This window comes from Photobacterium sp. 1_MG-2023 (assembly GCF_030547945.1).
Classification (GTDB): Bacteria; Pseudomonadota; Gammaproteobacteria; order Enterobacterales; family Vibrionaceae; genus Photobacterium.
Genome location: NZ_JAUORR010000002.1, coordinates 1 through 115,049, shown reverse-complemented (window position 1 = coordinate 115,049; position 115,049 = coordinate 1). Strand labels below are relative to the sequence as shown.

112 protein-coding genes, 3 tRNA genes and 1 pseudogene (1 of these 116 running past the window's edge) are annotated in these 115,049 nt (G+C 50.0%); 71 read left to right on the top strand and 45 right to left on the bottom strand.

Translation table 11 applies throughout. The annotated features are described in order from the left end of the window. The 3 genes from fldA to Q4579_RS02305 all read right to left on the bottom strand — a co-directional run. Nucleotides 1-98, bottom strand: the 5' portion of a protein-coding gene (gene fldA, locus Q4579_RS02315) for a flavodoxin FldA (protein WP_211645783.1). The gene continues 430 nt to the left of window position 1, outside the view; only the first 98 of its 528 coding nucleotides appear in the window; it begins with the start codon at nt 96-98; its stop codon lies off the left edge, out of view. Nucleotides 99-305: 207 nt separating this feature from the next. After that, nucleotides 306-527: a DUF2788 domain-containing protein gene (locus tag Q4579_RS02310; RefSeq protein WP_303561315.1), complete on the bottom strand. Its 222-nt coding sequence runs from the start codon at nt 525-527 to the stop codon at nt 306-308. Nucleotides 528-592: 65 nt separating this feature from the next. Next, nucleotides 593-1,363, bottom strand: coding sequence for an alpha/beta fold hydrolase (locus Q4579_RS02305; protein WP_303561314.1), 771 nt, complete (start codon nt 1,361-1,363; stop codon nt 593-595). Nucleotides 1,364-1,464: 101 nt separating this feature from the next. Here Q4579_RS02305 and seqA point away from each other — a divergent pair, with 101 nt between their 5' ends. Continuing rightward, a complete protein-coding gene (seqA, locus tag Q4579_RS02300; protein ID WP_303561313.1) occupies nt 1,465-2,016 on the top strand; it encodes a replication initiation negative regulator SeqA in 552 nt (183 codons plus the stop codon). Between the two features lie 41 nt (nt 2,017-2,057). Next, the gene (gene pgm, locus Q4579_RS02295; protein WP_303561311.1) at nt 2,058-3,704 is read left to right on the top strand and encodes a phosphoglucomutase (alpha-D-glucose-1,6-bisphosphate-dependent); all 1,647 of its coding nucleotides are present in this window, start codon (nt 2,058-2,060) and stop codon (nt 3,702-3,704) included. An 88-nt stretch (nt 3,705-3,792) separates the two neighbouring features. Here the strand turns inward: pgm and Q4579_RS02290 are convergent, their stop codons facing one another. Then, nucleotides 3,793-4,602, bottom strand: coding sequence for a DUF1853 family protein (locus Q4579_RS02290; RefSeq protein ID WP_303561310.1), 810 nt, complete (start codon nt 4,600-4,602; stop codon nt 3,793-3,795). 139 nt (nt 4,603-4,741) lie between these two features. Here Q4579_RS02290 and Q4579_RS02285 point away from each other — a divergent pair, with 139 nt between their 5' ends. Beyond that, on the top strand, nt 4,742-4,948 hold the full coding sequence (locus Q4579_RS02285; RefSeq protein WP_303561308.1) for a DUF2517 family protein: 207 nt from the start codon (nt 4,742-4,744) through the stop codon (nt 4,946-4,948). A gap of 161 nt (nt 4,949-5,109) precedes the next feature. Further along, nucleotides 5,110-5,868, top strand: coding sequence for a Nif3-like dinuclear metal center hexameric protein (locus Q4579_RS02280; RefSeq protein ID WP_303561306.1), 759 nt, complete (start codon nt 5,110-5,112; stop codon nt 5,866-5,868). A 91-nt stretch (nt 5,869-5,959) separates the two neighbouring features. Here Q4579_RS02280 and Q4579_RS02275 read toward each other — a convergent pair whose 3' ends face one another. Then, nucleotides 5,960-7,249 carry a citrate synthase gene (locus Q4579_RS02275; protein ID WP_303561305.1) on the bottom strand — a complete coding sequence of 430 codons (1,290 nt, stop codon included), beginning with the start codon at nt 7,247-7,249 and terminating at the stop codon, nt 5,960-5,962. 415 nt (nt 7,250-7,664) lie between these two features. On the opposite strand from Q4579_RS02275, the gene sdhC reads away from it, so the two are divergent. The 8 genes from sdhC (at nt 7,665) to sucD (ending at nt 17,207) form a co-directional block, all read left to right on the top strand. After that, nucleotides 7,665-8,045 (top strand): succinate dehydrogenase cytochrome b556 subunit, encoded by a 381-nt coding sequence (gene sdhC / locus Q4579_RS02270; RefSeq protein ID WP_211645774.1) that lies wholly within the window; start codon nt 7,665-7,667, stop codon nt 8,043-8,045. Continuing rightward, the gene (gene sdhD, locus Q4579_RS02265) at nt 8,039-8,386 is read left to right on the top strand and encodes a succinate dehydrogenase, hydrophobic membrane anchor protein (protein ID WP_303561302.1); all 348 of its coding nucleotides are present in this window, start codon (nt 8,039-8,041) and stop codon (nt 8,384-8,386) included. Before sdhC ends, sdhD begins: the two co-directional genes overlap by 7 nt. Beyond that, nucleotides 8,387-10,153, top strand: coding sequence for a succinate dehydrogenase flavoprotein subunit (gene sdhA / locus Q4579_RS02260; protein WP_303561301.1), 1,767 nt, complete (start codon nt 8,387-8,389; stop codon nt 10,151-10,153). It abuts the gene before it with no gap. 14 nt (nt 10,154-10,167) lie between these two features. Further along, nucleotides 10,168-10,881 (top strand): succinate dehydrogenase iron-sulfur subunit, encoded by a 714-nt coding sequence (locus Q4579_RS02255; protein ID WP_303561300.1) that lies wholly within the window; start codon nt 10,168-10,170, stop codon nt 10,879-10,881. 101 nt (nt 10,882-10,982) lie between these two features. Beyond that, nucleotides 10,983-13,796, top strand: coding sequence for a 2-oxoglutarate dehydrogenase E1 component (gene sucA / locus Q4579_RS02250; protein ID WP_303561298.1), 2,814 nt, complete (start codon nt 10,983-10,985; stop codon nt 13,794-13,796). A 32-nt stretch (nt 13,797-13,828) separates the two neighbouring features. Next, nucleotides 13,829-15,040 carry a 2-oxoglutarate dehydrogenase complex dihydrolipoyllysine-residue succinyltransferase gene (gene odhB / locus Q4579_RS02245; protein ID WP_303561297.1) on the top strand — a complete coding sequence of 404 codons (1,212 nt, stop codon included), beginning with the start codon at nt 13,829-13,831 and terminating at the stop codon, nt 15,038-15,040. A 128-nt stretch (nt 15,041-15,168) separates the two neighbouring features. Beyond that, a complete protein-coding gene (gene sucC, locus Q4579_RS02240; protein WP_303561296.1) occupies nt 15,169-16,335 on the top strand; it encodes an ADP-forming succinate--CoA ligase subunit beta in 1,167 nt (388 codons plus the stop codon). After that, nucleotides 16,335-17,207, top strand: coding sequence for a succinate--CoA ligase subunit alpha (gene sucD, locus Q4579_RS02235; protein ID WP_303561294.1), 873 nt, complete (start codon nt 16,335-16,337; stop codon nt 17,205-17,207). Before sucC ends, sucD begins: the two co-directional genes overlap by 1 nt. 305 nt (nt 17,208-17,512) lie before the next feature. Here sucD and Q4579_RS02230 read toward each other — a convergent pair whose 3' ends face one another. Together Q4579_RS02230 and Q4579_RS02225 are read right to left on the bottom strand one after the other, a co-directional pair. After that, entirely contained in the window at nt 17,513-18,061 is a 549-nt protein-coding gene (locus Q4579_RS02230) for a hypothetical protein (RefSeq protein ID WP_211645766.1), read from the bottom strand. A 188-nt stretch (nt 18,062-18,249) separates the two neighbouring features. Then, a complete protein-coding gene (locus tag Q4579_RS02225; protein WP_303561292.1) occupies nt 18,250-19,242 on the bottom strand; it encodes a 2-hydroxyacid dehydrogenase in 993 nt (330 codons plus the stop codon). A gap of 177 nt (nt 19,243-19,419) precedes the next feature. Here Q4579_RS02225 and Q4579_RS02220 point away from each other — a divergent pair, with 177 nt between their 5' ends. From Q4579_RS02220 to udp, 4 genes are all read left to right on the top strand, one after another. Then, a complete protein-coding gene (locus tag Q4579_RS02220; protein ID WP_303561290.1) occupies nt 19,420-20,739 on the top strand; it encodes a DUF945 family protein in 1,320 nt (439 codons plus the stop codon). 147 nt (nt 20,740-20,886) lie between these two features. Continuing rightward, nucleotides 20,887-21,303, top strand: coding sequence for a CBS domain-containing protein (locus tag Q4579_RS02215; RefSeq protein WP_303561289.1), 417 nt, complete (start codon nt 20,887-20,889; stop codon nt 21,301-21,303). Nucleotides 21,304-21,514: 211 nt separating this feature from the next. Then, nucleotides 21,515-23,995, top strand: a complete 2,481-nt coding sequence (locus Q4579_RS02210) for a zinc/cadmium/mercury/lead-transporting ATPase (RefSeq protein ID WP_303561287.1) — start codon at nt 21,515-21,517, stop codon at nt 23,993-23,995. A 449-nt stretch (nt 23,996-24,444) separates the two neighbouring features. After that, nucleotides 24,445-25,212: a uridine phosphorylase gene (gene udp / locus Q4579_RS02205; RefSeq protein WP_303561285.1), complete on the top strand. Its 768-nt coding sequence runs from the start codon at nt 24,445-24,447 to the stop codon at nt 25,210-25,212. Between the two features lie 57 nt (nt 25,213-25,269). On the opposite strand, the gene Q4579_RS02200 is transcribed toward udp, so the two are convergent. Next, on the bottom strand, nt 25,270-26,436 hold the full coding sequence (locus Q4579_RS02200; RefSeq protein WP_211645759.1) for a DUF1887 family CARF protein: 1,167 nt from the start codon (nt 26,434-26,436) through the stop codon (nt 25,270-25,272). Nucleotides 26,437-26,746: 310 nt separating this feature from the next. Here Q4579_RS02200 and treR point away from each other — a divergent pair, with 310 nt between their 5' ends. The 3 genes from treR to treC all read left to right on the top strand — a co-directional run bounded on the left by treR (nt 26,747) and on the right by treC (nt 31,119). Further along, complete coding sequence (gene treR, locus Q4579_RS02195) at nt 26,747-27,697, top strand: trehalose operon repressor TreR (RefSeq protein ID WP_303561282.1); 951 nt, start codon at nt 26,747-26,749, stop codon at nt 27,695-27,697. Between the two features lie 256 nt (nt 27,698-27,953). Continuing rightward, nucleotides 27,954-29,384 carry a PTS trehalose transporter subunit IIBC gene (gene treB, locus Q4579_RS02190; protein WP_303561281.1) on the top strand — a complete coding sequence of 477 codons (1,431 nt, stop codon included), beginning with the start codon at nt 27,954-27,956 and terminating at the stop codon, nt 29,382-29,384. A gap of 49 nt (nt 29,385-29,433) precedes the next feature. Beyond that, on the top strand, nt 29,434-31,119 hold the full coding sequence (treC, locus tag Q4579_RS02185; RefSeq protein WP_303561279.1) for an alpha,alpha-phosphotrehalase: 1,686 nt from the start codon (nt 29,434-29,436) through the stop codon (nt 31,117-31,119). Nucleotides 31,120-31,191: 72 nt separating this feature from the next. Here treC and Q4579_RS02180 read toward each other — a convergent pair whose 3' ends face one another. Together Q4579_RS02180 and yccS are read right to left on the bottom strand one after the other, a co-directional pair. Beyond that, on the bottom strand, nt 31,192-31,830 hold the full coding sequence (locus Q4579_RS02180; protein WP_303561278.1) for a LysE family translocator: 639 nt from the start codon (nt 31,828-31,830) through the stop codon (nt 31,192-31,194). Between the two features lie 138 nt (nt 31,831-31,968). Next, nucleotides 31,969-34,149 (bottom strand): YccS family putative transporter, encoded by a 2,181-nt coding sequence (gene yccS, locus Q4579_RS02175; RefSeq protein ID WP_303561277.1) that lies wholly within the window; start codon nt 34,147-34,149, stop codon nt 31,969-31,971. Nucleotides 34,150-34,305: 156 nt separating this feature from the next. On the opposite strand from yccS, the gene helD reads away from it, so the two are divergent. Continuing rightward, nucleotides 34,306-36,390 (top strand): DNA helicase IV, encoded by a 2,085-nt coding sequence (helD, locus tag Q4579_RS02170; protein WP_303561276.1) that lies wholly within the window; start codon nt 34,306-34,308, stop codon nt 36,388-36,390. A gap of 33 nt (nt 36,391-36,423) precedes the next feature. On the opposite strand, the gene Q4579_RS02165 is transcribed toward helD, so the two are convergent. From Q4579_RS02165 to Q4579_RS02155, 3 genes are all read right to left on the bottom strand, one after another. Further along, entirely contained in the window at nt 36,424-37,404 is a 981-nt protein-coding gene (locus Q4579_RS02165) for a zinc-binding dehydrogenase (protein ID WP_303561275.1), read from the bottom strand. 227 nt (nt 37,405-37,631) lie between these two features. Then, nucleotides 37,632-38,090 carry a methylglyoxal synthase gene (locus Q4579_RS02160; protein WP_303561274.1) on the bottom strand — a complete coding sequence of 153 codons (459 nt, stop codon included), beginning with the start codon at nt 38,088-38,090 and terminating at the stop codon, nt 37,632-37,634. A gap of 179 nt (nt 38,091-38,269) precedes the next feature. Then, a complete protein-coding gene (locus Q4579_RS02155) occupies nt 38,270-39,124 on the bottom strand; it encodes a hypothetical protein (protein WP_211645750.1) in 855 nt (284 codons plus the stop codon). 224 nt (nt 39,125-39,348) lie between these two features. Here Q4579_RS02155 and Q4579_RS02150 point away from each other — a divergent pair, with 224 nt between their 5' ends. Next, nucleotides 39,349-39,801 (top strand): RNA-binding S4 domain-containing protein, encoded by a 453-nt coding sequence (locus tag Q4579_RS02150; protein WP_303561272.1) that lies wholly within the window; start codon nt 39,349-39,351, stop codon nt 39,799-39,801. 103 nt (nt 39,802-39,904) lie between these two features. Here the strand turns inward: Q4579_RS02150 and mobB are convergent, their stop codons facing one another. Next, nucleotides 39,905-40,423: a molybdopterin-guanine dinucleotide biosynthesis protein B gene (gene mobB, locus Q4579_RS02145; protein WP_303561696.1), complete on the bottom strand. Its 519-nt coding sequence runs from the start codon at nt 40,421-40,423 to the stop codon at nt 39,905-39,907. Between the two features lie 123 nt (nt 40,424-40,546). Between mobB and Q4579_RS02140 the strand changes: the two genes are divergently transcribed. From Q4579_RS02140 to Q4579_RS02045, 20 genes are all read left to right on the top strand, one after another. Next, nucleotides 40,547-41,056 (top strand): O-acetyl-ADP-ribose deacetylase, encoded by a 510-nt coding sequence (locus Q4579_RS02140; protein WP_303561270.1) that lies wholly within the window; start codon nt 40,547-40,549, stop codon nt 41,054-41,056. A gap of 268 nt (nt 41,057-41,324) precedes the next feature. Continuing rightward, the gene (locus tag Q4579_RS02135; RefSeq protein WP_303561268.1) at nt 41,325-41,819 is read left to right on the top strand and encodes a hypothetical protein; all 495 of its coding nucleotides are present in this window, start codon (nt 41,325-41,327) and stop codon (nt 41,817-41,819) included. Between the two features lie 75 nt (nt 41,820-41,894). Next, a complete protein-coding gene (locus Q4579_RS02130) occupies nt 41,895-43,022 on the top strand; it encodes an endonuclease/exonuclease/phosphatase family protein (RefSeq protein WP_368501951.1) in 1,128 nt (375 codons plus the stop codon). Between the two features lie 8 nt (nt 43,023-43,030). Next, nucleotides 43,031-43,639: an alpha-ketoglutarate-dependent dioxygenase AlkB gene (locus Q4579_RS02125; RefSeq protein WP_303561266.1), complete on the top strand. Its 609-nt coding sequence runs from the start codon at nt 43,031-43,033 to the stop codon at nt 43,637-43,639. Between the two features lie 127 nt (nt 43,640-43,766). Then, nucleotides 43,767-44,891 (top strand): DUF3541 domain-containing protein, encoded by a 1,125-nt coding sequence (locus Q4579_RS02120; RefSeq protein WP_303561264.1) that lies wholly within the window; start codon nt 43,767-43,769, stop codon nt 44,889-44,891. A gap of 81 nt (nt 44,892-44,972) precedes the next feature. After that, complete coding sequence (locus Q4579_RS02115) at nt 44,973-45,572, top strand: DUF2238 domain-containing protein (protein WP_303561262.1); 600 nt, start codon at nt 44,973-44,975, stop codon at nt 45,570-45,572. An 84-nt stretch (nt 45,573-45,656) separates the two neighbouring features. After that, nucleotides 45,657-46,121, top strand: coding sequence for a GNAT family N-acetyltransferase (locus tag Q4579_RS02110; protein WP_303561260.1), 465 nt, complete (start codon nt 45,657-45,659; stop codon nt 46,119-46,121). Between the two features lie 12 nt (nt 46,122-46,133). After that, nucleotides 46,134-46,952 carry a nucleotidyltransferase domain-containing protein gene (locus Q4579_RS02105; protein ID WP_303561258.1) on the top strand — a complete coding sequence of 273 codons (819 nt, stop codon included), beginning with the start codon at nt 46,134-46,136 and terminating at the stop codon, nt 46,950-46,952. A gap of 72 nt (nt 46,953-47,024) precedes the next feature. After that, nucleotides 47,025-47,525: a GNAT family N-acetyltransferase gene (locus Q4579_RS02100; RefSeq protein WP_303561256.1), complete on the top strand. Its 501-nt coding sequence runs from the start codon at nt 47,025-47,027 to the stop codon at nt 47,523-47,525. 142 nt (nt 47,526-47,667) lie between these two features. Beyond that, nucleotides 47,668-48,453, top strand: coding sequence for a GNAT family N-acetyltransferase (locus tag Q4579_RS02095; RefSeq protein ID WP_303561255.1), 786 nt, complete (start codon nt 47,668-47,670; stop codon nt 48,451-48,453). 110 nt (nt 48,454-48,563) lie between these two features. Then, nucleotides 48,564-48,866 (top strand): membrane protein insertion efficiency factor YidD, encoded by a 303-nt coding sequence (gene yidD / locus Q4579_RS02090; RefSeq protein WP_303561253.1) that lies wholly within the window; start codon nt 48,564-48,566, stop codon nt 48,864-48,866. A 119-nt stretch (nt 48,867-48,985) separates the two neighbouring features. Then, nucleotides 48,986-50,002, top strand: a complete 1,017-nt coding sequence (locus Q4579_RS02085; RefSeq protein ID WP_303561252.1) for an acyltransferase — start codon at nt 48,986-48,988, stop codon at nt 50,000-50,002. A 248-nt stretch (nt 50,003-50,250) separates the two neighbouring features. After that, nucleotides 50,251-50,547, top strand: a complete 297-nt coding sequence (locus tag Q4579_RS02080; protein WP_303561250.1) for a hypothetical protein — start codon at nt 50,251-50,253, stop codon at nt 50,545-50,547. A gap of 15 nt (nt 50,548-50,562) precedes the next feature. After that, nucleotides 50,563-51,102 (top strand): phage tail protein, encoded by a 540-nt coding sequence (locus tag Q4579_RS02075; protein WP_303561248.1) that lies wholly within the window; start codon nt 50,563-50,565, stop codon nt 51,100-51,102. A 10-nt stretch (nt 51,103-51,112) separates the two neighbouring features. After that, nucleotides 51,113-51,634 (top strand): phage tail protein, encoded by a 522-nt coding sequence (locus Q4579_RS02070; RefSeq protein ID WP_303561247.1) that lies wholly within the window; start codon nt 51,113-51,115, stop codon nt 51,632-51,634. 10 nt (nt 51,635-51,644) lie between these two features. Further along, a complete protein-coding gene (locus Q4579_RS02065; protein WP_303561245.1) occupies nt 51,645-52,175 on the top strand; it encodes a phage tail protein in 531 nt (176 codons plus the stop codon). A gap of 61 nt (nt 52,176-52,236) precedes the next feature. After that, nucleotides 52,237-53,499, top strand: a complete 1,263-nt coding sequence (locus tag Q4579_RS02060; protein ID WP_303561244.1) for a S8/S53 family peptidase — start codon at nt 52,237-52,239, stop codon at nt 53,497-53,499. A 30-nt stretch (nt 53,500-53,529) separates the two neighbouring features. After that, the gene (locus Q4579_RS02055) at nt 53,530-54,063 is read left to right on the top strand and encodes an N-acetyltransferase (protein ID WP_303456065.1); all 534 of its coding nucleotides are present in this window, start codon (nt 53,530-53,532) and stop codon (nt 54,061-54,063) included. 27 nt (nt 54,064-54,090) lie between these two features. Further along, on the top strand, nt 54,091-55,167 hold the full coding sequence (locus tag Q4579_RS02050) for a TIGR03032 family protein (protein ID WP_303561243.1): 1,077 nt from the start codon (nt 54,091-54,093) through the stop codon (nt 55,165-55,167). Nucleotides 55,168-55,372: 205 nt separating this feature from the next. Beyond that, the gene (locus tag Q4579_RS02045; RefSeq protein WP_303561242.1) at nt 55,373-64,468 is read left to right on the top strand and encodes a tandem-95 repeat protein; all 9,096 of its coding nucleotides are present in this window, start codon (nt 55,373-55,375) and stop codon (nt 64,466-64,468) included. Nucleotides 64,469-64,543: 75 nt separating this feature from the next. Here the strand turns inward: Q4579_RS02045 and amrA are convergent, their stop codons facing one another. Together amrA and amrB are read right to left on the bottom strand one after the other, a co-directional pair. Further along, nucleotides 64,544-65,158, bottom strand: a complete 615-nt coding sequence (amrA, locus tag Q4579_RS02040; protein ID WP_303561241.1) for an AmmeMemoRadiSam system protein A — start codon at nt 65,156-65,158, stop codon at nt 64,544-64,546. Next, complete coding sequence (gene amrB / locus Q4579_RS02035) at nt 65,112-65,915, bottom strand: AmmeMemoRadiSam system protein B (RefSeq protein ID WP_303561240.1); 804 nt, start codon at nt 65,913-65,915, stop codon at nt 65,112-65,114. The genes amrA and amrB overlap by 47 nt, the downstream gene beginning before the upstream one ends. Before the next feature lie 115 nt (nt 65,916-66,030). On the opposite strand from amrB, the gene amrS reads away from it, so the two are divergent. The 4 genes from amrS (at nt 66,031) to Q4579_RS02015 (ending at nt 68,763) form a co-directional block, all read left to right on the top strand. Next, complete coding sequence (gene amrS, locus Q4579_RS02030) at nt 66,031-67,155, top strand: AmmeMemoRadiSam system radical SAM enzyme (RefSeq protein ID WP_303561239.1); 1,125 nt, start codon at nt 66,031-66,033, stop codon at nt 67,153-67,155. A gap of 99 nt (nt 67,156-67,254) precedes the next feature. Next, nucleotides 67,255-67,554 (top strand): glutaredoxin domain-containing protein, encoded by a 300-nt coding sequence (locus tag Q4579_RS02025; protein WP_211645720.1) that lies wholly within the window; start codon nt 67,255-67,257, stop codon nt 67,552-67,554. Nucleotides 67,555-67,618: 64 nt separating this feature from the next. After that, nucleotides 67,619-68,071, top strand: coding sequence for an OsmC family protein (locus tag Q4579_RS02020; RefSeq protein ID WP_303561238.1), 453 nt, complete (start codon nt 67,619-67,621; stop codon nt 68,069-68,071). Beyond that, the gene (locus Q4579_RS02015; protein ID WP_303561236.1) at nt 68,068-68,763 is read left to right on the top strand and encodes an MOSC domain-containing protein; all 696 of its coding nucleotides are present in this window, start codon (nt 68,068-68,070) and stop codon (nt 68,761-68,763) included. Before Q4579_RS02020 ends, Q4579_RS02015 begins: the two co-directional genes overlap by 4 nt. A gap of 79 nt (nt 68,764-68,842) precedes the next feature. Here the strand turns inward: Q4579_RS02015 and Q4579_RS02010 are convergent, their stop codons facing one another. Further along, nucleotides 68,843-69,043, bottom strand: a complete 201-nt coding sequence (locus tag Q4579_RS02010; protein ID WP_211645718.1) for a hypothetical protein — start codon at nt 69,041-69,043, stop codon at nt 68,843-68,845. A 184-nt stretch (nt 69,044-69,227) separates the two neighbouring features. After that, entirely contained in the window at nt 69,228-69,884 is a 657-nt protein-coding gene (locus tag Q4579_RS02005; protein ID WP_303561234.1) for a hypothetical protein, read from the bottom strand. A gap of 122 nt (nt 69,885-70,006) precedes the next feature. On the opposite strand from Q4579_RS02005, the gene Q4579_RS02000 reads away from it, so the two are divergent. Beyond that, complete coding sequence (locus tag Q4579_RS02000; protein ID WP_303561232.1) at nt 70,007-70,939, top strand: LysR family transcriptional regulator; 933 nt, start codon at nt 70,007-70,009, stop codon at nt 70,937-70,939. 30 nt (nt 70,940-70,969) lie between these two features. Here Q4579_RS02000 and Q4579_RS01995 read toward each other — a convergent pair whose 3' ends face one another. Further along, nucleotides 70,970-72,244, bottom strand: a complete 1,275-nt coding sequence (locus Q4579_RS01995) for an amino acid deaminase (RefSeq protein ID WP_303561231.1) — start codon at nt 72,242-72,244, stop codon at nt 70,970-70,972. 169 nt (nt 72,245-72,413) lie between these two features. Between Q4579_RS01995 and Q4579_RS01990 the strand changes: the two genes are divergently transcribed. The 6 genes from Q4579_RS01990 to Q4579_RS01965 all read left to right on the top strand — a co-directional run bounded on the left by Q4579_RS01990 (nt 72,414) and on the right by Q4579_RS01965 (nt 78,652). Continuing rightward, the gene (locus Q4579_RS01990) at nt 72,414-73,277 is read left to right on the top strand and encodes a MurR/RpiR family transcriptional regulator (RefSeq protein ID WP_303561229.1); all 864 of its coding nucleotides are present in this window, start codon (nt 72,414-72,416) and stop codon (nt 73,275-73,277) included. 57 nt (nt 73,278-73,334) lie between these two features. Beyond that, entirely contained in the window at nt 73,335-74,774 is a 1,440-nt protein-coding gene (locus tag Q4579_RS01985) for an amidohydrolase family protein (RefSeq protein WP_303561227.1), read from the top strand. A gap of 39 nt (nt 74,775-74,813) precedes the next feature. Next, nucleotides 74,814-75,206, top strand: coding sequence for a RidA family protein (locus Q4579_RS01980; protein ID WP_211645712.1), 393 nt, complete (start codon nt 74,814-74,816; stop codon nt 75,204-75,206). A 223-nt stretch (nt 75,207-75,429) separates the two neighbouring features. After that, nucleotides 75,430-76,920, top strand: a complete 1,491-nt coding sequence (locus Q4579_RS01975; protein WP_303561225.1) for a sodium:solute symporter family protein — start codon at nt 75,430-75,432, stop codon at nt 76,918-76,920. A gap of 152 nt (nt 76,921-77,072) precedes the next feature. Beyond that, nucleotides 77,073-78,005, top strand: coding sequence for a sugar kinase (locus Q4579_RS01970; RefSeq protein WP_303561223.1), 933 nt, complete (start codon nt 77,073-77,075; stop codon nt 78,003-78,005). A gap of 14 nt (nt 78,006-78,019) precedes the next feature. After that, nucleotides 78,020-78,652, top strand: a complete 633-nt coding sequence (locus Q4579_RS01965) for a bifunctional 4-hydroxy-2-oxoglutarate aldolase/2-dehydro-3-deoxy-phosphogluconate aldolase (protein ID WP_303561222.1) — start codon at nt 78,020-78,022, stop codon at nt 78,650-78,652. Between the two features lie 105 nt (nt 78,653-78,757). Here the strand turns inward: Q4579_RS01965 and Q4579_RS01960 are convergent, their stop codons facing one another. Next, the gene (locus Q4579_RS01960) at nt 78,758-79,492 is read right to left on the bottom strand and encodes a hypothetical protein (RefSeq protein WP_303561221.1); all 735 of its coding nucleotides are present in this window, start codon (nt 79,490-79,492) and stop codon (nt 78,758-78,760) included. A 378-nt stretch (nt 79,493-79,870) separates the two neighbouring features. Here Q4579_RS01960 and Q4579_RS01955 point away from each other — a divergent pair. From Q4579_RS01955 to Q4579_RS01945, 3 genes are all read left to right on the top strand, one after another. Beyond that, nucleotides 79,871-79,944, top strand: a tRNA-Cys gene (locus Q4579_RS01955). 3 nt (nt 79,945-79,947) lie between these two features. Next, nucleotides 79,948-80,023, top strand: a tRNA-Gly gene (locus Q4579_RS01950). Between the two features lie 132 nt (nt 80,024-80,155). Then, a tRNA-Leu gene (locus Q4579_RS01945) sits at nt 80,156-80,242 on the top strand. Between the two features lie 83 nt (nt 80,243-80,325). Here the strand turns inward: Q4579_RS01945 and Q4579_RS01940 are convergent. Continuing rightward, complete coding sequence (locus tag Q4579_RS01940) at nt 80,326-80,679, bottom strand: hypothetical protein (protein ID WP_303561220.1); 354 nt, start codon at nt 80,677-80,679, stop codon at nt 80,326-80,328. Here Q4579_RS01940 and Q4579_RS01935 point away from each other — a divergent pair. Continuing rightward, nucleotides 80,659-81,024, top strand: coding sequence for a hypothetical protein (locus Q4579_RS01935; RefSeq protein WP_303561219.1), 366 nt, complete (start codon nt 80,659-80,661; stop codon nt 81,022-81,024). The genes Q4579_RS01940 and Q4579_RS01935 overlap by 21 nt on opposite strands. 153 nt (nt 81,025-81,177) lie before the next feature. Here Q4579_RS01935 and Q4579_RS01930 read toward each other — a convergent pair whose 3' ends face one another. Together Q4579_RS01930 and Q4579_RS01925 are read right to left on the bottom strand one after the other, a co-directional pair. Then, entirely contained in the window at nt 81,178-81,318 is a 141-nt protein-coding gene (locus tag Q4579_RS01930) for an adenosine deaminase (RefSeq protein WP_303561217.1), read from the bottom strand. A gap of 281 nt (nt 81,319-81,599) precedes the next feature. After that, on the bottom strand, nt 81,600-81,812 hold the full coding sequence (locus Q4579_RS01925; protein ID WP_211645693.1) for a cold-shock protein: 213 nt from the start codon (nt 81,810-81,812) through the stop codon (nt 81,600-81,602). Between the two features lie 606 nt (nt 81,813-82,418). Between Q4579_RS01925 and Q4579_RS01920 the strand changes: the two genes are divergently transcribed. Further along, complete coding sequence (locus tag Q4579_RS01920) at nt 82,419-82,622, top strand: hypothetical protein (protein ID WP_303561212.1); 204 nt, start codon at nt 82,419-82,421, stop codon at nt 82,620-82,622. Between the two features lie 507 nt (nt 82,623-83,129). Here Q4579_RS01920 and Q4579_RS01915 read toward each other — a convergent pair. Together Q4579_RS01915 and Q4579_RS01910 are read right to left on the bottom strand one after the other, a co-directional pair. Continuing rightward, nucleotides 83,130-83,273, bottom strand: a complete 144-nt coding sequence (locus Q4579_RS01915; RefSeq protein WP_303561211.1) for a hypothetical protein — start codon at nt 83,271-83,273, stop codon at nt 83,130-83,132. 33 nt (nt 83,274-83,306) lie between these two features. Next, the gene (locus tag Q4579_RS01910; RefSeq protein ID WP_303561210.1) at nt 83,307-83,612 is read right to left on the bottom strand and encodes a hypothetical protein; all 306 of its coding nucleotides are present in this window, start codon (nt 83,610-83,612) and stop codon (nt 83,307-83,309) included. Between the two features lie 336 nt (nt 83,613-83,948). On the opposite strand from Q4579_RS01910, the gene Q4579_RS01905 reads away from it, so the two are divergent. Genes Q4579_RS01905 through Q4579_RS01895 form a run of 3 tightly spaced genes read left to right on the top strand, consistent with a single transcriptional unit; the run spans nt 83,949 to nt 87,218 of the window. Then, nucleotides 83,949-84,872, top strand: a complete 924-nt coding sequence (locus tag Q4579_RS01905) for a phytanoyl-CoA dioxygenase family protein (protein WP_303561209.1) — start codon at nt 83,949-83,951, stop codon at nt 84,870-84,872. Between the two features lie 38 nt (nt 84,873-84,910). After that, complete coding sequence (locus tag Q4579_RS01900) at nt 84,911-86,086, top strand: MFS transporter (RefSeq protein WP_303561207.1); 1,176 nt, start codon at nt 84,911-84,913, stop codon at nt 86,084-86,086. Next, complete coding sequence (locus Q4579_RS01895; protein ID WP_303561205.1) at nt 86,049-87,218, top strand: acetyl-CoA carboxylase biotin carboxylase subunit family protein; 1,170 nt, start codon at nt 86,049-86,051, stop codon at nt 87,216-87,218. Before Q4579_RS01900 ends, Q4579_RS01895 begins: the two co-directional genes overlap by 38 nt. Nucleotides 87,219-87,259: 41 nt before the next feature. Here Q4579_RS01895 and Q4579_RS01890 read toward each other — a convergent pair. Next, a pseudogene (locus tag Q4579_RS01890) lies at nt 87,260-87,376 on the bottom strand (IS3 family transposase); the annotation flags it as partial. Nucleotides 87,377-87,842: 466 nt separating this feature from the next. Between Q4579_RS01890 and Q4579_RS01885 the strand changes: the two are divergent. Next, nucleotides 87,843-88,436 (top strand): cysteine dioxygenase family protein, encoded by a 594-nt coding sequence (locus Q4579_RS01885; protein ID WP_303561204.1) that lies wholly within the window; start codon nt 87,843-87,845, stop codon nt 88,434-88,436. A gap of 226 nt (nt 88,437-88,662) precedes the next feature. On the opposite strand, the gene Q4579_RS01880 is transcribed toward Q4579_RS01885, so the two are convergent. Both Q4579_RS01880 and Q4579_RS01875 read right to left on the bottom strand, forming a co-directional pair. Next, the gene (locus tag Q4579_RS01880) at nt 88,663-89,427 is read right to left on the bottom strand and encodes an HEXXH motif-containing putative peptide modification protein (protein ID WP_303561202.1); all 765 of its coding nucleotides are present in this window, start codon (nt 89,425-89,427) and stop codon (nt 88,663-88,665) included. Nucleotides 89,428-89,690: 263 nt separating this feature from the next. Then, on the bottom strand, nt 89,691-90,950 hold the full coding sequence (locus tag Q4579_RS01875) for an MFS transporter (RefSeq protein ID WP_303561201.1): 1,260 nt from the start codon (nt 90,948-90,950) through the stop codon (nt 89,691-89,693). A 918-nt stretch (nt 90,951-91,868) separates the two neighbouring features. Between Q4579_RS01875 and Q4579_RS01870 the strand changes: the two genes are divergently transcribed. Further along, complete coding sequence (locus tag Q4579_RS01870; RefSeq protein WP_303561199.1) at nt 91,869-92,462, top strand: hypothetical protein; 594 nt, start codon at nt 91,869-91,871, stop codon at nt 92,460-92,462. 8 nt (nt 92,463-92,470) lie between these two features. After that, a complete protein-coding gene (locus tag Q4579_RS01865) occupies nt 92,471-93,088 on the top strand; it encodes a hypothetical protein (protein WP_303561198.1) in 618 nt (205 codons plus the stop codon). Nucleotides 93,089-93,217: 129 nt separating this feature from the next. Here the strand turns inward: Q4579_RS01865 and Q4579_RS01860 are convergent, their stop codons facing one another. Then, complete coding sequence (locus Q4579_RS01860) at nt 93,218-94,447, bottom strand: bifunctional alpha/beta hydrolase/OsmC family protein (RefSeq protein WP_303561196.1); 1,230 nt, start codon at nt 94,445-94,447, stop codon at nt 93,218-93,220. Between the two features lie 304 nt (nt 94,448-94,751). On the opposite strand from Q4579_RS01860, the gene Q4579_RS01855 reads away from it, so the two are divergent. Continuing rightward, entirely contained in the window at nt 94,752-94,889 is a 138-nt protein-coding gene (locus Q4579_RS01855; RefSeq protein ID WP_303561195.1) for a hypothetical protein, read from the top strand. Between the two features lie 45 nt (nt 94,890-94,934). Here the strand turns inward: Q4579_RS01855 and Q4579_RS01850 are convergent, their stop codons facing one another. Together Q4579_RS01850 and Q4579_RS01845 are read right to left on the bottom strand one after the other, a co-directional pair. Continuing rightward, complete coding sequence (locus Q4579_RS01850; protein ID WP_303561194.1) at nt 94,935-95,078, bottom strand: hypothetical protein; 144 nt, start codon at nt 95,076-95,078, stop codon at nt 94,935-94,937. Nucleotides 95,079-95,118: 40 nt separating this feature from the next. Next, the gene (locus tag Q4579_RS01845) at nt 95,119-95,586 is read right to left on the bottom strand and encodes a hypothetical protein (RefSeq protein ID WP_303561193.1); all 468 of its coding nucleotides are present in this window, start codon (nt 95,584-95,586) and stop codon (nt 95,119-95,121) included. A 413-nt stretch (nt 95,587-95,999) separates the two neighbouring features. On the opposite strand from Q4579_RS01845, the gene Q4579_RS01840 reads away from it, so the two are divergent. Further along, on the top strand, nt 96,000-97,250 hold the full coding sequence (locus Q4579_RS01840; RefSeq protein ID WP_303561192.1) for an SGNH/GDSL hydrolase family protein: 1,251 nt from the start codon (nt 96,000-96,002) through the stop codon (nt 97,248-97,250). A 59-nt stretch (nt 97,251-97,309) separates the two neighbouring features. Here Q4579_RS01840 and Q4579_RS01835 read toward each other — a convergent pair whose 3' ends face one another. Genes Q4579_RS01835 through dctP form a run of 4 tightly spaced genes read right to left on the bottom strand, consistent with a single transcriptional unit; the run spans nt 97,310 to nt 100,721 of the window. Continuing rightward, nucleotides 97,310-97,750: a universal stress protein gene (locus Q4579_RS01835; protein ID WP_303561191.1), complete on the bottom strand. Its 441-nt coding sequence runs from the start codon at nt 97,748-97,750 to the stop codon at nt 97,310-97,312. 17 nt (nt 97,751-97,767) lie between these two features. Continuing rightward, the gene (locus Q4579_RS01830) at nt 97,768-99,054 is read right to left on the bottom strand and encodes a TRAP transporter large permease (RefSeq protein WP_303561189.1); all 1,287 of its coding nucleotides are present in this window, start codon (nt 99,052-99,054) and stop codon (nt 97,768-97,770) included. A 12-nt stretch (nt 99,055-99,066) separates the two neighbouring features. After that, entirely contained in the window at nt 99,067-99,642 is a 576-nt protein-coding gene (locus Q4579_RS01825; RefSeq protein WP_303561188.1) for a TRAP transporter small permease, read from the bottom strand. A 56-nt stretch (nt 99,643-99,698) separates the two neighbouring features. Beyond that, nucleotides 99,699-100,721 (bottom strand): TRAP transporter substrate-binding protein DctP, encoded by a 1,023-nt coding sequence (gene dctP, locus Q4579_RS01820; RefSeq protein ID WP_303561186.1) that lies wholly within the window; start codon nt 100,719-100,721, stop codon nt 99,699-99,701. A 976-nt stretch (nt 100,722-101,697) separates the two neighbouring features. On the opposite strand from dctP, the gene yghU reads away from it, so the two are divergent. After that, nucleotides 101,698-102,555 carry a glutathione-dependent disulfide-bond oxidoreductase gene (gene yghU, locus Q4579_RS01815; protein WP_303561185.1) on the top strand — a complete coding sequence of 286 codons (858 nt, stop codon included), beginning with the start codon at nt 101,698-101,700 and terminating at the stop codon, nt 102,553-102,555. Nucleotides 102,556-102,740: 185 nt separating this feature from the next. Here the strand turns inward: yghU and Q4579_RS01810 are convergent, their stop codons facing one another. From Q4579_RS01810 to Q4579_RS01790, 5 genes are all read right to left on the bottom strand, one after another. After that, the gene (locus Q4579_RS01810) at nt 102,741-103,223 is read right to left on the bottom strand and encodes a PH domain-containing protein (RefSeq protein ID WP_303561184.1); all 483 of its coding nucleotides are present in this window, start codon (nt 103,221-103,223) and stop codon (nt 102,741-102,743) included. After that, a complete protein-coding gene (locus Q4579_RS01805; protein WP_303561183.1) occupies nt 103,220-103,357 on the bottom strand; it encodes a hypothetical protein in 138 nt (45 codons plus the stop codon). Before Q4579_RS01805 ends, Q4579_RS01810 begins: the two co-directional genes overlap by 4 nt. Next, on the bottom strand, nt 103,354-103,572 hold the full coding sequence (locus tag Q4579_RS01800; protein WP_303561182.1) for a hypothetical protein: 219 nt from the start codon (nt 103,570-103,572) through the stop codon (nt 103,354-103,356). Before Q4579_RS01800 ends, Q4579_RS01805 begins: the two co-directional genes overlap by 4 nt. A gap of 319 nt (nt 103,573-103,891) precedes the next feature. After that, a complete protein-coding gene (locus tag Q4579_RS01795; protein ID WP_303561181.1) occupies nt 103,892-104,578 on the bottom strand; it encodes a radical SAM protein in 687 nt (228 codons plus the stop codon). Between the two features lie 376 nt (nt 104,579-104,954). After that, nucleotides 104,955-105,863, bottom strand: coding sequence for an AraC family transcriptional regulator (locus tag Q4579_RS01790; RefSeq protein ID WP_303561179.1), 909 nt, complete (start codon nt 105,861-105,863; stop codon nt 104,955-104,957). Between the two features lie 365 nt (nt 105,864-106,228). Between Q4579_RS01790 and Q4579_RS01785 the strand changes: the two genes are divergently transcribed. Further along, complete coding sequence (locus Q4579_RS01785; protein WP_303561177.1) at nt 106,229-106,378, top strand: hypothetical protein; 150 nt, start codon at nt 106,229-106,231, stop codon at nt 106,376-106,378. Then, nucleotides 106,375-106,725 (top strand): hypothetical protein, encoded by a 351-nt coding sequence (locus tag Q4579_RS01780; protein WP_303561175.1) that lies wholly within the window; start codon nt 106,375-106,377, stop codon nt 106,723-106,725. The genes Q4579_RS01785 and Q4579_RS01780 overlap by 4 nt, the downstream gene beginning before the upstream one ends. A 57-nt stretch (nt 106,726-106,782) precedes the next feature. On the opposite strand, the gene Q4579_RS01775 is transcribed toward Q4579_RS01780, so the two are convergent. Further along, nucleotides 106,783-107,688, bottom strand: a complete 906-nt coding sequence (locus Q4579_RS01775) for a LysR family transcriptional regulator (protein WP_303561173.1) — start codon at nt 107,686-107,688, stop codon at nt 106,783-106,785. 93 nt (nt 107,689-107,781) lie between these two features. Here Q4579_RS01775 and Q4579_RS01770 point away from each other — a divergent pair, with 93 nt between their 5' ends. After that, nucleotides 107,782-108,702 (top strand): DMT family transporter, encoded by a 921-nt coding sequence (locus Q4579_RS01770; protein WP_303561171.1) that lies wholly within the window; start codon nt 107,782-107,784, stop codon nt 108,700-108,702. 33 nt (nt 108,703-108,735) lie between these two features. On the opposite strand, the gene Q4579_RS01765 is transcribed toward Q4579_RS01770, so the two are convergent. After that, nucleotides 108,736-109,719, bottom strand: a complete 984-nt coding sequence (locus Q4579_RS01765) for an LLM class flavin-dependent oxidoreductase (protein ID WP_303561169.1) — start codon at nt 109,717-109,719, stop codon at nt 108,736-108,738. A 255-nt stretch (nt 109,720-109,974) separates the two neighbouring features. Between Q4579_RS01765 and Q4579_RS01760 the strand changes: the two genes are divergently transcribed. After that, nucleotides 109,975-110,787 (top strand): alpha/beta fold hydrolase, encoded by an 813-nt coding sequence (locus Q4579_RS01760; protein WP_303561167.1) that lies wholly within the window; start codon nt 109,975-109,977, stop codon nt 110,785-110,787. Between the two features lie 74 nt (nt 110,788-110,861). Here the strand turns inward: Q4579_RS01760 and Q4579_RS01755 are convergent, their stop codons facing one another. From Q4579_RS01755 to Q4579_RS01745, 3 genes are read right to left on the bottom strand one after another with little or no spacing between them, the layout of a single operon-like run. Next, on the bottom strand, nt 110,862-111,392 hold the full coding sequence (locus Q4579_RS01755; protein WP_368501949.1) for an NAD-binding protein: 531 nt from the start codon (nt 111,390-111,392) through the stop codon (nt 110,862-110,864). 13 nt (nt 111,393-111,405) lie between these two features. Beyond that, on the bottom strand, nt 111,406-113,241 hold the full coding sequence (locus Q4579_RS01750) for a DUF4105 domain-containing protein (RefSeq protein ID WP_303561166.1): 1,836 nt from the start codon (nt 113,239-113,241) through the stop codon (nt 111,406-111,408). Between the two features lie 12 nt (nt 113,242-113,253). Further along, nucleotides 113,254-113,616, bottom strand: a complete 363-nt coding sequence (locus tag Q4579_RS01745) for an adenosine deaminase (protein ID WP_303561165.1) — start codon at nt 113,614-113,616, stop codon at nt 113,254-113,256. Between the two features lie 413 nt (nt 113,617-114,029). Here Q4579_RS01745 and Q4579_RS01740 point away from each other — a divergent pair, with 413 nt between their 5' ends. Continuing rightward, nucleotides 114,030-114,539, top strand: coding sequence for a hypothetical protein (locus Q4579_RS01740; RefSeq protein WP_303561164.1), 510 nt, complete (start codon nt 114,030-114,032; stop codon nt 114,537-114,539). The last annotated feature ends 510 nt before the right edge of the window (nt 114,540-115,049 follow it).

The window sequence follows — 115,049 nt, the reverse complement described above, 5'->3', positions numbered from 1 at the left end:
ACTTCAACCAGGCTTTTGCCCAGCTGTTTTTGGATCATTTTCGCGACGGCTTCGGTGTTACCTGTGTCGCTACCAAAGAAGAGTCCTACACTCGCCATAGTAGAGATTACCCGTGTTTAAGTTGTAGACCGTTAGCTTTTCTGACTAACGATATCTGAAATAGAACAGGCTGACTGCGAACACTGCGCATTGTGTGAGCCTGAAGTGTTCATTTGTCAGCGACAGTACTGTCTGCTTGAGAAAAAAACATTGTGATTCTTTTTCTCATTTCGCTTTTGAACAATATACGTGAGAGGTGAGTGACATTAGCCTATGCCAGCACCTTCCATCGTTAATTGGATCACACCTTTTGATATGAAACCAAAGCATCCTAAAAACAAGACCAGCCAGACAATTTTTCGTCCAAATGGCGGCACGTCGCCTTGCTTCAGAACATCTTTTATTGCCATACCAATGAAAAAGAAGATAGCAGCGAACAATAAATCCAGTCCAACGGATTCCAGCAGATCCATGTGCTCGTATAACATCTGTTACTCCTTCGCAAGTTCAGACTTGCATCCGGCGCGCACTATAGCACAGTGAGCCCGGTGTGTTAATTCTTAAGGGCTTGTAAAAAGTGCAGAATGATTCGGTTTACGGTTTCGGGTTTTTCTGCGTGGAGCCAATGGCCGGTATTTGCCACCATATGGGCCTTGGCATTGGGGAACTGTGCGGTAATCGCGTCTTTATGATCCGTTTGAATGTACTCTGATTCTTGTCCCTTGACGAAGAGGGTCGGGCCGGGAAAAGGAGGAACAGGCTCCCAGCCCATGATGGTACTGTAGTTCGCGATCAGCCCTGCCACATTAAAGCGCCATTGAAAGCCATCATCTGTTTTGGTTAAAGATTTCAGCAGAAACTGGCGGACACCTGGCTCTTGTACATGCTCTGCCAGATATTGCTCGGCTTCTTTACGGCTTGTGATGTGTTGATTGCTGACAGCCTGTAAACCGGCAAATACATTTTCATGGCGATGTACCTGATAAGCCACCGGGGCCATATCCAAAACGATCAGGCCAAGAATCTGTGAGGGCATCAGTTCCGTCATGGCCATGGCAACTTTGCCGCCCATGGAGTGACCGATCACGCTGAATTCACTGATGTTCAGTTGTGACAGCACATCGATGACATCCTGTGCCATGTCGCGATAGGTGAAGGTCGTACTGTGAGGGGACTGGCCGTGATTTCTCAGGTCAACGCTGATGATCTGGCAGCTCTCTTTCAAAGCTCGGGCAAGGATACCCAGATTATCAGCACTGCCAAACAGGCCATGAATGAGTACAACGGTTGGGCCCTGACCCTGAATTTGATAATGAAGATTCACAGACTATTTCTCTTGTTGTTAACGCTTTGGCGTAGAGTATACCTTCGCTTCACGTTATAATCTCACCGTGATTTTTGAACGGAACGATAATGAACACGACGATGAAAACTATTGAGGTTGACGAAGAGCTATATCGTTACATTGCTAGCCAGACTCAGCATATCGGTGAAAGTGCGTCAGATATTCTGCGCCGGTTACTGAAAGTGGATCAGGTGAACAATCATCAACAGCCTGTGATGCCCGCTCGTCCGAAAACGGCACAGAGCATTGTGGTCAGCAAAGATGCAGGTAATTTGCCACAGTCGGAAGACAGGGTCAAAGCGATGCGTTCCTTGCTGATTTCTGACGAGTTTGCACGTCAGGAAAAAGCAATTGGCCGCTTTATGTTGGTGCTATCCACACTCTATCGTATCGACGCTCAGGCTTTCACCGATGCGACGGCAATCAAAGGCCGGACGCGTATTTATTTTGCTGACAGTGAAGACAAGCTCCTGAACAGCGGTAAAACCACGAAGCCGAAAGCCATTCCAGAGACACCTTTTTGGGTGATCACCAATACGAATACCGATCGTAAACGTCAGATGATTGAGCAACTGATGCAGAAAATGCACTTCACTCAGGACATCGTTGAAAAAGTTTGCGGTGAAATTTAACAGACGCTGAAGCGACTTACTGACGTACAAGGGATATGTTCATGGCGATCCATCCTCGTGCCGGGCAGCGTGCCCGGCAAGAAGACATGCATAACATTCCGGCCCTGGTGGCCAATTATTTTCTGATTGAACCTGAAGCGACAGAACCTGCCCAGCGAGTTGCCTTTGGCACTTCAGGCCATCGCGGCAGTGCTGACAAAGGAACCTTTAATCAGCACCACATTTGGGCCATCGCGCAGGCTGTTGCTGATGTGCGTCGCGAACAAGGGATTACGGGACCGCTTTTCTTAGGCAAAGATACCCATGCGTTGTCAGAACCTGCGTTTCTTACAGCGTTGGAAGTGCTGGTTGCCAATGACGTCAATGTGATTGTACAGGCGAATCAGGGCTATACACCGACCCCAGGTATTTCTCATGCCATTCTGAGCTATAATCTTTCCCATGCGAATCAGGCAGATGGCATTGTAATTACGCCTTCGCATAACCCACCTCAAGATGGTGGTATCAAGTACAACCCACCGCATGGTGGTCCGGCAGAAGGCGCCGTGACGACCGCGATTGAAGATCGAGCGAACCAGCTGATTGCACATGGACTTGCTGATGTGAAGCGAATCTCTGTGTCTGAAGCGATGGCAAGTTCGCTTGTCGTAGAGCAAGATCTGGTGAAGCCTTATGTGGCTGATCTGGTGAATGTGATTGATATGGCGGCAATTCAGCGAGCAAATCTGAAGCTGGCGGTTGATCCGCTGGGTGGCTCGGGGATTGAATACTGGCGCGACATTGGCCGTCATTACGGTTTGGATCTCACGCTGGTGGATGAATCAATTGATCCGTCTTTCCGGTTTATGAGTCTGGATAAAGACGGTGTCGTACGGATGGACTGTTCTTCCCCTTATGCGATGGCTGGCCTTTTGGCGCACAAAGATCATTATGATCTGGCGTTTGGTAACGATCCAGACTTTGACCGCCACGGCATTGTGACCCCTGCGGGTCTGATGAATCCGAACCATTTTCTTGCGGTGTGTATCGATTATCTCTATCGCCATCGTCCGGACTGGCAGGATAACGTTGCCGTGGGCAAAACGCTGGTTTCCAGTGCGATCATTGACCGTGTTGTCGCTGATTTAGGCCGTGAACTGTGCGAAGTACCGGTTGGTTTTAAGTGGTTTGTTGATGGTCTGTACAGTGGCAAATTGGGCTTTGGCGGTGAAGAAAGCGCTGGCGCTTCTTTCCTCCGTAAAGATGGCACCCCATGGTCCACAGATAAAGATGGCATTTTACTTTGTTTGCTGGCAGCGGAAATTACAGCTGTAACCGGAATGAATCCTCAGCAGTACTATCAGCAATTAACGGACAAGCACGGTGAGTGTTGTTACAGCCGTCTGCAGGCTGTGGCTAATGGTCAGCAAAAATCAGTCTTGAGCCAATTGTCACCAGACATGGTACGGGCTGAAACACTGGCTGGTGATGTGATTACTGCTCGTTTGACCCACGCGCCTGGCAACAATGCTGCCATTGGCGGCCTGAAAGTGACGACTGATTCAGGTTGGTTTACGGCGCGTCCTTCTGGCACGGAAGAGATCTACAAGATCTATTGTGAAAGCTTTAAAGGCGAAGCGCACCTTCGTCAGATTGAAGCGGAAGCTCAGGAGATTGTCAGCAAAGTATTTGCAGACGCGGGTCTGTAAGTCTCTGACACACATTACAAAAGCCCGTGGTGTCAGCTGCGGGCTTTTTCGTTGATGCAACAAGCACGATTCATCAGAAAGATTTGGGTCATTGCTTCGCCAGATGCCGATCCCGGTTATGTAATGGCCAATGATCCGGAACAATAAACCAGATCTGTTGATTCTCATCGATACCCTGTGTCGGCACCGTGATTTCTTCCGGGAGTAAGGTCTGGTGTGCTGAGCTAAATGCCGGAGGGGTCAGCCATTCTCTTTTTGTCAGTGCCCGGAGCTGGTTGCCGGTTACCTGACTTTGAAAACACCAGTGACCTGATTGAACGGCAGAATTGATGGGCAAGTCTGACCCCGTTTCTTCCCGGCGAAAATGCTCAAATAGTCTTCCCTGAACGATCAACCGCTGGCATACAGGCTGTCCCAAATCTGCCGCATATTGCGCTTGATAAGCCGGATGATTGGCCATTTCTAACTGATGCTCGACCATTTTTCTAATTTTGTTATCTAGATTGTCTGCAGAGTTGGGTCCCAGCCACCGATGCTGATGCGCCAGATAAAACTTAATCGCAACTTCCCAGTGTTCCAGTTGCGCCTCAATCTTGTTGTAAACCAGAAAATCAATTGCCCCTAAGGTTCTTTTTCCTTCCTGAAGTTGAAGTTCTTCGCCAACGAGCTCGTAATTCGGATGATGTTCGATGAGCTGTTGCCACAACCACTGATAATAGAAGCCAAGCCGTTGGTTGCCCTCGTAGGTCGCCGCTGAGGGAATGATGGCGTTTTTTCTGAATGCTGTTAACCAGTGGTCATCAACCTGATGTTGGATTCCCTGGGTTAACACCGGCATACTCAGCACACTAAAAAAATCTTTCTCGTGCTGATATTGTTTTTTATTTACATGATTCATGAAATTTATCATCAAAATTTAGTCAAATGAGCGAGTTTTACATCTTATTTACAGGGTTTACAAAAAATAAAAGTAGTAAAATTTCACAAATGCGCTAAAGTGAAGAGGTATGACCAGTTAGCTGATACAGGAGGCAACAATGTTTACACGTTTATCTACACAACAAATTATTCTTCGACGGACATTTGTTGTGATTGTGGGAGTCCTGAGTTTTCCTTTTCTGCTCTTGATGCCATCCTCGACGAAAGCGCGTGTTTATAGTTACCTGCATAAAGTGTGGCTGAAAACCAGCACTAAACCTGTTTGGTTGAAGCACTCAGAGCAGGGCGCACAGGAACTCTATTAAGTTTACTGCGTTCAAGCTTACTGGTATTCGTTTTGAAATGCTGCCTCTGGCAGCATTTTTTATCCCTGAAATCTCAACGACAACGTTCTTCTGAGACTGAAGCTGGTTCTACACCACAGGTGTTGGTTACAATCAACTGAAGCGCTCAGAAGGATGTAAGCATGAATAATTTTAAACTCGAGTCGATACTGAATACTTTACTCAGTCCACATTTGATCCGGGATTACTGCCCGAATGGTTTGCAGATTGAGGGACGAGGGGAAGTACAAAAAATTGTTACCGGTGTGACGGCGTGTCAGGCATTAATCGATCAGGCTATCGAACTGAAAGCAGATGCTCTGCTGGTTCATCATGGCTTTTTCTGGAAAAACGAACCGCCTGAAATCCGGGGCATGAAATACCGGCGGATCAAAGCCCTGATCGAACACGGCATTAACCTTTATGCATACCATCTCCCTTTAGATGTTCATCAGGAACTTGGAAATAATGCTCAGTTAGCAGATTTACTGGGGATTAAGTATTTAGGAGGAATGGAACCGGGGAATGCACATCCGGTCGCCGTGTATGGGGAATTGGCAACACCACTGACTGGTGAGCAATTGGCGGCGAGAATTGAAACAGCATTACACCGAAAGCCTTTGCACATTGGCGAAGGTGGCCCTGCTGAGATTAAAACGGTCGGCTGGTGTACGGGCGGCGGTCAGGATTTTATCGATCTGGCAGTTTCGATGGGATGCGATGCTTATATTACCGGCGAGGTTTCCGAACGCACTGTCCATACAGCGCGAGAGCAGGGGATCCATTTTTACAGTGCCGGGCATCATGCGACAGAACGTTATGGGGTTGAAGCTTTAGGGGAGTGGCTGGCGGATGAGCACCACCTTGATGTGACTTTTATTGATATCGATAACCCGGTTTAACGGCCCAGTTCACAATCAATAGCATAAAAAAAGGTTGAGCCTTTGGCTCAACCTTTTTCTGAATCACAAAACAGCGCTTTGCGATTGCAGTTTATTCACGTTCATGCAGCGGTTGGAACTCACGCTGCTTGTGGCCAGTGTACAGCTGACGCGGACGACCAATACGGTTGTTCGGATCACTGTGCATTTCGTTCCAGTGCGCGATCCAGCCGATTGTGCGGGACATCGCGAAGATCACTGTAAACATAGATACTGGAATGCCAATCGCTTTCAGAATAATACCTGAGTAGAAATCTACGTTCGGGTAGAGTTTCTTTTCAATAAAATATTCATCAGACAGTGCGATGCGCTCAAGTTCCATCGCGACATCCAGCAGCGGATCGTCGATCTTCAGCTCTTGCAGCACTTCATGACAAGCCTCGCGCATGACGGTAGCGCGTGGATCATAGTTTTTGTACACACGGTGACCGAAGCCCATCAGACGGAACGGGTCATCTTTGTCTTTCGCACGTTCAATAAACTCAGGAATCTTATCGACACTGCCAATTTCTTCCAGCATTCGCAGACAGGCTTCGTTTGCACCACCATGAGCAGGGCCCCACAGAGAAGCAATACCTGCAGCAATACATGCAAATGGGTTTGCACCGGAAGAACCAGCCAGACGCACTGTTGACGTGGATGCGTTTTGCTCGTGATCGGCATGGAGTGTAAAGATTTTATCCATCGCACGGGCAACAACCGGGCTGACTTCATATTCTTCACATGGTGTAGCAAACATCATGTGCAGGAAGTTTTCAGCGTAATCCAGATCGTTACGAGGATAGATGAATGGCTGACCAATCGAGTATTTGTAACACATCGAGGCCAGGGTCGGCATTTTCGACAACAAACGGAACGCAGTAATCTCGCGGTGCTCGTCGTTGTTGATATCCAGTGAATCGTGATAGAACGCAGCCAGTGCGCCAACCACACCACACATGACAGCCATTGGGTGAGCATCACGACGGAAGCCGTGGAAGAAACTTGCAATTTGCTCATGAACCATGGTGTGACGTGTGACTGTTTTACGGAATTGCTCATATTGCGCGCGGGTAGGTACTTCGCCATAGAGCAGAATGTAACAGACTTCTAAGTAATCAGCGTTATTAGCCAATTGGTCGATTGGATAGCCACGATGAAGCAGCACACCTTTCGTACCATCAATGTACGTAATTTGAGATTCACATGATGCAGTAGCTAAGAAACCAGGGTCGAAAGTAAAGTAGCCCGACGCGCCAAGCTTACGCACATCCAGCACTTCCGGACCTAGTGAGCCCCCGAGAATCGGCAGTTCGACCGGTGCTTTCCCTTCAATATGAAGAGTAGCTTTCTTGTCTGCCATAACAATCTCCTTTGTTATTTTATAATCCTCACCCGAAATCGGATGTGTCGTCTTTGTACAGCTCGGTCAGGATGTTGTCAATTCCTCTTCATGGGAGTGTGCGCTTGTTAATAACTTTAAGTAAAAGCGGGCCTACATCTCAAACCGTGTTAGAGGTCATGTAACAGGGTTTGTAATTGATTGTTGCGAGGCGTATACTCGCCGCAGGTCTCTGGTTCTGCCATCGCCAGAAACAATGATAAAGTTATTAGTAATTTAGCTGCCTGAGCTGAAACGACTTTTGCTTTGCTGTACATAGACTTGTGCTAATTAAGTGTAGCGCAGTTGTTGTGCCTTTGTTGCGCTGTTTTGGCGTACGCATGCCGGAGGTTTTATAAAAATAAAACGCTTCTATGGAGCTGAGTGGGCAAAGACCGTGAAAGTTAACAAGACAAGACCTGTCAACCTCGACCTACAGACGATTCGCTTTCCGCTGACAGCGATCTCGTCTATCCTGCACCGTGTATCCGGCGTGATCACCTTCGTTTCCCTTGCCATCCTTTTATGGCTGCTAAACCTCTCTTTATCTTCTCCTCAGGGATTTGAACAAGCTGCTGCAATTACAGATAGCTACTTTGTCAAATTCATCCTGTGGGGCGTCCTGACCGCACTCTTTTACCACATCGTGCTGGGCATTCGTCACCTCATCATGGAGTTTGGATATTTTGAAGAGCTGGAATCCGGCACAAAAAGCGCAAAAATCAGTTTTGCAATTGTGGCGGTCATGGCAGTGTTTGCAGGAGGCCTGGTATGGTAAATAACGTATCCACCATCGGACGTAACGGTGTCCACGACTTTATTCTGGTCCGTGCTACCGCAATTATCCTTACACTTTACACGATTTATATGGTGTGCTTTTTCGCTTTTGGTCCTGAGCTCACTTATGAAACCTGGACGGCGTTCTTTTCACAGCTGAGTACGAAAGTCTTCACGATGTTGGCTTTAGTCTCCGTCCTCATCCATGGCTGGATTGGGATGTGGCAAGTGCTGACAGACTATATTAAACCCGCGATGCTGCGTGCCGGTCTGTTGCTTGCGATTGTCGCTGTGCTGTTCGTCTATTTGTTTTCTGGTTTCTTTATTGTGTGGGGTGCGTAAGTGAGCATTGCAGTTCGAGAGTTTGACGCCGTCGTAATCGGTGCTGGTGGTGCAGGCATGCGTGCAGCACTACAAATTTCTGAGCAGGGCCTGAAATGTGCGCTGCTGTCTAAAGTATTCCCAACCCGTTCCCATACCGTCTCTGCGCAGGGTGGTATCACCGTTGCTCTGGGTAACTCCCACCCGGATAATTGGGAATGGCATATGTACGATACGGTAAAAGGCTCTGATTACATCGGTGACCAAAACGCGATCGAGTACATGTGTAAGAATGGCCCTCAGTCTGTCATTGAACTGGAGAAAATGGGTCTTCCTTTCTCTCGTTTTGATAACGGCCGTATTTATCAGCGCCCATTTGGCGGACAGTCGAAAGAGTTCGGTGGCGAGCAAGCGGCGCGTACAGCCGCAGCGGCAGACCGTACCGGTCACGCGTTGCTACACACGCTGTACCAGCAAAATGTGAAGCATAAGACCACGATTTTTTCTGAGTGGTATGCACTGGATTTGGTCAAAAACCAAGACGGTGCCATTCTGGGCTGTACCGCGCTGTGTATGGAAACCGGAGAGGTTTGTTACTTCAAATCCAAGGCCACAATTCTGGCTACCGGTGGTGCAGGTCGTATCTATCAGTCAACCACGAACGCACACATTAATACGGGTGATGGTGTCGGTATGGCATTGCGTGCGGGTGTACCCATGCAGGATATCGAAATGTGGCAGTTCCATCCAACCGGTATTGCCGGCGCTGGTGTCCTGGTTACTGAAGGTTGTCGTGGTGAAGGTGGTTACCTGCTGAACAAAGATGGTGAGCGTTTCATGGAACGCTATGCACCGAATGCGAAAGACTTGGCGGGCCGCGACGTTGTTGCCCGTTCAATGATGGTAGAAATCCGTGAAGGCCGCGGTTGCGATGGCCCATGGGGACCACACATTAAACTGAAACTGGATCATCTGGGTAAAGATGTTCTGGAATCTCGTTTGCCAGGCATTCTTGAACTGTCGCGTACCTTTGCGCACGTCGATCCGGTGAAAGAGCCCATTCCTGTGATTCCAACCTGTCACTATATGATGGGCGGTGTACCGACTCAGGTTTCCGGACAAGCCATTAAGCAAAACGCAAATGGTCAGGACGAAGAAGTTCAGGGCCTGTTTGCCTGTGGTGAAATCGCATCCGTATCTGTGCATGGTGCGAACCGCCTGGGCGGCAACTCTCTGCTTGACCTGGTTGTATTTGGTCGTGCGACTGGCCTGCATCTGGGTGAAACTCTGGCAGCTCAAGCTGAAGCGCGTCCGGCAACAGAATCTGACATCGAAGCTTCCCTGACGCGTCTGAACCGCTGGAACAGCACGCAAAAAGGCGAAGATCCGGTACAAATCCGTAAAGATCTGCAATCTTGCATGCAAAACAACTTCTCGGTATTCCGTGAAGGTGCTGCGATGGCAGAAGGTCTGAACCAGCTGAAAGAAATCCGCGAGCGTTTGAAAGAAGCGCGTCTGGATGATACTTCAAGCGAGTTTAACACCCAGCGTGTTGAATGCCTGGAACTGGATAACCTGATGGAAACTGCGTATGCAACCGCTGTGGCTGCAAACTATCGTACGGAAAGCCGTGGTGCGCACGCCCGTTTCGACTTCCCGGATCGTGACGATGCAAACTGGCTGTGTCATTCCATCTATAACCCTGAGACAGAGCAAATGTCGAAGCGTGATGTCAATATGACCCCAGTTCATCGTGAAGCATTCCCGCCGAAAGCGCGGACATACTAAGGGAGGTAAACAACATGAAACTGAATTTCTCGATTTACCGCTATAACCCTGATGTCGACAACGCGCCGCACATGAAAGGTTACACGCTGGAAGTGCCAGAAGGCTCAGACATGATGGTTCTGGATGCGCTAATCCTGCTGAAAGAGCAGGATCCATCGCTGGCTTTCCGTCGCTCTTGCCGTGAAGGCGTTTGTGGTTCAGATGGTATCAACATGAATGGTAAGAACGGTCTGGCGTGTATTACACCGCTGTCCGCACTGACCAATCAAAAAACGATTGTCATTCGTCCGCTGCCAGGCTTGCCTGTTATTCGCGACCTGATTATCGATATGGAGCAGTTCTACACCAACTATGCGAAGGTGAAGCCGTTCCTGATTAATGAAGGTGAACATCCGCCAGCGCGGGAAAATTTGCAGTCGCCGGAAGAACGTGCGCATCTGGATGGTCTGTATGAGTGCATCATGTGTGCATGTTGCTCGACGTCTTGCCCGTCTTTCTGGTGGAATCCGGACAAATTTATCGGTCCGGCAGGCCTGCTGGCGGCATATCGCTGGTTGATTGACAGCCGGGATACTGCAACAGAAGAACGTCTTTCGGAGCTGGATGACGCATTCAGTGTCTTCCGTTGCCACAGTATTATGAACTGTGTCAGCGTTTGCCCGAAAGGTCTGAATCCGACCAAAGCAATTGGTAATATTCGATCCATGTTGCTTAAGCGTTCGGTGTAATTGAATAGAATTATCGATATGCCAGCCAAGATGATTGGCTGGCTTTTCAGCCCGGTGATGAGCCGGTGCAAGTGGCGATAACAAGTGGTTAAGGGAAAACAATGCAGAACGGCGTTATGAAGGCTTGGCTCGAGTCTTCACATCTGGCTGGCGCCAACGCAACTTACGTAGAAGACCTCTACGAGTTGTATCTAAGCGACCCAGAATTAGTTGACGAAGAATGGCGTCACGTTTTTAGTGAATTGCCTGTTGTGAATGGTGCTGTTGTTGATCAGCCTCATTCACGTGTTCGTGATTACTTCCGGCGTTTAGCGAAAGAAACGACCTTTTTAAGTGCTAGCGTCAGCGATCCTGATGTTGATGCCAAACAGGTGAAGGTATTGCAGTTGATTAACGCATACCGTTTCCGTGGCCATCAGCATGCGAACCTGGACCCGCTGGGATTATGGCAACAGGAAAGAGTTCCTGACTTAGATCCTGCTTACCATAACCTGACAGCGGAAGATTTTGACCAAAGCTTCAATGTAGGTTCCTTTGCCATAGGCAAAGAGACGATGAAGCTGTCTGAGATCTACGACGCGCTCAAAAAAACCTATTGTGGTTCGATTGGCGCTGAGTACATGCACATTACTGATACAGATGAAAAGCGCTGGATTCAGCAGCGTCTGGAATCTGTGGTCGGCCAAGGTACGTTCACTCAGGAAGAGAAAATGACTTTCCTGGATGAGCTGACTGCGGCGGAAGGTCTTGAGCGTTATCTGGGGGCAAAATTCCCGGGGGCGAAGCGTTTCTCACTGGAAGGGGGCGATGCCCTGATCCCAATGATGAAAGAGCTGATCCGGACTGCGGGTCATAGCGGTGCACGTGAAGTCGTGATTGGAATGGCGCACCGTGGCCGTCTGAATATGCTGGTCAACGTGCTGGGGAAAAAACCTCAGGATCTGTTCGACGAGTTTGCGGGCAAGCATGGTGAATCCTGGGGTACCGGTGATGTGAAATATCACCAGGGCTTCTCGGCTGACTTCGCGACACCGGGCGGTGATGTTCACCTGGCACTGGCCTTTAACCCATCTCATCTGGAAATTGTGAACCCTGTTGTTGTGGGCTCTGTGCGTGCTCGTCAGGACCGCTTGGGTGATAAAGATGGCTCAATGGTTCTGCCGATTACCATTCACGGTGACTCTGCGATTGCGGGTCAGGGCGTTGTTGCTGAAACCTTCAACATGTCCCAGTCTCGTGGCTACAAAGTCGGCGGTACGATTCGTATCGTGGTCAACAACCAGATTGGCTTCACCACCTCCAACCCGCTGGACACCCGTTCAACGCAATACTGTACTGATATTGCGAAGATGGTTCAGTCGCCGATTTTCCACGTGAATGCAGACGATCCGGAAGCTGTGGCTTTTGTCACCCGTCTGGCGCTGGATTTCCGTAACGAATTTAAGCGTGATGTTGTCATTGATCTGGTGTGTTACCGCCGCCATGGTCACAACGAAGCGGACGAGCCGAATGCGACTCAGCCGCTGATGTACCAGAAAATCAAGAAACATCCGACGCCACGTAAGATCTATGCCGATGCTTTGGTGGATGAGAAATTCATCGAGGCAGAAACGGCAACCTCACTGGTGAATGAATATCGTGATGCGCTGGATCGCGGCGAGTGTGTCGTGAAAGAGTGGCGTCCGATGAAGCTTCATTCTGTGGACTGGTCTCCGTATCTGGGTCACGACTGGACCGTTGAGTGGCCGAATACCATCGATCGCCAGCGTTTACACGAGCTGGGCCAGCGTGTTTGTCAGCATCCTGACAGCCACAAGCTGCAAAGTCGTGTTCAGAAGCTGTACAACGACCGTCAGTCGATGGTTGCCGGTGAGAAAGCCGTTGACTGGGGTATGGCCGAAATTCTGGCTTATGCAACGCTGGTTGACGAAGGTCACCGTATCCGGTTTACCGGTCAGGATTCCGGTCGGGGCACTTTCTTCCACCGCCATGCGGTACTGCATAACCAGACTGACGCCAGCACTTATATGCCACTGGCGAACATTCATGATAAACAAGGTCCGTTCCAGGTCTTCGACTCAGTTCTGTCTGAAGAAGCGGTTCTTGCATTTGAATATGGTTACGCCACCGCAGAACCAGGCGGTCTGACGATCTGGGAAGCACAGTTTGGTGATTTCGCCAACGGTGCTCAGGTTGTGATCGACCAGTTCATCAGCTCTGGTGAGCAGAAATGGGGCCGTATGTGCGGTCTGACCATGCTGCTGCCACACGGATATGAAGGCCAGGGTCCAGAGCACTCCTCTGCACGTCTGGAGCGTTATCTGCAGTTGTGTGCTGAACAGAATATGCAGGTTGTCATTCCTTCAACGCCGGCACAGGTGTACCACATGATCCGCCGTCAGGTGCTGCGCCCAATGCGTCGCCCACTGATTGTGATGTCTCCGAAATCCCTGCTGCGTCACCCGCTGTGTACGTCCAGCATGGATGAATTGGCTGATGGTAATTTCCAGCCAGCGATCGGTGAAGTGGATGCACTGGATGCGAAACAGGTGAAGCGTGTTGTGATGTGTTCAGGCAAAGTGTATTACGATTTGCTGGAACAACGCCGCAAGCGCGAACAAACCGATGTCGCGATTATTCGGATTGAGCAACTGTATCCGTTCCCGAAAGAGGACGTTGAAGCTGCACTGGCGGACTATCAGCATGTCACCGATTTCGTTTGGTGTCAGGAAGAGCCGCAAAACCAGGGGGCCTGGTACAGCAGCCAGCATAACTTCCGTGCCGCCCTGCCTGCAGGTACGCAACTGACATACGCCGGCCGACCTGCATCCGCATCGCCTGCCGTTGGTTATATGTCAGTACACTTGAAACAACAGAAAGCGTTGATTGACGACGCATTGAACACAGAACAATAAACCCAGAGCTGGAACAAAAAGGACAAACTGAGATGACAATCGAAATTCTGGTTCCCGATTTACCTGAATCAGTAGCAGATGCAACCGTAGCAACCTGGCACAAAAAACCGGGTGATGCAGTGAGCCGTGACGAAGTTCTGGTCGATATCGAAACTGACAAAGTCGTGCTGGAAGTGCCAGCGCCTGAAGATGGCATTCTGGAAGCGATTTTTGAAGAAGAAGGTACCACGGTACTAACCAAGCAGCTGCTGGGTAAGATCAAAGCTGGCGCAGTCGCCGGTGAACCAACCAAAGATGTGCCTGCAAGTGCTGAAGCCTCTCCGAACAAGCGTTCAACCGCGTCATTGTCTGAAGAGACCAGCGATGCACTGAGCCCTGCTGTTCGCCGTCTGATCAGCGAGCATGGCATTGATGCATCCGCTGTGAAAGGCTCTGGCGTGGGTGGCCGCATCACTCGTGAAGACGTTGAAGCCTTCGTGAAAGGTGGCAAATCTTCGGCTGCAGCACCCGCAGCTGAAGCGAAAGTGGAAGCTCCACTGGCGCACCGCAGCGAAAAACGCGTACCGATGACTCGTCTGCGTAAGCGTGTGGCAGAGCGTCTGCTGGAAGCGAAGAACAGCACTGCGATGCTGACGACCTTCAACGAAGTCAACATGAAGCCAATCATGGATCTGCGTCAGCAGTACAAAGACATTTTTGAAGAGCGTCACGGCATCCGTCTGGGCTTTATGTCTTTCTACGTGAAAGCTGTGGTTGAAGCGCTGAAGCGTTTCCCTGAAGTGAATGCATCCATTGATGGTGATGATATTGTTTATCACAACTTCTTTGATGTGAGCATCGCTGTGTCTACGCCACGTGGTCTGGTGACTCCTGTCCTGCGTGACTGCGACAAGCTGAGTCTGGCTGAGATTGAAAAGGGCATCCGTGAGCTGGCAATCAAAGGCCGTGACGGTAAGCTGACTGTGGATGAACTGACCGGCGGTAACTTCACCATTACCAATGGTGGCGTCTTCGGTTCACTGATGTCTACACCAATCATCAACCCGCCACAGGCTGCGATTTTGGGTATGCACAAAATCCAGGACCGTCCAATGGCGGTGAATGGTAAGGTCGAAATCCTGCCAATGATGTACCTGGCACTGTCCTATGACCACCGTCTGATTGATGGTAAAGAGTCTGTAGGCTACCTGGTAACGATTAAAGAGCTTCTTGAAGACCCAACACGTCTGCTACTGGACGTGTAAACCGCGCTGAAGCTGCCGCCACCTGAATTGGTGGCGGTATTCAGCCGGAATGACTGAAGAAGAAATACCCAAGAGTATTTCAATGGATATAACACGTCCCACAGGGATTAGATAACGGATAGAACATAATGAATCTGCACGAATATCAGGCAAAACAACTTTTTGCTGAGTATAGCCTGCCAGTTCCTGAAGGCTATGCATGTGATACCCCACAAGAAGCTGCGGAAGCGGCTGGTAAAATTGGCGGCAACAAATGGGTTGTCAAATGTCAGGTTCACGCGGGCGGCCGTGGTAAAGCGGGCGGCGTTGAGCTGCACGACAATAAAGAAGGCATCAAAGAATTCGCACAAAAGTGGCTGGGTAAAAACCTGGTGACTTATCAAACAGACGCAAACGGTCAGCCAGTGACAAAAATTCTGGTTGAAGAAGCGTCGAACATCGCCAATGAACTGTACCTGGGTGCAGTGGTCGACCGTGGTACACGCCGTATTGTGTTCATGGCATCGACTGAAGGTGGTGTAGAAATCGAGAAAGTTGCGGAAGAAACGCCGGAACTGATCCACAAAGCTGCCATTGATCCACTGGTTGGCCCTCAGGCTTATCAGGGTCGTGAGCTGGCATTCAAACTGGGCCTGAAAGGCGATCAAATCAAACAGTTCACCAAGATCTTCATGGGTCTGGGTGAGATGTTTGCCCGCTACGATCTGGCGCTGTTGGAAATCAACCCGCTGGTCATCACCGGCGACGGCAACCTGCTGTGTCTGGACGGTAAAATCAACATCGACTCCAATGCGATGTACCGTCAGCCAAAACTGCGTGAAATGCACGATGCTTCTCAGGAAGATGCCCGTGAAGCACACGCAGCACAGTGGGAACTGAACTATGTTGCTCTGGACGGTAACGTTGGCTGTATGGTCAATGGTGCTGGCCTGGCGATGGGTACAATGGACATCGTGAACCTGCACGGTGGCAAACCTGCAAACTTCCTGGATGTTGGTGGCGGTGCAACGAAAGAGCGCGTCGCAGAAGCATTCAAGATCATCCTGTCTGATGACAACGTCAAAGCGGTTCTGGTGAACATTTTCGGTGGGATTGTCCGTTGTGACATGATTGCTGAAGGCATCATCGGCGCTGTGAAAGAAGTTGGCGTGACAGTTCCGGTTGTGGTTCGTCTGGAAGGGACGAATGCGGATCTGGGACGTGAAGTGCTGGCGAAATCAGGTCTGGATATCATTGCAGCTGAGTCGCTCACAGACGCTGCTCAGAAAGTTGTTGCTGCTGCGGAGGGCAAATAATGTCTGTATTAATTAACAAAGATACCAAAGTAATTTGCCAGGGCTTCACTGGCGGCCAGGGTACTTTCCACTCTGAGCAGGCAATTGCATACGGTACACAAATGGTTGGTGGTGTGTCTCCGGGTAAAGGTGGTACAACGCATCTGGGTCTGCCTGTGTTCAACACAGTCCGTGAAGCCGTTGAAGCGACGGGCGCAACAGCAACCGTGATCTATGTGCCAGCACCTTTCTGTAAAGATGCCATTCTTGAAGCGATTGACGCGGGTATCGAGCTGATCGTGACGATCACAGAAGGCATCCCGACAACGGACATGATTGATGTGAAAGTGAAGCTGGATGAAGCTGGCGTTCGCATGATTGGTCCAAACTGCCCGGGTGTGATTACGCCGGATGAGTGCAAAATCGGCATCATGCCTGGTCACATTCACAAGAAAGGTAAAGTCGGTATCGTATCTCGTTCAGGTACACTGACTTATGAAGCCGTGAAGCAGACCACAGATGAAGGCTTCGGCCAGTCAACCTGTGTTGGTATCGGTGGTGACCCGATCCCAGGTTCAAACTTCATTGATATTCTGAAGCTGTTCCAGGAAGACCCAGAGACAGAAGCGATCGTGATGATCGGTGAAATCGGTGGTACCGCAGAAGAAGAAGCCGCAGCGTTTATTAAAGAAAATGTAACTAAGCCTGTTGTTTCTTATATCGCTGGTGTGACTGCACCTCCGGGTAAACGTATGGGCCACGCAGGGGCGATCATCTCTGGCGGTAAAGGGACTGCGGAAGACAAGTTCGCAGCACTGGAATCTGCTGGCGTGAAAACTGTGAAGAGCCTGGCTGAAATCGGTAAAGCACTGCGTGAAGTGACGGGCTGGTAAGTCAGACGTTTTCAGGCAAGATTGAGAAACCCGCCAATTGGCGGGTTTTTTTTCTTTCGCGGTGACTGGCTTGGCACAGCCCTGCCAGACATCATACCAATCGCAGTCAATCACTGGTCATCCTGGCTTGTTCAAATGTTCGATCACTGCGTTAGATTTTTTGATTGTAGAATCACTGCTGATCTAAAAAATCCGCCTTGTTCTCAAACATTTTCCCTGCGCTATTTCTGATCATTGACTTACTTTGACGGGTATAAAAAACCCGGCTCAAGGCCGGGTCTTCAGAAAATCAGGCAATCATGTTGTTAGTATTTGAAGCGTGTAGACAGCATGATTTGGTCGCCGTAGACATCGTTAATCCGGCCTTCAACACCCACTGAGAACAGTTCGGTTGCATGGAAACGGCCATAAACAGAACCGAAGGTTTCTTCGATCTGATGGACATTGATGTGGCCAAGTTTTGCGCCGACTTCAAGTTGCGGACCTAACCATTGACGAACACCCAGGTTGACTTCCATCCCTGTTTTGCCGGTTGTGTCGTTAAACTCGGCTTTATTCTTAATGTTACGCGCTTTCAGTTCACCCGTCAGATCGGCCCAGTTGTTGATTGGTGCATGGAAACCAACACCCAGAGCAATATCCCAATCGCTTTCGAATTCAGAATCAATGCTACCCGTGAAATGAGCATTTGGATGAATAGACTTGCTGAAGCCTGCACCGTAAGTCAGCGGGCTCATACCAATTCTGACTTCAGTATAGTCGTAGCTGAAGTTACTCATAGTATTTGCCGAGTTAGCTTGTGCTGCGGAAACACATGACAGCATCAGTGCAGCAGCGATAAACGATTTACGCATAAATCTTGATCCAAAGAACAAAAAAGAATTGGGACATTTTAATCAACTCGCTCCGCCAATAACAGTTTGTCTGGGGATTAAGTGCAGCCATCCGGAGACAATCGCGTAAAAATGTAGCAAAAATCACATATTTGTGATCATTGACATGGTTTTCAAGAAACAAAAATTCTTAAACGACTGTCCATTTTTTATTGAATTAATTCATTGCCTGATTTTGTGCCCTGCGCAAAAAGGTGCAAATTCGACAAGGTTGTATCCGCGATATTGCCCAGCGCTTCTTCTGTTAAGAACGCCTGATGCCCGGTAAAGAGCACGTTATGGCATGAAGACAGACGACGGAAGACATCATCCTGAATAACGTCATTCGATTTGTCTTCAAAAAACAGATCTTTTTCGTTCTCGTAAACATCGACGCCCAGCGCGCCAATCTTCTGGCTTTTGAGGGCTTCGATTGCATCTTTCGAATGGATCAGTTCTCCCCGGCTGGTGTTGATAATCATCACACCATCTTTCATTTTGCTGAAAGCGGCAGCATCCAGCATGTGGTAGTTTTCTTTGCTCATCGGACAGTGCAGCGTAATCACATCGGCCTGAGCGTAGATATCATCGAGAGAGGTGTAGGTTGCACCCAGTTTGAGGGCTTCCGGGTTTTCAAATGGGTCATATGCCAGTATGTTCATCCCCAGACCTTTCAGGATATGCATAGTCGCAATTCCAATCCTGCCGGTGCCAATCACGCCCACGGTGCGGCCATAGAAATTAAAGCCGGTTAAACCGTCCAGCGAAAAATTCGCATCCCGGGTGCGCTGATAGGCGCGGTGGATTTTCCGGTTGAGGCTGAGCATGAGGCCCACGGTATGTTCAGCAATCGCTTGCGGGGAATATGCAGGCACCCGAACGGCCTGGACACCGTAGAGTTTGGCTGCTTCCAGATCGACTTTGTCAAATCCGGCACAACGCATGGCAATGATCCGGACACCGAACAGCGACAGGGCCTCAATGACAGGTTTACTCAGATCATCGTTCACAAAAGCGCAGACTGCATCGAAACCGTGTGCCAGCTTGGCGGTTTGCAGATTCAGTTGGATATCAAAGAAATCCAGATCCAGCTGGAATTGCTGATTACTTTTATGAAATGAAATCTGGTCGTACTTTTTAGCACTGAACACGGCGACTTTCATCGGGGGCTCCAAGACAAGTAAAAATGTGATCTTGCCAAACTTTCCCACAGACGGTGCGGGATGACAAGCGGAATAGTTTTTGTGTTCAAGTCATAAAAGTGATTGATCCATAGAGCAAAGATAAGGTTTGTAATACACTCTTTGCATCAATTCTGTAATTAATACTTGGATATATCAATGTTAGGAAAAGTGGGTGCGGTCGCAGGCGCTGTTGCCGTCGCTTTATGCTGGCCTTTGGCTGTGGGTCAGATCGGAGAGCGAATTTTTCAGGACACCGTGGGTGAATACGACAGCCCTTATGTTTCGGTAACCACGGAAAGCTATGACCGGGGTTATCTCGAGTCTCATGCGGTGTCGAAAATTGCCGTGAAATCCAGCTGGAAAGAATTGTTTGAAGAGCAGGGCTGGCCGACTGAATGGCAGATTGCTCACGAGATTCATCATGGCCTGTTCGGGATGACGGCGGATAGTACCCTGGTTCTTGATCAGACGGTCACTCCGCAGGTCCATGCCTGGTGGGGCAGCGATGTGGTTCCACTGACGCTGAAAACATCCACCTCCCTTACCCGGAAAACTGATTTGGCGTTGACGCTGAATCCGTTTGCTTATGATGATCAGGAAGGGAACCGCTTTACGACGCAGCCCCTGACATTCACCGGCAATGTGACTTCGGATGGTCACAGCACATTCGGTTACGCCTTGAAAGACGCTCAGTTGCAGACGGTTGCAAATGAAAGTATGGCACTGAAAGGCTTGCAGGGCGGCGGTCTGGGTTATCTGGATGATGGCTTCTGGATTGGTGATCAGCACCTGAGTGTTGAGTCTCTGGCATTCCGGGATGATCTGTCCGAGATGGCAGTTCAGATGAATACGATTCAGGTGACGACGCTGAATCAGCTGACGGAAGCGAAAAAGGAAACTGAAACGCAACCTGCGGCTTCTGCCTTACTGAATAACAGCAATCAGCTGAGTATTGGTGCCATCACGGGAATGGATGGTCAGGCATACCAGAACTTCAATGTTGAGTTGCTGTTCACCGATCTGGATTACGACGCGTTAACCCGTTTGAGTGTTCTGTCTGATGATATCGAAGGAGAACTGGCGCCGGAGCAACTGGAAGATATTGCATTAGCGCTGGATTTACTGGTGGCGAAGGGGCTGACTTTTAACCTCAAAGATATCAGTCTCTTGGCACCGGAAGGACCACTGAAAGGCAATGTCCGGTTAACTGTACAGCCAGGATTGGCGAGAGCATCGCAAAATCTGGCTCAGATTACGTCTAAGCTCGATGGCGAGATTTACTTTGAAGTGCCGTCGGTACTCATCGATGAAATTTTGGGAGCGGCTTCTCCGACAGAACAACTGGTGGACAGCGGTTTATTGACCCTTCAGGACGACAAAGCGATTTTCTCGGTCAAAATTGAAGGCGATAAAGTCATTTTAGCGAATGGCGATCAATTGCCGCTGGCTATGTTAATGATGTTCTTCCTTTCTTAAGGATGATTCATCGTCAACAGCAATGAATAAAATAGATTTTTTCGATTTAGACTTTTGCCCGAAATCGACGACACTTAAGTTATCGGTGCAGGGAAAACACGCAAGTCCTGCCTGCGAATCCAAAAAGAATCATTCAGGGGGGAATGCATGGAGTCGATTAAAGTCCGAGATTATATGAATGCGCGGCCAGTGACCTTCGAAGCGAACATGTCTTTGTCTAAGGCATTGGACAAAATGCTCACTTCCAAGCAAATCGGCGGTCCTGTCATTGACGAGTACCGTCATGTTGTTGGCTTTGTGTCTGAACAGGATTTTATTCAGAAGCTGTTGAAAGTCGGTTATCACTGTCAGGATACCCACACTGTCGGTGATGTCATGCGAACCGAAGTGCTGACGGTGAGTCCGGATACCAGCATTATTCAGCTGGCGGAAACCATGTCGGCACAGAAACCGAAGTTGTATCCTGTGGTTGAGGGCGGACGTCTGGTTGGGATCATTACCCGACGGAATGTGCTGACAGCCATCAGTGATCAAATTGGTGACTGTTTCAAGCATCCGGTTTAACCCTGCCACTGTGATTGAAAGGCGCTGAACTCAGCGCCTTTTTATTGCCAGCGCTCAACTCTTGCTTATACGGTGGTGATTGTTGTGCAACTTTGCGACATGCCTCTTGACTTGGATTGGAGCAACTCAAAATCCCCTTGACCTTGGAGTTATCTCCAAGGTTTATAGTGAATGCAGAACGCACCGCTAGACTCAAATGGAGGAGAAAGAGATGTGCACACAATGTCACAATAAAAAAATGCATGTTCACAGCGTGAAACCTGTCGGGAATCAAACCAGTGTCCGGGTGGAGCAGGGCGCTTCCTGTTGTACTGAAACAACTGTTGTCTCTACAACCGGTGAATCCGGTGGCTGCTGTAGCGGCGGCTCCGGGGGGGATCCAGAAGACAGTGACCCCGCCGGGCGAACCCAAACAGCTTCTTTGATTGCCGAGACAAAACCATCGTCTTTGTCGAGAATCAACCACCTCAAACCTTCCCGAATGACGGCTGAAGCAGCGCTTTCAGTATCAGTACCATTTGCCAAATCATCTTCTCAACCCTCTGCTACACATGCCACATCACCGGCCAGTGATTCGTCACAGCCTAAATTCAGTTGGCAAATCCAGGGTATGGATTGTCCGAGCTGTGCTGGTAAGCTGGAAAAAGCCATTCTGGCTGTGCGGGGCGTAGAGAGCGCAACCGTGACATTTGCGACTGAAAAGCTGTTTGTGACCGGTGATTCTGACACCCTGATGGCTGATGTAGAGTCGGCAGCGAAAGCAACCGGATTTCCGTTGATTCGTCCAAGTCAGGGGAAAGCAGCGGAAACGGGCCGCTGGATCCAAACCTACGGGATGCTGACGCTGACCGCAGTGATGATTTTTGTCTCGTACCTGATCTCTCTGAAATCAGAGAGCTTTGGGCTGGCAGCATTTACGGCGACGACGCTGGTGGGCTTAGTGCCGATTGCACGAAAAGCATTTCAGCTGGCGAAGCGGGGATCCCCATTCTCCATTGAAACCCTGATGAGTGTTGCCGCACTCGGCGCGTTATATCTCGGGGAAACGGCGGAAGCGGCCATGGTCTTGCTGCTGTTCTTACTCGGAGAGCAACTGGAAGGATATGCTTCCGCCCGTGCCCGGAGTGGCGTGAAAGCCCTGATGGCGCTGGTGCCGGAAACTGCCAGACGGGTGGAAGCCAATGGTGACTTAACCGAAGTCCCCGCGGATCAACTGCGTCCGGGAGATATTATTGAAGTGGCACCGGGCGCCCGCTTACCGGCAGATGCGGTGTTACAGGATCCGACTGCCAGTTTTGATGAAAGTGCAATGACGGGAGAATCTCTGCCTGTGGAACGCCTGGCAGGGGATACGGTGCTGGCGGGCTCTTTGTCAGTCGAACATCTGGTTCGCCTGAAGGTGACGTCTGAACCCGGAGAAAATGCCATCGATCGGATTCTGCATCTGATTGAGAATGCCGAAGCCAGCAAAGCGCCGATTGAACGTTTTATTGACCGGTTCAGCCGCTGGTACACCCCAGCGATGATCTTACTGGCGGCGCTGATTGTTCTGATCCCGACCGTGATTTTCGGTCAGTCCTGGGATGAATGGCTGTACAAAGGTCTGACACTCTTACTGATTGCCTGTCCGTGTGCGCTGGTGATTTCAACCCCGGCGGCGATTACTTCGGGTTTAGCGGCGGCAGCCCGTCGCGGGGCCTTAATTAAAGGCGGGGCCGCGCTGGAACAACTGGGACAGGCTGAAGTGATTGCGTTTGATAAAACCGGAACTTTAACGCAGGGAAAACCTCAGGTGACCGACATTCTGGCCTGGGAAGGCACAGAATCTGAATTGCTGGCGCAATCGGCTGCTGTCGAAATGGGCTCACTGCATCCGTTGGCGAGCGCGGTGATTGAAAGGGCAAATCAGCACGGGATTAAGGTCCCACAGGCTGAACTGCGCAAAGCTCTTCCGGGCCGGGGTGTGCAAGGTCAGGTAGGAGGCAAAGTGATTCAACTACTGGCGCCGGATCGGCTCGACCGTCAGATTGTCCTGACCACTGTGCAGCAGCAAGCCGTTGATCAACTGAGCGATGCAGGAAAGACCCTGGTGGTCGTGTTGCGCGATGACCAACCTGTGGGCTTGATCGCCTGGCGGGATAACTTACGGGAAGATGCGAAGCAGGCTGTTCAGCGTCTGAAAAATATGGGCGTGAATTCCCTGATGCTGACCGGAGACAATCCGCGGGCTGCAACGGCGATTGCCTCTGAAGTGGGGATGGATTTCCGAGCAGGTCTGTTGCCTGAAGATAAAGTACGCGAAGTGGCACAATGGAGCCAGAATCATCGGGTGGCCATGGTTGGTGACGGTATTAACGATGCGCCAGCTATGAAAATGGCTCATGTTGGCGTGGCCATGGGAAGCGGAACGGATGTGGCGCTGGAAACGGCCGATGCGGCTTTGACGCACAATCGCCTGAGTGAGTTGCCAGAGATGATTCTGCTGTCTCGCAAAACGCTGGCCAATATCCGTCAGAACATCAGTCTGGCCTTGGGGCTCAAACTGATTTTCCTGGTGACGACTTTGCTAGGGTGGACCGGCCTTTGGCTGGCTGTGCTGGCAGACAGTGGCGCCACAGCGCTGGTGACGGTCAACGCCTTGCGATTACTCAGGTTTAAACCCGAATCGTCGGAGACGGATGTCTCTGGCTAATACCAATCGCAGTAAATAACTGGTCATCCTAGCTTGCTAAAATATTCGATAACTTCGTTAGATTTTTTGATTGTAGAATAACTACTTATCTAAAAAATCCGCCTTGTTCTCAAACATTTTTCCGGCGCTATTTCTGATCATTTACTTACTTTGATTGGTATAACAGTCAAGCATTGGCGTGAAGCCGGTACATGTTGTGCCGGCTTTTCTGTTCCGGGCTCAGATTTGAGGGATGTCGGGTGAAACTTGATTCACTATTTCATTATTAATGTGATCTATGATCTCTTTTGCGATTTGAGTTACATTGGGCTGTCATATTGTTGTGATCACCATCAATAATATCCCGGTGGTGATCCGCTATGGTTAGCGGGTATTCGAGAGTTCAAGTTGTTGAATAAGATCCCATAATAGGCCGCCAGAAAGCAGGCCACACAATGAAGGATAGAATTATGTCTGAGAACGCTGTTTTCCATCTGGGTGTTACCAAATCTGATCTTCAGGGCGCGGAAATTGCCATTATTCCGGGTGATCCGGCGCGTGTTGAGAAAATTGCCAATCTGATGGATGAGCCAGAGTTTCTGAACAGTGCCCGTGAGTACACGCTGTACCGTGCGAAACTGGACGGTAAATCTGTTGTTGTGTGTTCAACTGGTATCGGTGGCCCGTCCACGTCAATTGCAGTGGAAGAACTGGCACAGCTTGGCGTGCACACTTTCCTGCGTGTTGGCACCACGGGTGCGATTCAGCCGAACATCAATGTGGGTGACATGATCGTGACGACTGGTTCTGTGCGTCTGGATGGTGCCAGCCTGCACTTTGCGCCAATGGAATTCCCGGCTGTTGCTGATTTTGAGGTAGCGACAGCAATGAAAGAAGCCTGTGACGCAGAAGATACTGATGTTCACACCGGTGTAACGGCGTCCAGCGATACCTTCTATCCGGGTCAGGAGCGTTACGACACATTCTCTGGCCGTGTGGTCCGCCGTTTTCAGGGCTCAATGCAGGAATGGCAGGATATGGGTGTCCTGAACTTTGAAATGGAATCTGCAACCTTGCTGACCATGTGTGCAAGCTCTGGTCTGCGTGCTGGTTGTGTGGCAGGTGTGATTATTAACCGGACTCAGAAAGAAACCCCGGATCACACAACGCTGAAAGAAACGGAAGCTCGCGCAATTCGTGTGGTAGTGGATGCGGCACGCCGGATGCTGAACAAGTAACTGGTTTGCCAAAAAACCGATGCTGAGTTGCATCGGTTTTTTTGGCTGAGTCTGGCTTTACAGCATGCGATTGGCTTGTCCGCCAGCGGCTTTGAACCAGGTATGGAGATGTTGTTCCAGATCGCCTAATTGCTCGGGTCCAATAATCGCCAGTCCCAGATCTTCGGCCCGAACCAGATCGTGATGGCGCAGCGGACGGAAGCTGACCAGCATCGCGCGAGCCTGCAGGCCGCCGAGTAAATCTCTCAGGGATTCAAGTTTGTAGAGCGTGTCATCGCCGTCATCCCGCATCCCTTTGGTTTTACATTCAATGATGTGCAGCTTGTTATTGACGACAGTCGCCACATCCAGCTCATTGCGGACTTCGCGATCACCAATCTGACGATACACCTGAACACCCAGAGAGTGATCCTGAATGGTCGGCAGTTTGCTCTGAATCGCACGGACGGTACTGTGAACCAGGTTTTCTAACCATTCACCGTTGGCAAAGCGTCTTGCTTCTTCGTGCTTGAACGTCAGAATGCCATTGTCGTAAGCGGCGAGTCCGGTGTCCTGTAAGTCGTGAATCAACAGGCCTAGTTCTTTGTAGCCTTGCTGCTTTTCACTCAGTTCAACATCCAGTTTCTGTTCTTTACGGCAGGTGGTGGCCAGATAATTCAGCGTCGCCAGACCAGGCCCCAGTTCCAGTGCAGCACTGGCCCAGCGTTGTCCTAAATCCCACAATTGCTGATTGAGCGCTTCCGGGACAGTGGTTTCCGGCAGTTCAGCGCGTGCACCGAAAATGGTGAGATAGTCGGTGAGCTGAATCCGGTCTTCCACCTGCTGCTGCTCACGATCGGCCGGGTAGAGCCAGCACATTTCGTCACTGTAGGGCTCGATGACATAAATCGGCCACTGATAACTGCGGAATACTTCATAGGCCGAGAGTAAACGGTGTCGCAGGCCGCAGCTGGCGTTGAACCATACGTCCTGACCTTTTTCTTTCAGGCGTGTTGCGAGTTCGTTGAGCCGGCGGCGCAGCGTCGTGATATTGATAGAGTCTGGGATTGTGAAAAATTCGGTCTCAATATCCCTGGGCGTCAGGATGGAACTGAGCCGGACATAAGTTTCCTGCTGTGATTCCGTCCCAATAAAAATCATCCGGCTGGCCGGAACGCCATGGTCTAAAAGCGGGGTGATCAACCGGACCGGGTCCTGATCAATAATGCCAACATGAGTAATCATAATTATCCTTAGTGCTTCGGCTGATACCACAGCAGTGACGGGCAACGGCTTTTCAGCAGGTATCAGAAGACGCTTGTGTCTGTTTTTTTATATGGGTACGTTGAAAACTTATTTCAAGCACTTTAAAAAAGTATCGGATAAATCAGGAATTTTTGTCGGCTGATTGTCAATTTGCTGCATTTTTTATGTAAGCAGCATGATTTGAGAAAGGCATTGCAATTGTGGGGCAGACAGAGAAAATAAGGCGTTTCGCGGCCGGATCGACTGGCCCACGAAGACGAATGACGTCTGCGACATGATTGAGAGCCCTATGACACAAAAGCTGACTATTTTAGATATTGCGAAGCTCGCCGGTGTTGGCAAGTCGACCGTTTCCCGAGTGCTGACGCAAGATCCCCGCGTAAAACCAGCCACTCGGGAAAAAGTCGAGCAAGTGATTCGCGAATCTGGTTATGTGCCGTCGAAATCCGCGCAGTCGATGCGTGGTGGCAGCAGTAAAGTCATGGGGATTATTGTGTCACGTCTGGATTCCCCGTCCGAGAATAAAGCCATTCGTGGCATTCTCGAGGTCATCTACGGAGCGGGCTACGATGCGGTGATCATGGAAAGCCAGTTCTCTGCCGAAAAAACACGCGAGCACCTTGCCGTGCTGGAAAAACGTAACGTCGATGGCGTGATTGTGTTTGGATTCTCCGGTTTTGAAGACAAACTGCTGGACCGATTTTCACAGCGGGCTGTTGTGATTGCCGTCGATACTCAGGCGGTGTCTTCGGTTAGTTATGACAATGAAGGCATGATTCAGCTGGCAATGGCGCAACTGACGGAAAAAGGGCTGACTGCCATCAGTTACATTGGTGTAGACCCGTCAGACCGGACGACGGGCAGACTGCGTCTGGACGCTTATTTGGCGGCCTGCCGGAAACATCGGTTGTCTGCGGTGTATCAGACGGGTGAGCTGAGTTATGACAGCGCCTATGCTTTAACGGACAAAGTCCTGAAAGAAGAAACGCAGGCGATAGTCTGTGCCAGTGACACCCTGGCCATGGGCGTCGCGAAACGCCTGCAGGAGTTACAGCGGACAGAAGTGACGGTCTCCGGCGTAGGGGCGACCGATCTGCTCAGTTTTATGTTCCCGAATACCTTCAGTATTGATCCCGGTTATTTTGAAGCCGGAGAACATGCTGCCCGGTTGTTACTGCAGCACTTACAGCACAATGCTGCGATCACGCATTTGATACAGCACGCCAGTTATCCGGCCTGACCCCTTTTATCGCAAACTTTCCTGTCCTGACGGGCGTGTTGAAAGTTGTTTTTGACACGTCTGTGAGCACGTTCGTGAACGTGACTCAGGTTTCATGACTATTCTTGAACTGACGATCGTTCGTGAGTTATACCACATTTTGGGAACATTCCCATTTCAAGTCACTGTCGATAGGTTCATCATGAACAAAACAGGAGTGGGAATGTTCCCATTTTAGAGAGATAAAAACACCCTGTACCTACAGACGGATAATGGCATGAATAAAATTGACCCACAGCAAGTCGCACAACTTGTCACCCACATTGGGGGAGAGACAAATATCGTCAGTGTCAGCCACTGCCTGACACGGCTACGTTTTGTATTACAAGACCCGAAACAGGCGGATGTGGCCGCGCTGGAAGCGATTCCCATGGTGAAAGGCTGCTTCACCAATGCGGGACAGTTTCAGGTCGTGATCGGCACTGAAGTTGATCAGGTTTACAAGCAACTGAACAACCGGTTAGGCGAAAAGACGGTCAGTAAGGATGAAGCGAAAGTGGCAGCCCGGCAGAATATGAGCTTGCTGGAGCGCGGTATTTCCCATTTGGCAGAAATTTTTGTACCGCTGCTACCTGCCATTATTACCGGGGGGCTGATTCTGGGCTTCCGGAATGTGATTGGCGATATTGCCCTGTTTGATGGCAAAACCCTCACGCAAACCAGTCAGTTCTGGGCTCAGGTCCACGCGTTCCTGTGGCTGATTGGTGAAGCGATTTTCTTCTTCCTGCCGGTCGGGGTGTGCTGGTCAACGGTGAAAAAGCTCGGCGGCACACCGATCCTGGGGATTGTGCTTGGGATAACGCTGGTCTCGCCTCAGTTGATGAACGCGTATCTGATCGGCAAACAGGTGCCGGAAGTCTGGGATTTCGGCTGGTTTGTGATCGAAAAAGTTGGTTATCAGGCACAGGTGATTCCGGCCATGCTGGCGGGGATCGCACTGGCATTCATCGAAACCCGTCTCAAGCGTATCATTCCGGATTACCTCTATCTGGTGGTGGTGCCTTTTATTTCACTGATTACCGCGGTCGTGTTGGCGCATGCGCTAATTGGCCCGTTTGGCCGGATGCTGGGCGATGGCGTCGCTTATGTTGCGAAAGCCGCGATGACGGGTGATTTTGCGATTCTGGGCGCCGTATTGTTTGGTTTCCTTTACGCACCCCTGGTGATTACCGGGATTCATCACACCACCAACGCAGTGGATCTACAACTGATGCAGGACATGGGCGGCACCCCAATCTGGCCGCTGATTGCTTTGTCGAATATTGCACAGGCCTCCGCCGTGGTCGGGATTATCCTGATCAGCAAAAAAGAGAATGAGCGTGAAATTTCAGTGCCTGCGGCCATCTCGGCTTATCTTGGTGTGACGGAACCGGCCATGTATGGCATCAACCTGAAGTATAAATTCCCGATGCTGTGTGCCATGACTGGCTCAGCACTGGCGGCTGCCATTTGTGGTGGTGCCGGTGTGATGGCGAACGGGATTGGCGTCGGGGGGCTGCCGGGTATTCTTTCGATTCAGCCGCAGTACTGGCTGATTTATCTGCTGGCAATGCTGGTGGCAATCGTGGTGCCACTGGTGCTGACCTTGGTGATGTACAAACGCGCTGCCGCCAAAGGGCAACTGAATTCACAACCACAAACAGTATAAACGTCGTCTCACGGCAGCCCGACTGCCGTTTTTCCAAAGGCTAGGCACGATGAAACAAACGGAACAACCCTGGTGGCGTACGGCCACCATTTATCAGATTTATCCGAAAAGTTTTGCCGACAGCGGCAATCAGGGCACCGGAGATATCAAGGGTATCATTCAGCGGCTGCCATATCTGCAGACACTCGGCATTGATGCAATCTGGCTGACGCCCGTCTATGCCTCGCCGATGATCGATAACGGCTATGATATTTCGGACTATTACAGTATCAATCCTGATTTTGGCACCATGGCCGACTTTGATCGCTTACTGGATGCTGCGCGACAGCGGGGAATCCGGATCATCATGGATATTGTGGTCAACCATACCTCGACCGAACATGCATGGTTCCAGCAGGCGTTATCGGATAAAAACAGCCCGTACCGGGATTACTACATCTGGCAGGATGCGGTCGATGGCCGCGAGCCCAACAACTGGCAGTCAAAGTTTGGCGGCAATGCCTGGGAATGGCATGAAGCCACACAGCAGTATTACCTGCATCTGTTTGCTAAAGAGCAGGCGGATCTGAACTGGGAAAATCCGGCAGTACGTGAAGAAGTCAAGCAGGTGATTCGTTTCTGGGCGGAGAAAGGGGTGGATGGATTCCGGCTGGATGTCATCAACCTGATTTCTAAACAGCAGGACTTTCCCGATGACAATCAGGGCGATGGCCGCCGTTTTTATACCGATGGCCCCAGAGTGCATGAATTTCTGCAGGAAATCAGTGCGGAAGTTTTTCAGAAATATGGCTCGGTGACGGTGGGCGAAATGTCTTCCACTACACTGGAACATTGCCAGCAATATTCTGCCCGAGACGGCCGGGAGCTGTCGATGGTATTCAACTTTCATCACCTGAAAGTGGATTATCCGAACGGTGAAAAATGGCAACTGGCGCCGATGGATTTTCTCGCCCTGAAGGCGTTGTTCAGCCACTGGCAGCAGGGCCTGCATGTGCAGGGCTGGGGCGCTCTGTTCTGGTGTAATCATGATCAGCCACGCGTGGTCAGTCGCTTTGGCGATGATGGGGTCTATCGGGATTTGTCCGCTAAAATGCTCGCCACCTCGCTGCATCTGATGCAGGGCACGCCGTATATTTATCAGGGGGAAGAGCTCGGGATGACGAACCCAGGTTTTACTGAGATTTCGCAGTACCGGGATGTCGAAAGCCTGAACATGTACCGGATTCTGACCGAAACACAGGGCATGTCTTCGCAGCAGGCGCTGGCGATTCTGGTACAGCGATCACGGGATAACTCCCGCACACCCATGCAATGGGACAACAGTGCCTATGCCGGATTTACTGCGGGCGTGCCGTGGATTGATGTGGCTGAGAACTACCCGCAGATCAATGCGGCGCAGGCGCTGGCGGATGATCAGTCGGTGTTTCACTATTACCGCCAGTTGATCGCGATGCGAAAACAACTCGGGGTGATAGTGGACGGCGATTATACGGACTTGCTGCCAGCGGATCCGGCGCTGCATGTCTACCGTCGGCAAACACAGCACCAGACGCTGATTTGTCTGAACAACTACAGTGCCGAGCCGGCTGAATTTTCGCTCCAAGCATTGTCTTCGCTGGATCTCAGTCTGGGGCAGGTGGTGTTGTCGAATTATGATGATGAAACCGCGTTACAGCCGGTTGCGACGGGCTGTTTGCGGCCCTATGAAAGCCGGGTCTGGCTGTTCGGACACTGAGGGCAGAGGCGGAGCAGGAAAGCGGATGATGAATGAAAAATGCCTCCAGAATGTGGCGGCATTTGTTCAGGTTCAGACTTGCGGCAACTGAGACGCCAGCAGCCAGACTGCAAGCAGAATGAAGATGCAGCCCATAAACCGGTTCTGATTGGCCCGGAACTTCTGATTTTTCAGCAGAGGCTGGCCCAGAGTACCGGCCAGCAACACCAGCAACAGGTTAAACGCCAGACCCATCACATTGAGCAACAGGCCCAGTGCCAGCATTTGTTCGCCGGAACTGGCTGCAATCTGGCTCGAAACAAACTGCGGCAGAAAGAGCACGAAGAAAATCAGCGCTTTCGGGTTGAGCAGGTTACTGAAGACTGCCCGGCGGTAGAGCAGACGTGCCAGACCCTGCCGGGCTGCCACGGTCGGCGATTCTGCGGGCTGACTGCGCAGACAGTCCCAGCCCATTTTCAGCAGGTAAAGACCGCCCAGATAACGCAGGGCTTCCAGAGCCATCGGGTTCATGGCAATCAGTGCCGAAACACCCATGGCCGCCAGCACAGTCAGAATCAGCCCTGAAGTGGCATTGCCTAAACTGGCAAACAGTCCCACGCGTTTGCCATAGCTCAGGCTGGAACTGGCAATTAAAAGCATATCCGGCCCTGGCACAAGCAGCAGGGCAACAACCGCAGTCAGATACAGCGGCAGCGTCGCGAAATCAATCATGATGATGTGTCGAATGAATGGGGTCGAAGAAAGGGCTGGATTTTATACCACCACAGGCATTTTTGCAGAGAAATTATGCCTGTGATGGTTTGATTGGCTGTTTTTTTATCACTTCATGGATAATGTTACTGATTCGGTTCAGCTGGCAGGCGCAGCTGCCTGTTGGGTTCTCGCCACCAGTTTGTTCGCCAGTGAATGCAGCTCCGGCAACATACACTGAATCAGATACAGCTGCTGCAGGATCAATCGAACCGACTGATCCTGCCCTTCCCGCCAGGTGGCCAGCGCCTGTGCCAGACTACTGTCGGATTCCGGCGGCGGCCCGCATTGTTTACTGCTGAGCTGGTTGGCCAGTGCTTCCAGTTGCAGGTGGATCTGACTGTGCGCCTGTGCGATCAGTTTATGCGTTTTATGCTCATCTAACTGAGTGCGGTGCGCGCCGAGTGTTGAAATGTAATTCAGCATGGCGTGATTCAGGGTCAGAAAACGGAAGCATTCCTCAATGGCAAGACGGTAGCGGCCCGGCTCAGACAGCATGTTACTGATCGCGGTGCTGAGTTGCGCGTCGGTATTGTGGGCTTCGCGACGGGCGATCCGGTAGCTGAGACTGTCTTTTTTTCCGATACGGTATTGTCCGATAATCTGCGCCAGATAATCCCGGTTGGTGGTGACCGCCGTAGCCATAATTTTATGCAGCCGTCGCGACTGCCAGTCGGGCAGGATGAAGGACACCGCGAACACCGCCAGCACACAGCCGATCAGGGTGTCTGCCAGCCGTGGTAATACGACGGCAAATCCGGCACCTAACTGACTGAAACAGAACAGCACGAACAGGGTGATAAAGCCGGTTGCCAGCGCATATTGCTGGTTTCGGAGGATAAAAAATGCAATCCCTGCCAGCACCATCAACACCAGTTGGCCTTCCTGCCCCGGGAACAGATACAGCAGCGGCAAGCCGATCAGCAATCCGCCCAGCGTACCCAGAATACGTTGTGTCAGTTTTTTGCGGGTGGCGCTGTAATTGGGCTGGCAGACAAACAGGGTCGTCAGCAAAATCCAGAATCCCAGTTTCAGATCCAACAGATGAATCACCCCATAACCGATCGTCAGCGCTGTCGCGATCCGAATGGCATGACGAAATAACTGGCTGTCGGTGTGCATCTGGTTTTTCAGGCGTTGCCAGAGTCCGGGCAGGGTATGGGCTTCTGAATCTGCCAGCTCAGTATCTTCCGGCGCATCGGAAGCATCCGGGTTGTTCAGATTCGCCAGCTGGCGTTCAACAGTGGCCAGATTACTGAACAGATAATCGAGTTGAGTCAGATAAGCACGCCATGCCGGATTGTGCCGGGATTTCAGATAATCCAGCGACTCTTTCAGTTCATCCAGTGCCAGACGATTCTCCAGACTGTGGCGGTAAACATGCCCCATAGCGAGACACTGACCCACCTGCCGGCAGGCGCTGGCTTGCTGCTTCAGCAGATCCTGGAAGCGAAACAGAATATCACTGCGACGAAACGCACGGGCTAAATCCTGATACCGCTGATGGGAGGAACTGACACGCTCATGAATGTCCTGCGCATGAAAATACAGGCTGAGATAGCGGTGTCCGCGCTGGTTGGGCTGAACGCGCTTGGCCCGGTTCAGCAGCGTCATTTTGGACAGATTCAGGGCAGCAACGACTCTGGCATTACTGTTGGCGGCCTGAATCCGGAGCTGCTGGGGCTCCAGATTTTCGACCGGACGAAACCAGTAACTTTTGTCGTCCAGATAATCGGCCAGCGCATCGAAAACATTCGCCAGCCCCTGCTGAAGCGCCTGATTTGGCCAGAAGATTTGCCATAACAGAGCCAGAAGTCCGTAGCCTGCTGCGCCGGACAGTAACAGGGTGGGCTGATACCATAAATTCTGACTGTTCTCGGCACCGAGCATGGTGTAGATCGCCAGCAGCAGCGACGCAAAAGCAATGCTGGCGTAGCGGGTGCCCATGGCGCCCAGCATGATGAAGGCAAAACTGGATGAAAACAGCCCGATGGCAAACAGAACCGGATAATCGAACAACAACTCGACAGACAGCGATGCGATCAGAAAGCACAGCAGCGTCATGATCAGCGCTTTGATTTTTCCGGTCAGATTGTCGTCGGTTTCGGCCAGCGCCGAGGCGATAATGCCTAAAACCAGTGGCGTGACGGCTGTCGTTGCATTGAGATACCAGCAGGGCACAACCGCACCCACCAGTGCAATGGCAACCCGGGCACTGTGATGGACACGTTCTTTAGCCCAAAAACGACGAAAAGTAGACTGTAAAGCGAGTTTTATCATGAGTCATCCGCCAGCGCTGTATCCAGTCTGGAAGTTTGCCGGAGACAGCGGATATTTTTGTCTCAAATTTTACGTAAATAAGGTGCTTACCGCTATGGTCAGTGTACAGTTCTTGATAATCTTCTTGCTGAGAGAAGTAAGGTGTCAGGAAACAGAATGCGATTAACAGCCAACTGGCTTGCACAATGGTTAGTGCAGGGCGATTTTTGCAGCATTGCGCTGGATGAAGAAGAAGTCCGACTGGAAAGTCTGACCCATCAGGAAGTGGTGTCCTTCGATGACTGGGATGGCTCCGTCACTTTGCACCGTGGTGTGATGTGGGGGGCGATGGAGCTGATGTCCGCCGACCAGACCGACAGCTGGACGATTCACGGCTTGCCCTGGGCTGAATGCAAATATTTTGCCGAGCACCTGGTGAATGCGTACCGTGAGTGGGCGCAGGGTCGGGTGGAAAAACTCGATCAGCATTTACCCCAGATGCTGACGCAAATTGAAAACTTCACGACGCAGCACCATTACAAACGCCGTTCTCAGTACCTGAATCTACAGCATGCCCTGCATCATGCTCTGCAAGACACCGGACTGACTGATGAGCTTGCCGCCTCATTCCGGCCGCTGGCCTTTGAGCAAATCTCGCCCTGGCTGACCGATAACCGGGAATGGGTGGCGGCGACAAACCAGCAATGGATTGAGGAAGAAACCGGGAAATGGGCTTCCTGGTTTGACCGTTTCGAATCGTCACCACTCAACGCTTCTCAGCGCCAGGCGGTACTGCTCAATGAAGATCATAACCTGATTCTGGCGGGGGCCGGATCCGGTAAAACCAGCGTGCTGATGGCCAGAGCCGGTTACCTGCTGGCCAGCCAGCAGGCTGATCCTGAAGATATACTGTTGCTGGCTTTTGGCCGCAAAGCTGCGGAAGAAATGAGTGAGCGGCTGGCTGAAAAAATCGGAAAGCCTGTTCGTGTGGCCACGTTTCACAGCCTGGGATGCCAGATCATTCAGGCTGTTGAAGGATCTCTGCCTGCGGTTTCGCCCCTGGTGCTGGATGACGCCGCCCGGCATGAATGGCTGTCGGCCATGCTGAAAGATCAATGGCAGCAGGAAGCTTCTGCCAAGCGCTGGCAAAAGCACCTGACACAATGGCGGATTCCCGGATTTCGCGGGGATAACTCGATGGAAGAACAGGCCCGCAGTGAACCCTTACTGAACTGGGTCTGGCGGCATATTGAGCTGATCAGCCAGCATGGCGGGAATAAATCAGTGTTGTCCGCGCTGGTGGACAGCGATTTAGGCAATACGGACAAAGCGCAGATGAAAAGTGAGCTGGCTTTGTTATGGCCGTGCTACAAAACTTACAGTCAGTATCTGAAAGCCAACCGCCAGATTGATTTCAATTCAATGATTCAGACGGCGACCGACTACATTCAGCAAGGCAAATTTACGCCGCCCTGGCGCTTTGTGATGGTGGATGAATATCAGGATATTTCCCCGCACCGGCTGAGCCTGATTGAAGCGATTTGCAAGCCGCACGGCGACCAGACTCTGGCTCCTTCGCTCTATGCCGTTGGGGATGACTGGCAGGCGATTTACCGGTTTGCCGGGGCTGATGTGAATCTGACCACGGGTTTTGAATCGCGATTCGGCGCCAGTCAGGTGATGGAGCTGGACACCACCTACCGGTTCAACAATATGATCGGTGAGGTGGCGAACCTGTTTATTCAGCAAAACCCGCAGCAACTGAAAAAATCGCTGAAAAGCTTCAGGAAACAGAAGCGAAAAGCGGTGACGCTGCTGGCGCAGGACTTGCTGGAACAGGAACTGGTCCAGTTGGCATCCAAAGTGAAACAAGAGGCCCAAGTGCTGCTGCTGGGGCGGAATCACGACCAGAAGCCGGAGAAACTGGCCGACTGGCAGGCGCAATGGCCGCAGCTCAACCTGCAGTTTATGACTTGCCATGCCAGCAAAGGGCGTGAAGCCGATTTTGTCTTCATTCTGAATGTGAACCGGGGTGTATTCCCGGCGCTGGACCGGGATCGCGGGCTGCTGGCCTGCCTGCAGTCCGGCGGCAATGACGGCATTGCTGATGCCGAAGAGCGTCGCCTGTTCTATGTGGCGATGACCCGGGCAAAAGAGCAGGTTTGGATTTGTGCAAACCCGGAGACTCTGTCTCCTTTCGTGAATGAGCTGATTGAAGACCGTTATCCCGTTTTCAATAAAATCAAAAAAGTCAGCCGCTGAGCCGGGAAGTGTCTCCCTGCGGTTTCGGCTGCCTCAGTCGTCCAGCACCACGACCAGTTTGCCGCTGTGCTTCTGGTCGTGCAGCATCTGCAGACCCTGCTTCAGATCCGCAAAGGGGATCAGTTGATTCAGCATGGGGTCGAGTTTTCCTTCCGCCACCAGATTGCTCAGGTTATTGCCCATGTCGGCCAGATGATGAATATCTTCGGGCGCGCCGTGGGCATAGGTTGCGTGCAGCGCGACTTCATGCATGCTGATGGCTTTCGTCGTTGCTAGCAAGGGCACCTGGTTGAACTGATCCGCAACCATGACAATTTGTCCGTTGTAGCGGATCAGGGCGCTCATCACACTGCCGGATCGGGCCGAGACACAGTCAATGACAGCGTGCAGAAGCCTGTCTTCGGTCAGTTCAATGATTTTCATCGCGACATTGTCTTCGGTATCAATCACCGCATCCACGCCATAACTGAGTAATCGGGCATGGTGCTGTTGCGCCGCAATGGCATAAACGGTTGCGCCTGCCAGTTTGGCGAGCTGTGCGGCGAATCCGCCCACACCGCCGCCAGCCCCGGTAATGGCGATGCGCTGGCCTGCCGCCAGACGCAATTTGTCGTACACCGCCAGCCAGGCGCTGTATCCGGCTGAAGGGATTGCTGCGGCCTGTTCAAAGCTGACTTCAGCGGGAAGGCGGCTCAGGGCATCGGTTTTACTGCAGACGTATTCGGCAAAGCCACCGCACTGGCGGGGATCAAGAAAGGTAAAAACCCGGTCGCCCGGTTTGTATTGACGGACCTGCGCCCCGACCGTTTCAATGGTGCCAGCGATGTCCATCCCAACGATTTGCGGATAGTCCCAGGTGGCGTAACCCCAGCTGGCCAGTTTATAGTCGATGGGGTTGAGTCCGGCGGCAGCGACCTGAATCAGAACCTCATCGGGTGCGGGTTTCGGCCGTGAACGGCGTGTGAGTTGCAGGCTGTTCAGGCCATCTGGTTCAGTCAGAGTCCATGCTTTCATAAACCACCATGCAGGTAAGAAGTTGTTTTCGCGGTGAATTGCTGAGATCAACAATTTCTAAGCATATACCTAAAATTTCGGATTTGCCGGGTCTGAGGCGGCTTCAGACGTTTTTTGTCATCTGCAAACAGAGATAGCAAATCAGCGGTTTGGGTGGCTTTGGCGCGATGGAGAGCGAAGATGACGGCCGAGATCCAGGCCGCCATACTGTGCTTTGTACGGGGTGTTCAGGTCAGACGTTCTGCGAGATATGCTTCATAGTCCGGAATCTCGATGGAGACTGCTTTGTCCATCATGGACGATTCAATCATAAAATTGGCGCTGGCCCGGTTGGTGGCCACCGGGACGTTCCACACCGCAGCAATGCGCAGCAGCGCTTTGACATCCGGGTCGTGCGGCACAGCGTTCAGGGGATCCCAGAAGAAAATCATCATATCGATCTTTCCTTCACAGATCAGCGCACCTAATTGCTGGTCTCCACCCATCGGGCCACTGAGCAGGCAGTTCACCGGAAGCCCGGTTTGTTTGGTAAGCAGATGACCTGTCGTGCCTGTTGCATACAGGGTGTGCTTTGAGAGCTTTCCTTTATGCTCTTCAACCCAGCGCTGAAGGTGGCTTTTGCAGTTATCGTGTGCGACCAGCGCAATGTGTTTCTGGGCCTGCATTTGTCGGGTGGTTGCTTGCATGACTTACTCCGTTGGATCCTTATCAACGCGTAAGATACTAAGCGCGCTGTCATTAGGTTGTCCAGTGAATATCCCGGACAGGCAGGCTGGTGTGCCAGAAGCATGAAGGACGTTGTAAAAATGCCTTCAGACCTTGCCATTCTCAACGGATGCTGGGTGCAGTCTGAAGGCGGTTTGACTCATTCGTGGTGGTAAGTGATTAATTGATCAAAGCGTTCATGGCCGTGCAGGGTTTCGAAATCCTGCTCTTCCCGGGCCAGTTCCCGCAGGAAGGCGCTGCCCAGAATCGCTTGTTCCAGATCGGAAACCGCCTGATCTTCTGCGCCCAGGCAGGCATAAGCACAGGCCCGCTGATACAAGGCATTGGCGTTGGTGTTATCCACTTCCAGCACCCGGTTACAGATACTCAGTGCCCAGTGGAATTCACGAATTTCCATGGCAGCATCCGCTTTGTGGGTCAGAGCTTCCAGATCGCCGGGACGCAGTTTCAGGATTTCATCATAGACTTCCATTTTCTGCTCTGCCGTTTGTGAGCTTTGCGCCCGCAGCCAGAGGTTGTGCACCTCATTGATAATTTCAATCTCTTTGTTGTTCTGCGCAATAATCCGGGTTTTCCGTTTCAGATCCCGTTCAAGCACCTGGAATTTTTTCTCGTATTGTTCGGTGATTTCCTGCAACTGCTGGTCGGCCATTTTCTTGGTATTGACTTTGATTTCCTTCAGCGACTGCCAGCCGACGAGCGCAATCAGGGAGGCGGCTCCGGCAATCAGGTAAAAGAAGTAAGTCACGGTCACATTGGCGTAGTTCAGGGATTTGTCTGCCACGGCGAGTTCACGGTCGGTAAAAGAAATCGTGAGTCGTCTTTCCAGATCCTGCTGGTCTTGCCGGAGCGATTTCAGTTCGTCCAGAATATACCGTTCCATGAGTGGCTTATCTAACGCCGCTTGCTCTGAATAAGGCAACGACTCCTCCTGAGCCAGCGCTGGCAGCGCAAAAAGAAGGCAGAATACAGCGGCATACAAGCATTTGAGCATGATTTTTTTCCTTGTCACTTGGCACGGGCATGAAGCATGTCACAAGCATAACGGATTGAGATCGTTATCTCTAATCGGGGGCTCAAAACCAAGATATTGTCTGTGTTTTGCATGCGGATGAATCCATTCTGTCGGATCCCGTGCCGTGACGCCGGAATCTTACCCGGTCCTGCGGCAGAGAGTGGTATACTCACGGCATTGACCGTCGAAACAGGCAGAACATTGTGAGTCAGGATCAGGAAATTGAAGTGGAAGCGCTGGGCATTGAAGTGTCGGCGCACCCGATTGAGTTGTATAAAGTGCTGAAAATTGCCAATGCCGTCGGTGGCGGTGGTGAAGCCAAAATGGCCATTGCGGAAGGCTATGTGGCCGTGAATGGTGAACTGGAACAGCGCAAGCGCCGCAAGGTTTACGATGGCGATGTGATTGAGTTTAACGGTGAATTCTATCTGGTGATTTGTGATCAGCCTGTGACGGAAACCGTCAGCAAGCCTGCTGCGGAGAAGCCGAAAACAGAGAAACCGAAAGCCGATAAGCCGGCACACAAACGACCTGCCAAATCGTCTGGCAGCAAACCGGCGAAAAAAAGCAGCAAACAGAAATCCGGCAACCGGCCATCCGCGAGCATCGGGAAAGACTCCGATCAGCAAACCGGCCGCAAACGCCTGATGTTCTGATAGACCCGCTTCGTCTGCCTTGATGCGCTGGCTGACCCCCTCTGTAAAAGCGGACGAACGCATGCCCGGCCTCTCAGGTGCCGGGCATCCCAAATGAACACCTTCAGTTATTCTCTTCCCGAATTCTTTTCAACACAAACGCCGCTACCAGCTTCGGCTGATTCAGGTCCAGAACGGGTAACGGGTGTGTTGTGCCCGGTTCACTGGTGGCAATGGCGACGATGTGCTCATCCTGCGGATAGAGCAGGGGCTTGCCATAGTCCGGACGGTGAATTTCAATTTTTGCAATCGGCTGATCGCGAAATCCTTCCACCAGAATAAGATCCAGCTTGCGGTGATCCAGTTGCTGCAAACACTGCTGCAGATCCGGTTCCCGGGGTTCGGATGCAGGATATTCAAAAAACAGAATATGACGGTGTGGCGTTGCCAGCAACAGCTGGTCGCTGCCTGCATGGCGCAGACGGTAACTGTCTTTGCCCGGTGTATCCGGTTCCACATCGTGGTGGCTGTGTTTCAGGAGTCCGACCCGCAGACCCTGCTGTTTCAGATACGGAATGACTTGTTCAATCAGCGTGGTTTTTCCCGACCCGCTGAATCCGGCAAAGCCGAGGATTGGAGGCATCATAAAGCTCGCTTTGATCTGTTTTGAATGCGACGCACTAAAATAACATGATAGCCAGTCATGACACAGGCGCTTTCTGAGTCGGTTCAGCTTCTCTTGTGTCAGATCAAACCGGAGGCAAACATGGCAGATTTGTTGGTGTGGCAAGGAGATATCACCACGTTATCGGTGGATGCAATTGTGAACGCGGCGAATCACACGTTGCTTGGCGGGGGCGGGGTGGATGGGGCAATCCACAAAGCGGCCGGGCCGCAATTACTGTCAGCCTGTCGTCGTCTGAACGGATGTCAGACCGGAGAAGCGAAAATTACACCGGGATATCAGTTGCCGGCAAAATGGGTTATCCATACGGTCGGGCCAATCTGGCAGGGAGGCGACCACCACGAAGCACAACGCCTGGCCGATTGTTATCGCCATAGTCTGATGCAGGCTGAAGAAGTGGGCGTACGGACGATTGCTTTTCCGGGCATCAGCACAGGCGTGTACGGTTTTCCCAAGCAGCAGGCAGCTGAAATTGCAATTGCTACCGTACGCCAGTTCCTTGAAGCACAGGCGCTGCCGGAGAAAGTGTATTTCGTTTGTTTCAGTGATTCGGAGACTGACATTTATCAGCGGCTGCTCAAGATGAATTAAATTGTATCAATCCTGCGTCAAGCAAATGAAATTGCGGGTAAAGCGCCAAGCTGGGTCTAAAGTTAATCAGGTAAGTTGTATTGCGAAACAATCAGGCGCAGTGCGGTATTTTGGATTCGTTCTCAGGAGCGGGAGCGGCAGGAGCCAGAATACCTGAAGTACTGAAGGCAGTGTCCGTACCGGTATATCTGCATGCGTTGCGTGCCGATCAGGATGGAACCGAACGTGACCGGTGGATGGACCTAAAATATGCATCAGGGAGAGTGCAATGTGGGCAACACTCGATTTTGAAGCGTCAGGATTATCTGACCAGTCTTATCCTATCGAAGTCGGCTATATTCTGCCCGATGGCAGTGGTCGCAGTATCTTGATCAATCCGCTGACTGCCGGGGATGTCTGGCAGTTCTGGGATAATTATGCCGAGCAGAAAATCCACCAGATCTCTCGTTCAGAGCTTGAACAGCATGGGATGCAGGTTCTGGAAGTTTGTCAGCATCTGAACAGTGTGCTGGGGCAGCTTGACTATGTTTTTTGCGACAGCCAGTGGGATCTGTTCTGGCTGGGGCGACTGTACCATGCCGCACACATGCGGCCTTCCTTCAGACTGACGGAAGTGGGTTTATGGTTGCAGCAGGAAAATGGCATCGACCGCGCCTCTTTTCAGCGTGCGCTGGAAGAGTTGGGCCCCTCCAGACATCGGGCAATGCATGATGCCCGGCAGATTCATCTGGCCATCAGCAGTTTGGTGAAAATTCCCGGTTAGTGGCTGCTGGAGACTGGGTTCAACTCCGCGTACAATCTGAACAGGCCTTTCATTTCAGTTTGTTGGGAGTTTGTTGTGCCATCACCAACCTTACGCATCGGCGTTTTTAATGTCGCGATGTCGGATCCGGTGCCCGGCCGGATCCGGGAAAAACTTGCGGAACCAGGCCACCCCAGATTTTCCCGCATTGCGGCAATGATTCAGCGCATTCAGCCGGATGTACTGTTGCTGTGCGAATTTGATCATCCCGGAGAGGGAGGCGACGATGGTAGCCTGAACGACTTCTGCCGCTATTATCTGGCCGAGCCGCAACACGGGCAGGTTGCTATCGATTATCCCTACCGTTACTGTCCGCCATCGAACACCGGCTTACCCAGTCCTGTCGATTTAGACGGCGACGGGAAACTCACGCTGCCGCAAGATGCGCAGGGCTTTGGGTTTCATCACGGCCATTTTAGTTTTGTGGTGCTCTCCAGATACCCGCTGATTGAATCGGATATCCGAAGCTGGCAGCAGTTTCTCTGGCAGGAGATGCCGGAACATCTGATGCCAGAAGATTATTACTGCCCGGAAGCAGCGCAGGCACTCCGGCTGTCCTCGAAAAACCACGTGCTGATCCCGGTTCAGGTTGGTTCGCAGCGGTTCAATCTGCTCTGCGCGCATCCGACACCGCCGGTATTTGACGGCCCCGAACGGCGCAATGCACGCCGGAATCATGATGAGTTACGGTTGCTGACAGACATCATCGGAAATGAAGCGTATCTGACCGACGATCAGGGCCGGACTGGGGGGATTTTGCCTGATGAAGCCTTTGTGCTCATGGGCGATCTGAATGCTGATATGCACGATGGCGAAGGTATGGCGCTGGCATTACGCCATCTGCTGTATCATCACCGGATTCATCGTGTCGTCAGCGAGGGAAAACTGACCCCGAAAAGCCTTGGCGGCCGATTTTTCCGGCCCTGGAAATTGCGCCGGGGCCGAAGTGCGGAATGGACACATTTAGGCGGCCTGAGACTGGACTATGTATTGCCTTCCTCTGACTTCGACATCATGAACAGCGGGGTCTTCTGGCCCGATAAAAAAGATCCGCTTCGTCGGCTGGTGGCCGGGCAAGATGGCAGAGAGCGTGCCGAAGTCAGTTCGGATCATCGTCTGGTCTGGGTGGATGTCCGATTACCCGCTCAGCCGTCCGGTCTGTGAGCAGCGTGATGAATCTGGATTTGTTTGCACCCGAGTCAGAGCCGGGGGAATGGCTGGACATTCGGGGCGGCCGTCTGTTCTGGGCGCCTCATTTCTTTCAGGCCAATGAAGCCAATCAATATTTTTCGGTCCTCCGGCAAACGCTGGACTGGCAACAGGAAGCCATCACCCTGTACGGCAAATCAGTTCTGCAGCCGCGTTTACAATGCTGGTGCGGAGAAGCGCAATACACCTATTCCGGGTTAACGATGCAGCCGAATCCCTGGACGCCGGTGCTGTTGGCCATCAAAGCGGCCTGTGAAAGGGTCGCGCAATCCCGCTTTAACTCGGTTCTGGCCAATTTGTATCGCGATGGTCAGGACAGCATGGGCTGGCATCAGGATAACGAGCCTGAGCTGGGACCGGCCCCGGTGATTGCTTCAGTCAGTTTGGGCGAAACCCGACGGTTTTTGCTGAAACATGGCAAGACATCAGAAAAAATTGAGTTTCAGCTCGGCCATGGCTCACTGTTGATCATGGCGGGCGACACCCAGTCCAACTGGATTCACAGTATTCCGAAAACACAGCAGCGGTGCAACGAAAGGATGAACCTGACCTACCGCTGGATTCAGGAATAAACGGGGCACCCGGTGGTTCAACCGCAGTTGTTTCTGTGTATTCAATGACATCAAACTGACTTTACTGCAATCAGTCACTGCTATGATGTTCGCATTGAAATGGATGTGAGGCTTGAAAAGGATCGTGATGAAGACACTTCGTTTTGCTGCCGTATATATATTGATTGCTCTGTTGTCGCTGCCCGCCTGGTCGGCAGTCCAGATTTACCCCAAACCTGCACCCGCAGCGGAACAACAGCAAGAATTACCCACTTATGCTGAAGATGCGGCACGCATCCGGCAGACGTATGAATCCCAGTTGTATAAACTCCCTGCTTTTAAAATGGGCCATTACGGGTTGCGGATGTACCGGCAAACCTTAGATCCCAAATATCAGAGTGCTGTGTGGGCCGATATGGCCCGGGTGGCCGACCGGTTAAACGAAGTCAGTGATGCCATTTATACCCCGGCTCAGATCAACGCGTATTCTGAAGCACGCGCGGCAAGATACAGTCAGAAATCAGGTGCACGCAGTGAACTGCGCTATCTGGCAACCCAGGCACATCCGGAATATTACTTTCTGGGGGTCGACTTACTGGGGTCGATGGCCAGAGCGAATGAGTACGGGCTGAAGCACAAAGATGACCACAAACTGCGTGACATTTTCCGACGCTATGATTTTTCCCGTTACGCGACCGATCCGGCAATGATTCGTGCCTGGGCGGCACAGCTCGCGAATCAGGTTTACTGGCTCCGACAGCTGGGCGAGCAGGATGTGGTTGATCCGTTTATCCGTGCATTTCGGGCGACCTATCCGGACGCTCTGGACAGCCAGCTCAATGAACAGCAGTACATGAATAAAATTTATGGCATGACCCATATTCTTTTTGCGGCCTCTGCTTATTATCAGTTTCAGCTTAAAGAAAGCGATTTCCAGTGGATTTATGATTATTTCCGCAACAATATCGACACGATTCTGACGCATACCAAAGAAGATGTGATCGCCGAAGTGGGGATCAGCTTTCTGCTGGCAGGAAAGACAGCGGATCCTGTGGTGGAGAAAACCCGGCAGGCCATTCAGAAATCCATCAATCGTGACGCGGGGATGGTGCCCTCAGAGCAGGGAGAGACGGAACTTTACGACGGCGAACACCGAAATACACTGGCGATTATGCTGCTTGACTGGCGCAGTGTGAACGCCGCCCCTGTTTACCCCAAACATCGTTCGATGTTCACCAACCTGCCATACGGACTGATACCTCAGTCGCCATAAGAACCTGAGTGCACGGTGTTCATTCTTGTGATACCGTGCACCCTTCCTTGAAAAACACGCAAACAGGTTAAAAGCAGCACAATGAAATTGATTTGGCTGGCAGTTTTCGCCACGGTCTTTCTCTGGTCGGCCTTTGAGCCGAAGGATACATTCACCTGGTTTCTGGAAGTCCTGCCTGCGTTGATCGGGCTGGTGCTGATCGTCTTCACCTACAAGTCTTTCCCGCTGACGCCATTATTGTACGCTCTGATTCTGCTGCACTGTATTGTGCTCATGGTGGGCGGCCATTACACCTATGCGGAAGTACCCCTGTTCGACAATCTTTTCGGTGCCGCCCGGAATAATTACGACAAAGTCGGCCATTTCTTTCAGGGCTTTGTGCCTGCCATTCTGGCGCGGGAAATTTTAATCCGGAAACACATCGTCAATGGTCGTATTTGGGTTGGCGTGATCGCCGTATCGATTTGCCTGGCATTCAGCGCATTCTATGAATTGATTGAGTGGTGGGTGGCGCTGGCAACCGGCGAAAATGCTGAAGCCTTTTTAGGCACACAGGGATATGAATGGGACACCCAGTCTGACATGGGCTTCGCCTTATTGGGGGCCTTGAGTGCCATCTTCCTGATGACTCGCTGGCATGACAGTCAGCTTGAGGGATTGCTGACAAAAGGGGCAGCGTAAGCCTGCCCGGTATTTCAGGTTGAGCCGGGCGCAATTGTGATGCTGCCAGCACGACAGAACATTATCTTCAGAAGGAGAAGTGACATGAAGATCAGGCAAGCTGAAGTGAAAGATGCAGCTTCCATCAGTGCTTTGATTCTGCCAGCACTGACTCAGCATGTGTTACCGACCATCGCACCCGAAGCGCGTGACATGCTGCAGGGGACAATGACGGCAGACTGTATCAAAACTTATCTTCAAACCGGTCATCGTTACCACGTTGCTGAATCGGCTCAGGGCGAACTGGTGGGCGTGATTGGGATGAGAGACAACGTCCATCTGCTGCATCTGTTTATCCATGATGCGCATCATGGAATGGGTATATCCCGTCAACTCTGGGAAACGGCTAAAGCTGAATGTCTGCGACATGGGAATCATGGAAAATTCACCGTCAATGCTGCCCTGAATGCCGAAAAAGTGTACCTCGCCTTTGGATTTCAACGTGTTGAAGGCATTCGAAACCGCTATGGGATGCTGGATATACCCATGGTGCTGGAATATGCGGTATAGAGGCAGGCATGGATGGCAGAGATAACACCTGAACGCGGGCTGGATTCACAGGGATTTGTCGGTCATCCGGTGTGCCTTTCTAAGGTCAGTGCAGATTTTTTACCCGTCCTGAATGAGACGATTGCCCGATTGTCGTCTGATTTTGCCTCGCAAATTCACTCTATTTATTTGTACGGCAGCGTGGGACGAGGTGAGGCGCAATGGGGTGTCTCCGATCTGGATTTAAGTCTCATCACGCATCAGCCGTTGTCGGGCGAGCACCGTGCGGCATTGAACACACTGGCCGACAGCATTTGCCCTCAGCATCCTTCAATTTCTAAACTCGAGTTCGATCTGGGTACTTACGATGAGGCGATGGTGCATAATGCCTTTGAATGGCAGTTTTGGCTGAAACATTTGTGCACATGCGTGTGGGGAGCGGACTTACGGCCGCAGATCGCTCCTTATCGGCCTTCATTGCAAATCGGGCTGGCAATGAATCAGGATCTTCAGCAGCGCTTGTGCCAAGCCCTTGAGCAGATCAAATCGGGTTCTTCATCTGCTGTCGGGAAATCAGTGGCGAAAAAAATTCTGCGCACGCACTACGCCCTGTATTGCGAACGTGATCAGAGCTTTTATCACGATCTGAATGCAATCGCAGCTGTCCTGCTGAGATACGATCCGGCATTCAAATCAGCCATTGCTCAGGCAGTGCGTCTTGCACGAGGGGAAGTCTCAGATTGTGCAGTGGTTCAGGAAATGATTCAGGGATACGGTCAGACGATTGCTGATCGGCTGCGCGTGCTACAAGCGGGTGGTGCAATTGTTACCCGACATCAATCTTCGCGATGACTCTCGGGTGCCAAGTGATTTGGGCGTTTTTTCAGCGTTCTTATCAGGAATGAATTGGAAATCAGAGAACATATGGAAATTTCATTGAATCAAATCTCAGGATCAGAGCGACCCGTTCTGGAGAATCTGTTTTCGTTCTACATGTACGAACTGTCGGCGTTTATTCCCCTGAAGCTCAATGCGCATGGGCACTATGTTGCGAATCCAAAGCACTTGGACCCATATTGGCAGGTGCCGGATCATACGCCATATTGGATTGTATGTGATGGCGAGCTGGCAGGTTTTGCTTTGGTCCGGAAATACCCTGATCATCCGGCTGTGTATGATATGGATCAGTTTTTTATTTTGCGGAAGTTTCATGGCAAGGGGATTGGAATGAGGGCTTTTCAGGCTCTGATATCGCGTCATCCGGGACAATGGCAAATACGGGTTCTTCAGGAAAATCACGCTGCACTGTCATTCTGGCGTAAGACGGTGACGCGTTTGGTTGGACAATCGTTTTCGTTGCGCCTTGAAACAGATGTTGATTTAGAGATGCATTTCTTTCGGTTTGAGCATTTTATCGAGGTGTGAAATCACTCAATGAGACAAAACAATTGAGTGAGTAGGAGTCCTGAATACGAGGCCCATTGACTGCTACAGTCTCCAGGGCTGATATTTTGACGTGTATTTTTATGAATTCGCAAATTGGAATGGATTTTTTTCAGGAGATTGAATGAACCCAACATTCAGTATGGAAACAGTCAACGCCGCTTACGTGGCATATTTTCGCTTCAATAACGCCAGAACTTTATCCACGGCAACACCCAGTCAACTCAATATCATTCAGGACGATGACCTGACGGCTTTTATCGATCCCACGCGGCGCTATGACAATCAAATCCTTATCACGCATGCAGATGCGGTGCTCGGTCTGGATGCGTTCCTGCCGCACTACCACGAATCAACACCGCCGGAGATTCATGTGGCGCCCTCGGCGGTGAATGAGGCGCTGTCGAAAACACTGATTGAAAAAGGGTATGTGCCTGCCTATGCGCATGAATTTTTAGCATTGGCGGCAGAGGCCTACCAGCCGGGTTCACAGGCGTCGGCAGTTCGGGTTGAAATGTGGGGGAATGATCAGGCAGATGAATTTCTGGCGCTGCTGAAAACATCGGGCCTGACGTGTGATGATGATATCTGGCAGGCCAAGCGCCATTTATATTGTTCTGAAACTTTCCGTTGTTATGTTGCCTATGTGGATGAAATCCCCTGTGCCTGGGCAACCACTTTCTTTGACGGCAAAACAGCAATTCTGGCGAACGCTTATACACAAGCGGCTTTCAGAAAGCAGGGATGTCAGACAGCGCTGCTGCATCAGCGGATTCAGGATGCGGTTGCGCAGGGCGCAAATCGATTGCTGACCGATGTGATGCCCGACAGTGCCAGCAGTAAAAACTGTAAAGCGGTGGGTTTCTCGACGCACACGATTCGGACAGTCTGGGAGAAAGCACTGTCCTGAGTAAACAGGCCGGAAAGACTTGAGATCAAGGTATTGTTTTTTATAGCAATACCTTGTGACCCTGCCTTGATTGTGGATACTGCAAAGATGTTCTGACCCGATAAAATGTCATGAAAATTCTCGCTATCCGCAGTATTCACTGGTACCAGAAATATTTATCGCCGCATAAAGGCTATCGGTGCGCACATGCCGCCTTTCATGGTGGACCCAGTTGCTCCCAGGCTGTGATTGAGATCATCGAAGCCAAATCTTATGCAGCCTTACCGGCTGCTGTACTTGGGCGATTCAAAGCCTGCCGGGCCGCATCTCAGCAGCTTCATCAGCAAAAACGAAAGCGACGCCGTCGGCAGGAACGCAATGATGAAGCTGAGTGTTGTTTTCTGATGATGCTGCCCTTCGATTTTCTGAATTAACAGCGCGACTGGGTTCACAGGCCAGATTCACGCTTCGATTTCTGTAAAATTCATCACAAAAAAATGCAACATCTATACTCAAGGTTATCAGGGAATGTGACTTTTTGAGTGTGTCGATCATGGCGTCAAAGCAACGGCTGACTGAACTGGATGCATTGCGCGGACTGGCCGCTTTGGCGGTCGTGCTCTATCACTATTTTTACCGATATGATGCGTTATACGGACATCCGGGGCTGGCGGTTGACTGGGCTTATGCGGGCCGGTTTGGTGTTCATCTGTTTTTTATCATCAGTGGTTTTGTCATTTTCTGGACGCTGAACCGGGTTGAGCGTCCGGTGGATTTCGTGATCTCGCGGGTGTCGCGTTTGTATCCCGTATACTGGTTTGCCGTGGCGCTGACTTATTGTGTGGTGTCTGTCATGGGGTTGCCGGGCAGGGAAGTTGACAGCGTTGCGGCGCTGGCCAATCTGCTGATGTTTCATCAGTGGTTTGGTATCCCCCATGTGGACGGGGTTTACTGGACGCTGACGGTTGAACTGATGTTCTATGTCTGGATGTTTGGCTTGTTTCTGTTCGGGTTACTGAAGCAGGCGGAACGGATCTTTATGGTCGTGATGGTGGCCGATGTTGTCGTGCGCCTCAGCGGCTCAGACATGCCACCTTTCCTGAATCAGTTGCTGATTCTGCCTTACCTGCCGATGTTTACCGCCGGGATCTGTTTTTACAACATCTGGCAGGGACTCCAAACGAACGCCGCTTACCGGACACTCCTGCTGTGCGCGGTGATTCTCGGAATTAATCACTCGGTAAGCCAGTTTGCGCTGATGCTGCTGATCATGCTGAGTTTCTGGCTGGCGGTGATTCGCGGCGCGCTGGGATTTCTGACCTGGCGTCCGCTGGTTTTTCTCGGCACGATTTCTTATTCGCTGTATCTGGTACACCAGAATCTGGGTTATGTCGTGATACAGCTGTTTTACGGGCAGGACTGGCCGGCAGTTGCCGGAATGATCACAGCGATGGTCCTCTCCCTGCTGATTGCTTCTCTGATGACTTACGGGATAGAACAGCCGGTGCTTCGCTGGGTCCGGCAACGGTATCCGCGACGCCCGTTTTCTCCGCAAACCTCTGAACGCTGAAACTTCAGCAACACGCCTGTGCCTTTCTTGTTTCTGCGCGCCGGTCGGCTCGCTTGTTCATATTCAGGGTGGCATATCCTCTTCATTGCATTTTGATGGTGTTGCTGTTGCCAGTGACATGGATTTGTTTGATCAATCCTTCAGTTTTTATGCACCGTGTTGTTGGAATCTGCCGGATGCTCTACACCTATCGTGGACATTGAAATTATTCACAAAGTGCATCAGCAGTCTGTGTAACAGGAGGTGACATGGAGCAATTTACGTTTGAACGGCTGGAGCAATGCGTTGGCGACGCCCTGATGATTGATGTGGGGGAACCGCAGCACTGTCAGGTTGTGATCTCGGGAGTACAAAGAACGGGGACGCATGGGAAACAGTGGGAGTCTTACGCGTTTTATCTGGATTGCAGTGCGCAGGAAAAGCCGATTGAGCAAGGCACTTATCGATTCAGCCATCCGCAACTGGGAGCGGCCAGTTTATTTGTTTCTCCCAATTCAGAAAAAGAACTGGAAGTGATTATCTCCCGAAAAGTCACGCAACCTTAACGCACTGAGGTCAGTATGGAACCTTTTATCGGTAATATTCAGATGTTTGCGGTGAACTTCGCCCCCAGAAATTATGCTTTTTGTGATGGGCAGGTGCTGCCAGTCAGCCAGAACGCAGCCTTGTTTGCATTACTTGGAAATCAGTTTGGCGGTAATGGTCAGACGGATTTCAAACTGCCAGATTTTCGCGGCAGAATGCCGGTACAGCCGGGTGTTGCTTTCTATTCCAAGCGGCCCATCACGCAGGCGCAAACGGGCGGTATGGAGCAAGTGACGCTGACGGAAGCTGAAATGCCAGCCCACACCCATGGTGTCGCCGTTTCATCTCAGCCTGGCGATTCATTCCGTCCTTATTTGCTCAGGCAGCAAAAAGCGACAGTCCTTGCTGCTGCCGCCGGAGACACACCAGTTTATGCTGCGCCGCAGAATCTTGAAGCGATGAATCCTGAAGCGGTGGGCCCGACAGGTCATGGGACAGGACATGAAAATATGCAGCCTTCAGCGGTCATCAGCTTTTGTATCGCCCTGACCGGTATTTTCCCGGAAAGAGATTAGGAGATCAGGAATGTCTGAACGTTATTTGTCTGAAATTACCCTCTTCGCAGGAAGTTATGCGCCGCGACGATGGGCTTACTGTGCGGGCACATTGTTACCGGTTTCATCCAATGAGGCGCTGTTTTCACTAATTGGGACCCAGTATGGCGGTGATGGCAGAACAACATTCAGTCTGCCGGATCTGAGAGGTCGTGTCCCTGTGGGACGGGGGGCCGGTCATGGACTGACACCCCGTATCCCCGGTCAAAGGATGGGGCAGGAATACGTGACCCTGACGCTCAATCAATTGCCGGAACATCAGCATTCCCTGATGACTGCAAATAACCCGGCGACATCTTCAGAGCCTGCATCTGGTCTGGTGGTGGGGAAGGCCAGTCAGTTCGTTGCTTCCCCTGTTGCAACGGATTGGGTCGCGTTACGGCAAGATGCCGTGAGTACAGCCGGGGGTGGAGAGCGTCATTTGAATGTCGCGCCCTCACTGGCATTGAACTTTATTATTTGCACCGCAGGTATTTACCCGCAAAGAAGCTGAGGAAAATCAGATGAGTGAAGCTTTTTACGGCGAAATTATGATGATGCCTTACACATTTGCCCCGCGATTCTGGGCATTTTGTAACGGAGAAACACTCAGCATTCAGCAAAATGAAGTGTTGTTTGCTGTGATTGGATATAGCTTTGGCAACGTCAACCCGAATACATTTCAACTCCCTGACCTGCGGGCCCGCACACCCATGGGGACGGGAAATGGGCCAGGGTTGTCGCCCAGCGTTCTGGCAGAAAAGTCCGGCGTAGATATGATCCCACTGGATATCACGGAAATTCCGTCACACAGCCATGCGATGCAAGCCGTGAATAGCAGTGCGGATACTGCAAGTGGCCTGAATGCAGGGGTAGGGATTTTGAATGCAAGTGGTGTTGCCGAGGCTCGGTATTACACAGGCGACCCGGATAATCAGTTAAATGCTCAGGCGATGGCCGTCTCTGGCGGATCGCAGCCCCATGAGAATATGCAGCCTTATCTGGGCGTGAATTTTTGTATTTGCATGGACGGTATTTTTCCGTCAAGGCCGTAATGGGTCTGGCACTGTTGGGTTGTCGGTGCCTGAACCGTAATTTCAATGATTCAGGCTGTTTATGAAGCGGATGTTCTCTGTCATTGCGCTGACCTTTGCTGCGTTGGCACAGGCCCACGTGTGGCCGGAATCTTTAACCCTTCGGGTGATGGATAAAAATGTTCAATTCCGTCTCCTTTCACAAGCGGTCGGGGCGCCGGTCTACATGCATCCATGGTTAGGGACCAAGGCCCTGCAAGTCGGAACGCGGGTATTAGTGAAGCATGAAAAATCGCTGAAGCTGCCCGATTTACGTCACTCTCTGATTGTCAGTTCGGCGGTTGTGTTCGAGTTGAAGGTGTATTACTGGTCTGTGGCGGAGACACAAAGTCCGCAGGCAACGCTTGCGCTGGTGCAGCAACTCCAAGGCTTCCCCGGGATTGTGATGGCAGAACCGGATTTGCTGCAAATTCGTCTGGGTACGCAAGGGGGGGGAACAGGGCGGTTACCCAGGACCTCCCCCCAACCTGTCCGTCAGCAACTGAACATTGACCAATGGCCCGCAACGCCGGGTGCTGCGGTGACTCTCGCTGTGATCGACAGTGCGTTTGGCCTGGCTGATCCGGCTTTGCAGCCCTTTTTCCCTGAACTGCATTACGATATTGATCAGCGTCGCCCTTTGCCGCTGGAACCCAGTGAAATTGCCGTGCATGGCTATGATTCGTTTCATGGTGATGCAACACTGGCGACGCTTTGGTCAAGGCATCCGGACACCCAAGGACTGGCCTTTGCGGCTGACGCCGTGTTGTTGCGCCGGGATACCAACTGGACGTCAGATATTCTGATGGCCTTGCAACTGGCCTATCTCAGCCAGGCCGACCTGATACTGGCCGCGTGGACTTTACCGCTGACCCAGCAGGCACTGTCTGATGCCCTGACGTTTTTGGCTGAACATGGCCGACAAGGGAAAGGAACGGTTCTGGTTGCTGCGGCAGGAAATTTCAGAGAGAACCTGAATCACAGCTTTTCACTGGCAGCTCAGCCGCAGGTTCTGACGGTCAATGCAGAAAGTCAGGGGACTGTATGGCCGGTGATGGGTGAACCGATCGCGACTCAGGTTCCTGTGCCTTATCTGACTTTTTCTGCGAAGACTGGCCGATACAGTCTGACATTTTCCAACACATCGGCGGCGGCCACTGCCGTCGCCGGTGTTCTGGCCGCGGTACTGGGTGAGCAGCCTGCGCTGACCGCAGCGGACTTACACCGGCTGGTGCGTCAATACAGTCAGCCTGTGTTTGATGCGCAAGGTCTGATGGCGCACTTTCAGCGATCAGCACAGCATTGATCCGGTCTCGATAACAAGGATGTGAACAAGATGGACAAACAGGATTTGAAATTACCGGGCGGGTTGCATGTTCGCCCATCCAATTCATCGGCGGCGGATCGGATCTTTCTCGAAAAGCTTCATCGAGAGCGCCGGGATGACTTGCGACTGATCGAGGGCGAGCAAGATTTTATCGAATCTTTAATCGACATGCAGTTTCAGGCGATGAATCAGGGCTATGGGGAACAATTCCCCAACGCGATGTACTTTATCATTGAATACCATCAGTCACCGGTTGGCCGTGCCGTGCTGGATTTTTCTCAGGATCAGGTTCACCTGATCGATATTGTGTTCACCCGACAGGCCAGAGGGCATGGGTTGGGAGAAGCGGTGATCCGTTCCTTTATGTATTCCGCAAACCAGTTGAAAGCGCCGATGACGCTATCGGTTCAGCAAATCAATTCGCAGGCCCGGCAGCTTTACCTCCGGCTGGGATTTCATGTCACCCAGATTGAACCGCCGTATGAGCGGATGATCTGGTATCCGCCCAGTGTCCAGCCGCTGGATGCCGGTCTGCCGATGTGATCCTGTTTGTCTCTGTGGAAGTGATCCATGAACGCGAATGACGAGAATACCTTGAATTATGTGATGAGCAGCTGTGCACGTTTTCCACTGCTGCTCAATGCAATGCGCTGCAGCCTGCTGGTGAGTGCGCATAATCTTGACTGTCTGTTTGTCATCCGGGGGGACGGAGAGTCGCTGGTTGTTGAACATGTTCGCCAGCCCAGATTACTGGGAATTGCACTGAGTGACGATCAGCAGCGTTTATCGCTGGCGTCGTATCAGCAAATCTGGGATTACCGCCGGGTTGATCCCGCTATGCTTGCAGGTGAGTCAACACAGCTCACTGCCGGAAAAGATGCTGTCTATTCGCCTTGTGGCTCGACCGTGACCGGGCATCTGAACACGCATGATATGGCCTGGGGCACGGATGGTCTGTACATGGTGAATACCCGTTTTAATTGCATTGCCAGACCGGCCCACGGAAAAAGTTTTGAGGTGGTCTGGATGCCTCCTTTTATTTCTGAACTGGTTCCAGAAGATCGGTGTCATTTGAATGGACTGGCCATGAAAGATGGACGCCCGGCATATGTGTCGTATTTCTCGCAAGAAAACAGCCCTTATCGCTGGCGCCAAGTGAGCAGTTTTAGCGGGGAAATTATGTCTGTAACCACACATCAGCCTGTGGTGACAGGCTTGTGTCTGCCGCATTCTCCTCGTATTCATGAAGGTTATCTGTACTTTTGTGAATCCGGGACCGGACGCTTGTGGCGATGCCGGGAAGATCGGCTTCCGGCTTCCCGGACGGATCTGGAGCTGGTGGCAGAACTGAATGGATTCACGCGGGGATTATCATTGATGGGGGAGGTCGCCTTCGTCGGCTTATCTGTGGTCCGTCGCCCGAAAGATGGCTCAGCACGGCATGCAGACATGCCCTTACATCAGCGACGGGAACCCTTGTCTTCGGGGGTGGTGGCGCTGGATCTGCGAAATGGTGAAGTGATTGCAAACCTGACGTTTTCCGGTGATTTAAATCAGATTTATGATGTCGAAGTGCTGAAAGGCAGCATGACACCATGGATTGTGGATGCAGAATCAGTGGAATTATCGGATCTTTTTATACTCTGAATGAAAGCAATAGCAGTTTATTGCATAGAAAATATTCTCATATGTCATGTTTTTGAGAGCATCTGCTTGCACATTGTCAAAGCTCTGTTTCAATTGCTACGAGTTGCATTGATTTTTTTATTTTTTGTTGTGTGAGGGTTTTGTCCGGTGTTGTGAAGTCGCCGGGTGAACCGCACTTTTTGCATCACAAACTTGCAGGCAGAGTATGACGAACGACCTGAGCTTGTCGCGTTTAGCCCGTGCGACGCATCAGCACTTCACACGGACGGATGAAGTGTTCCCATTCAGTCATTCCATTGATTCGGTAAAAAGCGATCCCACCCGCTGGGTGGCTTCTCTGGCGATCGGGTTGGCAGTCACCCCATTGATTTTGATGCCTGCCTATGCCGAAACCGATGTTTCCGGAATACCATGGCAGATTCAGACTTCATCCATTGAAACTTCAAATCCGATCCCCGATGACGCAAAGTCTGAGCCTGCGCATTCAGACGAACAGAAATTTGATCTGGGCAGCTTTCTGGCGCAAACCCATCACCTCAAAAGCGGCGTTCAGACTGCGAAACGGGTGGTTGGAGAACTCTCTCCCTTGTCAGCCGGGCCGGGAAGCCGAGCGGATGGCCACAGCGGTGAAGCCATGACGGCCGCCTGGGAATGCTATTACGGGTATTGTTACGATGGTCCGATTTCAAACGGTCAGTCCTGTTCAACGGATGCAGATTGTAACTCCGGCCCCACGAACAGCGCCCCGACCAATATCAGCCTGACGTCAACCAGCATCAATCAGTCTGCGACCGCATCCGGCGCCGATGTGGGCACCTTGTCGACGACAGATACAGACAGCGGGGACACACACAGTTATTCGCTGGTTTCGCAAGGAAGCAGTGCGAATGGCAGCTGTACCTCAGATGCAGCGAACAGCCAGTTCCAAATTAACAGTGCGACTTTGGAAACCGGGAGTGCTTTGTTGGCAGGGAACTACAACGTTTGTATACAGACCCACGATGGCACGACGACCTTTCAAAAAACCTTCCCGGTTACCGTGGCAGATGATGTCGCACCTCCCGCACCTTCCACACCGGATTTGTCCTCGGGATCAGACAGTGGTATCTCCGACAGCGATAACCTCACGAATCTCACCACGCTGACTTTTACCGGTACTGCGGAAGCTGGCAGTACAGTCAAGCTGTTCAGTAACCAGTCAGGGGGAACAGAGATCGGCTCAGCGACTGCCACGGGAGGGAACTGGAGCATCACCACCAGCGCTCTGGCATCGAATGTTACGCATGCATTCACGGCCACAGCGACGGATGGGAGCAATGACAGCCCGGCATCTGCCGCCCTCAATGTCACTATTGATCAGGCGGTGCCGACCGGGCACAGTGTTTTATTCGATCAAACGCATTACAACAGCACCGATGCTGGCAGTGCGTCGTTCACGTTCTCTGGTGCGGAGCTGGGCACAGATTTCGCCTATACCATCAGCTCCAGCGGTGGCGGATCGAACGTGACCGGATCGGGGGCGATCAGCAGCGGATCCCAGTCTGTTACGGGACTGAATCTGAGCGGCTTGTCCGACGGTTCGCTGACGTTATCTGCCACATTAACGGATAGCGCAGGGAATACAGCTTCAGCTGTGACGAATACTGCGACGCTGGATAGTCTTCTGCCGGGCATTTCAAGCTTTACAAGCAGTAAAGCTGCCTTGAAATCCGGAGAAACGGCGCTGATTTCAGTCACACTGAGCGAGGTCAGTTCTAATTTTATTGTGTCTGATGTTGTTGTTTCCGGTGGTTCTCTGTCTGATTTCACGGGCGTTGGACTGAATTATTCTGCGATCTTTACGCCCGATCCGGACACAGAAACCACAGCAACTCTGGATTTACCTGCCGGTATTTTTACCGATGCCGCAGGGAACGCCAATACAGCGGCCACGCAAGTGACGATTACTGTTGATACCGCGCGGCCAACCGTGGCGATTAGCAGCGATAAGCCAGCCCTGAAAGCCGGAGAAAGCGCGACGCTGACTTTCACACTGAGTGAAAGCAGTACTGACTTTACTGTGGCTGATGTCACAACCGCCGGAGGCACCCTGTCAAACTTTAGCGGCAGCGGCACGGCCTATACCGCGACTTACACACCTGCCGTAAATGCCACCAGCGGAACGATTGATGTGGCTGCCAATCAGTTTATGGACGCCGCAGGAAACGGGAATACCGCGGCAACGCAACTCAGTATTGCGGTAGATACGGTTCAGCCAACGGTGAATATTGCCAGCGATAAAACAGCTTTGAAGCAGGGCGAAATTGCGACGCTGACCTTTACGCTGAGCGAAAGCAGCAGCGATTTTGCCGCCGGAGATGTGATTGTCTCCGGTGGTGCGCTGACGAATTTCATCGGCAGTGGCACCAGCTACAGTGCGACCTTTACACCTGACGCGAACAGTACGACGGGCGCGACGGTGAATGTGGCTGCGGGTGTCTTTACCGACGCCGCAGGAAACGCGAACACAGCCGCTTCTCAGTTGGCAATCAGTGTGGATACGCAGTTGCCAACGGTAAATATCTCCAGCGATAAAACAGCTTTGAAGCAGGGCGAAACTGCGACGCTGAACTTTACGCTGAGCGAAAGCAGCAGCGATTTTGCCGCCGGAGATGTGATTGTCTCCGGTGGTGCGCTGACGAATTTCACCGGCAGTGGCACCAGCTACAGTGCGACCTTCACACCTGACGCGAACAGCACGGCTGGCGCGACGGTGAATGTGGCCGCGGGTGTCTTTACCGACGCCGCAGGAAACGCGAACACAGCCGCTTCTCAGTTGGCAATCAGTGTGGATACGCAGTTGCCAACGGTAAATATCTCCAGCGATAAAACAGCTTTGAAGCAGGGCGAAACTGCGATCCTGACCTTGACGCTGAGCGAAAGCAGCAGCGATTTCGCCGCCGGAGATGTGATTGTCTCCGGTGGTGCGCTGACGAATTTCACCGGCAGTGGCATCAGCTACAGTGCGACCTTTACACCTGACGCGAACAGTACGGCGGGCGCGACGGTGAATGTGGCCGCGGGTGTCTTTACCGACGCTGCAGGAAACACGAACACAGCGGCTTCTCAGTTGGCAATCAGTGTGGATACGCAGTTGCCGACGGTAAATATCTCCAGCGATAAAACAGCATTGAAGCAGGGCGAAATTGCGACCCTGACCTTTACGCTGAGCGAAAGCAGCAGCGATTTTGCCGCCGGAGATGTGATTGTCTCCGGTGGTGCGCTGGCGAATTTCACTGGCAGTGGCACCAGCTACAGTGCGACCTTCACACCTGACGCGAACAGTACGACGGGCGGCACCATCGACGTTGCGGCGAACAGGTTTACCGATGCCGCAGGGAATGGCAATACAGCCGCTGTCCAGCTTGCTCTCAGTGTGGATACTGTACTGCCAAGTGTGACCATCGGCTCGGACAAATCCGCGCTGAAACAGGGCGAAACCGCGAACATCACCTTTTCATTGACCGAAGACAGTACAGATTTTGAAGCGGCAGATGTCACGGTGAGTGGCGGGACCTTGTCGGGCTTTACCGGAAATGGGCGCAGCTTTAGTGCAACGCTGACGCCGGTGGCCGACGGGAATATCACGCTGGATATCGCCAGTGGCCGGTTTACCGATCCAAATGGCAACGGAAATCTGGCTGCGACTCAGTTGGTGGTGAGCTATGACGGCTCCGCGCCTTATATCACCCAGCTCAATCCGGCTGATGATGCGACGAACGTCAGCTACAACAGCAATCTGACCCTGACTTTCAGCGAGGACATTCAGACCGGCGATTCCTCTGGCACGCTGAGTCTGATCGATGCCACGGATGCAACCACGCTGGTGACATACGCGATGTCTGACGCCGAGGTGAGCATTTCCGGCAATCAGCTGGTGGTGGATCCGACGACCACTTTCACACCGACACATGCTTACTACGTCACCATGACGAACGCTGCGTTAACCGATATGGCGGGCAATGCCTTTGCCGGTATCAGCGGTGATTCGGTTTATAACTTCACCATTGCCAACGTCGCACCGGTTGCGACGGATGACACCGCTTCTGTCGCGGAAGATAATCTGATGGCAATCGATGTTCTGACGAACGACAGCGATGCAGACAGCGATCTCAACCCGGCCAGTGTCACCGTCGTGACAGCACCTTTGCATGGTGCCACCAGCATCAATACCGGGACAGGCACGATTACCTATACGCCGGATGCAAATTTCGCCGGGACAGACACCTTGACCTATCAGGTTCAGGATATCTACGGCGCGGTCTCTTCGCCGGCGACAGTCACCGTGACCGTGACACCTGTCGCTGATGTGCCGGTGGCAACGGCTGATGTCGGCAGCACAGATGAAGATACATTGGTGGTGCTGGATGTGCTGGCGAACGACAGCGATGTGGATACCGGGGATACGCTGAACGCAGCTTCGCTGACTGTGGTGACACAGCCCACCCATGGTGCCGCGACGGTTGAGAACGGCAAGATTCACTATCAGCCGGGGGCGAATTATGTAGGCACGGATACCCTGAGTTACACCGTACAGGACAGCACAGGGCTGGTGTCGAATACCGCTCAGGTGACGGTGAACGTGGCAGGGGTGAATGATGCCCCGATTACGGTGGCGGATGGTCTGGCAACGAATGAGGATGAAAGTGGTGTGATTGATGTGCTGACCAATGACAGTGATATCGACGGTTCACTCAATGTCAGTACGGTACAGGTGATCACGCAGCCCCAGCACGGGCAGACCAGCATTGATGCCAATGGACGGGTGACCTATACACCCAGTGCGAATTTCTTTGGCAGCGACAGCTTCACTTATGTGGTGCAGGACGACCTGGGGGCAACGTCTCAGCCAGCAACGGTGTCTGTCACAGTTGCCAGCGTCAACGATGCGCCTGTGGTCGCGGATGATACCGCGACGCTGCTGGAAGATACGCCTCATACGGTGAATGTGCTGGGGAATGATCAGGATATTGATGGCACGATTCAGGCCGGAACACTGACGATTGACACCCAACCTGGCGAGGGCAGCGTGACCGTTGAAAGCAATGGTGCGGTGGTCTATACCCCGGCAGCGAATTTCAGCGGTGAGGATCAGTTCACTTATCGGGTGAAAGATGATCTGGAGGCATGGTCGAATATCGCGACCGTGACCATGACGGTTCAGGCAGTGAATGATGCGCCGGTGGCCAATGCCGATCAGGCGACGACGCAGGAGGACACCCCGGTTGATATCGCGGTCAGCGGTAATGACAGCGATCTGGACGGGACGCTGGATCTGAATGCTATTCAGATTCAGACGCCGCCACAGATGGGCCAATTGCAGGATTTGGGGAACGGCAGTCTGCGCTATACCCCGGATGAGAATCAGTCCGGAAACGACAGCTTTACCTATACGATTGCGGATAACGAGGGCAGTGCCTCGAACGTTGCGACCGTGTCTGTGATTGTCGATACGGTCAATGATGCACCGACCATCATTGGCACGCCTTCGCTCAGTGTGGATCAGGATCAGACTTATGCATTCCAGCCCACGGCATCGGACATTGAAAATGACGGGCTGACCTTCAGTGTCACGAATCTGCCTGCCTGGGCCAGCTTTGATCCGCAGACGGGCCGTTTGTCCGGTGTGCCGGATAACGATGCCGTCGGCCAGTATCCCAACGTCTTGATCAGCGTCAGTGACGGGGATCAGTCTGCATCACTGCCAGCGTTCACCATTACGGTGAATAACGTGAATGATGCGCCTGTCCTGACGGGGCTGCCGCCCACGGAAGTCCTGGAAGACAGTCACTACGGCTTCTTGCCTCAGGTGACGGATATAGATGGAGATGCACTGACCTTCAGCATTCAGAATCTGCCGGTCTGGGCCACTTTCAACAGCCAGAACGGTCAGCTTTCCGGAACGCCGGACAACAGTCATGTCGGCACAAGCAGTGGCGTGATGATCAGCGTGACGGATGGCACGGAAAACGTGTCACTGCCTGCATTCAGCATTACCGTGGTCAATGTGAACGATGCGCCGGTGGGTGAAGACATGACGGTGACGCTGGCGGAGGATCAGAATCTCGCAATTCTGCCCACCATGACGGACGTCGACAGTGTTTCCCTGAGCCTGGTGCTTGGGGCGTCGCCTCAGCATGGCAGTCTGACGCAGCAAGGTAGCGGTTGGCTGTATACGCCGCAGGCCGATTACTTTGGCATGGATAGCTTCACTTATCAGGTCACCGATGGGGAGGGGCTGTCAGCGGTGTACACCGTGTCAATTACGGTGTCCCCGGAGAATGATTTGCCCGTGATTGTGTCGGACAGCTATCAGCTGACCGCCAGTGCCGATGGCCGGTATTACCTGGATGTGCTGAGCAATGACAGAGATGTCGACCAGAATCCGTTGCTCCTGCATTGGGTGACGACAGGAAAAGGCACCGCATCGATTCAGAACGGACAGGTGTTGCTGACCACGGATCAGCAGGGTGCGATCGCACTGAAATATGGGGCCAGCGATGGTGAAGGGGACATTCAGATCGGTCAGGTCAAAGTCATGATTGCATCGTCTCACAGTCAGCCGCCTGTAATTCAGCCCCCAGCCGATGTGTCCGTGATGGCGACCGGGCTCATGACCCGGGTCAATCTTGGGGTTGCCAAAGCTACCGACAGTCAGGGGAAAGCTTTACCGGTTGCTCTGGTGGATCAGACGCCATTCTTCCGTCCGGGCCAGCATACGGTGTACTGGCGAGCCGTGGATGCGGCAGGTCATGAATCTCAGGCCAGCCAGCAGGTGACGGTGTATCCATTGGTGTCGATTGATAAAGACAGCGTGACGACGGAAGGCGTGACGGAACAGGTCCGGGTTTACCTGAACGGGCCAGCCCCTGCGTACCCGGTCAGTCTGCCTTATACCGTGTCGGGGACCAGTGACGGCAGTGATCATACGCTGGTGGATGGCGAGGTGATCATCCAGCAGGGCACCGTGGGCGTGCTGACCTTTGACATTCTGAGCGATGGCCTTGCTGAAGCGCCGGAAACGTTGGAAATTGCCTTGTCACCGACCTTGAATCTGGGCAGTCAATCCAGCACTGTCCTGCAGATTGTCGAAGGGAATGTGGCGCCATCGGTCGATCTGAGTGTGGTGCAGGATGGGGAGTCCCGGCATCTGATTGAAAACTCAGGTGGTCAGGTCAATGTGACGGCCTCAGTCCGTGATGTTAATACCGGGGACAGTCACGGTTACCAATGGGAGGCCAGCGATCATGCGATGGCTGACCTGAGCCCGGATGACGAACGCTTCACCTTTGATCCCGCACAGCTGTCACCGGGAATGTATGCCCTCACGGTGACTGTCACGGACACGGGTGCACCGGCCATGTCGGTGAAACAGCGGGTTTATCTGGAAGTGTCGGCGGTGCTGACCCCGCTGGATGGCAGAGATACCGATGGTGACTTGTTGCCGGACGATCGGGAAGGTTACACCGACGGAGATACGGATGGCATTTCGGATTACCTCGATGCGATTGCTGACTGCAATGTGATTCAGGAACAAGCCATTGTCTCTGAGCGTTACCTGCTGGAAGGCGATCCGGGGGTGTGTCTGCGCAAGGGCGTGACCATTGCCGGTAATACGCTGGGCGGTGCGCAACTGCTGACCGGTGAAATTCCTGCGGATACAGAAGTGACCAATATTGGCGGGCTGTTCGATTTCATCGCACAGGGTTTGCCCGTGGCTGGTCAGCAGTATCAGGTGGTGTTGCCACAACGGTTGCCGATCCCGGCCAATGCCGTGTACAGAAAATACACCACAGATCAGGGATGGGTGGATTTCGTGACGGATGCCAATAACGGGATCGCTTCTGCACCCGGAGAAGCCGGTTATTGCCCGCCACCGGGAGACAGCCAGTGGCAGGCAGGCCTGCATGAAGGGGACTGGTGTGTGCAACTGACGATTGAAGATGGTGGCGTCAATGATGATGACGGTGAAGTGAATGGCAGTGTGATGGATCCGGGCGGTGTGGGTGTGCCCGCAGGGCCCAATCAGTTGCCCAACGCCGTGAACGATCATCAGTTGCTGAACCGAAACGGCGATATCTTGCTGGATGTGCTGGCAAATGATACCGATGCGGATCAGGATCCGCTCACGCTGATGGCGTCCTCTGTTGATTTTGGCGTAGTCGGGCTGATGTCGAATCAGGTGCATTTCACGGCACCGGATGGTTTCTTTGGGGATGCCACGATCAACTACAGCATTTCTGACGGACAGGGTGGTACAGCCAGTGCCCAGGCAAAAGTGACCGTGCTCGACAGCGATTATCCGGTGGCCGTCGACGATACTGCCACAACGAATGATCGGACCGAGGTGGTGATCGCCGTGCTGGGGAACGACTCCGATCCGGACGGGGATCAGCTGTCGGTGTTGTCGGCTGTCGCGAATCGGGGAACCGTGCGGGTGAACAGTGATCAGACGCTGACTTTCACCCCGGAAGCCGGGTTTGAAGGAGAAAGCATGATGACCTATCACATACAGGATGCAACCGGGCTGGAGGCCCGTGCGCAGGTCAGAGTGACCACCACACTGAGTGAGGACAATGTTGTGAAGAATCGGGGAGCGGGGAGCTTGTCTGTCCTGTGGCTGTGCGTGCTGGCAGGTCTGGCTGTTGTTCTGCGGCGCAGAAAGGGCCTTGCGTTCCTGGTTTTGGCACTGACGAGTGCGAATTCACAGGCCGCCTGGTTCATTGAAGCTGAACTGGGCAGAAGCAAAGCCAGCGAGCAGCATCCGCAGCCGGTGAATGCCACGGTGCTGTCTCAGGATGACAGTGATTACGGCTGGTCGTTTGGTGTGGGTTATGCCTTCGACAGTCAATGGCTGGTGACTGCCCGGTATCAGGATCAGGGCGAAGGCAAAGCCACATTGCTGCCGGATGGGACAACGTCGGCTGACTTTCATGACCAGGTGGTGAAAGTCACCCCGGTGCTGACTTCCGGTGTGGCAGTGGATGTGCGTTATCCGTTACTTAATGAACAAGGGATGCGCCTGCTCATTGGCGGTGGCGTGTACCGCTGGGAGGTTGATTATCACAGTGAATATCAGGGGGGGGCGATTCGGTCATCCGACTGGGGCGTCGATCCTTATCTGAGTGTCGGTGTGGATTATCCGCTCCATCCTCAGTGGCTGGTGGGCGGGAAATTCAACCGCTATTTTCTGGATGTGAATGATGTCAGCCAGTTTACGGTTTCACTGACCTACCAGTTCGGGCAATCAACGTTGAGATGAAAAATGCGGGCAGCAGCCCGCATGAAGGTTGTTCGCAATCACCACCGCCGAGGGCGGTGGTGTGGTTTTCTGGACTCAGGCAATCGGTGAGATGTACTTGCCTTTGATTTGCGTGGTGGTGAAGGTTTTCACCCGAATGTTGGGCGACCAGTGATTCATCGGCCAGCCGGCCTTTTGTTTCAGCGCTTTCAGAAAGTTGGCCGGTTTGGGCAGCTTGGCCCACACCTGCGGCAAGAAAACAGCCTGCGCGTGATGCTCGGTCAGAATCAGTCCCACCTGATGTGCTTCCAGATAAGTCAGTAACGCTTCTTCAGAGTCGACCTGCAGCAATTTCGGTTCAGACAGCACGGAAATCTCAATGGTCAGTGAGTCCAGCTGGTCTTCCGTCAGCGGCATGAAGCGACGATCCTGATAAGCACTGTCGCGCGCTTTGTTGTGCACTTCAATCACCAGAGGTTCGTTGGCTGTCACTGTGCCCAGACACCCCTGAAGTTCGCCATTGACTTCGAGCGTCACGAAACAGGCACCATTCGCCAGCAATTTGCGATTGTACAAATCCAGTTGCGGCGGCCGGGGTAAATCTTCCGAAAAATGACCGCTGATCGCCTCTCGGGCAATATCCAGCAGTTGGGTCATTTCTCCTTTATTCAGGGCCGGTTTCTGTGGTGGCTGATACGAGGTAACTGACATATCCAACGACTCTCTCCTTATCTCCGGCATCCATATCTCCGGAGTTTTTATATTCAACTTGTTTTAAATGATAGCCTCTTTGCTTCGCCAGTAATAACAAGGTGTTGATCCCGGTTGAACCGCAGGCTTGCTGGGGTGTTAATGAGGGATCGAACTTTTCAATCACACGCAGGGTCCGGTGATCGATATCCTGTGCATCTGCATAGGGGTGGTCATGGCTCAGATCGCTGCTGATGATCAGCAGCGTGTCATCCTGCCAGAGCGGGCCGATGATCTCGGCCAGACGCACCGGGGATATCCGGCTGGTCAGGATGGGCAACAGGGTAAAATCCGACAGGCAGCTTTGCAGGAAGGGAAGTTGTACTTCCAGACAATGCTCCAATTCATGTATACGATCTGATAGCCCAATATCATCCAATTGCGATAGCTTTTCAACACCTTGTAAGTCAATTTTGAGTTGACCTAACGGTGTGGCGAAAAAATGATCAGCGGGCAGTGCGCAGCCGTCGAAAGCGAAGTGGTGACTAGGCCCAATCAGGATGACCCGACGGTATCGGCTGCCGGTACGCTTGAGTTGTTTGTATGCTGAAGCCGCAACTTTTCCGGAAAACATGTAACCGGCATGCGGCACAATGAGTGCTCTGGGCGGATCGGATGTGTCGGGTGCAGCAGACAGCCAGGTGTTGAGCTGCTGGTGCAGTCCGAGCGGGGAAGCCTGATAAAACCGTCCGGCTACGGCGGGTTCACGAATGCTCATGAGTCTGTGGTCCTTATTGTTGTATACAACCTGTCGCTGAAACTTTCTTCATTCAGCGTCTGGTCATGACCATCTATAGTTAAGTATAGAAAGGAAAAAAGACGGTTCAGTGAACATGACCCGGACATTGCCCAAATCAATTCAGGCAGACAGAACGCCGGCGTCTCCACCGGAGGTCTGGCCGACCCAATACTGGCATTCATTGCCAGACGGTCGTGTGGTTTGTGATGTCTGTCCCCGGCATTGTCGCTTGCGGGACGGGAAGCGCGGTGCGTGCTTTGTCCGGCAAGCTGAGCATGGACAGATTATGCTGACCAGTTATGGCCGCTCCAGCGGCTTCTGTATCGATCCCATTGAAAAGAAACCGCTGAATCATTTCTACCCGGGCAGTTCAGTCCTGTCGTTTGGGACCGCCGGGTGTAATCTGGGCTGTAAATTCTGTCAGAACTGGAGCATCAGCAAGTCGCGGGAAATTGATACGCTGGGTGCCACTGCGATGCCGGAACAGATCGCCCGGGCCGCACAGCAGTATGGTTGCGATTCCATCGCCTTCACCTATAACGATCCGGTGATTTTCATGGAATACGCCATGGACTGTGCCGATGCCTGCCATGCCCATGGCATTCATAGTGTTGCTGTCAGTGCGGGCTATATCTGTGATGCGCCTCGGCAGGCTTTCTATCAGAAAATGGATGCCGCGAATATCGATCTGAAAGCCTTTTCGGAGCATTTTTATCACAAGATTTGCAGCGGACATCTGGCACCTGTACTGGATACATTGTTGTATCTCCGGCACGAAACCCGGGTGTGGTTCGAAATCACCACCCTGCTGATCCCCGGCGAAAATGACAGTGCTGCCGAAATCGAAGCAATGAGTCAGTGGATCATGGCGAATCTCGGCCCGGACATCCCTTTGCATTTCAGCGCCTTTCACCCGGATTTTAAAATGATGGATAAGCCGAAAACACCCCCGGCAACGGTGCAGCGTGCGAGACAGATCGCCCTGAATCAGGGACTGAATTATGTGTATGTCGGAAATATTTTTGATGCGGCAGGCGACAGCACTTATTGTCCGGGATGCGGTGCGACTGTGATTGAACGGAACTGGTATGCGCTGGGGAACGATGCACTCACGGAGCAGGGGCGATGCCGCCACTGCGGGTATTTGCTGGCGGGTCGCTTTACGACACCCGGTCAACGCTTTGGTCGCCGGCGGATTCCAATCCGGATTCAGGCCTGAAAGACGACAAAACCGACAGCTGGGGCAATCGGGTTTTACTCCGGCTGCACTTTGCATTATCTTACCGTTCTTCCGACACCCGAACAGAGACAGCACTGTATGACGATTGAAGCCCTGAGCCAGATTCAGAATCTGGTGATCACGCAGCCAAACTGCCCTTATTGTGTGCGAGCAAAAGCGATTCTGGATGATCGCGACACAGACTACACCACACTGGTACTGGGTCAGGATCTGGAAAAAACAGAGATGATTGCTTTCATTGAGCAGGTGGCCAACACGACCGTTCGTACCGTGCCGCAAATCATTCTGGACGGTAAATACATCGGTGGTCACGATGATCTGGTGGCGTTTCTCGAACGCCAGGTCGAAGCCGATGCGCTCGGTGATTTCGAATTGTAATGATGAAGGCTCCCTTGTGGAGCCTTTTCTTTATTATCTATATAGTCAGTAAGGAGGCGGTGGGATGAGTTTTCATGTGAAAGTGAGCTGGCAGGGCAGTCAGCAACCTGGTGAGGCGTTCAGCCGGGATCATCAGATTCATTTCGGCAGCGGACAAAGCATACAGGCCTCGTCGGCACCGGATTTTCAAGGAAATGCAGCGCATGTGAATCCGGAAGAAAGCCTGATGGCTGCGTTGTCTTCCTGCCATATGCTGACCTTTCTGGCGATAGCCCACCTCAAGCGGCTTCCGGTGGCCAGTTACGACGATCAGGTGTCGGCAGAACTGGGGCAGAACGAGGCCGGTAAAACCAAAGTGGCTGCGATCAATCTCAATCCGGTGATCACGTTTGCAGCGGGAGTGACGGTCTCGGAGGAAGCGCTGGCGAAGATGCACCAGAAAGCCCATGAGAATTGTTTTATCGCCAACAGCCTGAATACCGTGGTGCGTTTACATGACAGGGAGTTCAATCATTGAGTCAGTCAAATCAAAGTTTTCCACTGATTGGATTGTTTACCGGGAAAGTGGTGCAAAACTACGGCATTACGACCGCAATGGCCAAGCAGCCGGTCTCGGGACGGGTCTTTTTATCTGAAACGGGGTTGGTCGGCGACGAGTGCGCAGAGCCGAAATTTCATGGCGGCACGGAAAGAGCCTTGCACCAGTATCCGCAGGAACACTATGCATTCTGGCAGCAGCAGTATCCTGAGCGCACGTGGCCGTCGCCGGGCATGGGCGAGAATCTGAGCACACGGGGTATGCTGGAAGAGAATGTCCGCATTGGCGACCAGTACCAGTGGGGAGAAGCCATCATTGAAATCAGCCAGCCGCGTTCCCCGTGCTTTAAAGTGAATCACCGCTGGGATGTTCCGGGGTTTTCTGAGGTGATGCAAACCACAGGCAAGTGCGGTTGGTTATATCGTGTGATTCAGACGGGTGAGGTGAGTGCAGCGGCGCCTTTGGTGTTGATCCGACCCGGTGAGGCACGATTCAACGTGAAACAGGTACTGGACTGGTATTTCAACGATCCGATGAACCCGGAAAAGCTGCGTGAGCTACAGGCGTGTCAGGCTTTGTCCAAAAGCTGGAAAAGTACGATTGAGAAACGCCTGACAACAGGCGAGCTGGAAAACTGGCAGTTTCGGCTGAACGGTAAACCGAGCGTTTGAGTGTGGTATTCTGTGTTTTCAAATGAAACGGGCCACGCAGGTGGCCCGTTTTTAAAGTGTGAAACCGGAGCGGGGTCTGTCAGGTCAGTGCGTAAAGAATTAACCCGGCAATCACCACACAGGCGGAAGCGAACACACCGTATTCAATCCGTTTTTCCGCGACACTTTCCACTTCATCTTCCCGAACGGTCAGCAGACTGAAGATACAGCCACCGGCCAGACCCACAGCTAACACACCCAGGCTGAACAGCAGGGCCGAAACAAAATCCATGAACGCCATATCAATCCTCTTATTGGACGTATACCCAAATGATTCGCGTGCGTTTCCTGTTATTTTGAGTTCCCGGAAGCAACCGGGACCCGTGCACGTCGGAATTTCCCGGCGAATGATACACGTTCTGGTCTGTCCTGTAATCCCGGAGGTGTAATCAAAGATAACAGAGCGCCATGACCATCAATGGGTGTCAGCCAGCGTTCGCAATCTGATAGTGCACCTGCAGGTGGCCCTGATTCAGTTGAGTTGAAATGTCGATGTCCGACGGTATTTCCCGGGTATTGTGGATGTGTGTACCATCGCAGGGCCGGGCATTGAGGCAGCCAAACCCGACAAACCGGGTGCCGTCTGGCCGGGTTTCAATCTGAACCGGCAGCGCCGCTTCGATCAGTCGTCTCAGGTGCTGTGATACCGTCATGCCATCCAGATCGACCACATGGGTGCCCGGCGCAAACTCGACCTGACACTCATTCGGCCAGTAATGTGCCCGAACCGGGTGCCAGCCATTCTGCTGACCAATATTGCCAATCAGATGGCCGATACTGTGCAGCAGGCTGTGAATTTTTCGGGGTTCTTTATCCAGTGCCAGTGTCACCGGGCCCGTCGGCAGCGCATGCGGAATCACATGGTGAACCACACCGTCAACCAGACGGGTGTGCAGGACGGGTGCCACTTCGCCGCAGTATGTCTGGATCCGTCCGGTATCGCCCGGCTGACCACCGCCCTGAGGATGGAACAGCGTCTGGTCCAGCACGGCAATCCAATGCTCGCCATCCTGAAAACAGGCAATTAACTCGGCATCACCGTGTAATTTATCAGAGCTGAGATAAATGGCTTGCGTGGTCATCGTGGGATTCCGTGTTCCTTGGACAGATTCTGAAGTCAAATATTGTAATCATCCCGGACACCTATGATAATCGGTCATCAATTCAAATAACTTTTGCGCATCGCGCACGAATGTGAGACGGCATGAGCAGCAATAAACATATTGGTTTAATGCAGGATATGGCGATTTTTGTCTCCGTGGTGAAAACCGGCAGCTTCTCGGAATCAGCCCGATTGCTGGGGGTCTCGCCGTCGGCGATCAGCCGGTCGATTAAGCAACTGGAAAAGCAACTGGGCGTCTGCCTGTTGCAGCGAACCACCCGGAAATTACGCTTAAGCGAGACGGGCAGAACGGTTTACGAGCGCTGTCTTCAGCTGGATGACACCGCACGGGAAGTGCTGGCGCTGTGCGAAAGTCAGGACAGCTCTGCCCGGGGCGTGGTGAAAGTGGCGGCACCCAAGGCGGTCGCGCACTCCCTGATCCATCCTTACATTGCTGAGTTTCTTCACTTGTATCCGGAGATTGATGTGCATCTGGTGCTGGATGATCAGGCGCTGGATCTGATTGAACAGGAAATCGATATTCTGTTTCGGATCACCCGTCAGCCGCCGCAAGGATTGATTGGCCGGAGCCTGACGCCAATCGTGCATGTGCTCTGTGCTTCGCCAGCGTATCTGGATCAGAAAGGGGTGCCGCAGCATCCGAAAGAACTGTCCCGGCACAGCTGTATTTCTCTGGGCGAGAATGAAGCCGATTCAAAATGGCGGTTTCGCCGGGGCGAGAGCAAAGTGACGGTGCCCGTGACCGGTAGATACCGGGCGAATCATTCCAGAGTCCGGCTGGAAGCCGCAGAGCAGGGGATTGGCATTGCCAGTTTGCCCATCTTTGTTGCCGAGGGAGCTATCGCACAGGGCAGCCTTGTTCAGGTGCTGCCGGATTGGGAATTTGAAACCTTTTATACCGGAGACTTGTGGATGCTGTATCCGGCCACCCGTCACATCCCGGCGAAAGTCAGCCTGTTTGCGGATTACATTTTCGGAAAACTGGGGAAGTCATGCGCTGAACCGGGGAAATAGACAGCCATTGCGAGCATGGCTGTCTGTGACTCAGAACCGGGTGTCGACGAATCGGCTGACAGTGTCGTTGTCATCTGCAACGCAGACATAACGCCACTTGTCGAACGTCAGGCACGGGTGGGAGGTTGAAAACACCAGCATGTCGCCTACTTTCAGATCCGTCCCCGCAGGCACATTGACAAACGTATGCTGATCCATGATCTGCGTTGCCTCAACCCCCTGAATCTCAAGCGGCTGGCCGTTGCGAAACGCGCGCTCAGGAATCGGCAGGCCCGCATCGAAAGCAACGTCCCGTTTGCCCATACCAATCACCGCTTTACAGGGCTCTGGCATCGACAGTACATAAGCCCAGACTTCCAGCGCAGACGCTAAATCACCGCCCAGTTCACAGGCATAGCCCTGATTCGTTCGGGCGCGGGACATCACCTGATGCTGCGCATCCTGATAGATGCCCGTGTCGTGAATCAGGTAACAGCCGGGACGGATGATGGCATTCAGATGCGGATAAGCAGAAAACTCTTCCGCAACAATGTCGTACCAGGCCGAGCCTGCGCCCGTGACGATCGGATGGGGCACGGCAATCAGTTTTTTCTCGGCCAGTTGTTCAACCAGCATCACGGCATCGCGCAGGAACAGGCGAATCTGATCTTCTGCGTCTGCACCATGGATGACGCCTTCATAGACTTCGATGCCATGGAGCGTCAGTCCCTGTGCAGCCTGAATCACCCCCGCCAGCGTCTCAACTTCGGCGTGGTTGCGGCAACCGCAGCGCCCGCCCGGCACCCCGTACTCAATCAGCACATTCAGCGTCAGGGACGCCTGCGTAAAGTAGTCATTGAGCTGGGCTGCATTTTCGCAGGAATCCACACAACAGTAGAAAGACACGTCATGCTGCCGCATCAGCCGGGCGATCAGGGCCATGTTGGCTTTTCCGACCAGCTGATTCGCCATCAGAATATGCTTGGCACCGGCAAGGGCTGCGGTTTCAGCCTGTGCTGGTGTGGCCACGGTGATCCCCCAGGCCCCTGCGTCGAGCTGCTGTGAAAACAGCGCAGGGGTCATGGTGGTTTTGCCGTGCGGAGACAGTCTGACCTGATGATGATTGGCGAACTGCTGCATCCAGTTCAGGTTATTGCGGATGGCGGTCTCGCGAATCACGGCAGCAGGCAGACAGATTTCTTCTTCGATCAGGCTGTATCGCCCCTCACTTTTTTCATCCACCCAGACCCCTTTGGTGCCTGCAGGAAAGTTTTTGTGATCGAATTCTTGGTATTTATTAACATGCTTTTTGTTTGCTTGAGGCATTGGTTACTCTCCTAACATAGCCTTTATGCCTTGCCGTATCTGGCTTTTGGCGATCTGATAGTATTCTCGATGTTAGAAACTATCAAACATTGCAAGTTGATTTGTGCGTTTTCTCACTGTTTGATTTCGTGCCGATCACTAAGATTCACTCCATAGAGGAAAGGCAGCCGTGACCATCGAAGTGGACATCGTTTCCAGAATTACCGAGTGCTTCCCCCAGTTAAGAGAAGCAGAAAAAAAAGTCGCCCGCCTGGTTGTGGACGATTTAAGTAACGCAGCCACGGCCAGCATCACAGCGCTGGCAGAAGAAGCCGGTGTGAGTGAAGCCACCATTACCCGCTTTGCCAAAGCCGTGGGATGCCGGAATGTCCGTGACCTGAAAATGAAGCTGGCGCAATCGCTGGCTGTGGGGCAGCGCTTCATTCATGAAAGCCCGAACGAATCGGGTATTCAGGGGGTGTATGAGTCGATTAAGAACGTTATCAACATCAACCGGAAAATCGTGAATGAAGCCGATGTCGCGAAAGCCGTCGATATCTTACTGAATGCCCGGCAGGTCCTGTCGGTGGGCATGGGGGGCGGTTCGACCATCATGTCGCAGGAACTTCAGTTCCGCCTGTTCCGGATTGGTTTTGCGGTCAGTGCGTACAACGATGGGCTGCTGGCGCGTATGGTCGCTTCCACGGCAGACAGCAAAGATGTCATGGTGGCCCTGTCGGTCACAGGTTACACCGCCGAGGTGGTGGAACCGGCGTCCATTGCCAAACAGTACGGCCTGAAAGTGATTGCGATGACAGCGCCAGATTCCCCGCTGGCACAGGTCAGCGATGTGGTGTTGCCGCTGGTGACGGATGAAACCGATTTTATCTTTAAGCCGTCTGCATCACGGTACGCCATGATGGCGTTGATTGATGTGCTGTCGACGGAATTGGCGCTGAGTCAGAAACGTCGTTCCCGCGACCGGCTGCGCCGCCTGAAACTGGCGCTCGACAACCACCGGGGCGGGGGGGACCGTCAGCCGCTCGGAGATTAACCCGCCGATCTGTCAGTAGGCTCGGCGGTATCACGAATGCAAAAAGAAGGAAAACGCATGCAGTTTGAGACCGTATTCCGCCAGGTCAGTTTGATTGATGGGACAGGCGCCGCCGCCGTCAAAGCGGATGTTGCCGTGCTCAATGGCCGGATTGCCGCCATTGGACATCTGGCGGATGCAAAAGCCGCGCAGATCATTGACGGTCAGCATCTGGTGCTGGCGCCGGGGTTTATTGATGTGCATACCCATGATGATACCAATGTGATTCGTTTTCCTGAGTGCCTGCCAAAAATCAGTCAGGGCGTGACGACAGTGATTGTCGGCAATTGCGGCATCAGTGCATCACCGGCTGTGCTGGCGGGCGAGCCGCCGGATCCGATGAACCTGCTCGGCAAACAGTGGGATTTCAAATACCCGACCTTTGCGACCTATGCCGATGCGGTGCGTGATGTACAACCGGCCGTGAATGTGGCGGCGCTGGTGGGTCACACCACACTGCGCAATAACGTGATGGACGATTTGTACCGACCGGCCACATCGCAGGAAATTGCGACGATGAAAGCGCAGCTCAGCCAAGCCATGGCTGAAGGGGCGTTAGGGCTGAGTTCGGGGTTGGCTTATGCCTCGGCAAAACAGGCACCGACCGAAGAAGTCATGGCGCTTGCAGAAGAGCTGGCGGCTTTCAACGGCATTTATACCACCCATATGCGCACGGAGTTTGAACAGATTCTCGATGCCATGGACGAAGCCTTCCGCACCGGAAAACACGCGAAGGTGCCCGTGGTGATTTCTCATCTCAAATGTGCCGGTGCCGGGAACTGGGGCAGAACCGTTGAAGTACTGGACAAGATGGAATTCGCCGCTGGGCATCAGGATGTTGCTTGCGATTGCTATCCGTATTCTGCCAGCTCCTCCACGCTGGATCTGAACCAGGTCACTGAGGAAATCGATATCTTTATTACCTGGTCGGAAGCGCATCCGGAACAGGCTGGAAAAATGCTCAAAGACATTGCCAAAGCGATGTCGCTGCCGCTGATGGATGCTGCCAGAGCGCTGCAACCCGCAGGGGCGGTGTATCACTGCATGGATGAAGCGGATGTTGAGCGCGTCCTCAAATACCGTCTGACCATGGTGGGCTCCGACGGGCTGCCGAACGATCCGCATCCGCATCCGCGTTTGTGGGGCGCATTTCCCCGCGTACTGGGTTATTACAGCCGCGAGCGCAAACTCTTTTCGCTGGAACAGGCAGTCCACAAAATGACGGGGATGTCTGCCAAGCGCTTTGGTCTGAAAGACCGGGGTGTGATTGCCGAAGGCGCGCATGCCGATCTGGTGCTGTTTGATCCGAAAACGATTCGCGATGCAGCCACTTTTCAGTATCCGGTCTGTGCCGCAGAGGGCATCGTGCTGGTCATGGTGAATGGCCAGATCAGTTATCAAGCGGGCCGAGTCAGCCCGGAGCGCCATGGCCGTTTTCTGGCCCGGCATCAGTCCTGACTCAATGATTCGTAGTCACTCAAATTGGAGAAAGTAATTATGTCGATTATTCGTTATGGCGTGGAAGGCGGAACCGGGACTGGTGGTCAGCACCTGCCGTTTGCACGGGCAACACAGGCGGGCGGGTTTCTGTATGTCTCGGGTCAGACGCCGATGACCGACGGGGAAGTTGTGGAAGGCGGCATTGTGGATCAGTCCCGTCTGGCAATTCAGAACTGTGTCGACATCATGACAGAAGCCGGTTACGGACTCGAAGATGTCGTACACGTCAAAGTTGTGCTGACCGATGCGCGCTATTTTCAGTCATTCAACAAAGTGTTCAAAGAATTCTTTGGTGAGCATCCGCCAGCGCGAATCTGCATGGTGTGTGATTTGGTCGTCGATGTGAAAGTTGAAGTTGATGTCACTTGTTACCGGGAAGACCGCCGCTGAGTGAACACGCGGAACATCGAACACTGATCCCTGACAATCGCAAGAAATGAAAGCAAAGCGCTGCGCTGATGGACAGCCGGAGCGATAGAAAAAGGGCTGGCAATGAACCAGCCCATAAAAAGCAAATGGCTGACTTTCAATGAAAAAGCAGCCATACACGGGATAACCAAGGTTGTTTATCCCCAAGCAAATAAAAGCAATAACGGATTATAAGAGGTATGCAATGAACAGTACATTCTTTCTCACCGGATTCGGTGCTTATGTGGTGTTTATGATCTGGTTGGGCTGGTATGTGTCCCGCGCTCAGAAATCAGGTGAAGATTTTCTGCTCGGTGGCCGAGGCCTGCCTTTGTTCCTAGTTCTGGGGACCACAGTTGCCACCATGGTCGGCACCGGTTCCAGTATGGGCGCGGTTGGCTTTGGCTATAACAATGGCTGGGCGGGCGCGTTGTACGGGGTTGGCGGTGCGCTGGGAATCTTGCTGCTGGCCTGGTGGTTTGCACCGGTTCGCCGACTCAATTTCATGACCATGAGTGAAGAGCTGGCCTATTATGTCGGCGCGAATAAGGTGGTCAAAAATGTTGTGGGTCTCCTGATCTTTGTGGCCTGTATCGGCTGGCTGGGCGCACACATTCTCGGGGGCGGCCTTTATCTTGCCTGGATTGCTGATATTGATCTGAACACCGCGAAAATCATTATCGCGGCGGCCTTTACCATTTACGTGGTGATCGGGGGTTACACCGCTGTGGTCTGGACCGATACGATTCAGGCGGTTGTGCTCTTCTTTGGTTTTATTCTCATGGCCGTGCTGTCTGTCAATCACATTGGCGGTCTGGAAAATCTGTATGCAGCGATGGATCCGGCCTCGGTCAGTCTGTTTGGCATCGAGAAGCTGGGTGCTTTGCCTGCACTGTCACTGGCCACGGTGGTCGGTGTCGGGATTCTGGCAACGCCGTCTTTCCGTCAGCGCATATACTCCGGTAAGGATGTTAAAACGATTCGTCGTTCGTTCGTGATGTCCGGTGTACTCTACCTGTTCTTCTCCATTATTCCGGCCGTGATTGGTATGTCTGCCCATGCAATCAACCCGGATCTCAACAACGCAAACTTTGCTTTCCCTTATGTCGCAGCCACAGTCTTACCGGTTGGGGTTGGTATGATTGTGCTGATTGCCGGTTTGTCTGCCACCATGTCGAGCGCCAGTTCAGACGCCATTGCCGGGGTTTCAATTCTGCTGCGGGATGTGTTCGTCCTGTTCACCGGCAAGGTGCCGTCTAAAGACAATATGGTGATTTATTCCCGGCTGTCTCTGGTGATTGTGATTGGTATGGCGTTGCTGTTCGCTCTGACGTCGAACGATATCATCGGTTATATCACCAAGATGATTTCAACGGTGATGTCAGGCATGTTCGTCTGCGGCATGCTGGGACGCTTCTGGAAGCGGTATACCTGGCAGGGCGCGCTGGCAACACTGGCGGGCGCATCGGCGGCATCTTTCTCCGTGATTCTGAATGCAGACTGGACTGCATACTGGGGCAACCCATGTATTCCTTCCGTCCTCACGGCCTTGGTTGCGGGTGTGGTGGTCAGCCTGATGACCCCGGCCAATCAGGTGACGCCGGAACAGGCCAAAGCAGTTCTGGATGCGGAACGTGCGGCGATGGAAAACACTGTTCAGAAGGACATCAACCCTGAAACGGCTTGTGCGAAATAAATCGCTAAAACGAATGAAAATGCAGGCCTTTATGATGAAACAAGGCCTGCATCATGAATTACGCTTTAATGAGAAGTCGATCACCTTTGTGAATTGCCGGAAATCAACGGGCGACATAAGGGGGAATAACGGCCTGAATGTCAAAAGTCTGAATGAAGGGTACTTGTGTGAAAATCGCATTTTTTGGTGAATGTATGGTTGAACTGAGCGGACAGCCATTACGACGCACCTTTGGTGGAGATACCTTAAATACGGCGTTGTATTTGGCACGACTCGGCCGGAGGCGTCGTCTGGATATCAGTTATGCCACGGCGCTCGGTAAGGATAATATCAGTCAGGATATGCTTTCTGCGTGGCAGGAAGAATATATTGATACCCGGTTAGTGCGCCGTCTGGATGATAAACTGCCCGGATTGTATCTGGTGGAAACCGAACCCAATGGTGAACGCCATTTTCATTACTGGCGGAATGACAGTGCTGCGAAATTCTATTTTGCAGCAGCCGTGACGCCCTTAGAGCGGGCGATTGAAAACAATGAATTTGACGTGCTTTATATCAGCGGAATCAGCCTGGCAATTCTGGCCGAAGATGCCAAGGCAATTCTGGTCACCCTGCTGGAAACCCATAAAGCCAAAGGCGGCAAAGTTGTATTTGATAACAACTTCCGTCCGCAACTGTGGACGGCCAAACAGGCGCAGTATTGGTATCAGCAGGTTTTGCCTTTCGTCGATATCGCGCTGATCACCGAAGATGATGATCACAAAGTCTGGGGAGAGGGTGATGTGACTGAACGTTGTCGCGAACTGGGCTGTGGTGAAGTGGTCATCAAGCGTGGGAGCCTGCCATGTCTGGTGGCTACAGGGCTGCAAACCAGACCAGAAACATATCAGGTGGCTGCCAATCCGGTTCAGACCGTGATTGATACCTGCGCCGCCGGAGATTCATTTGCAGCCGGATATCTGGCTGGCCGGTTGAGCGGTGAATCTGCAACAGTATCGGCAGAACTGGGCCATCAGCTGGCCGCCATAGTAATTCAGCATCCGGGCGCCATTATTCCGCCGGAAGCAATGACAGAGATGATGTAAGGAGTTCGACGTTCATGTCTCAATCCCTGATTGAAAAAGTAAAGCAATTCAAAGTGATTCCTGTAATTCAGATTAACCATGTGGATCAGGCGGTGCCGCTGGCAAAAACTCTGGTTGAGAATGGTCTGCCGGTGGCTGAAGTGACCTTCCGCACCGAGGCTGCGGCTGAAGCCATTCGCCTGATGCGTGAAGCGTATCCGACGCTGTGCATTGGTGCGGGCACCGTGCTGAATGCGGCGCAGGTCGACAGCGCGCAGGCCGCAGGGGCAGAGTTTATCGTCGCACCGGGTCTGAATCCGAATACCGTCCGTTACTGTCAGGAAAAGGGCATCCTGGTGGTTCCGGGGGTGAATAATCCGAGCCAGATTGAACAGGCGCTGGAACTGGGCCTGACTTTCCTGAAATTCTTTCCGGCTGAAGCGTCGGGTGGCATCAATATGGTGAAGTCACTGCTGGCGCCTTATGTGGACGTCAACCTGATGCCAACGGGCGGCATCAGCAAAGCAAACATTCGTGACTATCTGGCGGTTGATCGTGTGTTGTGCTGCGGTGGTACCTGGATGGTATCTCCGGCACTGATTGATCAGGGGAACTGGGAGGAGATCGGCCGTCTGGTCCGCGAAGCGGTTGAACTGGTTCGCGACTAAAGCCGGGACATGTGTTTCTTGACACAAGGCCGCTTCTTATCGAGTTATCGAGAAGCGGCTTTTTGATGACCACGGCAAAGCCATCACCAAAAGCAACGGTGATGGTCAGGCTTGGAAATGACACCGCGTTACTTTGCCATTCGGGTTGAAGCTCAGTTCAAGCTGATCGAGTGCTGACTGCTGAAACTGCGCCAGACAGCCTTGTTGGGTGACAGTAGTTTCAGATCTTGCTCCCGCACTGATCACCACATCAAGCCCTCGGATTTCCGTCAGCAGCCTTGGCGACAGCCCAGACGGATACTGGCTGAGTAAGACAATATTCCGGATGCCTCTGACCTGAAGCCGATCCACACTGTTTCTCAGTAAAATCAGGTCCTGTTCGTGCAGCTGCTCGTTCCCGGGGTAGGGATTGATCAGCGACAAAAATGCCACGCGCGTTCCGCCATACCACCGCACCAGGGCATCAGCCCGGCCTTTATAGCCATTGTAGGAATACACCTCATGGCCGCTTTGCTTCAGGCCGAAATTGATGTTACTGGCCAGAACCGGAAAGCTGGCCTGAGGCAGCACACTCACTGAATCATGGTACGCCTGGACTTCCGGCGTAATCGCGGTGACATAAGAAAAGGGCTGCCTTTCGACCTGAGGATTCTGGGCTGAATAAAAGGTGATCCCCTCATGGCTGGGCAGGGCGATCTGAGCAAGATGAGGTTGACCTGAAGTCACCGGGAGCAGGGTCAGAAAACGGATGCTCAGATCGGCTCCCTGACGATTTTCAGGCGTACAGGCCGTCAGCAGAGTTGTCAGCAGGGCAGCAGTGTAAGTCAGAGAACGACGCATAACGAAAGAGAAGTGTGATCTGGGTCGCTATTTTCTGCTTTTTGTCGCGGAATGACAAGTCTTGGTCATCATTCTTCGCATAAACATCTGGAAAATCGCGACATGATTGATAAAAATTTTCCCGTCGTGTCGCCAGGTCTTCGCGCTAACTCCCTCATCCACCGATAAAAACTGGCCTGCGCGGCACCTTGCTATGCGCAAAAAACGAGAAGAATGACCGGTTTTGGACGTAAAACAATCACTCAGTTCAAATTGATGAATTTTGCAGTTGACTCGATCTCACCTTTGCGTAGAATGCATCCCGTACCGCAGCGGAGGCAAACGACGAAGCGGTCATGGTGAAAGCCAGAACAACAACTCAAGCGGTTGATTGTTGAAGGCGCGTTGGCAGAGTGGCTATGCAGCGGATTGCAAATCCGTGGACCTCGGTTCGACTCCGGGACGCGCCTCCATTTGCGACACTAGCTCAGTTGGTAGAGCGCAACCTTGCCAAGGTTGAGGTCACGAGTTCGAACCTCGTGTGTCGCTCCAATTTTAAAGTGATTCGATGACACACGAGGCACCTCGTGCCTGAATCCAGTCGAGTCGCTCCAAATTTTGAATGTATCGATTCAATTGTCGATACAAAGGTGGTGTCTGACCCATCGCAATCCAGAATTGCGTGCCCTGGTGGTGGAATTGGTAGACACAAGGGATTTAAAATCCCTCGACGTTCGCGTTGTGCCGGTTCAAGTCCGGCCCGGGGCACCATCAAAATCAACGGCTTACAGGCTACCGCTTGTAAGCCGTTTTTCTTTTCCTAATGTTTTCCGAATATCTTTTCCTAATATAAATCAGCCTTTCTGCTTAGACTCATTAGCTTTACTAATGGTTTTAACGACTTTAATCCTGCGATCATAGGTGGCGACTTGGCGTTCGGTTTTGTGCCCAGAGAAAGCCTGTTTCTCTTTTGAGCTGCCGTCATAATCGCTAATGCCTTTGGCTTTTAGATCATGAAAGGTGAAGTCTAATGCTAAGCCGGTTGCTTCTCTTGCCAAGGCTCTCGCTTTGCGCCAGCGGGTATTGAATCCGTCGCGAGTGAAGCGGCCACCGTTCTTTTGGTGAATCACAAAAATGCTGTAGCCTGACCAGGACAGACATGTGAATGGCTTTTTAAAGTGGTTGTTTTGGTATTTTCTGCTTACCATGATGTTGAAACCGGGGATACGAAAGAGGTTTCAACCGGAATCGGTGAGCCGGAGTTCAAGATTGTTTTTAAATACGCAAATTATGAAGAGACTAAGGCAACCGTCATGGCCAGAGCAAAGCAAGTGCGTTTGGGGAGTGATGTGCTGGATATTACAATGCCAGCGCGCAGTTCACTGATGAATCTGGTTGCGGAAGGCCATTTGACGTTGAAAGGGGTCGGCGATGTGGAAGACGGCATCTGGCGAAATAAAATGGTGGAATTGTCACTTAGTGAGTCAGGATTGCAGTTGCGAATTTCTTGTAAACCGAGAAGTAGTCTCGATTACAAACCCCTCATTGGTTAGGGGGACACTGCCGCAGTTTTTCCAAAGCAATGTTGTTGGATATGAGGATGCTGGCTCACTACATTGAAATTTGATCTAGTTCTCTATGCCGCCGTGAGATAAACATGGCATGATTATTCAAGAACTATAAAAATACAGTAAATTTGAGAGTGTTTAAAAATCAAATAACTTTTCAAAGTTACGTTTTTCTAGAATATCTTCAATTTTTCTTCTGGTGCTGTTTGCTTTCTTATGCTCGTTTAAAGGAGGGGTTTCTTTATCTTTTTTGGGCGTGCTTTTTTTACTTTTTTTCATATATCCCTGCCTTGGGTTTTCAGATTCGGAGGTACAGCATAGGTTAAGGTTTTTAACGTAGGAACTATATTATTTTTGATGTGGCGATGAAGATGACTCTATGGTTAATAGGCTATTACGCTTGTTTTTACCCCGTTGTGAGTTTAAATTACAAAGCTTTTTATACCAATATCGCTGGCGACTTGTTCTTCTAGACAATAAAACTCCTTGATTGTTGAGTGTAATAAAACGACTTCAGTTAGAGAAAATAGGTGCCATATGACTTATGACACCTAAGCCACTTACAGAGCAGTTACATTTGTTGCTTGAGGACCTTTTTGACCGTCTTCAAGAATAAAGCTCACTTTCTGGCCTTCAACAAGTGTTTTGAATCCTTCAGATACGATAGATTTGAAATGAACAAATACATCTGAACCACCATTATCTTGAGAGATGAAGCCAAAACCTTTTGCTTCGTTAAACCACTTTACTGAACCCGTTGTTTTGTTGGACATAGATACCTCTGATAAATAAAATAATTAGACTTAGAGCAAATGCTACTGATAAACAATGAGAAGAAGCTATCGCAGGAGCTAGACGAAGGTATCGAAAGGAAACTGGGAACAGGCTTGCACTTCATTTTTAGGAATAGCTCTTTTGCTAGAGCTGAACCCACTATACAGGTTGTCTGGTAAATGAACAGTACTATTTTTGTTTTCTGTTTAATCTTAGGTTGATTTTAAGTTAAATGATTGTTTTTGCTGTTTTATTTGGTTTTGTTTGTTTTTGGGGTTAGGTCAGACTTTTGATAGTTATCAATTGATGCTTTAGAATCGGTTGATGTGCTGGCTTACTTTATCGAAAAGGCTAACTATGTTCACCTTGTTGTATGGAAAGATAAAAATAAACAGAAAATTCCTATCTATTTAGAGTGAACGGTGTATAGTGTGCCTTATTACTCAAATATGAACTATTAATGAGATGTTTAGTTCAAGTAAATTGTAATTTATATTTCGATTTTTTTTCGTCATATTACTTCTAAATGAGCTTGTTATTTTCATTCATGTCATATGAGTTAGTCGTGCCCCTTTTAAATTCTGAGAGCTACATAAAGGAAGAAAATGAAAAAAAGACGAGAAACCCCTCAAAAAAAAGCAAGGAAAAGTGGTTATGAAGCTAAATTTGAGATGATGGTTAAAGAATACCAAAGTGAAAAAGAATTACTGGATTCCATGAAAGAAGGCACTGCTGATTATAATAAACAGAAGAAACATTGTGATTCTCTTTTTGCAAAAGCCGAAAAATTCTTCAAGCAGCATCAATAAATCAGAAGTTCATTGACCAATAATGAGTTTTAACAGCAGAGCTAGTTAGGTCTGACAAGTTAACGTTGCAACTTGTTCTTTAGAGTTCCATGGACGGATACACTTGTAAATAATAAATATTATCATTTCTTCAAATCTCTCTCGCATATCAAGCCCCCTATCACGAAAGTTAGTGTACTTTTCGCCATAAATTGGCCGCGGTACCCAAGAATTACTTTGGTATCATTACTTAATCAATGTGTTTCTTCACAATATTTGGCTGGTGGTACGTGTAACTTATTGAATTATATGCCTTAAAATATGGTCTATATTCTGAATTTTCTCCTAGCTCTATGATTAAAAGGAACTTTCTACCGGATATAAAATCCCTCGACGTTCGCGTTGTGCCGGTTCAATTCCGGCCCGGTATTACATAGCCTTAAAAAACTTAAATAAGATAAACTCCTATATCCAGCAAAAATAGTCCCAGAAATATTCTGGGACTATTTCAGTAAATCAGGGAATAACTTACTCAGAAATGAGTTCGTTTCTCAAAGACACTGGAACAAACGGATAGTAAAAGTCATCCGATAAAGACAACCGATTGAGTTCTTCTTCCGGCAGTGATTTCACAATGCTTTGCGCTTTGCCTTCAATTGAAGCATTCAGCAAAATCCAATCTTTCAGGCTGTTCAGAGCACCGGTTTATCCGGCCTGCTTCACGAGAGCCCAAGAGTATTTTTCTCTCTTTTCTAATGTGAAGCGGTCCATAGCCCTTTTGGACAGTTCAAAAAGAACCGCTCGTTTCTGCTCAGAACTGAGCGAATCAAACCAGGTATCCTGAATCGCATCGACTGGTCGATTTTTCATTTTCAGGCAACGCTCTGTTTGCTGATTGACTTCCTGATAAGCTTCTTCAAGCGTATAGCCTGCATTCGCAACAAGAGGCAGCAGCAAAGAACTAGCGGCTAGCTTTTTCAACGCACGACCAAAATTGTCTTTCTTTTCCATTCCTTTCAAATGCCCTGCTCACAGGGCTTGTTTAAGGTGTCTGTCTCGGTATTTCCTAAGTAAGAAAACAGAATTAAATCGAAAACCAACAAGATGGGTTAAACCTTAACCATTGTGGCTGGTTAGTGATCAATGCCAGATGCTGTTAAGTTAAAAATATTCGATTAATTGTAATTTATTTATTTGCAGCTTGGTGATTTTTAATCAAATGATTACAAATGTGTTACCATATGTAATCCTGTGCTATGCATCGCATAGCTATTGAACTGTGTTGATATTAGTGTCAGTGCATGTACCCTGTGCATCAGTTTTTGAAGCATATAAAACGGGTTAAACATGGAATTAATAAATAAAAACTTCATTGTGACTGATTCTGACGTTAAAAAATTTCAAAAAGAAGGATTTCTTCTTCTGAAAGGCATTTATTCCCAAGAGTTTGTTGAAACGATTAAAGCGAAGATTGACAGTGACATCACTGCACCTAGCGATAAATATCAGGCAGGCTTTAGTAGAATTGCATTTGATCTGTTTGAAGGAGATGAAACCATTTCTTCACTGATGACGGAAAAGAAATTTCGCGAAATAATGAATAAACTGTCAGGCAAAGAGTTGCTGTATACACAAGGTCTTGGCTTCGAACTAAAGAAGAATGATAGTAAAGGCTTCCCTTGGCACATTGGTACTCAAAGTTTTGGATATCAAAGAGCTGAAGATTTTGGATGTACTATCTGGACTCCTCTTGTTTCAATTGATAATACTAAGCAGCAAGGAGGCATGGCTTATGTTCCTAAGTCAAAAATCTCAGGTGAGTTTTTGTACGATGATGTTGATCCGGTTGTGTTTGAAATGACACAAAAAAAGATCGAAGCTAATGAAGAAATATCTCTTGAAGAGTTTGTTCACCTTCGTGATGGTCCTCTGAACGATGAGGCAATGAAGAAAATACTGGATTTCTACGCAGTTCAAGATGACTTTGAATTAGGGGATGCATTAATTTTTGATAAGCATGTTATTCACAGAAGCGTATTTTTGAAAGATGGAGAAATTGAAGCACGTGCAGCTTTCGTAATGCGTTTCGTTTGCTCAGAATCTAAATATGATAAAAAGCGTGCATTAAACTTAGAAATTCCAAGAAAGCATTTTAATTATAAAGGTCCTACACGTTTTCATTTAGATGTATGTGATGAAGAAAATGATCTTATCAAAAATAGTAAGCTATTTAAGGATGATATTAAAACAAGAACACTAAGCATTAACTGAAGAAGGTGCCAGCCCTAAGTTGTGGGCTGGCAAATAATATGAATTACAAAATTTATTTTCCAATTGCCTGCCTTGCTTTTCTTCAAGGAGGGCTTTCACTACTTTCTTTATATCTGTCAGAATTTGGAGTTGAGCAAAATGAAATCTCAATGATGTTACCATTTTTAGGAGTTGGTGGCTTAATTGGTGGTATTTTAGGCGGAGTTCTAAGCGATAAAATAAATTCGAAAACGGTACTTACAGTGATGTCTATGTCCTGGGTGTTTGTACCTTTTCTTATTGTAAGTCATAGTATTGCTGTCCAAACATTAGCTATTTTCTTAATCGGATTATCTTTAGCTGGGTGCCGATCTGTTATTCTGTATATTATTACATCTCATCAAGATAAAGATATTGTTAATCGTTCTTTGTCCATCCGTCGATTGATAATTAATCTATGCGTTGCTGTTGGTAGTGGTTCTATTGGATTCATTCTAAGTAAATCCAATGAATATTACTCTTATTACTTTTTTTTCTTTGGTATCGCTGTTTTTTTATCAATTGTTTCTTACAAGGTGGATTTAGGTCATCAAGGTAGGAAGTTAGATGAAGGATTTACATCAAAAATCGACGTTGACGTTTATAAAAGTAAAAGACTATATTTTCTTTCTGCATTTTCAATCATACTTTCTCTTGTTTGCTTCAGCTTCATACCAACATTTTACACGCTTTACATTGTCAATGAAAAGGACTTTCCGATCGAGGTTGCTGGCTATGTATTCACATTTAGCGGCCTGCTTATTGTTTTTCTTCAATTAAAAATCAGTGAGTTAACTAAGAGTGTTGATTTACACTACCGAGTGATTTCTGGTGTTATTCTTCTTTCTGTTGGTACTTATATCGTTCAGTATGTTGATAATTACTATGGATTATTTTTCTCAGTATTTGTCTGGACGCTGGGTGAAATTTTATTGTTTGTTCCTGCTGTCCAGTTCATTATTGAATATTCTGTAAGCACAAAAGGTAAAACAATTTCCGTTTATCAATCTTTATTTTCTGTTTCAGATTTTTTATCTCCTATCTTAGGTGGCGCAATTATAGCCATTGGGTTTTCCTATGTTTGGGATCTATCTCTTATCCTTGGTATGACTTCTGCAATCATTATTTTATTTTTAAAACAAATCAATAGAGGCAAAAATGAAAATTTTCAGCATCAATACAGCAAAAAGGCATAATGCACTTTCAGATAATTACTACAAATCAAAAGATATTATTGTTTGTTTAAAACAGAATGAATATGAGATGCTAGACAAACATGTTATTGAATGTGCTTTTGAAATTGTTCTGTTTAATGCAATCGATGATTTACCTGAAATTTTAGAAGAGAAGAATATTATTTGCAACGATGATTGTATTTTTTCTGCATCTGAAGACTTCATGTATATCGCTGCTAAAATTCGTGAACGCTTTAAACTTTCTGGAATGAAAGTAGATGAAACGTCGTACTTTCGCGATAAGTGTAAGATGAAGGAAAGGGCATTATCGTTTGGTGTTAACGTTCCAAGGTATTTTAATTACGAGAAAGGTACTGACTTTGCAACCATTGCGTCCAAAGTAGGTACTCCATTTGTGTTGAAGCCTAAGGATGCCGCTGGTGCTTTTGGGGTGTATGTTATACGAGACATCAATGATTTTGAAATCGTACAGCGAAATACAAACTTAGATATCGGCTACGAATATGAAGAGTTTATTGATGGTAAGCTCTATCATGTTGATTTATTGTTGAAAGGTGGAGAAGTTAAATTCCAGGCTGCTTGTGAATATTCCTTCCCGAATTTGGATTTTCAATTTGGGAAGCCTTGTCTTTCATTAATACTTGAAGAAAATTCGAGGTTGCATGCGCAACTGACTCAATTTGCAATTTACTCAGTAAAATCACTCGGTCTGGTTAATGGTCCATCCCATGTTGAGATTTTTGTGAAAGACACAGGGGAGTTAGTTTTTCTTGAAGCTGCTTGTCGTACGCCAGGAGCTATTATGGTTCCTATTTATCAAGCTCAATATGATTTGAATATGATTGAAGCTGCGATTGATATTGAAAGTGGTCATGATATTGAACAATATAGGAAAAACGAGTTTTTTTGTATGGGGGGGATTTTCCCGGCTATAAAAGGACGTATTGAAAAAATAAATGATGTTGATTTACAGTCGCCCCATATGCTTAAAGTCGATTGCAATGTTGGTGATATATATGATGGTGTATCGAGTGTTAAAAATTTATCAGGGTCAATTATTGTTAAAGGCGAATCATTTAGTGATGTCCAGTCTGACTTTGAGGTGCTTAAGAAGTTTAATTTAGTGGAGTAATATAAACTTTAAGTCATCTTAAAGTTATAAATGAACTGACCCTATAAAGTTGGACTCTTTTCTAAGCGGCTTTTTAAGGCCTGATTTCTATGTGCCACCGGACTCAGGCCTTTTAGTTTTATATTAATGCGTTCGTTATTGTAATAATCGAAGTAGTCTCTGAACGCTGCAATCAGTTACTCAGCACTCTCAAATTTCTCTCTTCATCTCAACCATGCGTGTTGCACTTATTATCTGAAATCGGGCCTGAATTCAGGGTTTCCCCAAAAAATCGAAATAGATCATCATTAATACCTATCATCGCGTTTGTTTATTGAAGAGTGATCAGGACAGACGTGTGAATGGTTTATTTAATGAGTCTGCCCCGGCATTTCCTTGTGGCTACGAGAAAATTCTACTTCTTACAGCTGATTTTTATCGGAGCAAAACCATGGCAACGTCTTCATAGTTCCCCCAAAGGTAATATGCAAACAACAGGATTGTTAATTACTTGTTAGCGCGTGACTGTGTTCACCGAATTCAACACTGTGATACACGGGACGGGAAAGAAAGTGTTTTACTGGCTATGTTAATTAGGAATAAGAAATAACAATAATGCATAAAATAACAGGCCAGGAGACCACAATGCAGCCTTCAACGACACAACATCAAATGTCCCCCGCTCTGACTGCGTTACTGGATGCGGACTACCGTTTTACCTATCAGGAATTACTGACTCACGTTGAATTAGCCGACAAACCCCTGTCGCTGGCGACGATTCGATTTATGCTGGAAAAAGTCGAATTCAGCAGCGACGAAGTCAGGCAGTTGGTGCAGTTTGATCAGGAAACCTACTCAAGACGTCGCTTGTTTGGGAATGAGCATTGTGAAGTGTTGATCCTGAGCTGGCTGAACGGACAGCGGAGTAAAATACATGATCACATTGGCAGTGCTTGCGGTGTGAAAGTTCTGCAAGGGCAGGCGACAGAAACCCTGTTTGAGCCAGCGGCGAATGGCCACATCTACGCGACCCAATCCACGCACTATCCGAACGGTGAGGTGACGGTAAGTCACGACAGCGATATTCATCAAATCTCCAATCTGCAAGGCGGGGATGAGCCTTTGGTGACCCTGCATATCTATTCTCCGCCGTTGAAACAGTTCTATCTCTATCAACTCGAAAGCGGCACAGCAAAGCTGTTGGATCTTCAGCACGACTCCTGGTTCTATGAAATCTGAAGAAGTTCGGTAGAGGATGCTCTTCGCAGTTATCAAGTGAGTTGAATGCAGACGTTGATTAATTCGTGAAGAAAAACGGCAGCCTTTAGGATTGCCGTTTTTTTTGGGTGATGAAAACGATCATGAGGGCGGCGAAGCATATCAGTAAAGTCAGGTTTAAAGGTGCCTGTTCAATAGCTATATATTAGACGAGTTCCCCCAAGTATCTCTCTCAACTATATTCGATTTAAAATGTTGACTTGCAATCATTGACAAGTTGAACACAGTCATCTAATAACTTATTTCCAAATGCTGTCATCTTTCGTGAAGATTCAATTACTTCAACGGTTTGAAAAAATTTATTCTGAAAAGAGGTATGATTATTCGCTTCATTATAATGACTTTTGATATCAGTTACTCTAATCACATCATTTTGTAATAGTTGATTGAAAGCAAAAATTGTTCTGGATAATACATACATTGCATGATAGACACCGCTTAATGGCCGGCGATCTAAACGAAATGGTGTATAATATAAGCCGTCATCATCTGTTATTAAAGGCGCTTGGTACCAAAGGTGATATAACAAGTTATGTGCAGATTCATGAACAATATGCTCCAACATTCTTGTCCAGTGCTCACTCTCAGAATCAAATGTTCTCACAATAAATGTACCAAGAGCATTCAGGTAAGAACCAGCATTCACACCATTAGACTCAACAACGATTATCTTATCAATGATTTCACTCATTTCTTGATATAAATCTGGCGTGTTTTCTTGGATCTTGTTCAGGGTGAATTCACATGCGGCGACAGTATTCTCATACTCCAGTAAATTTGGGCTCTTTATAAACAGGCTTTCATTTCTATATTTATCTTCATAAGATTCCTGATGAGCAACGCTCATCAAATTTTTGAAGTAACAGTTAACATTTTCTCCAAAAGGATCCTTCAAGGAAACGATATCAATATTATGATTGATTCTTTTGTTTTCAAGATGTGAGAACAACACACTTAATACTTCATGACATTGGGGAACATTTTGATTATATACGTGATGAATTAATTCCTCATGTATGATAAAAAATTCTACCGTCGAATAATGTTGTATCATTTTTAAATGCGAGTCCGAGTGAATATCCAATTTTTTGTCATAATGAACTATTTCGATAATATGTTCAAAGCTTTCAAACAATTCACAGATGTTTTTTAATTTCAGTTCACTTGCTTGTGTGAAGTTAGGTATTGCCCAGTTTAAAGATGCAATGCCATATTTTATCCTTTAAATGCACTCGGGTAGGATTTGATATAAATTTGGTCTAACTCTTCATTTGATTTGAGGAGCATTATTCTTGTATGTTTTGATAGAAAGAATGTTAATGAACTGAATGATACGATCGCTCCCATCATGAATAATAATGGATTCATGATCTCCTGACCGTAATTTTGTATCAGATATCCAAAGGACTGACTACCAATAGGAATTGTAATTACACACAGGAAGAAAATCGCACTTTCTAATCTGGCTCTGAAATGATTGGGAACTGCAAATGATCTTACGCTATTTGTTGCAATGTTAATCAACGACAAACCAAAACCTGAAAACAGCATCGATAATAATTTCAAATAAAATGAATCCAGAATTGAGAAAAAGATAATGCCAACTCCGATGAGCATGTTTCCAAATACAGCGGGTTTCAGTCTCGTATGGGTATTAAAATCAACTTTAGAGAGAATCAGTCCACCGAGTCCCATACCCATTGCGAACGAAATTTCAAAGTAAGCAAGTGGTTTAATATCATGATAGTGACTTGCTACATATAAAGGTAAAATAACAACCATCATTGGTGTTAATATAAAGTTTGTAATCATTGCGATATAGCAAGTAATTTTCTCATTATTAATTTTAAACAATATTCGAAAACCAACGCTGGAACGTTGCAAAAAACTTTGACGATTTGTGGTAGCTAATTCTTCTCCTCTGATTTTTACAAAAAAAAGTAGTATCAGAGAAATCGCATAAAAAATAGACACAACAAGAATAGACATCTGTGACCCAAACAGGGCAACCCCTCCTCCGCCAAGGATCGCCCCTGCAATGGATTGTATAGAATTCAAAGAGGTTGCTATACCGATATATTTCGTGTAATTCTCTTTGTCTGTTAAAAATGGAATAGTACTATTGATGCTACTCGTTACAATTGAGTTTGCAGTTGCAAGAATTGATGCAGCGATTGCGAGATAAACATAAGACACTTCTGAGTGATAGAAGAAAAAATAATAGGCATTAATTGCAATGACAGATAGAATAGAGCTAATAATTAATATTTTCTTCTTCCTGTTTCTATCGAGTAGGTCTCCCGACAATGGTAAGGTCACTAAATTAATCAGCCACATCAGCGCAATAATACTTCCCAATATGATGCTATTATTTTCACCTTCCATTGTCGCAATAGACCAGACGGAAATAATACTAAAACTTCTAAAGGCGAGCAGGCTGAGTGCGCTGGATATCAAAAAATTAAGTATGTTCAAACTAATATCTCAACAAATCGCAAACCAATTAAAAACTATATAGTGAAAACTAAGTTTAAAAATAATGATCACTAATATGAAATCTTAATTTTTGAATCGGTTTATTATGGGTGCAAGAAAAATATATTGATTCATATAAATTACAACTGAACCAAGACGGCTCAATTGTAGTGAGTGAATTCACAGTGAAAATGCCGCACAAAGTGCGGCAAATACGTGTTAGTTACTCACGTTTTTTAAACATGGTGTGCTTTTCTTTTTGAGTGAGAAAACTTTCTTTTCGTCTAATTTTTTCATAACTTTTCCCTTTGTTGAGCCCCGAGTCATTTCGAGTAACAAATAATTAACACTGACGCCTGTGAAAATCAATGCATATGCGGTGTTTCTATGAGCATCGCTCGCAAAAAAAGTTCAACATTTGACCGGTTTTGTTAGGCACACCTCACTTTAAAAAACACAGAATAAAATACGCCTTCATTCGTCTTGAACACTCATCATAAGGGGAGGTTTATCATATAGGCGCTCATGGAGAAAGGGTGACGAATCGGACGATCTTCAGCCATAAAATGGAAGATGAAGATGATAAACATCGTCCATGTTAGGAATTGAATTCATCTACATCCTCATCCAGTCGCATTTATTTTTATTGAGCTGCTTGACGTCGGTTTTCCTGCGGGGATCGATCATTCTCCAGGCACCAAGTGTCGCAGTGAATCCTGGAAAATTTGAATCGTATCGGCAGTGCATCTAAAGTGAAGCTGTTTTCTGAACCGTGGAGTCGGCATGGCAAAGCTAAAAAAGAAGAGAGACGATATCGTCATTTGTAACTTTAAGATCTGGCACAAACCTGTGGGTTGGGTATTTTTCCTGGCGTCTGTTGTATTGATTGTGCTGTTTCCTTATTTTCCGGTTCAGTACGTGACCGCTTTACTGAGCCTTTGGTCCGTCTTACGCAAAAAAGAAATGGTCTGGCGGAAAAGTGAGCGTCAGTGGTCTTTTCGAGTGCGCAATTATTTATTTTGGCGTCAGACCAGCCATCCGATGTCAGAGCGTGATGCTGTGATTCTGTATTACGAAAAGCCGGTTGAAGAAGAAATAGATGGCACGATCATGACGCGTTATGGCTGTTTTGAACTCGAGTTCGAACCGGTATCCAGTCGCTTTGATCCGAATGGTCAGTCTGAATATCAACCTGAAACTCAATATCGATTAAAAAAATTCGACCAAGATGCCAAAGCGCCTGAATTAACGGAGATGATGAAGCAAATCATTGAGGTTTACCGTGCTAGTCATCTGGATGTCAAAATCGCATTCGGATTGGCAGATCTGGATGAGGAAAGATATACGGCTATCTTAACTGCGCTTGGCTTTGATCCAACACGCGCCTCTTTTGAAGATGGCTTGGCTGCTGCAGATAAGCGCCCAGAGTACTATGAAGTGAAGCGATACAGGCTGACGGCCAGTCAAATGAGAGATGAAATGAATCGGCAGAATAGCGCCGCTGATGGATGACAGACGAGATGAAAATGACAAAAAACACAGATGATCGTGTCATCTGTAACTTAAAGGTTTGGCATAAGCCATTTGGCTGGTTTTATACGATTGGGGTCGCCATCTTCCTGCCTGTTACATCGCTTCATCCCTTACAGGCTGCATTTGGGGTGCTGGGGCTGTGGTCTGTGTTGCGAAAAAGGGAGGTTCTCTGGTGTGTCAACGAGGCGCAATGGGTCTACCGAACCCGAAACTTTTGGAAGCGGCGTGAAGTTCAATATGACATGACTGCGGATGATACGCTGACACTGATTTGGTGCACGCCGTCATCCGGTTCGTCGTACTTCTATCTGAGATTTATACCGAAATCGGCTCAGTTTACTCAGCGTCATCCTATCATGGAGAATTTTACTGTAGAGATATTCCCGAAAACGATAGATGAAGTTGAATTAACGGCCACGATCAAAAAAATCCGTCGTATTTATGCTTCCTGCAATATCGATGTGAACATCGGCGTCGCGCTCGATGAGTTGAACGATAAAACAAGCAAAGCCATTCATGATGAACTTGGCATCGAATTTTTTCCTACCCAATCGGATGAGAAGGTTGTGTTATACAGTGATATTGTCCGGCGTGAAAAGTCATGACAAATGTAGCAGTGATCTGCAGGCTTCACTGAACTGAATCACGGCATGTCTGACGGGGGAGTGAGGTTCAGGAGGGAACATCATTCCCCCGGCCTTTTCCCGAGAGAATGATGTTCTTGGACAGATCATTTACGTCGGCTTTAATGTTGTTCTCACAACCACTTTGTTTTCCAGGGTTTTGTGAACCGGACACAGATCCGCGATTTCCGTCAAACGCTGTCTTTCTTCGAATGTCAGATCCCCCTTCAGAATCAGTTCACGAGAAATAACATCAATTTTGGGGTGTGTTTCATCGCACTCCAGGCAATCTTCACCATGTTCCCGGGTATGGGATAGAAGAATCTGCACATCATCTAAGTTCAGGTTTTTCCGTTTGGCATACATCCGCAGCGTCATAGACGTGCATGCCCCTAAGGCGGCGAGTAAGTGCTCATACGGGTCAGGGCCTAAATTATCACCATTGACCGTCAACGGTTCATCAGCAAGCCATTGATGGTGATCGGTTTCTATCCGACGCGTGAACTGGTGGTTTTTTTCTGTCACCCGAACATCACCTTTCTGCAGGCCGGACGCTGTATTGTCGATCATCGTCGCGTCGGCGATGGGCTTGATATATCGTGTCGACCAAATCGCAATGTTTTGAGCCACAAAGGTTGCATCCGCTTTATTGGTCAGCAGATGGTCAGCGTGATCTAAACTGATGAAGCTTTTGGGATGTTTGGCTTGCTTGTCGATTTTTTCAGCCTGCGCAATCGACACCGTTTTGTCTAAAGGGGAATGAAAAATCAGTAATGGGACACGCAGCGATTCAATATCCTGCGCGGCCTGATGAATATCATCCAGAAATTGCTTCTGAATAGAAAACTCCCGACCCGCCAGATTCACCTTTGCGACGCCTTGGCTTTGAATTTCATCGAGCGATGCAGAGAACTGCTTGGCGACATGAGCCGCATCTGCCGGCGCGCCGATTGTGGCAACCGCCTGAACGCTTTGAATGCGTTGTGCGGCAGAGATAACCGCCCGGCCACCCAGACTGTGGCCGATCAGCAACGAAGGCGCTAAATAATTGTCTTCCAGATAGCTGGCCGCCGCGATTAAGTCCTCAACATTCGATGAGTAATTGGTATTTGCAAAATCACCCTCACTGCCTCCCAGGCCGGTGAAGTCAAAACGAAGTACTGCAAATCCAGCATCCGTCAGCGAACGGGTAATTCTGGCGGCTGCGACAATGTCTTTCCCACAGGTAAAGCAGTGCGCAAAAATAGCATAACCTCTCGTAATATGGTCGGGTGCTTCTAACAGCGCCGCCAACTCAAGCCCGTGGCTCGTAAAGGTCAATTTGCTTTTTTTCGTTGCCATTTTATACCCCTTTGCATGTGCTTCGTCATCGTGTCAGACACTGAATCCGCTGGACGATTGAGAATGAAGTTCAAATGATGATAGGTCCTCATCGATGACATTGAGCGGATCCAGTGGAAATCCATAGACAGACCCTGCAATTTTTCTTTTATGACACGCATGACGCAGCACCGGGATCATGCCATCGTCAGAATTATTTTGCCCTTCAGGCTCGAACCATGGTGTTCAATCGTTTCTAAAGCCTGTTGAAACTGCGCCAGTGGGACAGTGTGGTCGACATCTAACCGAATTTGTGAGACAGAAAATGCGCAAGCATCTGCTCAAACTGTGCGTTGCGGGTGGCTTTGCCTGCCTGATCTTCCCAGTCGCGCAGGAAGAATTGGCTGAACCGGATCGCATGCTGCTGATATTCAAAAAACTGTCTCTCATCGTGGGTCAGTGACAGGGTGCCGTAGGTCAGGTACTGCCCTATGCCATGAATCTAGAGTCAATCGCTGGGGTTGATATTCGCCGCCTCTATCCGGACCCGGGCGAGATGTGTTTCTCGTGGCGTTAACGGAAGATGTTCCAGAACCAGAACCGCTCCGGGATCCCCAAAGCGCAGCTGATTGATTTGGGTGTTGTGCGTCATTGACGTTATTTTCCGTCGTCCGCTGAAAACCATGAAGCGCTTAATGAAATTCGTTTGACTCATCCAAATCGGGGGCTGTCGGTGAGTGAGCCTTCAGTGTCGTGATGATGATTTTTCGATCATTGGGCTCAAATTGATCGAAGATCTCATCCCCCGAGATTTGCTGTGCCTGCCGGGCGAATTGTGCTGCTTGTTCAGTATGACCAAGTTTCAGACAGGCTTTGGCTGAGGTCAGGAAGGGAAGGGGTTGTTGCTGCTCACGACACCAGTTTAAAGCCAGCCCGGAGACAGCAATAGCATCTTCATAGTTATGATTTTCCAGCAATACTGAGCCGTAACCACTTTTGATCCAGAAATTCAGATCATCATCGGGTAAGTGATCATCGGCGTATACTGAAGCTTGCTGCCACATGTGTAAGGCTTCAGACAAACTTCCGTCCAATTCAAGAAAAAGTGCTTTATTTGCGAGTGCAAAGGCATGGTCAGCATGTGGATTATTGTCTGTCATCATCATTCACTGTGTGTTTGGGTGTATTTCCAATATGGGAAAATATCCCATGGGGAAGCGAGGTACGTGTTCAGAAGAAGAAGCGTTAATTTTCTGCTAAAGGTTGATTCAGCGATATTATCATCTCAAGTCGTGGATTTGTCCTTTTAAATTCACTGTGAGGATGTGCTGGACGAAAATGTGCAACGGTTGCAAAAAGACCTTTTTTATAGGGTTATATGGTTGTTTCTGATCACAAAACCTTGCTCAATCGCGTTTTTTGCGCGGTTTCAGTCAGTCGCCAAAAATTGCTGATAAAGTCACCGCGATTTGAACCTGGTTCCATTTTATTGCTTCTAGTTTCAGTGCAACTTTGACAGCTAATATTCCTGTCAACTATAGGTCATAGCGTTTCCAATAACCGATGGCTATTTATGAAAAAGTTACTGTTTCTGTCGGCGCTGATGCCTGTCACTACATTCGCGCAACCTGCTGAAATTCCAGCCCCCCGTGCCCCTTTGTCTGCCGCACTGATTCAGGAAGTCCAAAGTGCCAATACCTACACTTATGTCCGGTGCTGGTATCGTCCGGCTCAGTCGCATGATGATCCGGCAACCACCTGGGAGTGGGCGCTGGATCAAAATGGGGAGTACTACACATTGAATGGTTACTGGTGGTCCGGCTGGTCATTCAAAAATATGTTCTATACCAGTACGCCTCAGTCCGACATTCAGCAGCGCTGTGCAGATACGCTGGGTGTGACACATGAGACGGCAGATATGCTGTTTTATGCCGCGGATAACCGCTGGTCGTATAACCACACTGTGTGGAGCAACGATCAGGGCGCGGTGAGTGGTCTGAATAAAGTGGTGGCGTTTGGCGATAGTCTGTCAGACACCGGGAATTTGTTTAATGCGTCGCAGTGGGTGTTTCCAAACCGGAATTCCTGGTTCCTGGGCCACTTTTCGAACGGCTTTGTCTGGACGGAGTATTTGTCGGAAAGCCTGAACCTGCCTTTATACAACTGGGCCGTTGGCGGTGCGGCTGGTTCGAACCAGTATGTTGCCCTGACTGGGGTGACCGAGCAGGTGACATCGTATCTTGAATACATGCAACTGGCGAAAAACTACAACCCGGCGAATACTTTGTTCACGCTGGAATTTGGTTTGAATGACTTCATGAACTATGACCGCAGTGTTGCAGATGCGTCGGCGGATTTCAGCGAGGCCATGAAGCGCTTAATTGCGTCTGGCGCCCATCACATTTTGCTGATGACTTTGCCGGATGCCACCCGTGCGCCACAGTTCAAGTATGCGTCACAGGCTGAGATCGACAAGGTTCAGGCAAAGATTCTGGCGTTTAACGCGTTTATTCTGGCGGAAGCGAAGCGGTATCAGGAGCAAGGTGTCAATGTTGTCCTGTTTGATGCGCACAAACTGTTTGATCAGATCACCTCTGATCCGCAGTCCCATGGTTTTGCCAATGCCAAAGATGCCTGTCTGGATATCAATCGCAACTCGGCAGCCGATTACCTTTACAGCCACAGTTTTACAGATGAGTGCGCGTTGTATGGTTCAGATCAGTATGTTTTCTGGGGCGTGACCCACCCGACAACGGCAACCCACAAATATATTGCGAATGCGATGTATCTTCCGGTGATTTCAAACTTTGAGATTCAGCCTTAAAGCAGATGCCCACTCAGGCCGGGTGCGCCAGCCTGAGTGGGCCAACAGGTATCGGAACGCTAGACCACTAAGGTCGGGCAGGGCGCCCGGCCAGCCACACGCTGAGAGACGCTGCCCAGAATCATGCCTTCGACATCGGAGTGGGTACCTTGCGCACCCATCACAATCAGATCGACGTTTTTATCTTTGGCAAAAGTGATAATGGTTTTGGAGGGGCGACCGCCTTTCACAAACCCGCGGAGTTTCTCAGCACCACGTTCTTTGGCATAGGCTTTGGCCTGTTCAACCACATTCCGGGCGTATTCAGTCAGTGCCTGATCCGGAATCTGCATGTTCTCCGGGCGAATCATCGACAGGGAGGCTTCAAACAAACTGTGATGCTTGAACACACAGAGCAGGTAAATTTCTGCGTGAGTCAGCTTTTGTAGCGCAATGGCTCTCTCAAGCGCTTTCAGCGCCGTTGTGGAGCCATCTACAGCAACAAGGATCCGTTTGAACATCAAAGCCTCCTGTCAGGTTAATCGGCGAACGCAATATCTCTCAGGAACAGGGCAATTTCCGGGAACACCACCAGTAATGCTGCCGATAATAGCAAGATGGCAATGAATGGCCCGGTCCCCCGAATGACTTCCCAGTAGGGTTTCTTGAAGATCGCGATGGCGGTGAAGATATCGCAGCCAAAGGGCGGTGTTGCCGAACCAATTGCGACCTGCAGCGTAATGATAATCCCCACATGGACCGGATCCAGATTGGTTGCTTCAATTGCCGGGGCAAAAATTGGCGTTAATACCAGAATAACGACAATGGGATCGACAAACATGCAGGCGATAAAGAACGCGACCGAAATTGAAGCGAGCACGCCAAGCGGCCCCATTTCATCAATACCGACTGCTTCCAGAATGGTTTGCGGGATTTGCGCGAAAGAGATGATCCACGAGAAACCATTCCCGACACCGACAAGAATAAAGACCACGGCAGTGATCAGGCCGGTTGATTTGGCGATGGTGTAAATATCTTTGCTGCCCAGCGAACGGAAGACGATGAATTCCAGAATGATGGCATAGAGCACACACACTGCCGCCGCTTCGGTCGGGCTGAAAATACCCCCGTAAATTCCGCCAACGATGATCACCGGGAACATCAGCGGCCAGATGGCTTCCTTAGAGGCCTGAAGGCGTTCAGACCAACTGGCTTTCGGTTCTGTGGGCACCTTGTTGATGGTTGCGTATACCAGACAATACAGCGAGAAGAAGGTCAGAATCATCAGGCCTGGGCCGACACCCGCAATGAAAAGCTCTGCGATTGAGGTTTCAGAGATCACGCCGTAAATGATCATCCCAATACTGGGCGGGATCAGAAAGGCAATATCACTGGCATTGATAATCAGGGCCAGTGAGAAGGAGTCACTGTATCCGGCCCGGAGCAGCTTCGGGCGCAGTGCAGAACCGACGGCGACCACAGTGGCCTGAGTGGAACCAGACACGGCACCAAACAGGGTGCAGGACGTCGCGGTACTGATGGCCAGACCACCGCGGATGTGGCCGATGAATGTCATGACCATCTGGATGAGGCGGTCGGCCGAATGGCCACGGGTCATGATATCTGCGGCGAGAATAAACATCGGGACCGCAATCAAAGAGGCCGGGCGAATCCCGCCCAGCACTTGCTGGATGAAGGTATCCATTTGTCCCATGCCGCCAAACATCATGTAGAAACCAGTCAGGGCGGCGGTTATCAGAGGGATCATCATTGGGAAGCCAATCAAGAGCAGCACAATCATGATCAGCATCAGGGTCATTGCCATGGAGAATACCTTTTATACTTCACTTTCTGTGTCGGCGTAGCCGTCCAGCACGCCTGTTGATAAATAAATATCTTTGCTGGTGAGGTTCTTGTAAGCGGTCAGCAGGTATTGCAAACCGGTGACGGCAAAGCCCAGCGGAACCCAAACGTAAATCCACCAGATCTCAAAGCCTAAAGCCGGGAGAATGCGCCCGCGTTCATAAACTGAAACGATGTACAGGTAAGCAAAGTAGGTGAGCAGAAACATGATGGCGGCAGTGATAAAGCACACCAGGATCATGACAATTTTCCGGCCCTGAAAGGGCAGCATGTCATACACAGCGGACATGCGGATATGCCGGCCATGACGCGCCGCATAGCCGATACCGGCAAAGGTAATCAGAATGATCAGAATCCGGTTGATTTCACCGGAGAAGAAAAGCCCTTGGCCAAACCCGAAACGGGCAACGACATTCACACAAGTGTTCAGTGCCATCAGGAGCACACCGGTTGCGAGCATGACGGCTTCAGCTTTACTGATGAGTGTATCGACTTTGCCGAGTACGCCGGGTAATTCCGAGTGATAATCCAAAGATTCGGAATCGGACATCGTGTTTTCCTCAGTCAACGGGCACCGTCTGACGCAACGGTGCCCGGTACAACGAATTATTGTTGTGCAGATTTCAGATCAGCTTTGAACTGATCCAGCAGTGCCTGACCATCTTTTCCGGTCATTTCAATGAAGGTTTTTTCGACCTGAGGGGCCCGGGCTTTGAACTTGTCTATTTGCGCCTGAGTCAGTCGGGTGACGGTGACATCGTCACTTGCAGCTTCAATTTTTTCCAGGGATTTCTCCGCTAACCCGGTAATGTGCTTCATGGTTTCCTGGAAGGCATACTCAGACGCCTGACGCACCATGGCCTGATCGTCTTTCGACAGTTTGTCGAAGAATTTCTTATTGGCCATTGAAGCTGTGGTGAACCAGCCATGGCGGGTGAAAATCAGGTTTGGTGAAACCTCGTACAAGCCGCCGGACTCGATCCAGAAGATTGGGTTTTCCTGCCCCTGAATCATATTGGTCTGCAGTGCGCCGTACACTTCACCCCAAGGTAACGGGGTCGGGGTTGCGCCAAAGGCTTCGTAGGTGGATGACAGCAGCGGGTTGGTCATGACCCGGATCTTCTTGCCCTTCAGTTCTTCCGGGGTCGTGATGGGTTCGTCGACCGTCATCACCATTTCGCCTTCCGGGTACATCTTCAGCAATTCCAGTCCCTGCTCTTCATAAAGCGCCGGGAAGTTTTCATTCACGGCTTTGCTGGTTTTAAAGAAGCTGATGACAGATTTCATGTCCGTTGGCATCAGATATGGGATAAAGAAAATTTGTGCTTCAGGAATGAGTGAACCGGTAAAGCCGGGCGACTGGTTCACAAACTGGAGAATGCCAGCCTGCGTCTGTTCCATAATATCGTCTGACTCACCCAGTTCACCAAAGCGGTAAATTTTCAGGGTATGGTCGGAATGCTCTTCAATATAATCTTTGAATTTATGTGCATACACGTCCTGAACATCGCCTTCATATTCTTCGTGCGCGTATCGCCAGGTATCGGCATTGGCAAGCGCGGAAAATCCGACAGAAGCAGCAATACATGACATTGCGGCAATATGTTTAATATGACGGTGAAATGACATCACGTCCCTCCTTGATGGGATGCTTAATTCGACCTTTCTCTGACGAAAATAACCACACTCATATTAATGGTTTTTCCAGAAAATAAGAGGGTACATCGACATTGAAGGCTGAAAAATAAAGTGGTTATCCTTTTATACACTGACAATAGTATTGTTTTTATTAAAGAATTTCGTGACCGAAATGTCTCTTGGTGTGAGATTCGTCACAAATAATAAGGTGGGGTGAAATGAATGTGTGATGTGGTCTGTTTATGGTTGACATGAATATTTCTGTGATTTTATTTTTAATTGAACGTTTAATTAAGTTTGATTTGTTTTTCTTTGTGAAAATAAAATCACTCGTTTTTGTTTGGGTTTTCACTCAATAATATCTCATGCGCATTCTGTTTTTGTGATTTTATTTTCTCTGCAGATTAAATCGTTACAAATAACGGTCTCTGTTTCACAGAGCCGTTTATGGCGGTATTCCTGTTTGTTAAAAATAACAATCTTTGATGGTTTTTTATTTATCGGGAAGGAAACCAACGAGAAGTTTCGGGGGTTACCCGGTAATGCATCATCCAGAGGTGCGTAACCCCAAGTCTGCCCGTTCAGAGCAGACTCAGTGAGTCAGCAGATGACTGCAGAACACAGTGGTACATCTTGCGTGCTCATCCTTTCGGCGAGATGGCATTCAGTAAAGGCTTGGTTTCAGCGTTGGCCGTGATGATCAGATACTCATATTTCCCTGCTTGAGCCGAGATTCGCCTGTAACTTTGCTTGCATAGATTTTCCTTCACTTCAGGGATATCAATAGGTTGGTTTGTGTGAGCTTGAGTAAGGGCTCCATGAACCCTCTGTTCAGCCGATACAACGGCCTGGACTGAATGAAAATTTTTTATCACCAAACGGTCTAATGCCGGGGTGGCTCTGACCAGCGATTTCGGTCAGAGTGGTGCCCTGTTGATCAGGATGAATATCACAAAAGGTGAAAGAGATGTCGAACGCATACGTACCCCCGAAAGTCTGGACAATGGATGCAGAAAACGGCGGCGAGTGGGCCAGTATCAACCGCCCGGAAGCCGGTGCACGTTTTGACCGGGAACTGCCGATCGGGGAGCATCCATTGCAGCTCTATTCCATGGGGACGCCCAATGGCCAGAAAATCACCATCATGCTGGAAGAGTTGCTGGCGCTGGGAGAATCGGGTGCTGAATACGATGCCCATTTGATCAGAATTGGTGATGGCGATCAGTTTTCATCTGGTTTTGTGGCGGTGAATCCAAACTCTAAGATTCCGGCGCTGGTGGATCGCTCGGGCAGTACGCCGGTGAATGTCTTTGAGTCGGGTTCGATTCTGCTGTATCTGGCGGAGAAGTTCGGTCAGCTACTGCCTCAGGATCATGCAGCCCGCACGCAAGTGCTGAACTGGCTGTTCTGGCTGCAAGGTTCCGCCCCTTATCTGGGCGGTGGTTTTGGCCACTTCTATGCCTATGCACCGGAAAAGTTCGAATATCCTATTAATCGCTTTACCATGGAAGCGAAACGTCAGCTCGATTTGCTCGACAAACAACTGGCAGAAAATACCTATATTGCGGGTGAAACCTTCAGTATTGCGGATATCGCCATTTGGCCGTGGTACGGCAATCTGGTTCTGGGACTGGCTTATAATGCCGCTGAGTTTCTGGATGCCGGCAGTTATCAGCACCTGCAACGCTGGGCAAAAATGATTTATGAGCGCCCGGCCGTCCAGCGGGGCCGCATCGTGAACAAAACTTCTGGTGAAGCCTGGGAAGCGATTGAAGAGCGCCACAGTGCGGCAGATATTGACGCAGCACTCAAGCAGCGGCCGTAATACAGCGGATGAATACAAAAAATGGCAGCCGAGGCTGCCATTTGTTGTTGCTGTCTTTTTTCAGGGATCACTTGTCTGTTTTTGAAGGAGTTCTGTATGTCAGGAGCGGGCTGAATCACAACTTCGATCGTTTTAAAAATGGCAGTTTTATCTGCCACTGTCTTTGTCAACAATAGAGTTGTGTTTTAAAACGATAATGATTTTAAGCGTTTTAAATTTTCGGCATCAGCAGAAATAATGATGTATTTATATTTTCCTTCTTTCAGGGAGACAACAGCATAAGGTTTTTTATTAGTCATCATAAAAACTTTTTCGCCGTTTTTACTTCTGAAGCTTCCCACATTGTATCCAAATAAACTGATACCATTGGCTCTATAACGAATGGAAATGTTTGAATTGTAATTTTCCTGGCTTTCAATGGACCCAATGTTTTCGAGCAGCGTTTGGTATTTCCAGATTTTACCGCCGACATAAAGTTGATTATCTTGAATCTCAACTTTAGATGTCAGAATTTGCAGCATTGAAATAGCATAAAATGCCAGTATCAAGATGGCCACAGAGATTGTGATCCAGTTTAATCCGGGTGTCAGGCTTAAAATTGCTCCCCCAATAAAAATAACACTGAGAATGAAAATTGTAGATATATTGGCATCAATAGGGTAGGTCATTGTAATACCTCATATTGCTTTTGTATAATCCGATTCATAGCTGCCATGACTTGATCATATTCACCCTCTGGGATGGTGATTAAACCAAGGTTGAGGGCCGCATCAATTGCTGCTCTTGATTCAGATTTCTTCATTTGTCAGCCCAGACTGCTTGAGGAAGATGAGACTTTCTCAGCTCAATTTTGAGTCTGGGAGTAAGATGACCATTTTCAGTCGCGGATAAGATACTTCTCGGCTTGCCGAAAATTCTTTCTGAATCAGGTTCTGAATTTAAAGCAGAGACTGGAATAGACGGGATCGCCAAAGTTCCTATAACACCATAGGTTGTAAACTTATTTGCTTTTTTCATAAATATTCTTGGGTCACTTTTATTAGGTTATAAGTATTTAATACACGAACAATATTGTCGGGGTATATTTCGATGAGTCGTTCTCTCATGTCTGGCTCATTATGGATTATTTCGCAAGCCTGACATGGATGTGTGATTTTATCTAAGCGTTCATGACGATCTCCTATTAGTTTTTTCAGAATGTTGTAAGGACCATCAATTTTGATCCAGAGTTTTAAAAATCATGTTCCTGTTCTCGTTTGTAACTGCCGATGTCCTGAATGTGTGATAACTTCATTTCGTGAATATGAGAGACAGTTAATCCGCAACAGGCTGTAATTTATTTATCGGGCGTTGCAACCATGACATCAAATAAATTATCGCAACCTTTTTCGAGTCCAATGACCTGAGTGACAAGCGCGCGTACTTCGCTTGTCTCATGAAAATTCATCCATGAGTTCACTCTGAGTTCAAATAAATTGTTTCCCTGCAATTGTTTAATTTTCGGGTTGGTGTGAAAAGACTCAAAGCAATCCGATGTTTGAGTATCGGTTTCCAGTGTCACTAAGGTGAAAATAGATTGACTCACGAGCGCTGTGACCGCATTCATAATGGTGTTTTCTGAAACCCACTGCTGGTGATCAAGGCCAGTACTCAGATTGATCTCATTTACACCGGCCTGATTCAGTTTTTGTGCATACTCCATGGCTTTCTCTGGTCGTTTCGCCCAGTAGCCGTTGGTCACACAGTGAGTTGCTAGCCCAAGTTGAGTGCACTTGGCAATTAATGACAAGAGCTTGTCCTTCAGCATGAAGCATTCGCCGCCAGTAAAAACGACGAGACGAATAGAAGGATGCTCCTGAATCGCATCATCAATAAACTGACTCATCTCAGCGTAACTTAATGATTTTGTGATGGAAGGACTGCATTCGAAACAGCAATCAGCACAAGCAGCTGTGCACTGGTATGTCGTGATAATTGATAGCGTGCTGGGCGATATCTCGATTTTAAATAATTGCTCAGACACCGTTTTACCTCAAATAAGAATTAAAATCATAATCAAACGCACTCATAATATATTTGTTTCATATAATGATGTAGATCGATATGTTTAGTTTGTGATCTGTACAGACAAGAAAAATTTAGTCTATATGCCTGTATATATTGAGGATTTATTGGGTGTTGTTCTGATTTGTAAGTATTTTATGGCTGATGTGTCCTTTGTCTATGGGGCGTGGTGAGTGTGTGACTTTCAAAGGATACGTGTTGATTGAAAACTGATTCTGCCCGAATCATAAGTCCGGATAGCGCAGGTTGTGACTCAGAGGTTGGAGAGTGGAAGATAAGGCGGTGAGAGACCGGAACAATCAGTTTGTCTGAATTGCTCCGGTCAGGCGCTTGGATTAAATCCAGTCTTCCATCTGCGGCTTGTGACCTCGCAGGCGGCTGATGTCTGTCATGGGCGGGATGCCAAACAGGCGGCTGTATTCCCGGTTGAAGTGGGACGGGCTTTCATAGCCGACCCGATAGCTGGCGGCGGAAGCATCAAGGCCGTCTTGCAGCATGATCCGGCGGGCTTCATTGAGGCGAAGCTGTTTCTGAAACTGCAACGGCGTCATGGATGTTACCGCTTTGAAGGCGTTGAACAGGGAAGACTGGCTCATGTGCACCATATCGGCCAGCTCCTGCACCCGGATGGGTTCCCGGTATCGCTGCTGAATCATTTCAACAACTTTGCTGATGCGGTTGGCCTGCGTGTCCCGAAGCAGGAACTGGCGAAGCTGTACGCCTGCCGGGCTTTTGAGCAGCCGATACATGAGCTCCCGTTTGAGCAGTGGCAGCATAATCGCAATGTCTTCCGGATGGTCGAGCAGGCTCAGAAAGCGTTTGAACACCAACAGCATGTCTTCATCAGAAGCCACGGTTCTGATGCAGTAGGGACATTTGATGATGGCCTCAGGCTGCTCTTTCATTGCAATCAGCAAATCGGTCAGTTCTTTGAGATCCAGCGCAATGCTGATGCCAATGTAAGGCTGTTCTTCAGAGGCTCGCAGAATTTCGCCGACCACTGGCATCATCACAGGCACCAGCAAAAAATCCCCGGCGTTCAGCATCAGTTCACGTGCGCCAGCCGTAATGCGTTTCTCACCCTGCACCAGTAAGCACAACATCGGACTGTAAATCGTCGGGGAGCAGGCACTGTTTTCGGTGCTGTGCATCAGCTTCAATTCCGGCAGGACTGTGTCGGTCAGTCCCGGCCCATCAATATGCCGATTCACCAGATGGATTAATTCTTCTTGGATCGCTGTCATGCCGTCGCTCACTTTGTTTATCCCTCATGCGACAATAGAGTATAAGGCAAGCTTTCGGTCAGCGTTTTATGGAAAGATACCGTTCGGAGGAATAGGCAAGGATTGTGTAGAAACAGGCAAGGTGCTTGTCGGAAGGGGGAGTTGGTCATCATTTCTTGTGTGTGAACCTGAGCGTGAAAGCGCCTTGATTCAATGGGAGAATTTCTTGTTTTGTAGAAATAGGCAATCATCTCCGAGCTTTCGACAATATCAATATGCTGAATGGAACATAGAATGACAAGGTGAAATCCGAACCCGGTGCAGTGGTTCGGTCACGATATTGCATTTTTCGATTTCAGCCCAGCAACGTCAGAGAGGATTGCCTGATGATGACTTTAAACCGATTTGGAGACCGCCTTCGGGGTGGTATTTCGGCGAAGCGGGGACAGACACGGTCTGACACAGCCACCGAGTCCACCGAAGTGGCAACAGTTCAGGAATCTGTTCAGAAAACGGTTCAAGAGGCGATCGGATGAATGACTGGCAGGAACCCCTGATGGGCATCATGCTGTGCAGTGTGGTCAGCCTGACCACGGCGGTTCAGTGTGCCCTGTCTCCTGAGCGGCTGTTCCAAGTGACTCAGGTGGTGCAAACGCAGGAAGAGGACGTCTGGACCCAGCTCTTTGATACGACAGCCTTAGCACGGCTGTCGGAATCTGACAGCCCGGAGCAGACGGGACAGCCCTTGTCGGAGCAGACGGGACAGCCCTTGTGGCCACGGACGGAATCCAGAGCGGATTGCCCGGAGGAAATGATCGGGCAACAGGTGCCATGTCTGAGTGATTTCCAGGAAGCCACGGGCGTCCAAAACATGATCTTCTGACCCGGCAGAGAACAGGCCGCACACGGCTTCGCCATGAGGCGGTGTGTGGCCAGATTTCTATTTACTGTCGGACATAGCCGCAAATCTTTCCATCACAAATGCCACAAAAAGCCGGACCCGCATGGGCAGATGATCCCGATCGCGATAGAGCATGAACAGCGTTCTGGGTTGACTTTGCCAGTCGGGCAGGACACGGCTGAGCTCACCCTGTTTAATCATGGGCACGGCAAAATAATCCGGGATGTAACCAATCCCCAGGCCCGACTGAATGGCATGGGTCAGCATCCGGATTTCATCGACTTCCAGCCGTAACCCTTTGGCGGGCTGGTGGTCATATTCCAGACCGCTTTTCGGATGGACCAATTGCCAGGTTGACATCGGGTGGCAGACAATCGACGGATGTTCGCTCAGCATCTCTGGATGCGTGATGGCCTGAACCGGATCATCCGGGTGTCCGCAGACAATAAAATGGATGTCTTTCAGCGGGCGTGCAATCCAGTTTTCCACCACAGGGCTGCCAACCCGGAACACAACATCCATTGCCTGTGCTTCAATATCGATCAGGGTATTGGAAAATTGCAGGTCGAGCTGGATATCCGGATATTGCTGCAGGAAGTCAAAAAAGATGGTCCGTAAAAACTGGGAGCCTGCATTGATGGGTGCACTGATCCGGATTTTCCCTTGGGGTTCATGCTTATCCCGGTGCAAGTCTTCCCCGATGTCGCTTAATTCATCGAACAGCGCGCCGGAGCGCTCAAAATACTGCTGGCCGGTATGGGTGAGCGACACACGGTGGGCGTCGCGGTTCAGTAGCCGCAATTGAAGATCCGTTTCCAGCTGGCGGATGCGTCGGCTGAGCGTGGACAGTGGCATGCCTAACTGCTCTGCAGCGGTTTTAAAGCTGCCCATCCGGGCAACGGTACAAAAGCAGCGCAGATCGTCCAGGGAATAGTTAGATTTCATTTTTGGTATCTACCGTTCTGAAATTGCTTGTTTATTCAGATATTGAAACCAATAGACTAGCGGTTATCTTCTGACAAGTCATCTGGAGTTCTGATGGATTCATCTTCACCACTGAAAGCTGTGGCTCTGCTCATTTTATGTACCTTCTTTTGGGGCAGTTGCTTTCCGATTGGCAAACATGCTCTGAATGAAGTACATGCACTTACACTGGTCTTCTGGCGTTTTACCATCGCAGCGGCCTGTCTGGCGCTCTATATTCTGATCATGGGGGCGGAGCGGTTTGTGTTAACTGTCAGGCAATGGATTTGGGTTGTTGCGGTCAGCGCAGTGGGGGTCGGCGGCCTGAACCTCGGACTCTTTACCGGGCTGGAATATACGGCGGCAACCAATGGTTCGCTGATCATGGCGCTCAGCCCGCTGACGACTGCACTCATTGCCTGTGTCGCGATGCGTACTTTGCCGACCAGGCTGCAATGCCTCAGTTTGGTGGTCAGTTTATCGGGCGTGCTGGTGGTGATCACCAACGGGCACTTGGACGCGTTGCTCAACATGCAATTCAATCAGGGCGATAAAATGATTTTCTGCGGCATGTTTGCCTGGAGTTTTTACACTTACTGCAGTCAGGGCATTAGCCGCTGGATGCCGGTTATCCCATACACGTTTGTCGGCATGCTCAGTGGTGCGACTGTGATTGGGCTGATGTGTCTGGCCACGCCGGAAGTCCACCCGTTTGCAGAGCTGTTCAGTAGTTCTGCCATCGGCATGACTGAAGTGGTTTATATTGGTGTCTTTGGCACGGTGGCAGGATATCTGTTGTGGCTGAATGGTGTCCGGGAACTGGGGTCGCAGACAGCCGCTCTTTTCTTTAATTTCGTACCGGTTTTTGCGGTGCTGACGGCCTTCCTGATGGGGCAATCGGTCACCCTGCTTCAGCTTGCCGGTATCGTGATTGTGATTCTGGGGCTGCTGTTGCCAAGATTGCCGGTCTTCAGAAAAGCGACGCAGGCGGTATAAAAAAACCGGGAGTGCCACGACTCCCGGTCATGATTACAGCGCTGCCAGCAACTCATAGGAGCGCAGCTTTTTCTCCTGATCAAAGATCAGGGCATTGGCCATAATCTCATCGGCCTGCGTCCTTTCTGTCAGCTCCGCCAATCGGGTTCTGACAGTGTCCTGATCACCATGAATGGATTCCCGCAGCTGTTTCTCGATCTGGTACTTTTCATGGGGTAGCCATACCGATTCCATGCTCCAGACCGGTGGCGGGATTTTACCCTGAACGCCGCGGATCATATTGAGAAACTTCTGCTTTTCCGTGGTGCCCAGATATTGCGCTTCCTCATTGGTTTCAGCCACAATGATGTTCACACCGATCATCACATAGGGTTTTGCCAACTGCTCAGAAGGCTGGAAATGTTCACGATAGATTTGAATAGCGCGCATCATGGCATCCGGCGCGAAGTGGGATGCGAAAGCGAACGGCAAACCTTTGATCCCGGCCAGCCGGGCACTGTAGGTACTTGAGCCCAGCAGCCAGATAGGAACCGCTGAATTGTTGCCCGGATAGGCTTTGACGGGCTGATGCGGAGAAACTGGCCCCATGAAGAATGCCAGTTCTTCCAACAGCTCATCAAAATTCGGATCCATGCGTTCCGGATCCCGTCGCAGCGCATGCATGGTCGGGTAGTCGGTGCCCGGCGCACGGCCCAGTCCCAGATCAATCCGCCCCGGATACAGCGCTTCCAGCGTGCCGAATTGCTCGGCAATCACCAGCGGCGCATGGTTGGGCAGCATGATCCCGCCAGATCCCAGACGAATCGAGGACGTTTGTGCCCCGATATGGCTGATCAACACTGATGTCGCAGCACTGGCGATATCCGGCATATTGTGGTGTTCCGCCAGCCAGAATCGCTTGTAACCCCATTGTTCGGCATGTTGCGCTAACGAGAGGGAGCGCGCATAAGTAGTCGAGAAATCGGCGCCTTCAACAACAGGCGCTAAATCTAAGATTGAGCGTGGCGGTAGTGTCATGGACCCTTCTTTCAGATGATTGATGCCAGAGTGTCAGACTATGCCTGTTTATTTGAATCGGGTAAACGGTCAGAAAAATGCTTGGTTGGTGCAATGAAACCAGTTTCCAGGCTGATGACTGTCTGGTGAGCAAGACAAAGTCTATTGATAGATAACTAATTGTTTTTAAGGCTATTGAACCTGAGGCGAAATATTTTTATAGTGCGGCCAGATTGAAACGGATGTGCTAATGAAATCGATATATCAGGAAGAATTATGAAACGAACAGTCAAGTTATCTCATTCAACCGTTTCGTATCAAATCTATATTCCCGACGACACGAGAGAAGACACTTTGCCGCCTCTGGTTTTCTTACACGGTACAAACAGCGACGGCGAGTCCAGTTTTGGGCGCATTCACCCTGAGTTCAGTCTGAACCGAAAAGTCATCATTCCGGATTATGCTGGCTGTGGAGATTCGACGCTTCCTTGTGATGGGATTTCGATTGAAACGTTAGTCGATCAAGTGGTCGCAATATTAGAAAGCTGTGAAGTCGATAAAGTTGATCTGGTTGGACATTCCCTTGGTGCAGTCGTCGCGGCGGCGCTTGCGGGCAGCTATCCGGCATATGTGAACCGACTGATTCTGAGTGCGCCATGGTGTGACTCTGGTGATCCGAGACATCAATTGATGTTTCGGACATGGAAGGCGTTAGAAGAATCGGATACTCAGTTGTCTACATCCTTTGGACTGAGTCATGTTCTGAGTCCTGGTTTTCTCTCAGGCATGGGAGAAGAAATGATTGAGAAAATCTGCAAGCGTGAAAGCCCACCCAATACCCCCATCAGAATCGAGTTAGGACTGAATGTTGATATTCGTCATTATCTGGAAAAGATTCATGCGAGAACGCTGGTGATTGGAATGGCATACGATACGCTGATTCCTTTACATATGGTACAGGTCGTTGCGAGCAGAATAAAAGACTGTGAGTATTGTGAAGTCGGTAGTGGTCATGCCGTTCAGCTTGAAAATCCATCCGATTGGTCGCGTGAAATTTCAGGTTTTTTCAACAGACACATCACCGCTTAATTCAGCATGAATGGTCGCTTCTGCATCTTTGGGAGATGCAGAAACTTGGGTTCAACGACAGGTTAAGCGGAGCATTACGACTTTGGCTGATCATGATTCGAACGCTCAAATGCCATTTCTTCATGGATACGGTCTTCAAACTGCATAAAGAGTTTGAGGTAGTTATTGTCGAATCGCTCGCCTTCTCTGGATTCTCCCAGCCAGGCTTCATACAGACTGGATGACAGTTCGTCATCAACCCGCTTGTAGGCGGTTTTCTGCTGCTGGGCCAGGCGGGGTGGATAACCCAGTTCCCGCAGGGCTGCGGCACCGATTTCCAGTGCTGAATGATAGGTTTCAGATTCAATCACATCAGCACCTGCCTGACGAAGCCGGTAACTGTGGCCCCGGTCATAGGCCCGGGCAAGTACTTTTACTTGCGGATAGCTTTGTTTGATGTGTCTGACCAGCATGATGCTGCTTTCCGGGTTATCCATGGCAACCACGACCATGGCGGCTTGTTCAATCCCTGCGGTATGGAGCAGATCGGGGCGGGTTGCATCGCCGAAATAAGCCTTGGTATTAATTTTTCGCATGGTATCAATGATGGTCGATTGATGATCCATTCAATCAAACTGATCAGTAATAATGCCGATAAAACGCCCGGAGCTGGCCTTCACGAAGTCCATCCATTTCACTGTATTGCGCCTGCAGATCGACGGCACTGTCTGCAAACCCCAGATAGGACAGTGTGACGGCAGACTGATGTCTGAAATTGCTGCTGGCGTACTGGTTCCAGACGGTGTTCGCCGACAGGTTCATTTTCACGTCATGCCGGAAATAGCTGATGAGGCCAATATCGACACCGATTGCACCCCAGGCGATGTCTGTATTGAATGACAGTTCAGTATCAGTAGTGGCGTAAGCCAACATGGCGTGATTGATGGGATAACTCAGCCCCAAGCCACCAGAGAAAAAGAATCGTTTGTTCTCCCGCTCAGTAAAATCCGTGCCGCGATCCCACTGAATCGAAAACTTGCCGGACAGCCCGCCAAACAGCGGATCATAAGGCAGATAGCTCTGGATGCCGTACAGGGTGAAGTTGTCGAGATTGAAACTGTTTTGATCCGCACTGACCGAAATTTTCATCAGTTCCAGTGAGGATTCGCTGAATGCATTGCGGTTATCATCCGTCAGCGTATGTGAAGCTGGCAGCCAGGTTGCGGTGAGATGCGGTTCGCCCGTGCTAGACCATCGGGTGCCGAGGTGCCATTGTGCATCTTTGTTCCGGTTGATGGGATTTTTGAATTCACTCAAATCAACAGCGTACGATGCAAATTCTGTGTCATAGGCTGTCAGCTTTGCGGTGTTTTCGGCAAAGATCTCCGGGGAGATGTCTTCATTTTCCAGCAAATACTGGTTCATGGCCTGCGCGAACTCCCAGGTCAGGAATTGCTCGCCAGCAGGAATCTGGGGGGCGTTGAAGCGGGTTTCCAGATGACCGGCACTAAGCTGCGTGAGCAGCGACTGTTTGGTTTCATCTTGTTGAGATGCACCATAGGCCCGTAATTTCCAGCCCGTTGAAGGGGTAATGCTGGTGTGCTGAATCATGTGATGCTGCTGGGCGAGTTGGATCATATCTAACGGACTCAGCCAGTCCCGGCGGTGTTCCATCAAATCCGGATGGGCAATCGCCAGTATATTCAGCGTAATGGAGGCGCAATTTTGGTTGTGGAAAAAATAATCAATTTGGGTGTCTTTTAATTCCCATAAGTGTAATTGGATCAGCTGTTTGTTTTTCTCTGATATTGCCAGCTGATATTCAAAAACGTTTCTGCCTTCGATATTTTTATAAAAACTCAGGCTTTCCCGGTAGGGCGAGACAATAAAGTAGCCTTCTTTGCCGACGACCAGAGAATCGAACATGATTTTGGGTAAGTTGAATCCATCGACTTCGGTAAAAAAAGAAACAGCATGGCCGGGATCGTTTTCATTATCGCTGAGTTTGAGAAATGTGTGGCCCATGAAACTGCTCGGGCTCATCAGATTTTCTGAAGCATAGGTCAGGCTGATATTTTTTGCGGAAACAGCGTCTAAAAATACCTGCAGATCCGGGCAGCGGGAAAAGTCAGGCGGCGAAACGTGTGTATTGTGTTCAGACAGCCATTGGGCTCTGGCCGGAAATCGGCAGACGTAATCCTGAGTATGTTCAGGGTTGGTCAGTTGCGCTAAATTGGCTTCAATCTCAGCCTGAATGTTTGTTGGATCCGACGAGAAATAAAAATCGTCGTCTTGAATGTTCAGTGAATGGTCACTCACATGGAGCAGTGCGGAAAACTGGGCAATGGCAGCCGTGTTACCACTGATTATACCGGAGGACACCGCTGAACCGGCCAGTGTCGGCTGGATGCCGGAGAACCAAAAAAAAGAAGCCCCCAAGAGGCTTCTCAACATCAGTTGTGTATCAAACTGCATGGATACTAAAACTTAGTTACAGTTGATTTGCAGGGTGTCCTGGTAACGCCACATTTTTTCAGAAGCGAAGTCGGTCGTTGAACCGAAAGCACCGCCAGACAGAATGTTGACGAAGAAAGTTGGTTCTACTTCTTTGTTCAGTGCGATTTGTTGTTCACACTTAGCAGAAGTGACTTTCAGAGTTTTGTTTTTGTTTTCTTTTTTCACAGTGATGATGCCCGGTGCAGTTTGCTCGATGCCATCAACTTCTACGGTGAATTTCTGATCAGAAGAAGAAACAACGTTAATACGCTGGTTTTCATCGGTCAGAATGGTAGAACAACCTACAGCAGTCAGTGCTGCACTCGCAACAATCAGAGTTTTCAATACTTGCATGATATATCCAATTAATAAAAGCGATAAAAAGCGCGCTGATTATACATTTAATTTTATATTTGACAATGTTATGACAAGGTTTGATGGTTGTTTTTTATAAAAACCAGTCAACATTTTTAGTAAAAATTAGATTTGCATATTATAAAAATACAATGTTCATAAATGATTTTTATTGGCGGCTTCTACATTTTCATGTGTGCTTCTCTGTATCTGACAAGGATATTCCTGATAGGAATCCTTGGGCAAAAGGACCGATTTATGATTCGATCTTAGTTTCATTATCGATGTAGATCTGTCGCATTCTGCCATGGGATATTCAGGACTGGTATTTGTCATCGTTGCTTCGGCGGCGCTCTGGTACTGGTTGAGTGAAAAATGATGTATGTCAGTTGGCCTTCAAGGGGTAAAGCACAATGAAAAAAATAGCATTCATGATCCTGCTCGGACTCTCAGCAACAAATGCACAAGCCGAGGTCAAAGAGACGATCATTGATATGACCAAGGGGCTGGTAAAGTTGACCAAGGAAGTCTCAAGTGGTGTCACGGAAGGGTTCAAAGAAGGCAGAAGTTCGACAGAAAGTTCGGATGGCTCGGTTGTTGTAACGAATGAAGAAGAGACACTGGCGTATATCGACATTGATTTGATGAGCGTGTCTCCCAAAACCGATTCCAATCAAACGGTTGTTGAACTCAGTTTTAAGAATCGCCACCAAAAGCCGGTGAAAATTACCGGCCTGAGCGGGGAAGGCGTTTTGCTGACCATTGATAAAGAAGGTTTTTCCCACACGCTGGCAAGCTGGCAGCAGATTGAATTTATCGTGCCGAATGAAGCTGCGAGAAAATATGCTTTCACTTTCTTTGGTGATGCTTCAGAAGTGAAGCAAGTGAGAGTCTGGCGAAAAACCTACGACGTTGCAGGTTAATTATCTTTGGTATGGCATCTGTCTTTCGTTCCGAAGACAGATTGCTGTTTTTCACCTTCCACCTTCCATATTCCATAATATTCCATATTCGGACAGTCACATTAAGGGATAACAGGTGCTTGTGATTCAATTGGGACAGTCAGGTTAACCTCTTAGTTGGACAGTCGCACTAGAGTAATGCGTACTGGGACAGTCATATTAAACAACAGGAGGTTTTAGACTCCGTGAGGCCCAACGGAAACACTGTTTGAAGCTTATGGGAAGCGTAATTGAATTGATTTTTAAATCAATCATCAGGCTGCTTTTATCCCGCTTGATTTAAAGGCGAGTGAGACTATTGTTGCGTGGAGCAAGGCATGATTTGTTGGGGATTCTGGCTGATCTGAGCTGCTTTACGGAATGAGTAATCCCGTTTTCCGCTGTCGTTTCAAGGGTGGCAAGGCCGATTGAATGGCAGCAAGGGAGCCAATGAGTGTACCTTTCTCGATTTGTGTACAGATTTTCAACCAT

Excerpts from the sequence above, each read along its gene's own strand:
- Q4579_RS02310 (WP_303561315.1), bottom strand. The coding sequence starts at position 527 with ATGTTATACGAGCACATGGATCTGCTGGAATCCGTTGGACTGGATTTA.
- seqA (WP_303561313.1), top strand. The coding sequence starts at position 1,465 with ATGAAAACTATTGAGGTTGACGAAGAGCTATATCGTTACATTGCTAGC.
- pgm (WP_303561311.1), top strand. The coding sequence starts at position 2,058 with ATGGCGATCCATCCTCGTGCCGGGCAGCGTGCCCGGCAAGAAGACATG.
- Q4579_RS02290 (WP_303561310.1), bottom strand. The coding sequence starts at position 4,602 with ATGAATCATGTAAATAAAAAACAATATCAGCACGAGAAAGATTTTTTT.
- Q4579_RS02285 (WP_303561308.1), top strand. The coding sequence starts at position 4,742 with ATGTTTACACGTTTATCTACACAACAAATTATTCTTCGACGGACATTT.
- Q4579_RS02280 (WP_303561306.1), top strand. The coding sequence starts at position 5,110 with ATGAATAATTTTAAACTCGAGTCGATACTGAATACTTTACTCAGTCCA.
- Q4579_RS02275 (WP_303561305.1), bottom strand. The coding sequence starts at position 7,249 with ATGGCAGACAAGAAAGCTACTCTTCATATTGAAGGGAAAGCACCGGTC.
- sdhD (WP_303561302.1), top strand. The coding sequence starts at position 8,039 with ATGGTAAATAACGTATCCACCATCGGACGTAACGGTGTCCACGACTTT.
- Q4579_RS02255 (WP_303561300.1), top strand. The coding sequence starts at position 10,168 with ATGAAACTGAATTTCTCGATTTACCGCTATAACCCTGATGTCGACAAC.
- sucA (WP_303561298.1), top strand. The coding sequence starts at position 10,983 with ATGCAGAACGGCGTTATGAAGGCTTGGCTCGAGTCTTCACATCTGGCT.
- odhB (WP_303561297.1), top strand. The coding sequence starts at position 13,829 with ATGACAATCGAAATTCTGGTTCCCGATTTACCTGAATCAGTAGCAGAT.
- sucC (WP_303561296.1), top strand. The coding sequence starts at position 15,169 with ATGAATCTGCACGAATATCAGGCAAAACAACTTTTTGCTGAGTATAGC.
- sucD (WP_303561294.1), top strand. The coding sequence starts at position 16,335 with ATGTCTGTATTAATTAACAAAGATACCAAAGTAATTTGCCAGGGCTTC.
- Q4579_RS02230 (WP_211645766.1), bottom strand. The coding sequence starts at position 18,061 with ATGCGTAAATCGTTTATCGCTGCTGCACTGATGCTGTCATGTGTTTCC.
- Q4579_RS02225 (WP_303561292.1), bottom strand. The coding sequence starts at position 19,242 with ATGAAAGTCGCCGTGTTCAGTGCTAAAAAGTACGACCAGATTTCATTT.
- Q4579_RS02220 (WP_303561290.1), top strand. The coding sequence starts at position 19,420 with ATGTTAGGAAAAGTGGGTGCGGTCGCAGGCGCTGTTGCCGTCGCTTTA.
- Q4579_RS02215 (WP_303561289.1), top strand. The coding sequence starts at position 20,887 with ATGGAGTCGATTAAAGTCCGAGATTATATGAATGCGCGGCCAGTGACC.
- Q4579_RS02210 (WP_303561287.1), top strand. The coding sequence starts at position 21,515 with ATGTGCACACAATGTCACAATAAAAAAATGCATGTTCACAGCGTGAAA.
- udp (WP_303561285.1), top strand. The coding sequence starts at position 24,445 with ATGTCTGAGAACGCTGTTTTCCATCTGGGTGTTACCAAATCTGATCTT.
- Q4579_RS02200 (WP_211645759.1), bottom strand. The coding sequence starts at position 26,436 with ATGATTACTCATGTTGGCATTATTGATCAGGACCCGGTCCGGTTGATC.
- treR (WP_303561282.1), top strand. The coding sequence starts at position 26,747 with ATGACACAAAAGCTGACTATTTTAGATATTGCGAAGCTCGCCGGTGTT.
- treB (WP_303561281.1), top strand. The coding sequence starts at position 27,954 with ATGAATAAAATTGACCCACAGCAAGTCGCACAACTTGTCACCCACATT.
- treC (WP_303561279.1), top strand. The coding sequence starts at position 29,434 with ATGAAACAAACGGAACAACCCTGGTGGCGTACGGCCACCATTTATCAG.
- Q4579_RS02180 (WP_303561278.1), bottom strand. The coding sequence starts at position 31,830 with ATGATTGATTTCGCGACGCTGCCGCTGTATCTGACTGCGGTTGTTGCC.
- yccS (WP_303561277.1), bottom strand. The coding sequence starts at position 34,149 with ATGATAAAACTCGCTTTACAGTCTACTTTTCGTCGTTTTTGGGCTAAA.
- helD (WP_303561276.1), top strand. The coding sequence starts at position 34,306 with ATGCGATTAACAGCCAACTGGCTTGCACAATGGTTAGTGCAGGGCGAT.
- Q4579_RS02165 (WP_303561275.1), bottom strand. The coding sequence starts at position 37,404 with ATGAAAGCATGGACTCTGACTGAACCAGATGGCCTGAACAGCCTGCAA.
- Q4579_RS02160 (WP_303561274.1), bottom strand. The coding sequence starts at position 38,090 with ATGCAAGCAACCACCCGACAAATGCAGGCCCAGAAACACATTGCGCTG.
- Q4579_RS02155 (WP_211645750.1), bottom strand. The coding sequence starts at position 39,124 with ATGCTCAAATGCTTGTATGCCGCTGTATTCTGCCTTCTTTTTGCGCTG.
- mobB (WP_303561696.1), bottom strand. The coding sequence starts at position 40,423 with ATGCCTCCAATCCTCGGCTTTGCCGGATTCAGCGGGTCGGGAAAAACC.
- Q4579_RS02140 (WP_303561270.1), top strand. The coding sequence starts at position 40,547 with ATGGCAGATTTGTTGGTGTGGCAAGGAGATATCACCACGTTATCGGTG.
- Q4579_RS02135 (WP_303561268.1), top strand. The coding sequence starts at position 41,325 with ATGTGGGCAACACTCGATTTTGAAGCGTCAGGATTATCTGACCAGTCT.
- Q4579_RS02125 (WP_303561266.1), top strand. The coding sequence starts at position 43,031 with ATGAATCTGGATTTGTTTGCACCCGAGTCAGAGCCGGGGGAATGGCTG.
- Q4579_RS02120 (WP_303561264.1), top strand. The coding sequence starts at position 43,767 with ATGAAGACACTTCGTTTTGCTGCCGTATATATATTGATTGCTCTGTTG.
- Q4579_RS02115 (WP_303561262.1), top strand. The coding sequence starts at position 44,973 with ATGAAATTGATTTGGCTGGCAGTTTTCGCCACGGTCTTTCTCTGGTCG.
- Q4579_RS02110 (WP_303561260.1), top strand. The coding sequence starts at position 45,657 with ATGAAGATCAGGCAAGCTGAAGTGAAAGATGCAGCTTCCATCAGTGCT.
- Q4579_RS02105 (WP_303561258.1), top strand. The coding sequence starts at position 46,134 with ATGGCAGAGATAACACCTGAACGCGGGCTGGATTCACAGGGATTTGTC.
- Q4579_RS02100 (WP_303561256.1), top strand. The coding sequence starts at position 47,025 with ATGGAAATTTCATTGAATCAAATCTCAGGATCAGAGCGACCCGTTCTG.
- Q4579_RS02095 (WP_303561255.1), top strand. The coding sequence starts at position 47,668 with ATGAACCCAACATTCAGTATGGAAACAGTCAACGCCGCTTACGTGGCA.
- yidD (WP_303561253.1), top strand. The coding sequence starts at position 48,564 with ATGAAAATTCTCGCTATCCGCAGTATTCACTGGTACCAGAAATATTTA.
- Q4579_RS02085 (WP_303561252.1), top strand. The coding sequence starts at position 48,986 with ATGGCGTCAAAGCAACGGCTGACTGAACTGGATGCATTGCGCGGACTG.
- Q4579_RS02080 (WP_303561250.1), top strand. The coding sequence starts at position 50,251 with ATGGAGCAATTTACGTTTGAACGGCTGGAGCAATGCGTTGGCGACGCC.
- Q4579_RS02075 (WP_303561248.1), top strand. The coding sequence starts at position 50,563 with ATGGAACCTTTTATCGGTAATATTCAGATGTTTGCGGTGAACTTCGCC.
- Q4579_RS02070 (WP_303561247.1), top strand. The coding sequence starts at position 51,113 with ATGTCTGAACGTTATTTGTCTGAAATTACCCTCTTCGCAGGAAGTTAT.
- Q4579_RS02065 (WP_303561245.1), top strand. The coding sequence starts at position 51,645 with ATGAGTGAAGCTTTTTACGGCGAAATTATGATGATGCCTTACACATTT.
- Q4579_RS02060 (WP_303561244.1), top strand. The coding sequence starts at position 52,237 with ATGAAGCGGATGTTCTCTGTCATTGCGCTGACCTTTGCTGCGTTGGCA.
- Q4579_RS02055 (WP_303456065.1), top strand. The coding sequence starts at position 53,530 with ATGGACAAACAGGATTTGAAATTACCGGGCGGGTTGCATGTTCGCCCA.
- Q4579_RS02050 (WP_303561243.1), top strand. The coding sequence starts at position 54,091 with ATGAACGCGAATGACGAGAATACCTTGAATTATGTGATGAGCAGCTGT.
- Q4579_RS02045 (WP_303561242.1), top strand. The coding sequence starts at position 55,373 with ATGACGAACGACCTGAGCTTGTCGCGTTTAGCCCGTGCGACGCATCAG.
- amrA (WP_303561241.1), bottom strand. The coding sequence starts at position 65,158 with ATGTCAGTTACCTCGTATCAGCCACCACAGAAACCGGCCCTGAATAAA.
- amrB (WP_303561240.1), bottom strand. The coding sequence starts at position 65,915 with ATGAGCATTCGTGAACCCGCCGTAGCCGGACGGTTTTATCAGGCTTCC.
- amrS (WP_303561239.1), top strand. The coding sequence starts at position 66,031 with ATGACCCGGACATTGCCCAAATCAATTCAGGCAGACAGAACGCCGGCG.
- Q4579_RS02025 (WP_211645720.1), top strand. The coding sequence starts at position 67,255 with ATGACGATTGAAGCCCTGAGCCAGATTCAGAATCTGGTGATCACGCAG.
- Q4579_RS02020 (WP_303561238.1), top strand. The coding sequence starts at position 67,619 with ATGAGTTTTCATGTGAAAGTGAGCTGGCAGGGCAGTCAGCAACCTGGT.
- Q4579_RS02010 (WP_211645718.1), bottom strand. The coding sequence starts at position 69,043 with ATGGCGTTCATGGATTTTGTTTCGGCCCTGCTGTTCAGCCTGGGTGTG.
- Q4579_RS02005 (WP_303561234.1), bottom strand. The coding sequence starts at position 69,884 with ATGACCACGCAAGCCATTTATCTCAGCTCTGATAAATTACACGGTGAT.
- Q4579_RS02000 (WP_303561232.1), top strand. The coding sequence starts at position 70,007 with ATGAGCAGCAATAAACATATTGGTTTAATGCAGGATATGGCGATTTTT.
- Q4579_RS01995 (WP_303561231.1), bottom strand. The coding sequence starts at position 72,244 with ATGCCTCAAGCAAACAAAAAGCATGTTAATAAATACCAAGAATTCGAT.
- Q4579_RS01985 (WP_303561227.1), top strand. The coding sequence starts at position 73,335 with ATGCAGTTTGAGACCGTATTCCGCCAGGTCAGTTTGATTGATGGGACA.
- Q4579_RS01980 (WP_211645712.1), top strand. The coding sequence starts at position 74,814 with ATGTCGATTATTCGTTATGGCGTGGAAGGCGGAACCGGGACTGGTGGT.
- Q4579_RS01975 (WP_303561225.1), top strand. The coding sequence starts at position 75,430 with ATGAACAGTACATTCTTTCTCACCGGATTCGGTGCTTATGTGGTGTTT.
- Q4579_RS01970 (WP_303561223.1), top strand. The coding sequence starts at position 77,073 with ATGAAGGGTACTTGTGTGAAAATCGCATTTTTTGGTGAATGTATGGTT.
- Q4579_RS01965 (WP_303561222.1), top strand. The coding sequence starts at position 78,020 with ATGTCTCAATCCCTGATTGAAAAAGTAAAGCAATTCAAAGTGATTCCT.
- Q4579_RS01960 (WP_303561221.1), bottom strand. The coding sequence starts at position 79,492 with ATGCGTCGTTCTCTGACTTACACTGCTGCCCTGCTGACAACTCTGCTG.
- Q4579_RS01940 (WP_303561220.1), bottom strand. The coding sequence starts at position 80,679 with ATGGTAAGCAGAAAATACCAAAACAACCACTTTAAAAAGCCATTCACA.
- Q4579_RS01930 (WP_303561217.1), bottom strand. The coding sequence starts at position 81,318 with ATGAAAAAAAGTAAAAAAAGCACGCCCAAAAAAGATAAAGAAACCCCT.
- Q4579_RS01925 (WP_211645693.1), bottom strand. The coding sequence starts at position 81,812 with ATGTCCAACAAAACAACGGGTTCAGTAAAGTGGTTTAACGAAGCAAAA.
- Q4579_RS01920 (WP_303561212.1), top strand. The coding sequence starts at position 82,419 with ATGAAAAAAAGACGAGAAACCCCTCAAAAAAAAGCAAGGAAAAGTGGT.
- Q4579_RS01910 (WP_303561210.1), bottom strand. The coding sequence starts at position 83,612 with ATGGAAAAGAAAGACAATTTTGGTCGTGCGTTGAAAAAGCTAGCCGCT.
- Q4579_RS01905 (WP_303561209.1), top strand. The coding sequence starts at position 83,949 with ATGGAATTAATAAATAAAAACTTCATTGTGACTGATTCTGACGTTAAA.
- Q4579_RS01900 (WP_303561207.1), top strand. The coding sequence starts at position 84,911 with ATGAATTACAAAATTTATTTTCCAATTGCCTGCCTTGCTTTTCTTCAA.
- Q4579_RS01895 (WP_303561205.1), top strand. The coding sequence starts at position 86,049 with ATGAAAATTTTCAGCATCAATACAGCAAAAAGGCATAATGCACTTTCA.
- Q4579_RS01885 (WP_303561204.1), top strand. The coding sequence starts at position 87,843 with ATGCAGCCTTCAACGACACAACATCAAATGTCCCCCGCTCTGACTGCG.
- Q4579_RS01865 (WP_303561198.1), top strand. The coding sequence starts at position 92,471 with ATGAAAATGACAAAAAACACAGATGATCGTGTCATCTGTAACTTAAAG.
- Q4579_RS01860 (WP_303561196.1), bottom strand. The coding sequence starts at position 94,447 with ATGGCAACGAAAAAAAGCAAATTGACCTTTACGAGCCACGGGCTTGAG.
- Q4579_RS01855 (WP_303561195.1), top strand. The coding sequence starts at position 94,752 with ATGCGCAAGCATCTGCTCAAACTGTGCGTTGCGGGTGGCTTTGCCTGC.
- Q4579_RS01850 (WP_303561194.1), bottom strand. The coding sequence starts at position 95,078 with ATGACGCACAACACCCAAATCAATCAGCTGCGCTTTGGGGATCCCGGA.
- Q4579_RS01845 (WP_303561193.1), bottom strand. The coding sequence starts at position 95,586 with ATGACAGACAATAATCCACATGCTGACCATGCCTTTGCACTCGCAAAT.
- Q4579_RS01840 (WP_303561192.1), top strand. The coding sequence starts at position 96,000 with ATGAAAAAGTTACTGTTTCTGTCGGCGCTGATGCCTGTCACTACATTC.
- Q4579_RS01835 (WP_303561191.1), bottom strand. The coding sequence starts at position 97,750 with ATGTTCAAACGGATCCTTGTTGCTGTAGATGGCTCCACAACGGCGCTG.
- Q4579_RS01830 (WP_303561189.1), bottom strand. The coding sequence starts at position 99,054 with ATGGCAATGACCCTGATGCTGATCATGATTGTGCTGCTCTTGATTGGC.
- Q4579_RS01825 (WP_303561188.1), bottom strand. The coding sequence starts at position 99,642 with ATGTCCGATTCCGAATCTTTGGATTATCACTCGGAATTACCCGGCGTA.
- dctP (WP_303561186.1), bottom strand. The coding sequence starts at position 100,721 with ATGTCATTTCACCGTCATATTAAACATATTGCCGCAATGTCATGTATT.
- yghU (WP_303561185.1), top strand. The coding sequence starts at position 101,698 with ATGTCGAACGCATACGTACCCCCGAAAGTCTGGACAATGGATGCAGAA.
- Q4579_RS01810 (WP_303561184.1), bottom strand. The coding sequence starts at position 103,223 with ATGACCTACCCTATTGATGCCAATATATCTACAATTTTCATTCTCAGT.
- Q4579_RS01805 (WP_303561183.1), bottom strand. The coding sequence starts at position 103,357 with ATGAAGAAATCTGAATCAAGAGCAGCAATTGATGCGGCCCTCAACCTT.
- Q4579_RS01800 (WP_303561182.1), bottom strand. The coding sequence starts at position 103,572 with ATGAAAAAAGCAAATAAGTTTACAACCTATGGTGTTATAGGAACTTTG.
- Q4579_RS01790 (WP_303561179.1), bottom strand. The coding sequence starts at position 105,863 with ATGACAGCGATCCAAGAAGAATTAATCCATCTGGTGAATCGGCATATT.
- Q4579_RS01785 (WP_303561177.1), top strand. The coding sequence starts at position 106,229 with ATGATGACTTTAAACCGATTTGGAGACCGCCTTCGGGGTGGTATTTCG.
- Q4579_RS01780 (WP_303561175.1), top strand. The coding sequence starts at position 106,375 with ATGAATGACTGGCAGGAACCCCTGATGGGCATCATGCTGTGCAGTGTG.
- Q4579_RS01775 (WP_303561173.1), bottom strand. The coding sequence starts at position 107,688 with ATGAAATCTAACTATTCCCTGGACGATCTGCGCTGCTTTTGTACCGTT.
- Q4579_RS01770 (WP_303561171.1), top strand. The coding sequence starts at position 107,782 with ATGGATTCATCTTCACCACTGAAAGCTGTGGCTCTGCTCATTTTATGT.
- Q4579_RS01765 (WP_303561169.1), bottom strand. The coding sequence starts at position 109,719 with ATGACACTACCGCCACGCTCAATCTTAGATTTAGCGCCTGTTGTTGAA.
- Q4579_RS01760 (WP_303561167.1), top strand. The coding sequence starts at position 109,975 with ATGAAACGAACAGTCAAGTTATCTCATTCAACCGTTTCGTATCAAATC.
- Q4579_RS01755 (WP_368501949.1), bottom strand. The coding sequence starts at position 111,392 with ATGGATCATCAATCGACCATCATTGATACCATGCGAAAAATTAATACC.
- Q4579_RS01750 (WP_303561166.1), bottom strand. The coding sequence starts at position 113,241 with ATGCAGTTTGATACACAACTGATGTTGAGAAGCCTCTTGGGGGCTTCT.
- Q4579_RS01745 (WP_303561165.1), bottom strand. The coding sequence starts at position 113,616 with ATGCAAGTATTGAAAACTCTGATTGTTGCGAGTGCAGCACTGACTGCT.
- Q4579_RS01740 (WP_303561164.1), top strand. The coding sequence starts at position 114,030 with ATGAAAAAAATAGCATTCATGATCCTGCTCGGACTCTCAGCAACAAAT.